The organism is Paraburkholderia caffeinitolerans, assembly GCF_902859945.1.
Lineage (GTDB): Bacteria > Pseudomonadota > Gammaproteobacteria > Burkholderiales > Burkholderiaceae > Paraburkholderia > Paraburkholderia caffeinitolerans.
Genome location: NZ_CADIKL010000002.1, coordinates 57,210 through 169,259, shown reverse-complemented (window position 1 = coordinate 169,259; position 112,050 = coordinate 57,210). Strand labels below are relative to the sequence as shown.

General features: G+C 64.2%; 104 protein-coding genes and 2 pseudogenes (1 of these 106 cut by a window edge). 59 read left to right on the top strand and 47 right to left on the bottom strand.

Features of this window, described 5'->3' with window-relative positions:
- Positions 1 to 245 precede the first annotated feature (245 nt).
- Positions 246 to 965, top strand: a complete 720-nt coding sequence (locus HV773_RS02405) for a hypothetical protein (RefSeq protein ID WP_129564398.1) — start codon at positions 246 to 248, stop codon at positions 963 to 965.
- Between the two features lie 90 nt (positions 966 to 1,055).
- Here HV773_RS02405 and HV773_RS02400 read toward each other — a convergent pair whose 3' ends face one another.
- On the bottom strand, positions 1,056 to 1,781 hold the full coding sequence (locus tag HV773_RS02400) for an ROK family protein (protein WP_377729561.1): 726 nt from the start codon (positions 1,779 to 1,781) through the stop codon (positions 1,056 to 1,058).
- Positions 1,782 to 2,045: 264 nt separating this feature from the next.
- Between HV773_RS02400 and HV773_RS02395 the strand changes: the two genes are divergently transcribed.
- The gene (locus tag HV773_RS02395; RefSeq protein ID WP_129564396.1) at positions 2,046 to 2,825 is read left to right on the top strand and encodes a COG4705 family protein; all 780 of its coding nucleotides are present in this window, start codon (positions 2,046 to 2,048) and stop codon (positions 2,823 to 2,825) included.
- A 62-nt stretch (positions 2,826 to 2,887) separates the two neighbouring features.
- On the opposite strand, the gene HV773_RS02390 is transcribed toward HV773_RS02395, so the two are convergent.
- Positions 2,888 to 3,826 (bottom strand): LysR family transcriptional regulator, encoded by a 939-nt coding sequence (locus HV773_RS02390; RefSeq protein ID WP_129564395.1) that lies wholly within the window; start codon positions 3,824 to 3,826, stop codon positions 2,888 to 2,890.
- A 155-nt stretch (positions 3,827 to 3,981) separates the two neighbouring features.
- Positions 3,982 to 4,899 carry an NAD(P)-dependent oxidoreductase gene (locus HV773_RS02385; protein ID WP_129564394.1) on the bottom strand — a complete coding sequence of 306 codons (918 nt, stop codon included), beginning with the start codon at positions 4,897 to 4,899 and terminating at the stop codon, positions 3,982 to 3,984.
- Positions 4,900 to 5,057: 158 nt separating this feature from the next.
- On the opposite strand from HV773_RS02385, the gene HV773_RS02380 reads away from it, so the two are divergent.
- From HV773_RS02380 to HV773_RS02365, 4 genes are all read left to right on the top strand, one after another.
- Positions 5,058 to 5,471, top strand: a complete 414-nt coding sequence (locus HV773_RS02380; RefSeq protein WP_227875481.1) for a hypothetical protein — start codon at positions 5,058 to 5,060, stop codon at positions 5,469 to 5,471.
- Positions 5,472 to 5,602: 131 nt separating this feature from the next.
- Positions 5,603 to 6,178 (top strand): carboxymuconolactone decarboxylase family protein, encoded by a 576-nt coding sequence (locus HV773_RS02375; protein ID WP_129564520.1) that lies wholly within the window; start codon positions 5,603 to 5,605, stop codon positions 6,176 to 6,178.
- 27 nt (positions 6,179 to 6,205) lie between these two features.
- Positions 6,206 to 7,045 carry a helix-turn-helix transcriptional regulator gene (locus tag HV773_RS02370; RefSeq protein ID WP_129564393.1) on the top strand — a complete coding sequence of 280 codons (840 nt, stop codon included), beginning with the start codon at positions 6,206 to 6,208 and terminating at the stop codon, positions 7,043 to 7,045.
- A gap of 36 nt (positions 7,046 to 7,081) precedes the next feature.
- Positions 7,082 to 7,558: a YaiI/YqxD family protein gene (locus HV773_RS02365; protein ID WP_129564392.1), complete on the top strand. Its 477-nt coding sequence runs from the start codon at positions 7,082 to 7,084 to the stop codon at positions 7,556 to 7,558.
- A gap of 98 nt (positions 7,559 to 7,656) precedes the next feature.
- On the opposite strand, the gene infA is transcribed toward HV773_RS02365, so the two are convergent.
- From infA to gntR, 3 genes are all read right to left on the bottom strand, one after another.
- Positions 7,657 to 7,923 carry a translation initiation factor IF-1 gene (gene infA, locus HV773_RS02360; protein WP_129564391.1) on the bottom strand — a complete coding sequence of 89 codons (267 nt, stop codon included), beginning with the start codon at positions 7,921 to 7,923 and terminating at the stop codon, positions 7,657 to 7,659.
- Between the two features lie 360 nt (positions 7,924 to 8,283).
- Positions 8,284 to 8,487: a cold-shock protein gene (locus HV773_RS02355; protein WP_129564390.1), complete on the bottom strand. Its 204-nt coding sequence runs from the start codon at positions 8,485 to 8,487 to the stop codon at positions 8,284 to 8,286.
- 233 nt (positions 8,488 to 8,720) lie between these two features.
- Complete coding sequence (gene gntR, locus HV773_RS02350; protein ID WP_129564389.1) at positions 8,721 to 9,749, bottom strand: HTH-type transcriptional regulator GntR; 1,029 nt, start codon at positions 9,747 to 9,749, stop codon at positions 8,721 to 8,723.
- Between the two features lie 138 nt (positions 9,750 to 9,887).
- On the opposite strand from gntR, the gene HV773_RS02345 reads away from it, so the two are divergent.
- On the top strand, positions 9,888 to 10,430 hold the full coding sequence (locus tag HV773_RS02345; RefSeq protein WP_129564388.1) for a gluconokinase: 543 nt from the start codon (positions 9,888 to 9,890) through the stop codon (positions 10,428 to 10,430).
- 121 nt (positions 10,431 to 10,551) lie between these two features.
- Here HV773_RS02345 and HV773_RS37225 read toward each other — a convergent pair whose 3' ends face one another.
- The gene (locus tag HV773_RS37225; RefSeq protein ID WP_257791202.1) at positions 10,552 to 10,686 is read right to left on the bottom strand and encodes a hypothetical protein; all 135 of its coding nucleotides are present in this window, start codon (positions 10,684 to 10,686) and stop codon (positions 10,552 to 10,554) included.
- 188 nt (positions 10,687 to 10,874) lie between these two features.
- Here HV773_RS37225 and HV773_RS02340 point away from each other — a divergent pair, with 188 nt between their 5' ends.
- Positions 10,875 to 11,309 carry a phosphate-starvation-inducible protein PsiE gene (locus HV773_RS02340; RefSeq protein ID WP_129564387.1) on the top strand — a complete coding sequence of 145 codons (435 nt, stop codon included), beginning with the start codon at positions 10,875 to 10,877 and terminating at the stop codon, positions 11,307 to 11,309.
- 58 nt (positions 11,310 to 11,367) lie between these two features.
- On the opposite strand, the gene HV773_RS02335 is transcribed toward HV773_RS02340, so the two are convergent.
- The gene (locus tag HV773_RS02335) at positions 11,368 to 12,558 is read right to left on the bottom strand and encodes a M20 aminoacylase family protein (RefSeq protein WP_129564386.1); all 1,191 of its coding nucleotides are present in this window, start codon (positions 12,556 to 12,558) and stop codon (positions 11,368 to 11,370) included.
- Positions 12,559 to 12,943: 385 nt separating this feature from the next.
- Here HV773_RS02335 and HV773_RS02330 point away from each other — a divergent pair, with 385 nt between their 5' ends.
- On the top strand, positions 12,944 to 13,414 hold the full coding sequence (locus HV773_RS02330) for an RbsD/FucU family protein (protein WP_129564385.1): 471 nt from the start codon (positions 12,944 to 12,946) through the stop codon (positions 13,412 to 13,414).
- A 42-nt stretch (positions 13,415 to 13,456) separates the two neighbouring features.
- Here the strand turns inward: HV773_RS02330 and HV773_RS02325 are convergent, their stop codons facing one another.
- From HV773_RS02325 to glnH, 5 genes are read right to left on the bottom strand one after another with little or no spacing between them, the layout of a single operon-like run.
- Positions 13,457 to 14,455, bottom strand: a complete 999-nt coding sequence (locus HV773_RS02325; protein WP_129564384.1) for a MurR/RpiR family transcriptional regulator — start codon at positions 14,453 to 14,455, stop codon at positions 13,457 to 13,459.
- On the bottom strand, positions 14,391 to 15,491 hold the full coding sequence (locus HV773_RS02320) for a C45 family autoproteolytic acyltransferase/hydrolase (protein WP_129564383.1): 1,101 nt from the start codon (positions 15,489 to 15,491) through the stop codon (positions 14,391 to 14,393). The genes HV773_RS02325 and HV773_RS02320 overlap by 65 nt, the downstream gene beginning before the upstream one ends.
- A gap of 35 nt (positions 15,492 to 15,526) precedes the next feature.
- A complete protein-coding gene (gene glnQ, locus HV773_RS02315; protein WP_269467302.1) occupies positions 15,527 to 16,267 on the bottom strand; it encodes a glutamine ABC transporter ATP-binding protein GlnQ in 741 nt (246 codons plus the stop codon).
- Positions 16,264 to 16,920 (bottom strand): glutamine ABC transporter permease GlnP, encoded by a 657-nt coding sequence (glnP, locus tag HV773_RS02310; protein WP_129564382.1) that lies wholly within the window; start codon positions 16,918 to 16,920, stop codon positions 16,264 to 16,266. The genes glnQ and glnP overlap by 4 nt, the downstream gene beginning before the upstream one ends.
- Positions 16,921 to 16,945: 25 nt before the next feature.
- The gene (gene glnH, locus HV773_RS02305) at positions 16,946 to 17,692 is read right to left on the bottom strand and encodes a glutamine ABC transporter substrate-binding protein GlnH (protein ID WP_129564381.1); all 747 of its coding nucleotides are present in this window, start codon (positions 17,690 to 17,692) and stop codon (positions 16,946 to 16,948) included.
- 225 nt (positions 17,693 to 17,917) lie between these two features.
- On the opposite strand from glnH, the gene HV773_RS02300 reads away from it, so the two are divergent.
- Complete coding sequence (locus HV773_RS02300; protein WP_129564380.1) at positions 17,918 to 18,574, top strand: glutathione S-transferase family protein; 657 nt, start codon at positions 17,918 to 17,920, stop codon at positions 18,572 to 18,574.
- 37 nt (positions 18,575 to 18,611) lie between these two features.
- Here the strand turns inward: HV773_RS02300 and tssF are convergent, their stop codons facing one another.
- From tssF to HV773_RS02265, 7 genes are all read right to left on the bottom strand, one after another.
- Positions 18,612 to 20,462, bottom strand: a complete 1,851-nt coding sequence (tssF, locus tag HV773_RS02295) for a type VI secretion system baseplate subunit TssF (RefSeq protein WP_129564379.1) — start codon at positions 20,460 to 20,462, stop codon at positions 18,612 to 18,614.
- A 104-nt stretch (positions 20,463 to 20,566) separates the two neighbouring features.
- On the bottom strand, positions 20,567 to 20,830 hold the full coding sequence (locus HV773_RS02290; protein WP_129564378.1) for a PAAR domain-containing protein: 264 nt from the start codon (positions 20,828 to 20,830) through the stop codon (positions 20,567 to 20,569).
- 17 nt (positions 20,831 to 20,847) lie between these two features.
- Positions 20,848 to 22,185: a virulence factor gene (locus HV773_RS02285; protein WP_227875539.1), complete on the bottom strand. Its 1,338-nt coding sequence runs from the start codon at positions 22,183 to 22,185 to the stop codon at positions 20,848 to 20,850.
- 17 nt (positions 22,186 to 22,202) lie between these two features.
- The gene (locus HV773_RS02280) at positions 22,203 to 23,675 is read right to left on the bottom strand and encodes a virulence factor (protein WP_175194174.1); all 1,473 of its coding nucleotides are present in this window, start codon (positions 23,673 to 23,675) and stop codon (positions 22,203 to 22,205) included.
- Positions 23,672 to 25,840, bottom strand: coding sequence for a T6SS effector phospholipase Tle3 domain-containing protein (locus HV773_RS02275; protein ID WP_227875480.1), 2,169 nt, complete (start codon positions 25,838 to 25,840; stop codon positions 23,672 to 23,674). Before HV773_RS02275 ends, HV773_RS02280 begins: the two co-directional genes overlap by 4 nt.
- A gap of 143 nt (positions 25,841 to 25,983) precedes the next feature.
- The gene (locus HV773_RS02270; RefSeq protein WP_246282180.1) at positions 25,984 to 28,740 is read right to left on the bottom strand and encodes a type VI secretion system Vgr family protein; all 2,757 of its coding nucleotides are present in this window, start codon (positions 28,738 to 28,740) and stop codon (positions 25,984 to 25,986) included.
- A 350-nt stretch (positions 28,741 to 29,090) separates the two neighbouring features.
- Entirely contained in the window at positions 29,091 to 29,939 is an 849-nt protein-coding gene (locus tag HV773_RS02265) for a FadR/GntR family transcriptional regulator (RefSeq protein ID WP_129564377.1), read from the bottom strand.
- A 162-nt stretch (positions 29,940 to 30,101) separates the two neighbouring features.
- On the opposite strand from HV773_RS02265, the gene HV773_RS02260 reads away from it, so the two are divergent.
- The 7 genes from HV773_RS02260 (at position 30,102) to HV773_RS02230 (ending at position 37,910) form a co-directional block, all read left to right on the top strand.
- Positions 30,102 to 31,313, top strand: coding sequence for an ABC transporter substrate-binding protein (locus tag HV773_RS02260; protein ID WP_129564376.1), 1,212 nt, complete (start codon positions 30,102 to 30,104; stop codon positions 31,311 to 31,313).
- A 112-nt stretch (positions 31,314 to 31,425) separates the two neighbouring features.
- Complete coding sequence (locus HV773_RS02255) at positions 31,426 to 32,286, top strand: branched-chain amino acid ABC transporter permease (protein WP_129564375.1); 861 nt, start codon at positions 31,426 to 31,428, stop codon at positions 32,284 to 32,286.
- Between the two features lie 53 nt (positions 32,287 to 32,339).
- Positions 32,340 to 33,359 (top strand): branched-chain amino acid ABC transporter permease, encoded by a 1,020-nt coding sequence (locus tag HV773_RS02250; RefSeq protein ID WP_227875538.1) that lies wholly within the window; start codon positions 32,340 to 32,342, stop codon positions 33,357 to 33,359.
- Positions 33,356 to 34,123, top strand: coding sequence for an ABC transporter ATP-binding protein (locus HV773_RS02245; protein ID WP_129564373.1), 768 nt, complete (start codon positions 33,356 to 33,358; stop codon positions 34,121 to 34,123). Before HV773_RS02250 ends, HV773_RS02245 begins: the two co-directional genes overlap by 4 nt.
- The gene (locus tag HV773_RS02240; protein ID WP_129564372.1) at positions 34,120 to 34,821 is read left to right on the top strand and encodes an ABC transporter ATP-binding protein; all 702 of its coding nucleotides are present in this window, start codon (positions 34,120 to 34,122) and stop codon (positions 34,819 to 34,821) included. Before HV773_RS02245 ends, HV773_RS02240 begins: the two co-directional genes overlap by 4 nt.
- A 26-nt stretch (positions 34,822 to 34,847) precedes the next feature.
- Positions 34,848 to 36,344, top strand: a complete 1,497-nt coding sequence (locus HV773_RS02235) for a M81 family metallopeptidase (RefSeq protein ID WP_129564371.1) — start codon at positions 34,848 to 34,850, stop codon at positions 36,342 to 36,344.
- A gap of 60 nt (positions 36,345 to 36,404) precedes the next feature.
- Entirely contained in the window at positions 36,405 to 37,910 is a 1,506-nt protein-coding gene (locus HV773_RS02230) for a M81 family metallopeptidase (RefSeq protein WP_129564370.1), read from the top strand.
- 5 nt (positions 37,911 to 37,915) lie between these two features.
- Here the strand turns inward: HV773_RS02230 and HV773_RS02225 are convergent, their stop codons facing one another.
- From HV773_RS02225 to HV773_RS02200, 6 genes are all read right to left on the bottom strand, one after another.
- A complete protein-coding gene (locus HV773_RS02225; protein WP_129564369.1) occupies positions 37,916 to 38,680 on the bottom strand; it encodes a fumarylacetoacetate hydrolase family protein in 765 nt (254 codons plus the stop codon).
- Between the two features lie 45 nt (positions 38,681 to 38,725).
- Positions 38,726 to 39,367, bottom strand: coding sequence for an aspartate/glutamate racemase family protein (locus HV773_RS02220; protein ID WP_129564368.1), 642 nt, complete (start codon positions 39,365 to 39,367; stop codon positions 38,726 to 38,728).
- A gap of 13 nt (positions 39,368 to 39,380) precedes the next feature.
- Positions 39,381 to 40,832, bottom strand: a complete 1,452-nt coding sequence (locus tag HV773_RS02215; RefSeq protein ID WP_129564367.1) for an MFS transporter — start codon at positions 40,830 to 40,832, stop codon at positions 39,381 to 39,383.
- A 143-nt stretch (positions 40,833 to 40,975) separates the two neighbouring features.
- The gene (locus HV773_RS02210) at positions 40,976 to 42,475 is read right to left on the bottom strand and encodes an amidase family protein (RefSeq protein WP_129564366.1); all 1,500 of its coding nucleotides are present in this window, start codon (positions 42,473 to 42,475) and stop codon (positions 40,976 to 40,978) included.
- A gap of 82 nt (positions 42,476 to 42,557) precedes the next feature.
- On the bottom strand, positions 42,558 to 43,862 hold the full coding sequence (locus HV773_RS02205; RefSeq protein ID WP_129564365.1) for an MFS transporter: 1,305 nt from the start codon (positions 43,860 to 43,862) through the stop codon (positions 42,558 to 42,560).
- Positions 43,863 to 44,028: 166 nt separating this feature from the next.
- Positions 44,029 to 45,249, bottom strand: coding sequence for a pyridoxal-phosphate-dependent aminotransferase family protein (locus tag HV773_RS02200; RefSeq protein ID WP_129564364.1), 1,221 nt, complete (start codon positions 45,247 to 45,249; stop codon positions 44,029 to 44,031).
- Positions 45,250 to 45,604: 355 nt separating this feature from the next.
- Between HV773_RS02200 and HV773_RS02195 the strand changes: the two genes are divergently transcribed.
- Entirely contained in the window at positions 45,605 to 45,811 is a 207-nt protein-coding gene (locus HV773_RS02195) for a hypothetical protein (protein WP_129564363.1), read from the top strand.
- A gap of 165 nt (positions 45,812 to 45,976) precedes the next feature.
- On the opposite strand, the gene cysN is transcribed toward HV773_RS02195, so the two are convergent.
- From cysN to HV773_RS02170, 5 genes are all read right to left on the bottom strand, one after another.
- A complete protein-coding gene (gene cysN / locus HV773_RS02190) occupies positions 45,977 to 47,869 on the bottom strand; it encodes a sulfate adenylyltransferase subunit CysN (RefSeq protein ID WP_129564362.1) in 1,893 nt (630 codons plus the stop codon).
- The gene (cysD, locus tag HV773_RS02185) at positions 47,869 to 48,777 is read right to left on the bottom strand and encodes a sulfate adenylyltransferase subunit CysD (RefSeq protein WP_129564361.1); all 909 of its coding nucleotides are present in this window, start codon (positions 48,775 to 48,777) and stop codon (positions 47,869 to 47,871) included. Before cysD ends, cysN begins: the two co-directional genes overlap by 1 nt.
- Before the next feature lie 176 nt (positions 48,778 to 48,953).
- Positions 48,954 to 50,210, bottom strand: coding sequence for an NADH:flavin oxidoreductase (locus tag HV773_RS02180; protein WP_129564360.1), 1,257 nt, complete (start codon positions 50,208 to 50,210; stop codon positions 48,954 to 48,956).
- 19 nt (positions 50,211 to 50,229) lie between these two features.
- On the bottom strand, positions 50,230 to 51,006 hold the full coding sequence (locus HV773_RS02175) for an SDR family oxidoreductase (protein ID WP_129564359.1): 777 nt from the start codon (positions 51,004 to 51,006) through the stop codon (positions 50,230 to 50,232).
- 98 nt (positions 51,007 to 51,104) lie between these two features.
- A complete protein-coding gene (locus HV773_RS02170) occupies positions 51,105 to 51,590 on the bottom strand; it encodes an SRPBCC domain-containing protein (protein ID WP_129564358.1) in 486 nt (161 codons plus the stop codon).
- 311 nt (positions 51,591 to 51,901) lie between these two features.
- On the opposite strand from HV773_RS02170, the gene HV773_RS02165 reads away from it, so the two are divergent.
- Complete coding sequence (locus tag HV773_RS02165; RefSeq protein ID WP_129564357.1) at positions 51,902 to 53,047, top strand: acyltransferase family protein; 1,146 nt, start codon at positions 51,902 to 51,904, stop codon at positions 53,045 to 53,047.
- Positions 53,048 to 53,152: 105 nt separating this feature from the next.
- Here the strand turns inward: HV773_RS02165 and HV773_RS02160 are convergent, their stop codons facing one another.
- The 3 genes from HV773_RS02160 to HV773_RS02150 all read right to left on the bottom strand — a co-directional run bounded on the left by HV773_RS02160 (position 53,153) and on the right by HV773_RS02150 (position 56,339).
- The gene (locus HV773_RS02160) at positions 53,153 to 54,451 is read right to left on the bottom strand and encodes an MFS transporter (protein ID WP_129564356.1); all 1,299 of its coding nucleotides are present in this window, start codon (positions 54,449 to 54,451) and stop codon (positions 53,153 to 53,155) included.
- A 97-nt stretch (positions 54,452 to 54,548) separates the two neighbouring features.
- A complete protein-coding gene (gene kce / locus HV773_RS02155) occupies positions 54,549 to 55,481 on the bottom strand; it encodes a 3,5-dioxohexanoate:acetyl-CoA acetone transferase (protein ID WP_129564355.1) in 933 nt (310 codons plus the stop codon).
- A 75-nt stretch (positions 55,482 to 55,556) separates the two neighbouring features.
- On the bottom strand, positions 55,557 to 56,339 hold the full coding sequence (locus HV773_RS02150; protein ID WP_129564354.1) for an SDR family oxidoreductase: 783 nt from the start codon (positions 56,337 to 56,339) through the stop codon (positions 55,557 to 55,559).
- A gap of 96 nt (positions 56,340 to 56,435) precedes the next feature.
- On the opposite strand from HV773_RS02150, the gene HV773_RS02145 reads away from it, so the two are divergent.
- Positions 56,436 to 57,245, top strand: coding sequence for a GntR family transcriptional regulator (locus HV773_RS02145; RefSeq protein WP_129564353.1), 810 nt, complete (start codon positions 56,436 to 56,438; stop codon positions 57,243 to 57,245).
- Positions 57,246 to 57,380: 135 nt separating this feature from the next.
- Here the strand turns inward: HV773_RS02145 and HV773_RS02140 are convergent, their stop codons facing one another.
- Positions 57,381 to 58,538, bottom strand: coding sequence for a helix-turn-helix transcriptional regulator (locus tag HV773_RS02140; RefSeq protein WP_129564515.1), 1,158 nt, complete (start codon positions 58,536 to 58,538; stop codon positions 57,381 to 57,383).
- A gap of 396 nt (positions 58,539 to 58,934) precedes the next feature.
- Between HV773_RS02140 and HV773_RS02135 the strand changes: the two genes are divergently transcribed.
- The 5 genes from HV773_RS02135 to HV773_RS02115 are packed head-to-tail and all read left to right on the top strand — an operon-like array spanning position 58,935 to position 63,485.
- A complete protein-coding gene (locus HV773_RS02135) occupies positions 58,935 to 60,053 on the top strand; it encodes a DUF1214 domain-containing protein (RefSeq protein WP_129564352.1) in 1,119 nt (372 codons plus the stop codon).
- Positions 60,054 to 60,109: 56 nt separating this feature from the next.
- A complete protein-coding gene (locus HV773_RS02130) occupies positions 60,110 to 61,258 on the top strand; it encodes a sulfotransferase family protein (protein ID WP_227875537.1) in 1,149 nt (382 codons plus the stop codon).
- The gene (locus tag HV773_RS02125; protein ID WP_129564350.1) at positions 61,248 to 61,688 is read left to right on the top strand and encodes a nuclear transport factor 2 family protein; all 441 of its coding nucleotides are present in this window, start codon (positions 61,248 to 61,250) and stop codon (positions 61,686 to 61,688) included. The genes HV773_RS02130 and HV773_RS02125 overlap by 11 nt, the downstream gene beginning before the upstream one ends.
- 1 nt (position 61,689) lies before the next feature.
- Positions 61,690 to 62,481, top strand: a complete 792-nt coding sequence (locus HV773_RS02120; RefSeq protein WP_129564349.1) for an SDR family oxidoreductase — start codon at positions 61,690 to 61,692, stop codon at positions 62,479 to 62,481.
- The gene (locus HV773_RS02115; protein WP_227875477.1) at positions 62,478 to 63,485 is read left to right on the top strand and encodes an acetyltransferase; all 1,008 of its coding nucleotides are present in this window, start codon (positions 62,478 to 62,480) and stop codon (positions 63,483 to 63,485) included. Before HV773_RS02120 ends, HV773_RS02115 begins: the two co-directional genes overlap by 4 nt.
- 24 nt (positions 63,486 to 63,509) lie before the next feature.
- On the opposite strand, the gene HV773_RS02110 is transcribed toward HV773_RS02115, so the two are convergent.
- Positions 63,510 to 63,758 (bottom strand): hypothetical protein, encoded by a 249-nt coding sequence (locus HV773_RS02110; protein ID WP_129564348.1) that lies wholly within the window; start codon positions 63,756 to 63,758, stop codon positions 63,510 to 63,512.
- A gap of 115 nt (positions 63,759 to 63,873) precedes the next feature.
- Here HV773_RS02110 and HV773_RS02105 point away from each other — a divergent pair.
- The 5 genes and pseudogenes from HV773_RS02105 to HV773_RS02085 form a co-directional block, all read left to right on the top strand.
- Positions 63,874 to 64,032 (top strand): annotated as a pseudogene (locus tag HV773_RS02105) (MFS transporter); the annotation flags it as partial.
- Between the two features lie 269 nt (positions 64,033 to 64,301).
- Entirely contained in the window at positions 64,302 to 65,585 is a 1,284-nt protein-coding gene (ugpB, locus tag HV773_RS02100; protein ID WP_377729565.1) for a sn-glycerol-3-phosphate ABC transporter substrate-binding protein UgpB, read from the top strand.
- Positions 65,586 to 65,601: 16 nt separating this feature from the next.
- Positions 65,602 to 66,486, top strand: coding sequence for a sn-glycerol-3-phosphate ABC transporter permease UgpA (gene ugpA / locus HV773_RS02095; protein WP_129564346.1), 885 nt, complete (start codon positions 65,602 to 65,604; stop codon positions 66,484 to 66,486).
- Positions 66,483 to 67,328 carry a sn-glycerol-3-phosphate ABC transporter permease UgpE gene (gene ugpE, locus HV773_RS02090; protein WP_129564345.1) on the top strand — a complete coding sequence of 282 codons (846 nt, stop codon included), beginning with the start codon at positions 66,483 to 66,485 and terminating at the stop codon, positions 67,326 to 67,328. Before ugpA ends, ugpE begins: the two co-directional genes overlap by 4 nt.
- Positions 67,329 to 67,401: 73 nt before the next feature.
- Positions 67,402 to 68,505, top strand: a complete 1,104-nt coding sequence (locus tag HV773_RS02085; RefSeq protein WP_129564344.1) for a sn-glycerol-3-phosphate import ATP-binding protein UgpC — start codon at positions 67,402 to 67,404, stop codon at positions 68,503 to 68,505.
- 36 nt (positions 68,506 to 68,541) lie between these two features.
- Here HV773_RS02085 and HV773_RS36755 read toward each other — a convergent pair.
- Positions 68,542 to 68,673 (bottom strand): annotated as a pseudogene (locus HV773_RS36755) (thioredoxin); the annotation flags it as partial.
- A 304-nt stretch (positions 68,674 to 68,977) separates the two neighbouring features.
- On the opposite strand from HV773_RS36755, the gene HV773_RS02080 reads away from it, so the two are divergent.
- Positions 68,978 to 70,006, top strand: coding sequence for an alpha/beta fold hydrolase (locus tag HV773_RS02080; protein ID WP_129564343.1), 1,029 nt, complete (start codon positions 68,978 to 68,980; stop codon positions 70,004 to 70,006).
- 79 nt (positions 70,007 to 70,085) lie between these two features.
- On the opposite strand, the gene HV773_RS02075 is transcribed toward HV773_RS02080, so the two are convergent.
- Positions 70,086 to 70,658, bottom strand: coding sequence for a thioredoxin family protein (locus HV773_RS02075; protein ID WP_129564342.1), 573 nt, complete (start codon positions 70,656 to 70,658; stop codon positions 70,086 to 70,088).
- A gap of 249 nt (positions 70,659 to 70,907) precedes the next feature.
- On the opposite strand from HV773_RS02075, the gene HV773_RS02070 reads away from it, so the two are divergent.
- Both HV773_RS02070 and HV773_RS02065 read left to right on the top strand, forming a co-directional pair.
- On the top strand, positions 70,908 to 71,441 hold the full coding sequence (locus tag HV773_RS02070) for a MarR family winged helix-turn-helix transcriptional regulator (protein WP_129564341.1): 534 nt from the start codon (positions 70,908 to 70,910) through the stop codon (positions 71,439 to 71,441).
- Complete coding sequence (locus HV773_RS02065) at positions 71,438 to 72,661, top strand: MFS transporter (protein ID WP_129564340.1); 1,224 nt, start codon at positions 71,438 to 71,440, stop codon at positions 72,659 to 72,661. Before HV773_RS02070 ends, HV773_RS02065 begins: the two co-directional genes overlap by 4 nt.
- Before the next feature lie 15 nt (positions 72,662 to 72,676).
- Here HV773_RS02065 and HV773_RS02060 read toward each other — a convergent pair whose 3' ends face one another.
- On the bottom strand, positions 72,677 to 72,910 hold the full coding sequence (locus tag HV773_RS02060) for a hypothetical protein (protein WP_129564339.1): 234 nt from the start codon (positions 72,908 to 72,910) through the stop codon (positions 72,677 to 72,679).
- Positions 72,911 to 72,912: 2 nt separating this feature from the next.
- Between HV773_RS02060 and HV773_RS02055 the strand changes: the two genes are divergently transcribed.
- From HV773_RS02055 to HV773_RS02000, 12 genes are all read left to right on the top strand, one after another.
- Positions 72,913 to 74,607, top strand: coding sequence for a 5-guanidino-2-oxopentanoate decarboxylase (locus HV773_RS02055; protein ID WP_217481889.1), 1,695 nt, complete (start codon positions 72,913 to 72,915; stop codon positions 74,605 to 74,607).
- Positions 74,604 to 76,106 carry an aldehyde dehydrogenase family protein gene (locus tag HV773_RS02050; RefSeq protein WP_217481888.1) on the top strand — a complete coding sequence of 501 codons (1,503 nt, stop codon included), beginning with the start codon at positions 74,604 to 74,606 and terminating at the stop codon, positions 76,104 to 76,106. Before HV773_RS02055 ends, HV773_RS02050 begins: the two co-directional genes overlap by 4 nt.
- A gap of 135 nt (positions 76,107 to 76,241) precedes the next feature.
- On the top strand, positions 76,242 to 77,339 hold the full coding sequence (locus HV773_RS02045; RefSeq protein WP_129564338.1) for an ABC transporter substrate-binding protein: 1,098 nt from the start codon (positions 76,242 to 76,244) through the stop codon (positions 77,337 to 77,339).
- 47 nt (positions 77,340 to 77,386) lie between these two features.
- Entirely contained in the window at positions 77,387 to 78,268 is an 882-nt protein-coding gene (locus HV773_RS02040) for an ABC transporter permease (protein WP_227875536.1), read from the top strand.
- Positions 78,265 to 79,107 (top strand): ABC transporter permease, encoded by an 843-nt coding sequence (locus tag HV773_RS02035; protein ID WP_129564336.1) that lies wholly within the window; start codon positions 78,265 to 78,267, stop codon positions 79,105 to 79,107. Before HV773_RS02040 ends, HV773_RS02035 begins: the two co-directional genes overlap by 4 nt.
- A 39-nt stretch (positions 79,108 to 79,146) precedes the next feature.
- Positions 79,147 to 80,229 carry an ABC transporter ATP-binding protein gene (locus tag HV773_RS02030; RefSeq protein WP_129564335.1) on the top strand — a complete coding sequence of 361 codons (1,083 nt, stop codon included), beginning with the start codon at positions 79,147 to 79,149 and terminating at the stop codon, positions 80,227 to 80,229.
- A 39-nt stretch (positions 80,230 to 80,268) separates the two neighbouring features.
- Positions 80,269 to 81,093, top strand: coding sequence for a transporter substrate-binding domain-containing protein (locus HV773_RS02025; protein WP_129564334.1), 825 nt, complete (start codon positions 80,269 to 80,271; stop codon positions 81,091 to 81,093).
- A 42-nt stretch (positions 81,094 to 81,135) separates the two neighbouring features.
- Positions 81,136 to 81,894: an amino acid ABC transporter permease gene (locus HV773_RS02020; RefSeq protein ID WP_129564333.1), complete on the top strand. Its 759-nt coding sequence runs from the start codon at positions 81,136 to 81,138 to the stop codon at positions 81,892 to 81,894.
- Entirely contained in the window at positions 81,894 to 82,550 is a 657-nt protein-coding gene (locus HV773_RS02015) for an amino acid ABC transporter permease (RefSeq protein ID WP_129564332.1), read from the top strand. Before HV773_RS02020 ends, HV773_RS02015 begins: the two co-directional genes overlap by 1 nt.
- Positions 82,551 to 82,604: 54 nt before the next feature.
- Complete coding sequence (locus HV773_RS02010; protein ID WP_129564331.1) at positions 82,605 to 83,330, top strand: amino acid ABC transporter ATP-binding protein; 726 nt, start codon at positions 82,605 to 82,607, stop codon at positions 83,328 to 83,330.
- Between the two features lie 58 nt (positions 83,331 to 83,388).
- Entirely contained in the window at positions 83,389 to 84,261 is an 873-nt protein-coding gene (locus HV773_RS02005) for a LysR substrate-binding domain-containing protein (RefSeq protein WP_129564330.1), read from the top strand.
- 315 nt (positions 84,262 to 84,576) lie between these two features.
- On the top strand, positions 84,577 to 85,518 hold the full coding sequence (locus HV773_RS02000) for a LysR family transcriptional regulator (RefSeq protein WP_129564511.1): 942 nt from the start codon (positions 84,577 to 84,579) through the stop codon (positions 85,516 to 85,518).
- Positions 85,519 to 85,564: 46 nt separating this feature from the next.
- On the opposite strand, the gene HV773_RS01995 is transcribed toward HV773_RS02000, so the two are convergent.
- From HV773_RS01995 to HV773_RS01985, 3 genes are all read right to left on the bottom strand, one after another.
- The gene (locus HV773_RS01995) at positions 85,565 to 86,449 is read right to left on the bottom strand and encodes a sigma-70 family RNA polymerase sigma factor (RefSeq protein ID WP_129564329.1); all 885 of its coding nucleotides are present in this window, start codon (positions 86,447 to 86,449) and stop codon (positions 85,565 to 85,567) included.
- Positions 86,446 to 86,922 carry a carboxymuconolactone decarboxylase family protein gene (locus HV773_RS01990; RefSeq protein ID WP_129564328.1) on the bottom strand — a complete coding sequence of 159 codons (477 nt, stop codon included), beginning with the start codon at positions 86,920 to 86,922 and terminating at the stop codon, positions 86,446 to 86,448. Before HV773_RS01990 ends, HV773_RS01995 begins: the two co-directional genes overlap by 4 nt.
- Before the next feature lie 96 nt (positions 86,923 to 87,018).
- Entirely contained in the window at positions 87,019 to 87,534 is a 516-nt protein-coding gene (locus tag HV773_RS01985; RefSeq protein WP_129564327.1) for a GNAT family N-acetyltransferase, read from the bottom strand.
- 36 nt (positions 87,535 to 87,570) lie between these two features.
- Between HV773_RS01985 and HV773_RS01980 the strand changes: the two genes are divergently transcribed.
- The 3 genes from HV773_RS01980 to HV773_RS01970 all read left to right on the top strand — a co-directional run bounded on the left by HV773_RS01980 (position 87,571) and on the right by HV773_RS01970 (position 90,607).
- A complete protein-coding gene (locus HV773_RS01980; protein ID WP_129564326.1) occupies positions 87,571 to 88,140 on the top strand; it encodes a helix-turn-helix domain-containing protein in 570 nt (189 codons plus the stop codon).
- Positions 88,141 to 88,255: 115 nt separating this feature from the next.
- Complete coding sequence (locus tag HV773_RS01975) at positions 88,256 to 88,933, top strand: alpha/beta hydrolase (RefSeq protein ID WP_129564325.1); 678 nt, start codon at positions 88,256 to 88,258, stop codon at positions 88,931 to 88,933.
- A 51-nt stretch (positions 88,934 to 88,984) separates the two neighbouring features.
- Positions 88,985 to 90,607 (top strand): AAA family ATPase, encoded by a 1,623-nt coding sequence (locus tag HV773_RS01970; RefSeq protein WP_129564324.1) that lies wholly within the window; start codon positions 88,985 to 88,987, stop codon positions 90,605 to 90,607.
- A gap of 21 nt (positions 90,608 to 90,628) precedes the next feature.
- On the opposite strand, the gene HV773_RS01965 is transcribed toward HV773_RS01970, so the two are convergent.
- Positions 90,629 to 91,864, bottom strand: coding sequence for an NADH:flavin oxidoreductase/NADH oxidase family protein (locus tag HV773_RS01965; protein ID WP_129564323.1), 1,236 nt, complete (start codon positions 91,862 to 91,864; stop codon positions 90,629 to 90,631).
- 68 nt (positions 91,865 to 91,932) lie between these two features.
- Between HV773_RS01965 and HV773_RS01960 the strand changes: the two genes are divergently transcribed.
- The 4 genes from HV773_RS01960 to HV773_RS01945 all read left to right on the top strand — a co-directional run bounded on the left by HV773_RS01960 (position 91,933) and on the right by HV773_RS01945 (position 95,486).
- Positions 91,933 to 92,358: a MerR family transcriptional regulator gene (locus HV773_RS01960; protein WP_129564322.1), complete on the top strand. Its 426-nt coding sequence runs from the start codon at positions 91,933 to 91,935 to the stop codon at positions 92,356 to 92,358.
- 78 nt (positions 92,359 to 92,436) lie between these two features.
- Complete coding sequence (locus HV773_RS01955; protein WP_129564321.1) at positions 92,437 to 93,114, top strand: heavy metal response regulator transcription factor; 678 nt, start codon at positions 92,437 to 92,439, stop codon at positions 93,112 to 93,114.
- Positions 93,114 to 94,535, top strand: a complete 1,422-nt coding sequence (locus HV773_RS01950) for a heavy metal sensor histidine kinase (protein ID WP_129564320.1) — start codon at positions 93,114 to 93,116, stop codon at positions 94,533 to 94,535. Before HV773_RS01955 ends, HV773_RS01950 begins: the two co-directional genes overlap by 1 nt.
- Before the next feature lie 27 nt (positions 94,536 to 94,562).
- Positions 94,563 to 95,486 (top strand): lysozyme inhibitor LprI family protein, encoded by a 924-nt coding sequence (locus tag HV773_RS01945; RefSeq protein WP_129564319.1) that lies wholly within the window; start codon positions 94,563 to 94,565, stop codon positions 95,484 to 95,486.
- Positions 95,487 to 95,586: 100 nt separating this feature from the next.
- On the opposite strand, the gene HV773_RS01940 is transcribed toward HV773_RS01945, so the two are convergent.
- From HV773_RS01940 to HV773_RS01930, 3 genes are read right to left on the bottom strand one after another with little or no spacing between them, the layout of a single operon-like run.
- The gene (locus HV773_RS01940; RefSeq protein WP_129564318.1) at positions 95,587 to 97,056 is read right to left on the bottom strand and encodes an efflux transporter outer membrane subunit; all 1,470 of its coding nucleotides are present in this window, start codon (positions 97,054 to 97,056) and stop codon (positions 95,587 to 95,589) included.
- 12 nt (positions 97,057 to 97,068) lie between these two features.
- Complete coding sequence (locus tag HV773_RS01935; RefSeq protein WP_129564317.1) at positions 97,069 to 98,361, bottom strand: efflux RND transporter periplasmic adaptor subunit; 1,293 nt, start codon at positions 98,359 to 98,361, stop codon at positions 97,069 to 97,071.
- A gap of 9 nt (positions 98,362 to 98,370) precedes the next feature.
- On the bottom strand, positions 98,371 to 101,571 hold the full coding sequence (locus tag HV773_RS01930; RefSeq protein ID WP_129564316.1) for an efflux RND transporter permease subunit: 3,201 nt from the start codon (positions 101,569 to 101,571) through the stop codon (positions 98,371 to 98,373).
- 307 nt (positions 101,572 to 101,878) lie between these two features.
- Between HV773_RS01930 and HV773_RS01925 the strand changes: the two genes are divergently transcribed.
- The 7 genes from HV773_RS01925 (at position 101,879) to HV773_RS01895 (ending at position 111,339) form a co-directional block, all read left to right on the top strand.
- Positions 101,879 to 102,220 (top strand): DUF4148 domain-containing protein, encoded by a 342-nt coding sequence (locus HV773_RS01925; protein ID WP_129564510.1) that lies wholly within the window; start codon positions 101,879 to 101,881, stop codon positions 102,218 to 102,220.
- A 181-nt stretch (positions 102,221 to 102,401) separates the two neighbouring features.
- A complete protein-coding gene (locus HV773_RS01920) occupies positions 102,402 to 104,234 on the top strand; it encodes an AMP-binding protein (protein WP_129564509.1) in 1,833 nt (610 codons plus the stop codon).
- Between the two features lie 164 nt (positions 104,235 to 104,398).
- A complete protein-coding gene (locus tag HV773_RS01915) occupies positions 104,399 to 107,212 on the top strand; it encodes a LuxR C-terminal-related transcriptional regulator (RefSeq protein WP_217481887.1) in 2,814 nt (937 codons plus the stop codon).
- Between the two features lie 140 nt (positions 107,213 to 107,352).
- Entirely contained in the window at positions 107,353 to 108,135 is a 783-nt protein-coding gene (locus HV773_RS01910; protein WP_129564315.1) for an IclR family transcriptional regulator, read from the top strand.
- Positions 108,132 to 108,950, top strand: a complete 819-nt coding sequence (locus tag HV773_RS01905) for an IclR family transcriptional regulator (RefSeq protein ID WP_129564314.1) — start codon at positions 108,132 to 108,134, stop codon at positions 108,948 to 108,950. Before HV773_RS01910 ends, HV773_RS01905 begins: the two co-directional genes overlap by 4 nt.
- Before the next feature lie 39 nt (positions 108,951 to 108,989).
- Positions 108,990 to 110,183: an acyl-CoA dehydrogenase family protein gene (locus tag HV773_RS01900; RefSeq protein WP_129564313.1), complete on the top strand. Its 1,194-nt coding sequence runs from the start codon at positions 108,990 to 108,992 to the stop codon at positions 110,181 to 110,183.
- 25 nt (positions 110,184 to 110,208) lie between these two features.
- On the top strand, positions 110,209 to 111,339 hold the full coding sequence (locus HV773_RS01895) for an acyl-CoA dehydrogenase family protein (protein ID WP_129564312.1): 1,131 nt from the start codon (positions 110,209 to 110,211) through the stop codon (positions 111,337 to 111,339).
- Positions 111,340 to 111,618: 279 nt separating this feature from the next.
- Here HV773_RS01895 and HV773_RS01890 read toward each other — a convergent pair whose 3' ends face one another.
- Positions 111,619 to 112,050, bottom strand: partial view of an NAD(P)H-dependent flavin oxidoreductase gene (locus tag HV773_RS01890; protein WP_129564311.1) — the final stretch only. 558 nt of this gene lie beyond the right edge of the window; only the last 432 of its 990 coding nucleotides appear in the window; its start codon lies off the right edge, out of view; it ends in the stop codon at positions 111,619 to 111,621.

The window sequence follows — 112,050 nt, the reverse complement described above, 5'->3', positions numbered from 1 at the left end:
CGTTACGAGCGGAGAAATAGCGCCGGACCGCTGGTTGATCTTCGCGGCGAAGTGGTTCATATTCAATATGAATTTTTCGACCGCTATTCGCCAATTCACGGCGCAGCTTTCTTATGCGTAAAGAGCCAGGCCTCGGCGACGCTGGCCCGCGGCAATGTTCCAGTTGTGGGGCCAGTCTCGCAGGGGCGGTGAATTTTTGCCCCCATTGCGGCGCGAGTCTGCAGAGCGCGCCGCCTCGCGAGCCGATGCGAGCCGAGCGTCCCTATGGGGATCACGAGGCCCATCACAGGCGCTCGTATCTCTATGCGTTCGCCACGGTGGCCGTGTTCGTGTCCGTTTTCGCCGGTTATGTGCTCTCGCACCGCCATGCAGGGGAAACCGCGTCCGAGACTCAGGTGACTCAGGGGGCCGTAGCGGGCACGCCGCCCGCGCCCATGCCATCTCCCGTGGCCGTGCCTATGCCGCCCGCGCAGACCGCACAAACCGCTGCGGCACCAGTGCCACCACCTCGTCACGCAGCCGCTTCACATACGGAAACCGCGCCTCCGGGCGCTGCATCGCTCAAGAGCCTTCGCGACGAGCGTGCCGTCGCCATGAAGCGCGATGCGAGCTTGCGCGCCGACGTCTCCCGCAATCTTGCCGGCGCGCGCGCGAGCCTCGACAAGAACAATCTCGGCCCGGCCCGCCGATCCATCATGAGCGCGCTTGCCGAGCAGCCCGGCAATGGCGAGGCGCTGCAAATGCAGTCCGAATTGCTTGCGCGCGAGCAGGATCGCGACTTGCTGCTAGGCAGCGCACGCCTGTGTGCGCGCCAGGCGGACTGGGTGTGCGCGTGGCATAACGCCGGACGTGCGCTAACGGTCGACGCGTCGAGCAGCGAAGCGAGGGACTTGCTCTCGCGCGCGATGGCCGAGCAAAGCGCAAAGGGCCAACGGGAATTCGATCCGAGTCTGGATAGCCAGTAGGATTTCTTCGCGCTGGCGCGCCTTTCAAATCCAGGTAATCAGGCATCCTTGATAAATGGCTTTGCGGCCAGTTTCTGCAAATGCGCTGAGTTACCGCGCTTCCCGTATTGAACGCGAATGCCACAACCTTGCGCCACCTTCGATGCCGCGCTCGTTCGATACGGTTGCCACGTTCGGCGGCAGATCGAAGGTGAGCCGCGCCGCGTTGCCGCCGCCGATCCACAGCTTGTCGTAGTGCACGAGCGATTCGAGAATGCCGATGACTTTCTCGATGCGCTTGTTCCAGCGTTTGTTGCCGACCTTGCGGCGCGCCTCATCGCCGATATATTCGTCGTATGCGTGCTTCTTGCTGACAGGATGGTGCGCGAGCTCGAGATGCGGCATCAATTCGCCGTCGCGGAACATCGCCGTGCCCGCGCCGGTGCCGAGCGTGAGGGCGAATTCGAGACCGTTACCTTCGATGGCGGCAAAGCCCTGCATTTCCGCATCGTTGATCATGCGCACCGAGGGATTGCCCAGGCGCTCGCCCAGCATCTGCGCGAGCGGCACGTTACTCCAGCCTTTTACGCCGAGATGCGGCGCCGTGAATACGCGGTTGTCGCGCACGAAACCGGGAAAGCCAATCGACACGTGCGTGGGCGGATACTGCTCGACCAGCGGCTTGACGAGCGCATCGAGCGTGTCGACGAGCAGCGCTGGCGGGCACGGATGCGGGGTCGCCACGCGCACGCGTTCCGTGCGCAGCGTGCCATCCGCATCGATGATCGCCGCCTTCAGGCCGGTGCCGCCTATGTCGATGGCGAGAATGTTTTCGATGCCCGTCGAAGCGGGCGCGACTTGCTTCGTGCTGGCTCGGGTGCTTTTTCTGCTGGTCACAATTCGGCTCTCCATGGATCGCACGCGCAGTGCGATGTCATTGCTTCGCTCGCCCGTTGCAACCGTGCTTCGGTCGAGCCCTCATTGTACGCAGCGTAGCATGGCGCTGCTTACACGGCCGCTGGCATTGATCTGATGATCGTTAAGGCGGCGTTAAGCATGGGCTGAATAGAATCGCACGGTATTCACTCAGGAGAGCTGCCCATGAATTCCACCGCCAAGGGCGTGGCAGAGCACGCGCTTAGCAAGGTTCCCGAGCTCACGCTCGGGTTCTGGATCGTCAAGATTGCCGCAACCACGCTGGGCGAGACCGGGGGCGACTGGGTCACGATGTCGTTGAACCTCGGTTATCTCGTTGGCACGCTGATCTTTTTCGCGGCCTTCGTGGTGCTGGTTTCGGCGCAGGTGCGCGCGAAACAATTTCATTCGTCCCTGTACTGGGCCACGATCGTTGCAACCACAACGCTGGGCACGACGCTGGCCGACTTCTGCGACCGCTCGCTCGGGCTCGGCTATCCCGGCGGCGTGACCATCATCGTCATCCTGCTCGTCGCGAGCCTGGCAATCTGGTACCGCGCGGAAGGGACGGTCTCGATCGAGAGCGTGGCGACGGTGCGCGTGGAGTGGTTTTACTGGACCACGATCCTGTTCTCGCAAACACTGGGCACCGCGCTCGGCGATTGGGTGGCCGGCGAGGATCGGGGCGGCCTCGGGCTGGGCTATGAAATGGGCGCGGCTATCTTCGGTGCGGGGATCGTCGTGGTTGGGCTGCTCTGGCTGTCTCGCCGCGTTTCGCGCACGACGTTGTTCTGGGTGGCATTCGTGCTGACGCGCCCGCTCGGCGCGACGCTCGGCGACTTGCTCGACAAGCCGATTGCGCAGGGTGGTTTCGATGTCAGCCGGTTCTACGCCTCGGGCATTCTGTTTGCATTCATGGCGGGTTGCATCATGCTGATCCCGCAACGCGCGGCGCGGCGCGTATAGGCTGCGTAGCGCGTGGTGTCGCGGCAATGCGCTGTTAATGCGCGATCAACGCCGCGACACATTTACTCGAGCGGAAAGCCGCCTTCGAACGATTGCCGCAGAAACTCGATAAAGCGCGTGACGGCTCGCGGAACGTGCACGCCGTAAGGACGCACCACGTAAAGCTGCGAGGCGAATCCCACTGGCCGCCAGTCGGCGAGCAGCACCACGAGCTTGCGCGCCTGCAACGCGGATTGCGCGCTGAAATCCGGCAACAGCACGATGCCGAGATGCTCGAGCGCGGCGTCGCGCAAGGCCTCGCTGTTGTTGGCCGCGAGCGGGCCGTTCACGGTCACGCTCACGCGCGACTGCACGGCGCGGCGGCCCGTCTTCTCAAACGACCATACGCCCGAACCCACAGTGCGCGGGTAATAGAGGCAGTCGTGCGCCGCAAGATCGGCCGGCGTTTTCGGAACGCCGCGCTTCTTCAGATAGGTGGGCGTCGCGGCAATCACCGAGCGGATGTCGCACAGCTTCCACGCCACGTGGGTTTCCGGCACCTGTGCGCTATGGCGGATCGCGAGGTCGAAGCCTTCGCTCGCGATCGAGGTGAGCCGGTCGGAGAGTTCCAGTTGCACGCGCACCTCGGGGTTCTCGCGCGAAAAGTGCGCGAGACGCGGGACGAGTTGCTGGCGCGAGAACGCGACCGGTGCCGTGACGCGCACGGTGCCGCGCGGAACCTCGGCCATTTCGCGCACGCTCGCGAAGCTGGTCGCGATGCGCTCGAATTCCTCGCGCGTTTCTTCCACGAGACGTTGCCCGGCTTCGGTGAAGCGCACGCTGCGCGTCGTGCGCTGCACGAGCGCGACGCCGGCCACGCGTTCCAGTTCGGCAATGCGCTGGCTCATCGCGGCTTTGCTCACGCCCAGGCGTGCGGCGGCCGCCGTGTAGCTGCCCTGCGCCGCCAGCACATTCAGCCAGTGCAGATGCATCCAGAGTGCTTCGACCTTCTGCGTATCCATGAAAGCGAATCCTGCCTTCCAGAGCGGGAAATGCCGCCGATGATAGCACCGCGCGTGCGCACTTTTTATTGGCAGGAACGAGGATTGTTCGCTTCAGGAAACAATCGGAAGCAGCGCGGCCAGCGCGAAGGCGAACACTGCCGCGCGCTTGCGCGTCATGCGCCGCCGTCGAGCTTGCGCAGGCGCCAGATCAGGCTCGAGGTGTCGAAGCGGCTGCCGCCGAGGCGCTGCACGTCGCCATAGAACTGGTCGACGAGCGCGGTGACCGGCAACGCCGCGCCGTTGCGCTTCGCTTCGTCCAGACACACGCCGAGGTCCTTGCGCATCCAGTCGACGGCGAAGCCGTGGTCGAACTTGCCCGCCATCATCGTCTGGCCGCGGTTGTTCATCTGCCAGCTCGCCGCTGCGCCCTTGCCGATCACGTCGAGCACGAGCGCCATGTCGAGGCCTGCGCGCTCGCCGAAGTTGATCGCCTCGGAGAGCGCCTGAACGAGGCCGGCCACGGCGATCTGATTGACCATCTTGGCAAGCTGGCCCGCGCCTGCCGCGCCGATCAGCGTGACGGCCACCGCGTAGTGGGCGAGCGTGGGCTCCACGCGCGCGAAGCTCGCGGCGTCGCCGCCGCACATGATCGTGAGCTTGCCGCTTTGCGCGCCCGACTGGCCGCCCGAAACCGGTGCGTCGATGAAATGCAGGCCGAGCGGCGCAGCGCTGGCCGACAGCTCGCGCGCCACGTTGGCCGAGGCGGTCGTGTGATCGACGAACACGGTGTCGCGCGCCATGCCCGCGAATGCGCCGTCCGGGCCGAGCACGATGCTGCGCAGGTCGTCGTCGTTGCCAACGCATGCGAACACCAGTTCGGCGCCCTGGACCGCTTCGCGCGGCGTGGCGGCTGCGCGCCCGCCGTGTTCGGCGACCCATTGAGCGGCCTTGGCGGCGGTGCGATTGTAGACGGTGACGTCGAGCCCGGCCTTCACGAGATGACCGGCCATCGGATAGCCCATCACGCCGAGGCCCAGAAACGCGACGCGGCGCACCGGATTGGGCGAGGTCGAGGTTACGGTTTGGCTCACAGTGGCTCCCTAGGATGGAAGAAGGGGGGCTCATTATCTCAGCTATTGCTGGCGGGATTGATGGCGGTCCTCTTTGCCGGCAACGGCCTCATCGTCGGGCGCGCGAGTTGCTCCATCCTGCTGGTAACGTGAAGCGCTTCATCGCGAGGTTGAAAATCATGGGCACTGCATTGCGATTGACGCGGCGCGCGGCGGCAAGTGTGGTGCTGCTCGCGTCGTCCATTTGTATTGCTTCGGCGGCGTATGCCGAGCCTGTTGCCACGGGGCCGCTGAGCATCACCGGGTCGCTCGTCGTGCGCGGGCCGTTGACCGTGGACGGTCCGCTGGCGGTGGCAGGCGACATCCACGCAGCGGGACCGATCAAGGCCGCTCGCGTAGAGCGGATCGCGCCCGATGATCCCGCCGTGGACAGACGCCAGGGAGCCAACACGTTTTACGGCCCGCTTACCGTGCACGGTCCGCTGATCGTGCATGGCGATCTCGAAGCGCAGGGCCCGATCAACGTCGGCGGCCCGGCTGGCGTGGTTGGGCGCGTGGATGCCGATGGCCCGATTACGACCGGCCGCCGCTAGACGATTGCACGATGAGGCCTTGCCTCGTCGCGAAACGATTACATTGCATGTAATTGGCGCAAGTAACGCGTGCTCCTACTCTTTGGCTGTCGCACCGCTATTCCGGTGGTGCTCACCGCTTGGGAGTGACCATGTCCACCTATCCTCTTCATACGATCGAAACTGCCCCTGCGCAATCGCGCGCCGCGCTCCAGCAACTACTGGAGGCGTTCGGCCTGATTCCGAACATCGCGGCCAAAATGGCCGAATCGCCGGTGCTGATCAACGGTTTCGTTGGCCTGTTCGCACGCGTACACGCAAGCAGTCTGACCGAGCCGCAGATTCAGGCGCTGTTACTGACCAACGCGGTCACGAATGCCAGTGAGTGGCCGGTCGCGTTTCACTCGGCGCTCGCATTGGAGGCGGGCGTGCATCCCGTCGATGTCGACGCGATCCGGCGCGGCGTATTGCCGGATGACGCCGGGCTGGCCGCGTTATCGGCATTGGCGCGCGCGCTGATTGAAAAGCGCGGGCACCTGGCCGAAGCGGACCAGAAGCGCTTTCTCGCAGCCGGCTTTAGCGCCGCGCAGATACTGGAGGTCATTGCGGTGGTGGCGGCATCGACGATCACGAATTTCACCAGCAACGTGACCCGGACGCCGCTCGAAGCCCGGTTGGAGGCGTTCGCCTGGCATACCGATGCACGCCATGCAGAATTGATTCGCTAACCTAAATAGATGAACAAAGGAAATCCGATGAGCACCACCCGTCCCGGTCCGAAAGCACCGCCGAGCGAACTCGGCGACTTGCTGCGCTATTGGCGCGACGCGCGTGGCGTGAGTCAGCTCAATCTGTCGCTCGAGGCCGGCGTCTCGCAGCGGCAGATCAGTTTCATCGAAAGCGGACGCAGCGTGCCGGGCCGGGATACGCTGCTGATCCTTGCGCAGACGCTCGACGTGCCGCTGCGCGAGCGCAATGCGCTGCTGCTCGCGGCGGGCTACGCGCCCATGTACTCAGAGGCGCCGTGGAACGCGCAGGAGATGCATGGCGTCATCCGCGCGCTCGAACGGGTCGTGCGTCAGCACGAGCCGTTTCCGGCAATCGTGATGGACCGCCACTGGAACGTTTTGATGACCAATGACGCCGCGCCGCGCTTCTTCGACTGCTTTATCGACATGGCCTCGCGCGAAGGTCCGCGCAACATGCTGCATCTGATTTTCGATCCGCAGGGGATGCGCCCGTTCGTGGCTGATTGGGACGCGGTTGCACGCAGCCTGTTGCAGCGCGTGTATCGGGAGTCAGTGGGGCACGTGGTCGACGCGGGCACTCGGCGTCTGCTCGATGAGTTGCTTGGTTATCCTGATGTACCGCGTGACTGGAGGGCTGAGCCGTCCACTGCACACGCACTGCCCGTCATCCCATTGGGATTCGTCAGCGATGGGGCCGTGCTGCGATATTTCTCGATGATCACGACCGTTGGCGCTCCGCAGAACGTTGCGGCCCAAGAGTTACGCCTGGAATGCATGTTCCCTGCCGACGACGAAACCGAAGCGCGCCATCAGCAATTGCTCGCCGTTCGTGCAAGACATCGCTGAATATATAATCGCTGAATTATGAATGGGGATTATCCGATGCAAGTGCTGGTCGACGCTGATGCGTGTCCTGCCGTGATCAAGGACATGTTGTACCGGGCCGCGCGCCGCGCCGAAGTCGTGGTGACGCTGGTTGCCAATCAATATTTGCGTACACCGCCGTCGCCCTTTATCAAATCGATTCAGGTGCCGGCGGGTTTCGATGTAGCCGATGCCCGCATCGTCGAACTCGTCGTGTCGGGGGATCTGGTGATTACCGCGGACATTCCGCTTGCCGCTGCCGTATTGGAGCGGGGCGGCCATGCGCTCGATCCGCGCGGAAACTGGTTCACGCGGGAAAATATTCAGGAACGCTTGACGATGCGCGATGTCATGGACCAACTGCGCAATTCAGGTATCGACACGGGTGGCCCTGCGCCGTTCAGTACGCGCGACAGCAAGGCGTTCGCGGGCGAGCTCGACCGGTTTCTCGCGCGTCACGCACGAAATAAAACGCCGCCGCACGAGGCTAATTGATATCCGGGCGTTTCCCGGGATTTCATTGAATGGGCGCCGTTCAAACGCCGCGCCGCGCCGTATGCCAGGCGTGCGCGCGTTTGGGGCTTCGCGCGCGCTTAGCGGCGGCGCATGGCTGGGCGCGGCATCCCGGAAGGAGCGCGCTCGTCCTTGTGACGGAAGTTGATCCGTCCTTTCGTGAGATCGTAGACCGACAACTCGAGCGTGACCCGGTCACCGGCAAGAATGCGAATGTGGTTCTTGCGCATGCGACCCGATGCATACGCGTTCACCACCACGCCGTTCTCGAGCGTGACACGGTATTTGCTGTCCGGCAGCACTTCGTCGACGATCCCGTCTAGTTCCAGCAGTTCTTCTTTTGCCAAATCAATGCCTCCAGAAAGCGTGATGCCGCGTCGATGCAAAACACGGGCGCATTGCGCCGATCACTGCAATTGCAGCGTTTGCACGCGGGATGATGTTGAGCGTTGTCCGGCGCATGTTGCGAATGCGTCGAAAGCGGAGCGCCAGCTGGTTGATATCGGGTAGCGTGCGCGAAGACCGGGCTCGCCATGGACATCACCGCACCTTTGACTTGCGGGCGCGGAGAGAGCGGGAATGCAAGAAATGCAGCTGACTACAACAGACACTACAACGGACAACAGTGACATGCAGTGGCACGTAAGCGCCACGGCAAGGCGGGGAGAATCGCGTCCACCCCGACGGACGGACGCGACCCGAAAGCGTTACTGCGGGGTGATGTTCGAAGCCTGGAGACCCTTCGGGCCGCGCTTGGTTTCGTAGGTGACCTTCTGGCCTTCAGCCAGGGTCTTGAAGCCCGTGCTGCGCACTTCCGAGAAGTGTGCGAACAGGTCGTCGCCGCCCTTGTCCGGGGTGATGAAGCCAAAGCCCTTGGTGTCGTTAAACCACTTGACGGTACCAGTTTCCACTAGATATTCCTTAAACAGACGAATGAAGTTGCTCGCCACTAAAAAGACGGGCGAATAAAAAATCAAAAAGGAGAGGTCAACGAGAGCCGCCGATAAGCGGCAAATGATGATCAAGCATTTTGGATATTTTGGTGCGTAAAGGTACGCGGTACGCGATGCCAAGTCAAGAAGTTTCTCGCTTTGTTTTGCTCCGCGAGTTGCGTCGCGCACTTGAAGCACACCGATATCGTGCTTCACGCGCTTTCTCGCACCACCAGCTCGAAGCCCAAATCGACCGCCGGCTGGGCAATCGGCTCGCGATCGATCATGGCGAGCAGCAGATTGGCCGCCACGCGTCCCATTTCCACTCTTGGCGTGCGAACTGTGGTCAGGCGCGGCACGCAATCGGCGGCACCGGCCAGATCGTTGAAGCCGACGATGGCCACCCGCGACGGCACCTCGATGCCCTGGCGGCGGGCCTCGAAGAGGGCGCCCTGCGCGAGGTCGTCGTTGCCGAAGAAAATGCCGTCCACGTCGGGCCGGCGTTGCAGCAGTTGCCGGAACAGGTCGCAGCCGAGTCCGATCGACGAGGGCGAGGGCGTGAGCACTTCGAGATCGGGATCGTAGAGACCCAGGCGCTTGAGCGCTTCGCGAAAGCCCTCGCCGCGCTGCATCGTCCGCGAATCTAGCTGCGCGCCTACGAAGGCATTGCGGCGGCAGCCGCGCGACACCAGATGCTCGGCGACGGCCTGCGCTGCCCGCGTCTGCGAGAAGCCGACGCAGTGCACACCTGCGGCTTCGTCCAGCTCCATGATGTGCACGCAGGGCACGCCGCTCGCGTCGATCAGGCGGCGCGCGCTTTCGGTGCGGTCGAACCCGCTGACGATCAGGCCGCCCGGCGACGACGCAAGATAGTGGCGGATCAGGTCTTCTTCCGCCTGGCGCGAATAGTGCGAGTTGCCGATCAGGACTTCGTAGCCGCGCGGGCGCAGCACGCTGTGGATCGATTCGAGCACGTCCACGAACACCGCGTTGGAGATCGACGGAATCACCACGGCGACGGCGTCGCTGCGCGAGGACGCAAGCGCCCGCGCGGCGGGGTTCGTGACGTAATTGAGCGCCGTCGCTGCGGCTTTGACGCGCTCCACATAGTCGGGCCCCACGGAGCCCACGCCGCGCAGCGCGCGGGAGGCCGTAATCGTGCTTACGCCAGCGCGCTGGGCGACCTCTTCGAGCGTGGGCCGGCCGGTGCTGCGGGTTTTCCTGAGTGTCGATGTCGCCATGATCGATTTAGGATAGCGCTGTCTCGCATCTCGCGCAACGGTAGTGTCCCTTATTGAAAGGGTGCTTGGATCTAACGCGACGGTGCATTTTTTTCGATGGCATGAGATAGCGCTATCTCAGCATTCAGGGAGATTGAAATGACCCGGCAAATTTCATCCGTTGTTGTCATGGGCGTGGCGGGCTGCGGCAAGAGCAGCGTGGCGCGGGCCGTTGCCGAGCGCGTGGGCGGCGTCCTGATCGAGGGCGATGCGTTCCATCCGCCGGAGAATGTCGACAAGATGGCGCGCGGCATCCCGCTTACGGACGAGGACCGCGCCGGCTGGCTCGACCGGCTCGGCGCTGAACTGGAGCGTGCCGCCAGCCGGGGCGAGCGCGCTGTGCTGGCGTGCTCGGCGCTCAAGGAGCGCTATCGCGACCGGCTGCGCGCCGCCACGGCGTCGCTGGGTTTTGTGTTTCTCGATCTGCCGCAGTCGGAGGCGCTGCTGCGTGTTGCACAGCGCGAAGACCATTTCATGCCGGCGTCGCTGGTCGAAAGCCAGTTCGCCGCGCTGGAGCCGCCGGTGACCGAGCCGCTGACCTTGACCGTCGATGGCACGCGCACGCTGGCCAGCATCGTCACCGACGCGGTTGCCTGGTGCACGAGCGCGCAAACGCCGCTGAGCCTGATGCAGGCGGCGTAAGATAGCGCTGTCTTTTCGTTGCGGCTTTAGGGCGACAATGGGAAACGCCCACACCCCGCGCGCGATAGGTGCAGCGGGGTGGGATGGTGAATCGGTCCAGCGGTTTTGCTGAATCAGCGATTTAGTAGCGGCGTTGCGCTTCTGCGAGCAGTTCGCAGTATTCCAGGTGGCGATTGATTGCCTTGACGCTGAAGCGACCGATTGCCTCAAAAGCTTGAGTCGCGGTAGACGAAATTACGGCGATGAGCGCAGCCATGGTGTCCTCGTATTAAGGGTAGTTACCTAGGGGTAAACCCTATTATAGGAGCATCCCGCGAGAAAGCAAGGTCCGATGCACGGGTCACGGCATCGCACGGCCGTACTTTTCTGGCCCGATTTCTTGAATTTCACAGTCTCGCGTTACGATTGCGCGTTCCGACGGGTTATTCAATGGATTGAAGGAACATGAAATACGAGAACGCCTTGCAAAAGGCGATCAAGGGGCATCTCGAGCGGGCGATGGAGCTGGCGGAATTGTTCGGCCTCGGGATTATCGGCATCGGCACCGTTGCGGCGATGGTCCATCTGATCTGGAAGATGGTGAATTCCGATGGCGTCACGCTGACCGATCTGCTGCTGATGTTCCTCTATCTGGAAGTCTTCGCGATGGTCGGGCAATACCTGAAGGCCGGGCAATTGCCGGTGCGCTTTCCGCTCTACATCGCGATGGTGTCGATCGCGCGGGATCTGATCCTGCGCTCGGGATCGAATACGGAGCTGCATCTGCTGGCGTCGGCGGGCGCGATCGTGCTGATTGCGCTGGGCGTCTTGCTGATTCGCTACGGCCGGGCGAAATATCCGAGCGAGCCGGCCGAGTCGAAGGGCGAAGGCGCGAGCTAGCGGCACGACCGCCGCGGGCGCTTGCGCGTCCTCGGGGCACGCGCCGTGGACACGACGTTCATGCGCGCGCCTCGCTCAGGAAGCGCTCGACGAGGCGCGTCCAGAACGCCGCGCCTACGGTGAGGTTGTCGTCGTTGAAGTCGTAGCGCGCGTTGTGCAGCATCGGCCGGCCTTCGCCGTTGCCGAGACGCACGAAGCAGCCGGGCCGCTCCTGCAGGTAGTACGCGAAATCCTCGCTGCCTGCGATGGGCGGGAACGGCGCGATGACGCGTTCCGGCCCGACCAGTTCCTCGGCTACCTTGCGCGCGAACTCGGTCTCGGCTTCGCTGTTCACCAGCACCGGATAGCCGCTGATGTAGTCGATTTCCGCGCTTGCGCCATAGGCCTCGGCCTGCGACTGGACCAGCGCGCGGATGCGTTTTTCGAGCGTCTCGCGCACCGCCGGCGAGAACGAGCGCACGCTCATTTCCAGCACGGCGTCCTCGGGAATCACGTTGGGTGCGAAGCCGGAGCGGAACGAGCCCACCGTGATCACCGCGGCTTCGTTTGGATCGACGTTGCGCGACACGATCGATTGCAGCGCCATCACAATGCTGCTTCCCACCAGCACCGGATCGATTGCCAGATGCGGGCGCGCGGCATGGCCGCCGCGCCCCGCGATGCGCACCTTGACGGTGTCGCAGGCGGCCATCAGCGCGCCGCTGCGAAAGCCGAAGGTGCCGGCCGCCACGCCCGGGTGATTGTGCAGCCCGAAGATGGCTTCGCATGGAAAGCGCTCGAACAGGCCGTCGGCGATCATGCGCACCGCACCGCTGTCCGAGCCGGCCTCTTCGGCGGGCTGGAAGATCAGATGCACGGTGCCGTCAAAATTGCGCGTCTTCGCAAGCTGCTGCGCCGCGCCGAGCAGGACTGTGGTGTGACCGTCGTGGCCGCAGGCGTGCATCGTCCCGTCGTGAATGCTCGCGTAGGCGAGGCCGGTCTGCTCGTGGATCGGCAGCGCGTCCATGTCGGCGCGCACGCCCACGGTGCGCGCGCTCGTGCCCGCCTTCAGCGAGCCGACCACGCCATGGCCGCCGATATTGCGCGTCACGGCGTAGCCCCACGCCTTGAGCTTTTGCGCCACGAGTTCCGCGGTATTGGCTTCCTGGTAAGACAGTTCGGGGTGCTTGTGAATGTGATGGCGGATCTCGCTGAGTTGTTCGCGGGCATGGGCCAGATCGGCAACTTCGCAATAGCGGCTTTCGCTCATGGGGTGGTGGCTCCTGAGATGGGCATGGACGCGTGGGGCGTCGAATCGTGTGTGGCTGGGGGCGGGCCAGGCCTGGGTTGGCGCCTGGCACCCGTGCAGCGCCGATTATGCATCGACGAAATACTCGGCCCATGACGGAAACGTATCGAAAATGTTGCCTTCTGGTCAACGTCCTTCGGCTGATCACTTGTGGAAATAGCTCGCGCGGAGTTTTGTGCAGGACCGGGCACTGAAAGATTGCAACTAACTGCCAGATTTTTCCCGTCCCAAACGACGCCTGACGGCGCGCGTCACGCCGGCGCTGGCGTGCACCCACGATATGATTGCAACGTTGGTTGGCGCGATCATTTCATCGACGTGAACAGAGTAGACCGAGGAGACACGCATGCTGAAAAATCTGGACCCGCTGCTGAACGCCGACGTGCTGCACGCGTTGCGCGCCATGGGACACGGCGACGAGCTCGTGGTCTGCGATGCCAACTTCCCCGCCGATTCGGTTGCGCGCGCAACGGTATCGGGAAAGCTCCTGCGCATGGACGGCGCCGACTCGCCGCGCGCCGTGCGCGCGATTCTCTCCGTGTTGCCGCTCGATACGTTCGTGGCGTCGCCTGCGATGCGCATGGAAGTGGTGGGCGAGCCCGACACGATTCCCGCCGTGCAGCGCGAGGCCCAGGCCGAGGTCGATGCCGCCGAGGGGCGCGCCGTGCCGTTCGCGCCGATCGAGCGCCACGCGTTCTATGCGCGCGCACGCAAGGCGTACTGCGTGATCGCCACGGGCGAAACGCGCGGCTATGGTTGCTTCGTGTTTACCAAGGGCGTGCTGCTTGCACCGGACGCGCCGCGCGCGAGCGAGTAAGCCAGAGCGGCGGGGCGTGCAGCAGGTGTAGCCGCCGTCCGCTCAACCCGTTTCGATCCCCAGTGCAGTAATGAGCCGTTCGCGCCGCGCGAGCGCTTGCAGCGACTGCTTGCCCAGATGCGTCGCGACGAGGTTGAGCAAGCCCTCGCAGAAGATCAGATACGCACCCATGCTATTGCTGAAGAAGCTGCTCTCGTGGGGGATCAGGAAGGTATGGCGCGCGGGCGGCACGAGCGGCGATGCGAGCGTGTCGGTGATGGCGATCACGGTCATCCCGGCGGCGGCGGCGGCCACGGCGGCATCGGCGACGCTGCGCGTGTAGGGCGCGACGCTCGACACGACCACCACGTCGCCGGGCTGCAATTGCGCGAGGCCTTCGGCCACGCCCAGGCCGTGCGGGTCCAGCAGCGCAACGTCGGCGCGAATCATGCCAAGGCCGTAGCAGAGAAAGCTGGCGAGCGCGCTGAACTGGCGCAGGCCGTGCACGCGTACGCGCGGCGCGCCGGCAAGCAGCGCTGCGGCCCCGCGCAGATCGTCGGGCGAGAGCCGCGTGAGAAACGCGTCCACATTGGCGATCGACTCGCGGGCCAGCTGGGCGACCACCTCGACTTCGGGCGACGTGTGGTTGGCTTGCGCCGATTGCGCGCGCGGCTTCTTTCCGGCAACCAGCCGCTCGGCCTGGTGCGTATAGAAATGCCGATGCCGTTCGGCCAGACTGTCGCGGAATACGCTTTGGAAATCGGCGAAACCCGTGTAGCCGAGCTTCGTGGTCAGGCGCGTGAGCGTCGACGCATTGACGCCCAGCGCGGTGGCCAGGTCGGTGATGGTGCGCACGGCCACTTCCTCGGGCTGTTCGAGCAGGTGCGCCAGCACCGAATGGGCCTTGCCGCCGAGCGAAAGATTCGCCTCGCCGCGCGCGATGCGCATCATCAGTTCGCGCAGGCCGTCGACCGTGCGCGGTGCGCCGGGCATGGCGTCAGACGCCGGCGCCGCGTCGCGGTGGTTCTTCGGGCGGCGCGTCTTGTGCTTGTCTGTGTCCATCGATCAATCGATACCGGGGCGGCGTCCCGGGCTGTTCGTAAATGTCCCATTCTATGTGAGACGTCTTGATCGCGATATCGGCGGTAGCGAGCGTGTTCTCGCCATCGGGGTCGTGGGGATCGGTGCGATAGATCGGCAGCGCCGCGGTATTCCCATCGTTGGTGTCGGCGAGCACCGCAAGCGGGTCGACAGCGCCGCGCGTCTGCGTCAGCAATTGGTCGCCACGCCGCTGCCGGTCGCGCGAGGAGTCCGTCACGACCTGCGGATCGTCGCGCATCGCCGGGTGGATCGCATGATTGGCGTGCAGCGACGGCTCCGTGATGGCCCGCACCGAGCAATGGCGCGCGTTGAACTCGACGCTGAGCAGCTCCGGGCTCGCGCGATGCCCGAGCGTGAGGTGGAACGCACCGGCGCGCGGGGTATCGCACAGCATCGCGACGGCAGCGTCGAGGTCGGGCGCATCCAGCACGGCGCGCGTGAGCACCATGCGCGGCACGCCCGCATCGATATGGAGCGGGCGCAGATTGTTGACCGTGACGGCGAGGCCGGCCTCCGTTACCGCGAACGTGTGCCCGGGCAGCGAGCCAGGATAGACGAATGACGCAAAGCCGGGACTACCTTCGATACGGCACTCGGCAATTGCGCAGTGCCCGGCAAAGCCGGGGTCGCCGTCTTCATTGTGGCTGATGCGCCGTGTCTCGCCGCGGCCAAGCTGCACGGTCGTGCAGCCGTCGTGGGTTCCCGCCGTATGCGGGTCTAGCCGCAGGTCCCCACGGCAGTTCCACAGCAAGACCTGTTCGAACGGCACGCCGAGCCCATCGGCGAGCCCGCACAGCTCCTGCCAGATACGTGGAAAGCGTTGCTGGACGTGCACTGCCATCGCCGCGGCCAACGGGCTTCCGCGCCATTGCATTACCTGATGCCAGGCGTCGGCCTGAAGCAAATGGCGATGGACTGCGCCGGATCCGAATCGGCCCAGCGCCTGGCCGGCTTCGAAGGGCGTGCCGGAAATTTTGATGAAATCGAGTGCTGGCATAGCTTGAAAATTCGCTTGAAAATTCGCTTGCAAATTCATTCGACATGCTGAAGAAAATCGCGCAGCCGCTGATTCGGCGGCGCGTCGAGCAGCGTGGTGGGCGGCCCGTCGACGGTGATATGCCCGTGCTCCATGAAGATCAGCCGCGTGCCTACTTTACGCGCGAAAGCCATCTCGTGCGTCACCACCACCATCGTCATGCCTTCTTCGGCGAGCGACTGCATTACGCGCAGCACTTCCTGGCGCAATTCCGGATCGAGCGCGGAGGTCGGTTCATCGAACAGCATCAACTTGGGCTTCACGGCGAGCGCGCGCGCAATCGCCACGCGTTGCTGCTGGCCGCCCGACAACTCGCTGGCATAGTGATTGACGCGCTCCGCGAGACCGACTTTCGCGAGCAGTTCGCGCGCGAGCGCGTGGGCGTCGTCCTTGCCCATGCCGCGCACCTGGCGAGGACCGAACGCAACGTTCTCGAGCGCGGTCAGTTGCGGGAACAGGTTGAACTGCTGGAACACCATGCCCGCTTCCTTGCGGATCTCGCGCACTTGGCGCGAGCCGTCGCGCACGCTGATGCCGTCGACGACCAGGTCGCCACCGTCGATATGCTCGAGCGCATTGATGCACCGCAGGAGTGTGGACTTGCCGGAGCCGGACGGCCCGATCAGCACCACGACTTCGCCCGCGTGAATGGTCAGGTCCACCGCGTCGAGCACGGTTGTCTGGCCGAAGCGCTTCGTCACGCCCTTGAACTGCACCATGGTTTTGCCGGTGCTCATAGTATCCGCATCCTCTTTTCCATCGTGCGCAGGCAGAAGGTCAGCGCGCCGATCATGCACAGGTAGATGATTGCCACGGCGGTCCAGATCTCGACCGCACGGAAGTTCGAAGCCATGATTTCCTGGCCCTGGCGCGTCAGTTCACCCACGCCGATCACGATGAAAAGCGAGGTGTCCTTGAGACTCACGATGAACTGGTTGCCAAGCGACGGCGTCATGCGGCGCACCGCGACCGGACCGGCTACGAACGCGAGCACGCGCCACATCGGCATGCCGAGCGCGAGCCCCGCTTCCTTCAGGCCGCGCGGCACGGACAGAAAGGCGCCGCGCACGATCTCGGCGATATAGGCGCCGGAATTGATGACGATCGAGACGATTGCGGCAGTGAGTGCATCCACTCGAATATGCAACATCAACGGGAGTGCGAAGTAAATGAACATCACCTGCACGACGATCGGCGTGCCGCGCACGAACTCGATGTAGGCGAAGGCGATTTTCTGCATGAGCGCGTTGCCGTACGCGCGCATCAAACCGAACAGGAAGCCGACGAGCAGGCCGCCCGCGAGGCCCACGGCGGCTATCAGCACCGTGAGCCGCGCGCCCTGGAGCAGGGCGGGGAGTGCGTCGACAACGACCGAAAGATCGAACTGCATGAGAGGCTCTCCGGGTTCCGCTGGATCAGGACTTGGCCGGCTCGACGCCGAACCACTTCTTGTAGATCGCCGCATAGCGGCCATCAGCCTTGATCTTCGCGAGCGCCGCGTTCACCTTGGGCACGAGCGCGCTGCCTTTCGGGAACGCGATGCCGTATTGCTGCGCCATCATCTGCGGGCCGACGGCCTTCACGCGGCCGTTGCCGGCGGTGTGAATGTAGTAGAGGACGTTGGGCGTGTCGTGCATGGCAGCGTCCACGCGCCCGGTTTGCAGTTCCAGATAGGCGTTGTCGATGTTGGGGAACTGGCGCAAGTCGGTGCCGCTGAAATGGGCTTTCGCATAGTCCGCCGCCGAGGTGCCCGTCTTGATGGCGAGCGATTTGCCCTTCAGGTCGTCCGGGCCCTTGATCGCGCTGGCCGTGGGGACCATCAGCATGAAGCCGCTGTCGTAATAGCCGTCGGAGAAGTCGATGACCTTCTTGCGCTCGTCCTTGATCGTGATGCCTGCGAGCGCGACGTCCACGTTATGGGTTTGCAGCGCCGGCAGGATGCCGCTGAAATCCATCGGCTGCAGCTTGTAGTCGAGCTTCAGGTCCTTGGCGATGGCCGCCCACAAGTCGATGTCGAAGCCGACGTACTTGTCGCCCTGCTTGAATTCGAACGGCACGAATGCGGTATCGCAGGCGACCAGCAAGGTTTCGGCTCGCGCCGCTTGACCGGTAATGGACACGGCGACGACTGCGGCCATGGCGAGCTTTGCAATGAGTTTCATGACAACCCCTTCGGTGGTGGATGGAGCTACAAAGGCAAGTAGATTTGCGATGAGTATTTATGCGCAAAAAAATTTGCGCAATAGGAAAGCGCAAATTTTTTTGGCGAAGCGGGTTTACCCCGGGGTGGAGAGGAAACAGGCGCCCGGACACGGATTACCGCCGGGCCGGCCCGATTGCGATAATCTGGCGGCTGTCACCATTCGCCTGATTCAGGAGGTCTTGCGATGTCGCTGGCGCTCTACGGTCATCCCTTTTCTTCATACACGCAGAAGGTGCTCGTGGCGTTGTACGAGAACGGCACGCCATTCGAATTCCGCGTTATCGCGCTCGATTCGCCACATACAGCCGACTGGCTGCAACGCTGGCCGCTGCGCAAATTTCCGGTGCTGGTGGACGGGGCGCGCAACGTGGCGGAGACGAGCATCATCATCGAATATCTGCAGCTCACGCATCCGGGGCCGGTGCGCCTGCTGCCCGCCGATCCGATGGCCGCCCTCGAGGTGCGCTTTCTCGACCGTTTCTTCGACCTGCATGTGATGACGCCGGTGCAACGCGCCGTGGATGGCGCCTTGACGGGCGACGCGGCGAAACGCTCCGATGGGCTCGCATTTGCGCGGGAAAAGCTGGAGCTGGCTTATGCGTGGCTCGAAACGCGGCTGGCGGGAAGCGCGTGGGCCGCGGGCGCGGATTTCACGCTGGCGGATTGCGCGGCGGCGCCGTCGTTGTTCTATGCGGACTGGACGCACCGAATCGCCGAGACGTTTCCGGTGTTGCGCGCCTATCGTGCGCGCTTGCTCGCGAGGCCGTCTTTTGCGCGCGCGATGGAGGAGGGCAGGCCCTATCGACCGCTGTTTCCGCTGGGCGCGCCGGACAGGGATTGATGCCTTGCGCCATGGCGTGATGATCTCGGCGCGGCGTTCAGATCAGCGCAGAAGTGCCGTGCAGCAACGCGCCACGCGCGAGTTCCGAGCCGTTGCGCGCCGAAACGAGCACGAGCTGCACAAAGCTGTGCGCGGGGGCATACCGGACGAACACGCTTTCCAGCACACGTGCGAACGTGCTGAGCGAGTAGCCCGCGAGCGCGACTTCGTCGACGCTCAGACGAACGCGCAGCCCCCGTTCGAGCCGCGACTGCGGCTTCTCGACCATCCACTCCACTGCGGTTTCGCTCGCAAGCCCGACGATCGCATCGATATGCATGGTTGAGGATTGCGAATTCTGTATAACGTGACCCGACAACATGGCTTTCAACGCGGGAAGCCCAGCCTGGTTCAGGGTGAACGTGCCCGGCGAGAGCAAGCTGACGAGGTTCCAGTAGCGGCCGGGTTTTTCCTGTCGGGGCAAACTGCTTGTCGGTTGCCGCAGCATGACGATGTGACCCGCCGACACATCTTTCGTGCATTCAAGGTCCCCCTCGGGATGGCCACGTTCGATTGCAGCCGGCAGATTGCGGTTCGTGCATCGCAGATCCACGTCGATCTTTTCGATGCCCTCTGGCTTGATGAGGCGACTATCGAGGCCGACGAACGAAAGCAGCGTGTCTTGTCCGGCGACGAGTTCCGCGAAGCGCTTATCGTGTTCCATCACCCAGAAAAATGGTTCACGCGCGCCAGGCTGGCCCGTGTGGCCGTGGTGAGCCAGTGATTCGAATGCGGGAACCGGTACGAGCGCGGTGCCGCTTCCGTCATGCACGCTTACCCGGACCGCATCCACGATCCAGACCGATGCCTGGGCCTGCGTCGGCGTTTGCGGCACGAGCGGCCAAGTCGGCATTACGATGTCTTCGAGCGCAATGGGTTCTGCCGGACACCGGAACAAGTTGACTGCCGGTGTGCAGCGGAGCCGGAAACTGGCCGGGCCCAGTTTGGCCAGCGCGCGCGCGGCGAACGAGTCCGGGTGCATGCCGCGCACAGGGACATGAAGGCTGACGCGGCTGTGCGAGCCCGCGCCGCGCAGCAACGCCGCCAGATCGATGTCGACGAAATCGAACTTCCGCGGGAACGCGAAGTACTCGAGGAGGAGGCGGAACGGCGAGTGCCCGCGGTCGGCGCGTTCGATGATCGCATCGTTGTCGTCGAAGCCGGCGAGGCTGACCGGCACGCGCGGCAACGCTGTCCATCTGCCGTTTCCGTCGACCTCGACAAATGCGCAGAGCGCGCGTTGCAGCAGCGCATCAATGGCTGCCGCAACGGTTGGCGGTTCACCGTCCACGAATACGCGGATCGTATCCGGTGCGATACGCCGCAGGTCGGCGCCGGCGATCAACGCATCGAAGGTAATGGACAGGATGCCAGTCGTTTCCTTAGGTAAGCTGATGTTCGATGGCGCGGTCGTGGGCAGGCGATACCCGGCGTCCGAGATTTGCAATGGCGCCAGGGCAACCTCGTATACGGTCTCGAAGGGGTATTTTTCAGTCTGGGTTGTCAGCTCGGCGCGTCGTTTGATGACTTGCGAGGTCGTCAACTTTTCGAGTTTCTCGCCACTTTCGAAACAGGCAATTGTGCAGGATGGAAACGCACGCAAGTATTCCGGATAAGCGACTTCAAGCAGCGGCTTCGTGAACTCGGGGACGTCGTCTTCAAGGCGCGCGATCGTGCGCGCGTTGAGCAGCGCCGCGGACTCGATCAATCGCTCTATCTGCGGGTCCTCGGAATGCTGGCCGGCGAGCGACAGGATCGCGGCGGCTTGAGGATATTGCGTGGCGAATTCCGCGAGCGAAGCGCGTAAGTGCCCTAGTTCGCGCTCATAGGGTGAGATCAGGTCGTCCATTTTTGCGTCTAATTTAATGATTAGTATCGCGAAATATCGTGCGCTGATAAATAGAGTTTCCGGTTGCCGACTGGAGCGCGGCAACCGGAGGTGGCCGCCTTATGTCAGGTGCGTCCGGAGGACAGCAGACTGGAAATCAGTATGGCGCCGCACGTGGTCTTGTGGCCGTCGAACGCGGCAGGCTTGCCGTCGATCATGAAGGCCGGATCGCCCTCGGCGATCACGCAGTCCTGGTGACCTTCGATGGGGCACGTACAGCGATCGCCTTTGCGCGCGACGGCGCGGCGCATTACCGTTCCGACCTCGCTGCCGGCTTTGACATGGCCGCCGTGGCTGGTCATGTCGCCCACGCGAATGATGCCTCTCATGATTTTTGTCTCCAGGTTCACCACGACCAGCCTTGCTGGCCGTACTTCGTGTCGTAACGGCGGCCCCACCACGGCAGATAGGCGTTGTTCTCGCCGCGTGCGCGAAACCAGTCCGCGTCCGGATCGATCGGCACGATCTGCGGCGGGGGTGTCACGACGACCGCGACGGGATGTTCGGCGTTCGTGGTGCCGGCCACGAGCACGGTTTCGCCCAGGTGATTCGCGCGGCCAATCGCCAGCACCACGTCGGTGAGTGCCGTGCCGGCGCCCATCTCGCCGAGCAGTTCCGGCGTGTTGAAGGTCTGCTTCTGGAAGTCGAACTCCACCATCGTTTCGGTCAGGGTGCGGCCGAGCGAGCCGATGCGCGATGAGGAGGCGTCGCTGCCTTTGCCCGCGTCGTGGATCGTGTAGTGGATGTCGGGTATCGATACGTTCGCGTTGTGCGCGGCGGCTGCGATTGTCGCCTTCCATGCCTCGATCGCGCGTGTTGTTCCGGCCTTCTTTTCGAAATCCTGAACGTTGCCGGTGGCCGCGCGGCCGATCCAGGCGAGCGGGGCGCGCTCGGTTTTCATCTCCGGGCCCGCGAGGAATAGCAGCACCATGTTCTCGTTAAGCTGCCCGTCCTTCGGCGGAAAACTTGGGGCGTCCCAGTTCATTACCCAGACGCTTTTGTCGGGGTTCGCCTGGAGGTAGTCCAGGGCGTTGTTCAGTGAGGTGAAGCCGGCGTTGGCACCTCCGGGGGTGACGCGCACGTCGGGGGGCGTGTCGCGGCTCCAGAGGTTTTTAGCCGATGGGTTGCCAATCTCATAGTAGTCGATGATCTCTTTACGCAAATAGGTTTGCGCTTCGACCGGATCAAGGCGGGGGGGAATGGCGAATTCAACATGAATGCCCGCCAGTTCCCGCCAGTCCTTCGGGTTGTCGGGCTTGACCGTGTAGAAGTATTTCGCGTTCATCACGTAGCGGGTGTCGAACTTTCCGAGCAACTCGTCCACGTATTTGTGGTAGTAGCCTTTGAAAGTTTCCGAGCCGTGATTGCCGTAGGCAAGTGCGCCGATCGACTGGAGCGTCGAGTATTTTTGTGGCTTGGTCCTCACCATATCGTCGTTCATGTTCGGCTTGACCAGCCCCATGGCCCACAGGATTTGCCACTCAGTCGGGTAATCGCGCCGCTGCAGCGGATTCAGCCATTCGACGCCGATGACCTGCACCATGAGGGGTTTCGTGGCATCCGCCTGCGCGGTGCCAGCATCGGGCGTGGCTGCCAGGGCAGGTGTTGGCATCATGGCGACCGTTGTGAAGCAGAACGTCGCGATGGCCATCAAGACAGGGCGTTTCAAAATGATGCCTCTCATATCCCTGCGCTCCGGGTTCACCACGACCAGCCTTGCTGGCCGTACTGTGTGTCGTAACGGCGGCCCCACCACGGCAGATAGGCGTTGTTCTCGCCGCGTGCGCGAAACCAGTCCGCGTCTGGATCGATCTGCACGATCTGCGGCGGGGGTGTCACGACGACCGCGACGGGATGTTCGGCGTTCGTGGTGCCGGCCACGAGCACGGTTTCGCCCAGATGGTTCGCACGGCCGATCGCCAGCACCACGTCGGTGAGTGCCGTGCCGGCGCCCATCTCGCCGAGCAGTTCCGGGGTGTTGAAGGTCTGCTTCTGGAAGTCGAACTCCACCATCGTCTCGGTCAGGGTGCGGCCGAGCGAGCCGATGCGTGAAGAGGACGCGTCGGTGCCCTTGCCAGCATCGTGAATCGTGTACTGGATATCGGGTATCGATACGTTCGCGTTGTGCGCGGCTGCTGCGATCGTTGCCTTCCATGCCTCGATCGCGCGCGTCGTGCCCGCTTTCTTTTCGAAATCCTGAACGTTGCCCGTGGCTGCGCGGCCGATCCAGGCGAGCGGGGCGCGCTTGGTTTTCATCTCCGGGCCTGCGAGGAATAGCAGCACCATGTTCTCGTTAAGCTGGCCGTCCTTCGGCGGAAAACTCGGGGCGTCCCAGTTCATCACCCAGACGCTTTTGTCGGGGTTCGCCTGGAGGTAGTCCAGTGCGTTGTTCAGCGAGGTGAAGCCGGCGTTTGCACCGCCGGGGGTGATGTGTACATCGGGGGGCGTGTCGCGGCTCCAGAGGCTGGTGAATTCGTCGTTTCCGATCCAGAATCTACCGATGATTTCGTTGCGCAAAAAGGTCTCGGCCTCAAGCGGATCCAGTCGCTCCGGAATCGCGAACTCGACATGAATGCCCGCCAGTTCCCGCCAGTCCTTCCGGTTGTCGGGCTTGACCGTGTAAAAGTATTTCGCGTTCATCACGTAGCGGGTGCCGAACTTTCCGAGCAACTCGTACACATATTTCTCGTAGAAGCCGTCGAAAGTTTCCGAACCTTGGTTGCCGTAGGCAAGCGCGCCGATCGACTGGAGCGTCGAGTACTTTTGCGGCTTGGTCCGCACCATGTCGTCGTTCCTGTTCGGCTTGACCAGCCCCATGGCCCAAAGGATTTGCCACTCAGTCGGGTAGTCGCGCCGCTGTAGCGGATTCAACCATTCGACACCGATGACCTGCGCCATGAAGGGTTTCGTGGCATTCGCCTGCGGGGTGCCAGCATCGGGTGTGGCGGCCCGGGCGGGCGCTGGCATCATGGCGACCGTCGTGAAGCAGAACGTCGCGATAGCCATCAAGACGGGGATTGCAATCAGTCGTTTCATCCACTCACCTGTAGTCAATTCGGAGGCCGGCGCGTCGCCGGTTTCCATACCCCACACGAACATGATGACGGCCCCCAGGATCATCACCAGTACGGCGAGGGTCAGCCTGCGCTGCCACGTCGAAATCAGCCTGCTCATAACACGGCTCCGAGTCTCAGATAGAACTGGCCTTCGCGTTCGTCGACGATCTTCTCGGGTCGACGCCCCTCTTCGTCATTCGCGAGCCATTGGTTCAGCGAGTGTTTGCCCATAGTCCCTTTGTCGAAATATTCCCAGTACTTCTTGTTGGGATTTGTCTTATCCATTCCCTTCCCAAACCGCCAGTCCGCCTCGATCCGTAACGCGACCATCTGCTCCGGCGACAGGTAGCACAACCCGATTGCCACGTCGTACGCGAGCGCCTTTTTCGCGTGCATCGGGTTCGTCATGATCGTCGAGTGGTTGGTCGGGTTGTTGTTCTGGCCGCCGTCCAGGATCTGCGTGACCTGCTCGTTGCGCCACTGCGCGTACCCCTCGGGCATCGCGCTCTTGCCGTCCTCGCCAGTCACGTTGCCGTCGCCATCGATCCACGATGAATTGCGGTCGGCGCGCACGCGCATGCGCAGGATCGCGTGGTCCTCGTAGCGCTGCGACGCCTCGCTGCCGACATTGCCGGCCGCCGCCTGGTCGTCCTGCTTGATCTGGTAGTTGTCGTAGGGGTCGTCGCCCTTCCTGTCCTGCTTGTACGCATTCCGGGCCGCGGCGGGCGGATCGTTGCCTTCGTTGAAATCGCTATGGACTCCTTCGCCATCGCTGATGTGGACCGGCTTGCCGTAGCGCAGGGCCTGCGGCGGGAACGGGTCGTCGAGCGGCGGCGCATCGGCGGTGACCACCCAGTCCTTCGGCGGATCGGCGTTGACCGGAAACAGCCTGAACGCCGACGTCGCCAGCGTCACGATGTAAAGCAGCGGTGCGGTCGCGGTGGTGGCGAGCTTCGCCACGTAGTTCTCGTTGGCGCTCAACGCCCGCTTGATGCCGAATTCGGCCGGCGGCGAAGGCGGAAACCAGAACCCCGGCGTCCGGCCCCTGTCGTAGCGCCAGTCGTTTTCCCAGTAGCGATAGTCGGCGTACTCGCCCACCCTGAAGCCGGTGGCGAAGACGCGCTGGGTCAACACCCCCTGCGCGCCGATATCGGCCAGTTCGTCATTGGGCATCGCATCGCGCGGGTCTTTTGCATCGACGCGCCCCAGCCCGCGCCAGCCGATGCCCTGAACCGTGGAGGCCGAAATCACCTGGTCGTGCGGGCAGCAGTACAGCGTCACCCGGCCGTAGGTGTAGCCGTTCAGGCCGTGAGCGGCGCGGTCCGCTGCGGCGGTGTACGGCTTGCCGCCCGATTCCGACGTGCGCGTGTTGGCCATGTCCTCGTCGACCTTTTCGGTGGGCATTTCGCATGCCGTGCGCTCGCGGATGATGTCGAGAAAGGCCCGCAACGTCTGGGTGCGCGCCGCGTAGGTTTCGCGGCCATTCCGTTTCTGGGCATCGCGGATTTCACGTTGCGACCAGCTTTCCAGGCCGGTGCCGGTGTTCGCGACGCTGTACGGCGGGTTCGCGAGCACGTATGCGTCGGCGACGCAGCGCCCCACGTTGCCCCACGGATCCTGGACCTCCGGGAATGTATCGCCGAAGAACGCGGCCGCGAGGCCCACCATGTTGCCCTGGCTGTGGCAGACGATCGTGATGGGCACATTGGCCTGCTTCTGCCGGATCGACTGCACGAGCCGCGCGAGCCGCAACGCGGCCAGCACGCCGTAACCGCGCGGCGGGGTGCGGTATATGGGGCGCTGTGTCGGATTCATGGCCTGCACGGAAATGAAGCCGAAGATGCGGTCGTCGAGGCCCTCGTGCCACAGGTCGGGCAAGCTGGAGCAGCCGTTGACGAAAGGGCCGCCGCCCCAATAGTCCTGCTCGTTCAGGAAGATCTTGTCGCCGTACTCTTTCAGTTCCTCTGGACTAGCCTTGTAGCCCCAGCGGAAGTGAATGACCGGCGAGAACGACGGATCGGGTTTGATGTAATTGTCGGGAAGCAAGTCCGGATTGAGAAAGCCTTCCGGCGTCAGGCTTTCGGTGTAGGCGGCGGGCGAGAGCTGTCCGCCGACCACGCCCTTGTGCTTCATCTGGTCGTCCAGCCGTGCGAGCCGGCGATTCAGGCCTTCGCACAGCCCTTGCTCGGCGGCTTCGAACCATTCGCCCTCGGAGTTCACGCCGTGCACGAAAATGACGACGCCTGGCAACGGCTGCTGCTTCACGCAGATCAGCTCGCTCATATCGAAAAGCAGCGGGCCTTGCCCCGAGCCCACGATAATGCGCGGAGGCGAATCTTGAGCTGGCGCGTTCGATGCCGGAGCCGCACCGGATTGTGAGGCGTCTGGCGATGGGGTCTCGGGATTCAGGAACGGGTCGGTCATATTCAAACCTTTTTCTTGACGAATTGCGCCGCCAGTTGCTCGAACTGGTTGCCGCTGACGAGCGGCAGCTTGCCTGCGCCATCTGTCTTCTGATTCAGCAGGTCCGCGGAGACTTTCCTGAGTTCGGCGCCGAAGCCGCTCACGGCTTCTCCGTCCGATGCGCGAACGAGCCTGGGCACCCGTCCCAGCGGCGCGTGATCGAACTGCGGCATATCGGCGCTCATGCTCGCGGGGCCGCTCCACGTATGACCGGCGGCCTTGACCGTGAAATTGCCCGGACAGCCGAGCTCGATGTTGCTGCCGTCCAGCTTCAGGTAGGCTCCGCCCGAGGTGACCAGCACCACCTGCTCGCTGGCCGCGCTCGTGAGCTTTCCGCCGGCGGCGGTAAACTGGACGTTCTTCGCGGAATCGATCTGCGTGTCGTCGCCCTGGCTCTGCAATTTCACCTTGCCTTGATTGGCGACCGCCGAGATGTCGTCGGCCTGGGTGAATAGCGCAAGCCCATGCCCCGCCTGCAGGTTGATGCGCTGGCCGCCGGTCATCTGAACGTGCTGCTGCGCGACCTGATCGATGTTCTCGCCCGCATAGGTCACATGCGTCTTCGGTGTCACATTCACAAAGCCCGCCTGTGCGCCGAGCGCCATCAGCGGCTCGCCGCCCGCGTCCTGCCAGCCCTTGAAGGCCGACGTCACCGCGCCTTGACCCGCCGTGTCCATCGCCTGGCCGCCATGCTGCCCCGCGTAATCGCCTAGCGCCTTGAACAACTCCGTGCACTCGCCGAGCAAGCGCACGAGTTCGTCGCGATCGAGCTGATTGCCGCTCGCCTGGCTGCGGGCGTAAGTCGTCAGCAGGATGCCTTGCGCGGCGCGCAGCGCAGCGGCGGCGTCCGTGCGTAACTCCGCGCCTTCGCCACGATGAGCACCTTGCCCGTCCTCGCGCGGTTGCGTGAGATACCCGAGATTGAGTTCGGACGCCGCATGCTGGCTGCTCAACTGCGCGCTGATCTGCGAGGGCGTGTCGTCCAGCCGGAGCTGGTTGTACCGCTTGCCATTGATCTCGCGGGAGCGCATGCCCGACAGATAGCGGTTGCCCGGCAACGATCCCTTGCCGCTGAAGGTCGCCGGCATGTTGTCGCGGTTGCTGAACACGCCCGCGATATACATCTTGTCGGGGTCGCCGTTGGTGAAGTCCAGCAGCACTTCCATGCCGGCGCGCAGCGGCGTCTGATGGCCGAAATCGTCGCCGGCCCAGTTCGACAGCGCCCGCACCCAGGCGCTGTCCGAGGGCGTGCCGCTCGTGCCCGCGCCTTTGGCGTGGGCGTGGTCCGCCGGGTCGAGCCCCTGGAGCCGCACCTTGTGCCGCCCGTACGGGTCGGTGTGGACCTGCTCGCCCTCCGGCGTCACGATCTTCCCGGTGATCGGGTACACGCGCGGCAGGTCGATGCGCGGATCGTAGGCGGGCGTCAGCGGCGTGCCTCGCGGGACGCCGCCGAACGTGTTCTCGTAGCGGCTCGGCGACGAGCCGTCGATCGTCGTGGGTCGTTCGTATGTGTCGACCGAAAGCGGCGCGCGGGTCATCTTCCAGCGGTTGGCTTCGAACAGCGCCTGGGCGCGCTCGTTCAGATCCTTCGGCAGGTTGTTCTCGCCGATGTGATGCAGCGACGTGATCACGATGCGCCGCTGCGGCTCGGGCAACGGGTCCAGTTCCGGGTGTCCCGACACCTCGACCCAGCATCCGACCTGGAGGTCGCGCACGCCGCTCGCTCCGCTGACGCCCGCCGAGTGCGCGCCGTGAGCCAGCAGCCGCGCGATGGCGAGTCGATCGTAGTCTTTCGAGGTATCGGCGAGATGGGGCGAATCGATCCGGGCATCGGAGAGCAGCGCCGCGAGATCGTTGCCTGCCGGCCCCTGGTCGACCCGGGTGGGCGCGCGCACCTCGTCGATCCTGCCGAGTTTGAGGTCCCAGCTTGCACGCCGGATCGAGCCCGCCACGAGCCGGCGATTCATCGCGAGGAGCGTGATTGCGTCGCGCTTGCCGGTTGCCGCGTCGGGATGGTAGGGGACGCTGCCCGCGCTGGCCTGCTTGAGCGTGATGGCGTTGTCGAACAGCACGAGGGTGTGGAACGGCTGCTGCGCGAGATCGGTGTTCTCGCGGCCGTCGCCCGCGCGGAAAAACCAGGCAACGCCCTCGCGGCGGCACAGGCGGCGGATGAAATTGGCATCGCTTTCGTCGAACTGGAGCGTCTGTTCGCGCACGGGATAGTTCGCCGCATCGAGATTCGAAGTGTCCAGATCGAACGTAGTGCCCAGCGTCGAGCTTTTGCGCCGCCATTCCTGCACCAGCGTGCGGATAATATCGACGACGCTCTGGGTGCGGAAAATACGCGTATTGATGCGCCGCTCCATGATCGACAGCGCATCGCGAATAACCAGTTGATAGGTGGCGAGCGATCCATCGGATTCTCCCTCCTGGGCATCGGTGACGATGGCGCAGATCGAATGCAATGCTTTCTGGTCGGTGACCATCTGGATCGTGACCGGCTGGCCTAAAAATGCGTGAAGCGGCGCGCCGGTCGTGGTGGAAATGCAGGAGAGGTGTCCTTCGATGCCGCCGCACAGATCTTCGCGAATATCGAGGCGCTGGATGAACAGCAGGTCGGCGAGGTCCTCCTGCGAGCGGCGCCAGTGCAGACGGAATGGGCGGTACTTTTGTGAAGGCAGAGCGCCGGTGAAAACGCGCGGGAAGGCTGGGTGGTTCACGATCTGTTCCCCGGGTTTTAATAATTCAGTTATGCAGAATGAAAAAATCCGGATGCGCGTAGAGGAGAGTGCGAGTTATAAATCCGGATTATTAAGTTTGAAATCTCGCGAGAACAGCAGGGCGAGAATTTTTTGCTAACGTGATCGGTGGGAATCTACGAGATGTATCGATTTCCTGCCGCTGTCTCTAATCGAAAACGTTATCACGGCGGGCATTAACTGTTATTGATCGGGCGCAGGGGGGCGGCAATGTCGGGAGCGTGAGTCTGGGGGGCGGGGGGGAGTCGAGCGCGGGGCGCGCAGGAGGCACCCCGGATTAAACTATCGATATAAAGCCGCGCTAATGCGCGCTACACGTCCTTCTCGACAGTGGCCACGATCGCACGTGTGCGTTTGCGAATTTCCGAGTCCAATATCAGCCGGCCGCGCAATTTGCCTTTCATGCGCTTGACGTGCTTCGGCGCTTCAGTCATGTGTTCGACCATCAGCGCGCGCACGCGCTCCACGTCGCGCTCGCGCGCGGCCTGCAGGATCTGGCGATGAATCTTCGAATTTGTCGCGCCAAAGCGCCGGTGATCCGCGATCGGGGTGTCGTTTCTGAATTCGATCAGTTGCCGGATCATTTCGTTGATCAATTCGCAAATGAAGCGCAGGAACGGATTCGGATTCGCCTCTGCGAGAATGTCGTGAAAGGTCATGTCCTCCTGGCGCTGGCGTACGAGATGGTTGTGGTCGTCGGGGCCGCTTGCGCCGTCGCAGCATTCGATGTTCGCTTCGAGCGCAGCGAAATCGTCTTCGCTCAGGTGCGGGACCGCGCCCGCCGCCAGTTCGGGCTCCAGCGACTGGCGCACCTGATAAATATCGTCGATCGACACGTCCTTGAAAAATAGATAGTTCTGCAGAAGTTGAAGCGTGCGGTCGAGCGGCACTTCCACCACCATGCCTCCGCCGCCTGGACCCGTCGTGACCTTGATGAGCCCTTGCACTTCGAGCGACTTGAGCGCCTCGCGGATCGTGCCCTTGCTGACCGAGTAGAGCTGCTGCAGTTCGGCTTCTTGCGGCAGGCGGTCGCCGGGCCGCAGGTCCTTTTCGGTAATGAGGCGCTTGATGGCCTCGGCGACGAGATCGCCGCGTTTGGGCTGCTTGACGGGTTGCTTGACTTCGCCGGCGGGCCCCGATCTGACGCGCTTCGTGATCATCTTCGAGACTCCGTGTTGGGTGCGTGCACTCGCATTTTGACCGATTGACAGTCGAATGGGTTAAACCTAGGATCAGGTTCATTCTATTTATCATGATAAATAGTATCCACCGCCTGGCAGTCGACCGCGTCGCGTATGTGTTTCCTTACCAGGAGCCTCAACTTGAATCGCCGAGAACTGTTGAAACTGGCCGCGCTGTCGGCCATGCCGGGCGCGTTGGGCGTCCTTTCCTCCACGCGCGCATTCGCGCAAACCGCGTCGTCCCTCCAACTGGCCTGCCCCGTGCCGATGTCGGGTCCATTCGCGGCCAATGGCAAATACGCGGATCTCGGCATGAAGCTGGTGGTCAACCAGTACGGCAAGGTGCTCGGACTGCCGCTCGGCTACACCACGCTCGACACCCAAGGCCAGCCCGCCACGGCGGTGCGCCGCGTGCAGGAGATCGAGCAGCAAAAGGGCGTGCGCTATTTCGTGGGCGGCGTGTTGTCCTCCGAGGCGCTGGCCATGGGCAAGGAAGTGGACAAGAGCGGCGGCGTGTTCTTCACGACCGCGGGTGCGGACGAAATTACGGGCAAGGATTGCAATACCAGTACGTTTCGCTGGTCGGTGCCGACTTTCGGCGCGATCGACCAGACCGTGCGCCCGCTTATTCAGATGCTGCCCAAGGCGAAGCGCTGGTACACCATCACGCCGCAATACGTGTTCGGCGACGGCTTGCTTTCCGCCGCGAAGGCCGTGTTCAAGGAGAAGGGCATCGAGCATGTGGGCAACAGCTACCACTCGCTCACCGAAAAAGAATTTAGCGGCTATCTGACCAACGCCGTGGCGGCCAAGCCCGACGTGCTGCTGCTGCTGAATTTCGGTTCGCAGTCGTCCGATGCGCTGCGCCAGGCCGCGAGCTTCGGCATGAAGAACAACTGCACGATACTGATGGCGTGGGCCTCGGGGCTCGAGCAGTTCGAGGCGCTGGGTGCGGACCTGTGCGACGGTGTGTATTTCGGCGCGCAGTACTGGCACGGCATCGACTCGCCGCTCAATCACGACCTCGTGCAGCGCACCCAGGCTGCCTACAAGTCGAATCCGACCTATAGCCTCGCGGGGGCGTACATTGGTACGAAGATTCTGCTCGACGGGATGATCAAGGCGGGCGACACCGATCCGAAGAAGGTGATTGCGACACTCGAAGGCATGAAATACGCCGGACTCACCGGTCCCGAGGAGATCCGCAAGGGCGATCATCAGGTGCTGAAGAACTACTACCTGCTCAAGGGCAAGCCCAAGTCCAAAATGAAGAACGCCGACGATTACATGGACATCGTGAGCTCCGGCCAGTCGTTCCTGCCGCTCGACAAGACTGGGTGCAAGATGGCCTGATCGGTCCATCGCGAGCCACCCCCATCCATCGGAATCCTCAGTTTCATATGAGGTAAGACGCGCGCGGCAGGCCTGCCGCGTGCACGACCGTCACTCTTGCGCTACGCATGCCATGAATGTCTATCTGCTGCAGATCATCAATGGAATCGGTGTCGGCATGCTGTATTTCCTGTTGGCGGTTGGCCTTTCGATTGTCTTCGGTCTGTTGCGCTTCGTGAACTTCGCGCATGGCGCGTTTTATCTGCTTGGCGCGTACTTCTGCTATCAGACGCTGCAATGGTCGGGCAGCTTCTGGCTCTCGCTCGCGGTTGTACCGCTCGTGGTGGGCGTACTCGCGTGGATCGTCGAAAAGCTCGTGCTGCGCCACATCTACGCACATCATCACGAGTTCCATATTCTCGCCACGGTTGGCCTCGCGCTCGTGATCCAGGAGTGCGCGATCCTCGCGTGGGGGCCGCTCGGCGACAACGTGGCCGTGCCCGACATACTCAACGGCGTGGTCATCTGGGGCAGCTTCGTTTATCCGAAGTATCGCCTCTTCGTGATCGGCTTCACTGCCGTGCTCGCCGCGCTGCTTTGGTGGGTGCTGGAAGGCACGCGGCTCGGCAGTGCGGTGCGCGCGGGCAGCGAGTCCTCGGAGATGGTCTCGCTGCTCGGCATTAACGTGACGCGCGTATTCAGTCTCGTGTTCGCGCTCGGCGCGGCCACGGCGGCGCTCGCGGGCGTACTGGCTGCGCCCATTCGCGGGGTCGATCCGTTCATGGGCCTCGAAGCGTTGAGCGTGGCCTTCGTGGTGGTCGTGGTGGGCGGCATGGGCAACTTTCTTGGCGCACTCGTGGGCGGCCTGCTGGTGGGCATCGTGCAAAGCCTGATGAGCACGATCTGGCCGCAGGGCGCGCAACTGATGATCTATGTGGCCATGGCGGCGGTGCTGCTGCTGCGCCCGAACGGACTGCTCGGGAGAGCCACATGATCGAATCGACCAAGCTTGCCGCCGCCGCCCGCGCGCAAGACGCGAGCGGGCCGATGGGCATGCTGCATCGTTACCGCTACGTATTGCTTGCAATCGTGGTGGCGGGTGCGCTGCCGCTCACGATGCGCTCGGGCTCGCTCGCGACCGAAGTACTGGTGTTCGCGCTTGCGGCGCTCGGCTGCAATTTGCTGCTTGGCTACACGGGGCTGCTCTCGTTCGGCCAGGGGAGCTTCTTTGGCCTCGGCAGCTACGCCGCAGGTCTCGTGCTCACTCACGGGGTGCCTTCCGTGTTCGCGGCGCTCGCGGTGGCGAGCGTGCTGGGTGCGATCGCGGCGGCGCTCGTCGGCTGGTTTTCCATTCGACAGAGGGGCACCTATTTCGTGATGTTGACGCTCGCGTTCGGCCAGCTCTTCTATTTTCTCGCGTACTCGATGCCCGATGTGACAGGCGGCGACAACGGCCTGCTCGACATTCCGCGTCCCGCTCTTTCGCTCGGAGCGCATACGCTCGTTTCGCTCGACACGCCGTGGCAATACTACGGCTTCGTGGCGGTGGTGTTCATCGTCGTGTTCGCACTGATGGTGCGCGTTTCGAATTCGGTGTTTGGGCGCACGCTGCTCGCCATTCGCGACAACGAGGCGCGCGCGGGCGCCGCCGGTTATCACGTGAGCCGTTTCAAGCTCATGGCGTTCGTGATCTCGGGCGCGGTCACGGGTCTCGCGGGCGCCCTGCACGCGATGATGACCGGCATCGCGCCGCTCTCCAACATCGACTACCACACGAGCGAGATGATCCTGCTGATGACCGTGATTGGCGGCAGCGACAACCTGTTCGCTTCGGTGATCGGCGCGGCGTTCTACGTGCTGGCCGCCGACTGGCTCTCGACCCTGTGGCCGCGCTGGCTGTTGCTGCTCGGCCTCGTGCTGATCGCCGTGAGCCTCTTTATGCAGCGCGGTTTGTGGGGCTTGGGCGAGCGGATTGCGGCGGGCTTGCGTCGTACGGACGACCGCGGTGGCGAAAGCACGGATGCGCCCGCGAGCCCTGCGAGTGCAGAGGGTAAGGAGCCGCAATGAGCGAAGCGATTCTCAACGCCACGGGCATCGTCAAGCGCTACGGAAAGTTCACGGCGCTCTCCGGCGTGGATCTGCGCATTGCGCCGCGCACGGTGCATTCGGTGATTGGCCCCAACGGTGCGGGCAAAACCACGCTGTTTCACGTGCTCACGGGCACGGTGCCGATCACGGCGGGCACCATCGTGTTCGATGGCCACGACATCACGCGCGAGCCCGACTACAAGCGCGTGCGGCGCGGCATCGCCCGTTCGTTCCAGGTGACGAGCCTGTTCCAGAACCTGAGCGTGCGCGAGAACCTGCGCGTGGCAGCGCAGGGCGTGCAATCGCGTCGCGCGCTCAATGCGTGGACGCCGCCGCGCGGCGCGCTCGCCCATACGGAAACGGTGGAGCGCGTGCTGGAGCGCCTCGCGTTGCAGCGTTTCGCCGATACGGCCGCTGGCGTGCTCTCGCACGGCCAGCAGCGGCGTCTGGAGGTGGGCATGGCGCTGGCGGCGCGGCCGCGCGCCGTGTTTCTCGACGAACCCACTTCGGGCATGGGCGTCGACGATCTCGACGACATGAAGGCGCTGATTCGCGGCCTGCGCGACGAATACACGGTAGTGCTAATCGAACACAACATGGGCATCGTGATGGACATCTCCGACACCATCACGGTGATGCAGCAGGGCCGCGTGCTGGTGGAAGGCAAGCCCGACGCGATTCGCGGCGACGAGCGCGTGCGCAGCGCCTATCTCGGCAACATGATCACGGGAGGCCGCGCATGATGCTCGACGTGCGTGAGGTCCACGCGTATTACGGCAAAAGCCACGTTCTGCAGGGCGTGTCGCTGCAGGTGAACGAGGGTGAAACGGTCACGCTGCTCGGCCGCAACGGCGCGGGCAAGTCCACCACGCTCAAGACGGTTGCGGGCGTGGTCGCGCCGCGCGGCGGCACCGTGTCGTTCGCGGGCAAGGCCATCGGCGGGCAGCCGCCGCATCGCATTGCGGCGGCCGGGCTGTGCTTCGTGCCCGAGCATCGCGGCATCTTCCGGCTGCTGACTGTGGAGGAGAACCTGCGCCTTGCCGCGCGCAAGGCCTCGCCATGGCAACTCGCCGACATCTATCGCATCTTTCCGCGCCTGCAGGAGCGGCGCACGAACGGCGGCGGGCAGCTCTCGGGCGGCGAGCAGCAGATGCTCGCGATCGGGCGCGCGCTGATGAACCATCCGCGCCTTCTGATGCTGGACGAGCCCGTGGAAGGGCTCGCGCCCGTGATCGTCGAGGAGATCGTCGATCAACTCAAGCAGATCAAGACTTCGGGCGTGGCGATCCTGCTCGTCGAGCCGAATCTCGAAGTCTGCACGCAGCTTGCCGACCGGCATTACATCATCGAGCAAGGCGTGATTGTCTACGAAGGCAGCAACGCGGCGTTCGCTGCCGATCATGCGGTCAAGGACCGCTATCTGGGCGTTGGCGTTGTGTAAGCGACGCGCCCCGGCACGGAGATCGAATGAAAATTCTCATTGCCCGCATGAATCACGAGACCAATACGTTCTCGCCGGTCGCGACGCCGCTGGCCGCGTTCGGCGGCAACGGCCCTGCATGGGGCGAGGGCGCGTATCGCGAGAACAAGGGTATGCGCACGGCCATGTCGGCGTTCATCGATGCGGCCGAGCACGAGGGCGCGCAGATCGTCACGCCGGTGTCGGCATCGGCGAATCCGAGCGGGCCGGTGGCCGCCGCTGCATACGCAGCGATCTGCGAGGCAATCGTTGCCGCTGCGCCGGGCTGCGATGCGGTCTTGCTCGACTTGCATGGCGCGATGGTCGCGGAACAGACGCCGGATGGCGAAGGCGATTTGCTCGAACGCGTGCGCGCGGCGCTGCCCGATGCGCCGATTGCGGTTGCGCTCGATCTGCACGGCAACGTCACGCAGAAGATGATCGATCACGCGGACGTGATCGTGAGCTTCAAGACCTATCCGCACGTGGACATGTACGAGACGGGCGAGCACGCCGCGCGCCTGCTGTTTGCGCGCATGAAAGGGCGCGCGCGCCCGGTGCTCGCGTGGCGGCGTCCGCCGCTGCTTACCTCGACGCTGCGCAGTTCGAACGCCGATGGCGCGATGCGCCGCGCCGTCGAGGCCGCGCGCGCCGCCGAAGCCGAGGGCATGCTCGCCGTATCGGTGCTTGCGGGCTTCTCGCTCGCGGACATTCCCGCGCCGTGCATCAGCGTGGTGGTCGTGGGCGACGGCGATGCCGCAGCGGCCGAGGCGGTGGCCGAGCGCATCGCACGGCAGATCTGGGACGAGCGCGGCGAGTTCGTCTATCGTAGCCCGCCGCTCGCGGAGTCGGTCGCGCAAGCGGGGCGACTCGCGCAGGAAGCGCAAAGCACGGGCAAGCCCGTGCTCCTGCTCGATCACGGCGACAATTGCATGTCGGGCGGCACGTGCGACACGATGGATTTGCTCGAAGCGGCGCTCGCACAGGGTCTAACCGGCATGGTGAGCGGTCCGCTGTGCGACCCGGAGGCCGTTGCCGCGCTGATCAAAGCGGGCGTGGGCGCGAAGGTGACGCTCGGCATCGGCAACAAGCTTGCGCGCGAGGGCGCTGCGCCGCGTGCGCCATTCATGGCCACCGGTGTCGTGCGCGCCATCACCGATGGCGAGTATGTGATCACCGGCCCGACCTATACCGGGCAGCGCGCCTATATGGGCCGCGCGGCGGTGCTCGACGTGGGCGCGGCCACGCTCGTCGTGACCGAGCGCACGCATGAACCGTGGGACCTCGGCGTGTTCGAGAGCGTGGGCATCGATCCGCGCCGCGCGCGCTTTTTGCTGCTGAAGTCGCGCATGTATTGCCGGCCGGTATTCGTGCCGATCGCGGCGGCGCTCGTCGAATGCGACAGCCGTGGCGTCACGGGCTCGGATTATGGGCTCTTTCACTACACGCGCCTTGCGCGCTCGGTCTATCCGCTCGATGAGGAAACGGCGTGGCGCGAGCGCTGATTCCGCACGACACGCCAGGCAATCCGAACGATTTTCGATAACCCGATACAGGAGTCACTCATGCGTTTGCTGCTCGCGATGTTCAAGCACGAAACCAATACGTTTTCTCCCGTGCCCACGCCGTTCGAGCGCTTCTTTCGCAAGGGTGGCGGTGCGGTGGGGGGCGAGGCCGCAGTGGCGGCATACCGTGGCACGGGCGGGGCGCTGGGCGCGTACATCGCCGTCGCGGAGCAACTGGGCGCGCAAATCGTGCTGCCCGTGGCCGCCGACGCATTCCCGAGCGGCCCCGTCGACGACGACGCCTACCGCCGCATCAGCGGCCTGATTCTCGACGCGGTGGCGCAGGGTGGCTACGACGGCATCCTGCTCGACCTGCACGGCGCCATGGTCACGCGGTCGCTCGACGACGGCGAAGGCACCTTGCTCAAACGCCTGCGCGAGATCGATCCGCATACGCCGGTGGGCGTGACGCTCGACATGCACGCGAATCTTTACGACGACATCGTCAAGCATGCGACGGTCATCACCGGCTATCACACTTATCCGCACGTCGACATGTACGAAGCGGGCGAGCGCGCCGCGCGCGTGATCGCGCGCACGATCGCGGGCGAGATCCGGCCGGTCATGGCGTGGGGCAACAAGCCGATGCTGCCGCACGTGATGCGCCAAGGCACGCATGCGGAGCCGAACCGCTCGCTGCAGGCGCGCTGTATGCGTTACGAGGAGCGCGATGCGCTCGCGGCATCGCTGTTCGTGGGCTTTCCTAACGCCGATATCGCGAACGCGGGGCTCAGCGTAGTGATATGCACCGATGGCGATGCCGCGAAGGCCGGCGAGATGCGCGACGCGCTGCTCGACGACGCGTGGCGCGCACGCGAGCAGTTCCTGTATGCGAGCGAGCCGCTGGCGCAATCGGTGGCGCACGCGAAGGCGTTGGGTGCGTCGAGCGCGCCGAATGCGCCGAAAGCAAAGGGCCCGCTCGTGCTGCTCGACCATTGCGACAACACGGCCTCAGGCGGCACGATGGACACCACCGAGGTGCTCGCCGAGGTATTGCGGCAAGAACTCGACAACGCGGTGTTCTTCGCCATTTGCGATCCGCAGGCGGTGCAACAGGCCATAGCGGCGGGCATCGGCAACGACGTCACGCTCGCACTCGGTGGCAAGCTGCCCATGCCCGCGCTGAGCGAGTCGAGCCGCCCGCTCGAAGTGACGGCGCGCGTCAAGCTGATTTCCGATGGCGTGTACCGAAACCGCGGCCCGATGTATCGCGGCGGGCTCAACAACAGCGGGCCGACCGTGGTGCTCGATACGGGCAAGGTCGAGATCGTGGTGGTCTCCGCGCACCAGGAGCCGTTCGATCTCAATTGCCTCTCTTCAGTGGGCATCGATCCGACGCAAAAGCGCTATATCGTGCTCAAGAGCCGCGTGCACTGGCGCGCGGGTTTCGGCGACCTCGCGCGCGAGGTAATCGAGTGCGCGGGAGTGGGCGTGTGCACGTCCGATTACGCCAAGCTCGCCTTCAAAAAGGTGCGCCGGCCGATTTATCCGCTCGACGCACTCTGAACGCATCAGAACTGGATCGATGCGTGGCCGATGCCGTCGAATTCCACGGTCACGAGATCGCCAGCCGAGGCCGGCAGAATGCCGGCCCAGGTGCCGGTGGTGACTACGGTGCCCGCTTCCGCGCGGCCGCCTTCGCGGGTGGCATGCTTGAGCCAGGCCACGAGGCCCCAGGCAGGATCGCCGAGAGCATGGGTACCACTGCGCTCGAAGCGCTCCGCGCCAATCCGGACATGGCAGCGTTGCGCCGACCAGTCCCGGGCTTCGTACGGACGCCACTCGCCAAGCACCAGCGCGCCGTGGGCTTGCAGGTCGGCGAGCTTGAGCAGCGCGGGCGTGTCGATGTACTGCTGCCAGCGCGAGTCCACGACTTCGATGGAAACCGTCATTGCATCGACCAGCGCAGCGGCACGTTCGTGATCGAGCTCGGCCGCTTCGGCGGCATCGACCGCGTGGCCGAGGCGCAAGGCGATTTCGGGTTCGATGCCGCGCCAGCTGAAGTGCCGGCTTCCGGCCTGCGCCGGGCTGTTCCAGACGCCCTCGATGGGCAATCGGGCATGCGTCAACTGGGCCTGCCGCGAAGGCCCGCCCGACTTCCAGTAGCCGGGGCCGGACGTCGGCCAGTCGAGCGCTTCGGCAACGGCTGCTTGCACCGCATAGGCATCGTCATGCGTCGTCAGCGCGTTCGCGAAGGGCTGCGCGTCGACGCACTGCTGGTTGCGCCGCGCGCGGATGAGGGTTTGGGCGACGGCATCGATCTCGTGTGTGTTCATAAGCTGGCATGCGTTGATAAGAGGAATGGGCCGTTCAGTGTCCGCTCAGTGTTCGTTAAGGGCGCGCAAGATCGCACGGCACGCCGCCGGCACGGGGCCAATCACCGGAATGGCGAAGCGCTGGCCAAGCGCCTGCGCCGCACGGCCAAGCGGCCCGCCGCCGATCACCACGGCTTGCGCGCCATCGGTTTCCACGCATGCCCGGACGGCCTCGGCTAGCGCGGCTTCGAGCGCCTCCGGGTCGTTCCCGCGCTGCGTTGGGTCACCCGGCGTGAAGTGCGCTCCGGTAAAGGCGGCGGCGAGCCCAAGCTGCCGGACTTTCTTGTCGATCGAGGCCGCCAGCGCGGGGGTAGTCGTGGCGATCCCGAAGCGGCCGTGTTGCGCCGCTGCGTGCATCGCGGCCTCGCCGATGCCCACCACCGGCACCGTCAACCTGCGCCGCAGCGCGTCGATGCCGGGGTCGCCAAAAGCCGCGACGATGACGCCGCAGGCGTCGCCCACGTCGAGTGCGCCGACCGCATCGGCGGCCGCGCGCAGGTCGTGCTCCTCGACGATCATCGGCACGCCGCTTGGCATCGTCAGGCCGCGGACTTCCGCTTGGTCGCCAAGACTCGCGCGAGCGATCTCCAGCATCATCTGCGTGGTGGCCTGTGACGTATTGGGGTTGATGAGCAGGATAGGGTTCATTTCACTCCGGGTATCAGGATCGGCTGGCGGAGCCGGCGTTCACCGCCAGTTCGGGTTCGTCCTCGGCGTCGGGCTCGCCGATGTCGCCCATCGGCCGGCCAAACGTCTCAGGCGCGAACTGTACGCTCAGGGCGAAGATAGCGTACATGGCAGCCAGCATGCTGAACATGCCGCCCACACCATAGATCTCGAATACGCGTCCGCTCACGATCGGTGTCAGCGCGCCGGCCAGCGTGCCAAGCGCGAGAATGAGCGAGGTGCCGAAGGCGCGGACATCGGTGGGATATTGCTCAGGCGCGAAGATCCAGATCGAGGTGTTCAGCAGCACGACGCAGAAGGTGAAGCACGCGCCGAACAGCAACACCAGCGCCACATTGAACGTCAGGAATCCAAAGCATAGACCGGCCGCGCATGCCAGCACGGCGCCGAGGGTCAGCACGCGCTTGCGCGGGAAGTGATAGCCGCAGAACGACGCCGCAAGCGCACCGAACAGGCTGCCGCTTTGCATCACCATCGTGAACAGCAGGCTCTTCGAGATCGTGTAGCCCTGCGATATCAGGATGGTCGGCATCAAGGTCAGCACCGAAATCTGCGCACCGTAGGTCATCGACACCGCGACGCCCAGCGCGATCGTGCGACGGCGCAGCCGGCCCTGGAAGACATCGCGCAGGCGCACCCGCGCGCGCGGCGTGTTGTTCTGGATGGCCTCCTTGATGTATTGCGTCGGCTCTCCTTCGAGCTTGCCGAGGCGACCCGAAGCGAGGCCCGAGAGCACGCGGTTCACCTCGTCCACGCGGCCCTTGGAGAGCAGGTAGCGCGGCGTCTCGGGAATCAGGCGGCGGTAGAACACCACGAAGATGGCGGGCGCCACGAGGCAGCCGAACAGCCAGCGCCAGCTATCGGGGCCCGGAAACATGGCGAACACCGCGAGTCCGAAGGCGGGCGCCAGCATATTGCCGAAGCCGCCGCTGCCCACGCTGACCAGGCCGACCGCCGTGCCGCGAAAGCGCGTGGAGCACAGCTCGGCCAGCATCGTCACCGCGACGGAGATTTCGCCGCCGAGGCCGATGCCGACGATGAAACGGCCCGACGACAACACCGCATAGTTGGGCGCGAGCGCGCAAATGACGGCGCCTAGGGTGAACAGCAGCAAATTGACGTTCAACATCACGCGGCGGCCATAACGGTCGGCGATATAGCCCGACGCCACACGCCCCAGCGCGGCCGCGCTGAAGGTCAGCGTGTTGAGAAAACCGATCTGCGAAACCGATATGCCCCATTGCTGGCGCAGGATCGGGCCCACGAGGCCCACGGCGTTCTGCTCGAAAACATCGAACATCACGCCCAGCATGATCAGGAAGATGATCTTCTTGTGGGCAGCGGTAACGCCGATGCCATCCATTGCATGGTCGAGCTCATGCTGCTGCGCAGAGCCCGACGACTGAACATTCACTTCTGCGCCCATTTTGTCTCCTCCTCGTGTCGAGGTCAGTCACGGTGTATCCGGGAACGATTGATTGGCGTGATCGTGGGCCGGCTTATTAACCTGATTGGCCCGATCCGCCGGTATGGGTGGAGCGGCAAGAAAAGTGCGTCTTTACAGCGATGCTACTTGAGTGCGGGTGTTGCTAGAGGTGGCTTGCGCGCGCCGAGCGCCTGCTCGGCCGCGTAAGCCAGCCGTATCAGCAAGGCTTCCGAGAACGGGCGGCCGAACAACTCCAGGCCGACCGGCACGCCTTGCGGCGCGTGCTGCTCTGGCGCGGAGAAACCGGCCGGGATGACGATCGCGGGGAATCCCGTGGCGGATGCCAGCACGCCATTGCGTTCGGCCTGCGATTCGCCGATTGGCACGACGAGGCGGCGCTGGTGCGGGAAGGCCAGCGCATCGAGTCCGCGCGCCGCCATCAGCGCGAGGATTTGCTCGCGCAAGGCCTGCTGGCGTTGCAGCCGTTCGCGATAGTCGTGTGCGTTGCCTGCGAGCGCGATGGCGTTGGCCAGCGTGCGCTCGACGCTGGGATGCACGCTGGCTGATGCGACGACGTCTTCGAGCGAGCGCACCTGTACATCGGCGGGCGCGTTTGCGAGGTAGGCGTCGAGATCGGCCTTCATTTCGTAGAGGTGCACCAGCGTGTCGGCGAGCAGCACATCGGGAACAATGGCATCGTCGATTTCGATCAGCGCCGCGCCTTGCGCCTTGAGGGTTTCGAGCGCCTGTTGCATCACGGCGTTGACGGAGCCGTGCTCCGGCCCGTCGCCGAAGAAGTGGCGCAGCAAGCCGATGCGCGCGCCGTTAAGCGCTTTGGCGTCGAGCCCGTCTGCATAGCTGTGCGCAATGTGTTGTGCGCCCGCGCTCGTGACCGGGTCGGCGGGGTCGTGGCCCGCGATGATGTCGAGCACGATCGCGGCGTCGGTCACGGTGCGGGTGATCGGTCCGACGGTGTCCTGCGTGAGCCCGCACGGCACCAGCCCCGAGCGGCTGACGAGGCCCATGGTCGGGCGCAGGCCGACGAGGTTGTTCGCCGAGGCGGGCGAGCGGATCGAGTTGATGCCGTCCGTGCCGATGCCGAGCAGCCCGAAGCTCGCCGCAATACCCGCGCCCGTGCCGCCGCTCGATCCGCCCGGCGTGCGGGTGAGGTCATACGGATTTAGCGTTTGGCCGCCCAGCGTGCTGACGGTCTCGCCGCCCGAGGCAAGCTCGTGCAGGTTGGTTTTGGCTAGCACGATTGCGCCGGCCTCGCGCAGCTTGCGCACGACGAAGGCATCCTGCGCAGGGACATTGCCACGCAGGCAGCGCGCGCCCGCCGAGGTCTCCATGCCCTCGCACTCGATGTTGTCCTTGATGAGCAGCGGCACGCCGTGCAAGCGGGCGAGCGGGGCGGCGGGATTCGCGGCGGCTTGCGCATCGAGGCGCGCGGCCTCCGCAAGCGCTTGCGGATTGAGCCGCAGCACGCTGTGGATGCCGGGGCCGCGCTGGTCATAAGCGTCAATCCGGTCCAGGTGGTCTTGCACCAGTTGGCGCGCGCTCAGCTTGCCTTCCTGCATGGCGGCATGCACACCGGAGACGGTGGCCTCCATGACGCTGATGCCGGGTTCGATCGATGCTTTCATGCTGATATTCCGAGTGCCCGCAGCGCTCGGGGCGCCGGGTCGTTGAGTCAAAGTGGGAGCAGCCTTGCCGCCCCCGATTGCATTACCGGTTGACCAGTTTGGCAGGCAAGGTCCAGATCGCGAACGCGCCGACAATAAGCATCGCCGCGATCATGTAGTAAGCACTGCTGCCGTTCTGGGTCAGGTCGCGGAGATAGCCAATCATGTAGCCGCTGGTGAAGCCCGCGAGGTTGCCGATCGAGTTGCTCATGGCGATGGCCGTGGCCGCCGCCGCGCCGCTCAGGAACGAGGTGGGCAAGGACCAGAACAGCGGCGTGCAGGTCAGGATGCCCGCTGCCGCGATCGACAGGAACACGAGCGAAAGCGCAGTGCTGTGCATGATCCACGGCAGCGCGAGGAAGCCGATGGCGCCCATCATGCATGGCACGATCAGGTGCCAGCGGCGTTCGCGGTGCTTGTCGGCGCTCTTGCCGAAGAAGTACATGGTGACGATGGCCGCCATATACGGAATCGCGCTCAGCAGGCCGATGTGAACCGGATCGGATACGCCAGTCGACTTGATGAAGGTGGGCAGCCAGAGCGTGATGCCGTACTGGCCGGTGACGTAGCAAAAGCAGATCAGGCTGATGAGCCACACGCGCGGGTCGGTGAAGACTTTGCCCACGCGGGCTTCGGTGCCCGCCGCCAGGTCGTCCTTTTCCTTGGCGCGTTCCAGTACGCGTTTTTCGTCGTCGCTGAGCCACTTGGCCTTCGATATGCCGCTGTCGAGGTAGAAGAAGCAGGCGAAGCCGAGCAGCACGGCAGGCACGGCTTCGATCATGAACATCCATTGCCAGCCGGCCCAGCCCGCGACGCCGCCCATGCCGCCCACCAGAAAGCCGGATAGCGGGTTGCCGATGATGCCGGAGAGCGGCGAGCCCATGCAATAGATCGCCATGATCTTCGCGCGCCGGTGCGACGGATACCAGCACGACAGGTAATACACAATGCCGGGCGTGAAGCCCGCTTCGGCGAGGCCCAGCAGGAAGCGCAGCGTGTAGAAGGCTGTCGGGGTTTTCACGAACACGAAGCACGCCGAGAGCAGGCCCCAAGTCACCATGATGCGGCCGATCCAGATCTTCGCGCCGAAGCGGTGCAGCGCGAGATTGCTTGGCACTTCGAACAGAAAATAACCGATGAAGAAGATGCCGGCGCCAAGGCCGTAGACGGTCTCGCTGAAGCCGAGCGCCTGGGACATCTGGAGCTTGGCAAAACCGACGTTGACCCGGTCGAGATAGGCGATCAGGAAGCAAAGCATCAGGAACGGCACGAGGCGCCAGCTTACCTTGCGATAAACCGCGTCTTCGTGCGAGCTCAGGCTTGCCCCGGCCTGCAGGGTGGTTTCCACAGCGTCTCCTTTGTACTGTTATCAGGTACGTCAGTGCTGCCGCGCCGGTCCTCGGGGTGACCGGCGCTGTGTGGAACGGGTCGATGCCGCTGGCGCCCGCGAACGCGCTTTGCGCGAGTTTTGCGTGTGTCTTGCTCGTTTCGCGGGTGCGCAGGGCGTTATGGCATCAGGCGGCAGCCCGCAGCGGCAACGGGCTCGCGTGCGCCGCGAGATAGTCCATGGCCGCGGCCACGCCGCTTGCGGCGACCGGTACGCCTGAGATCTTCAGCCCCATCTCGCAGCCGGCAAGCGTGGCCATCAGCGTGAGGTCGTTGCAGTCGCCGAGATGGCCGATGCGGAACATGCGCCCCTTCATCTTGCCGAGCGCCGCGCCGAGCGACATGTTGAAACGGTCGTAGATAACGCGGCGCACGGCGTCCGCGTCGATGCCATCGGGCATCATCACGCCGGTCAGCACCGGGCTGTAGACGGATGGGTCCGCGCACTGGATCTCGAGACCCCAGGCGCGCACCGCATGGCGGCAAGCCTCGGCCAGGCGCTGGTGGCGCGCGAACACGTTGTCCAGTCCTTCCTCCAGGATCATGTCCAGCGCCTCGGACAGGCCATACAGCAGGTTCGTGCTGGGCGTGTAGGGCCAGTAGCCGGTCTGGTTCATCGCGATGATTTCTTCCCAGTCCCAGAAGCTGCGCGGCAGCTTCGCCGTTTTAGCGGCTTCGAGCGCCTTGGGCGACACCGCATTGAAGCTGATCCCCGGCGGCAGCATGAGGCCCTTCTGCGAGCCCGACACCGTCACGTCCACGCCCCATTCGTCGTGGCGATAGTCGGCGGACGCGAGCCCGGAAATCGTGTCGACCATCAACAGGGCGGGGTGGCCCGCTGCGTCGATGGCTTTGCGCACCGCGGCAATGTCGGAGGTCACGCCGGTCGACGTTTCGTTGTGGACCACGCAGACGGCCTTGATCGCATGGCCGCTGTCCTGACGCAGGCGGGCCTCGATCAGGTCGGCTTGCACGCCGCGGCGCCAGCCCTCGATGCCGGGCAGGCCGAGGAACTCCGGACGCAGGCCCAGCTTCTCGGCCAGTTTCTTCCACAGCGTGGCGAAGTGGCCGGTCTCGAACATCAGCACTGTGTCGCCTGCGCTCAGGGTGTTGGACAGCGCGGCTTCCCACGCACCGGTTCCCGATGCCGGATAAATCACGACCGGATGCACGGTCTTGAAGATCGTGCGGATGCCGGCCAATACCTTCAGGCCCAGCGCGCCGAACTCGGGGCCGCGATGATCAATGGTCGGATAGCTGATGGCTCGCAGAATGCGGTCTGGCACCGGGCTCGGCCCGGGGATTTGAAGGAAGTGGCGGCCGGCGGGATGGAAGTCGAGTTTCAGCATGGCTCCTCCTATTGAATTTTGCATGCAAAATAATTTAACAGAAGATGATCGTAAGGGAAGTGGCTTGGAGCGGGAAAAATACGCAGTGTTTACCCCATGATTTAAGCCATATTCACGTTTACGCCTGGGTGCGGCTGGACTGCGAACGCACCTCTAAATTACTTCAATTGAATTTTGCATGCAACATTACATTTGTATAAAAATCGCCCCCGGCACGCCTCGCGTTAGACCCTAGGCTGAATGGACGATGGCGCGGCAGGGGTGCCCCACTAACTTGTCTACATTCGGTGCGATGCCGAATCACCACTGGCTCGAAGCCACGAATGCCCCGCACGTTTGAACCGGGAGACGGTCCATGAAGCTGACGAAAAAGGTGTGCACGCTTACCGTTGCGGCACTCGCTACTGTCGCGGCCGTGAGTTACTCGATGGACGCTCCCGATCAGGATCGGTATGCCTACGGCGCATCGCCGTGCCGCTCGGCCGATGCAAGCGGCCAACCCCAGGACTGTGCGCCGCTCGACCGAAACCGTCTGACCATTGCCGCGCTGCACGGCATGTGACGCCCGCCGCGGTCTTCCGCGTGTAATCCCTGCCTGCTTGAAAACCTGCTGGGCGCGTATTGGCGCGCCCGGCAGGTTGTGTTTTTGTTGCCTGAAAACAGCGCGGCCCGCCTCGTCCAAAAGTGCTGGACGAGGCGGGCCGGTGCTTGTGGCTTGCCTGCGGCTTTAACGGTGCAGGAGCCAGTCCACGATCTTGCCTGCCGCCTGCTCGGGCGTGTCAGCAGTCGTGTCGATGCGGATCTCGGGCTGCTCGGGCGGTTCGTACGGCGAGTCGATACCGGTGAAGTTCTTCAACTCGCCGCTACGCGCCTTCTTGTAGAGCCCCTTGGGATCGCGCTCTTCGGCCACGTCGATTGGCGTATCGACGAAGATCTCGACGAAGCCGTCCGGACCCGCGAGCGCGCGCGCCATGTCGCGTTCGGCGCGGAACGGCGAGATGAACGAGACGAGCGCGATGAGCCCCGCGTCCATCATGAGCCGCGCCACCTCCGCCACGCGCCGGATGTTCTCGACGCGGTCCGCCTCCGAGAATCCCAGATCCTTGTTCAGGCCGTGCCGCACGTTGTCGCCGTCGAGCAGATAAGTGTGCTTGCCGAGTGCAAGAAGCTTCTGCTCGACGAGGTTGGCAATCGTCGACTTGCCCGCGCCCGAGAGCCCCGTGAACCAGACCACGCGCGGCGTCTGATGCTTGAGCGTGGCGCGCGCGCTGGCGTCGACCACCGTGGCCTGCCAGTGCACATTCTGCGAACGCCGCAACGCGAAGTGCAGCATGCCCGCGCCCACGGTGTTGTTGGTGAGCCGGTCGATCACGATGAAGCCGCCCGTTTCGCGGTTTTCCGCATAGGGATCGAACGCCACGGCGCGGTCGAGATTCAGGTTGCACACGCCGATTTCGTTCATCTCCAGCGTGCGCGCGGCCAGGTGCTCGAGCGTATTCACGTTCACGCGGTATTTCGGCTGCTGGCAGGTCACGCCCACGGTGCGCGTGCCGAGCTTCAGCAGATAGGGGCGGCCGGGCAGCATCGGCTCTTCGTTCATCCAGACCAGCGTGGCTTCGAACTGGTCGGCGACGGCGGGCGGCGCGTCGGCGCGCGCGATGACGTCGCCACGGCTGATGTCGATTTCATCTTCGAGCGTGAGCGTGATGGCCTGGCCGCAGCGCGCGCTGGCCGCTTCGCCCGCTGCGGTGATGATCGACGCCACGCGGCTCTCGCGGCCCGACGGCAGCACGCGCACGCGCTCGCCCCGGCGGATCTCGCCCGCCGAAATGCTGCCCGCGTAGCCGCGGAAATTCAGGTTCGGACGATTCACCCACTGCACCGGCAGCCGGAACGGCTGGTTCAGGCGCGCGTCGTCTTCCACTGGAACGCTTTCCAGATACGCCATCAGCGAGGGGCCGCCGTACCACGGCGTATTGGCGCTGGACTCGGTGACGTTGTCGCCCGCGAGCGCCGAAAGCGGAATGCTCGCGATGTCGTGCAGCCCGATCTGCGCCGCGAACGCGCGATATTCGTTCGTGATCCTCTCGAATGTCTCCTGCGAGTATCCGACCATGTCGAGCTTGTTCACGGCCAGCACGATGCGGCGAATGCCGATCAGCGAGACCAGATAGCTGTGGCGGCGCGTTTGCGTGAGCACGCCTTTGCGCGCGTCCACGAGAATCACGGCCACGTCCGCCGTGGAAGCACCCGTGATCATGTTGCGCGTGTACTGCTCGTGGCCGGGCGTGTCGGCCACGATGAACTTGCGCTTGTCCGTTGCGAAGAAGCGGTAGGCGACGTCGATGGTGATGCCTTGCTCGCGCTCGGCCGCGAGGCCGTCCACGAGCAGCGCGAAGTCGAGATTGCCGCCCTGGGTGCCGACCTTCTTCGAATCCGCTTCGAGCTGGCTCAGCTGGTCTTCGAACAGCATTTTCGATTCGTAGAGCAGGCGGCCGATCAGCGTGCTCTTGCCGTCGTCCACGCTGCCGCAGGTGATGAAGCGAAGCAGGCTCTTTTCCTGCTGCGCGCTCAGGTATCGCTCGATGTCGTCGGCGATCGTGGTGGTGACTGTGGACATTAGAAGTACCCCTCCTGTTTCTTCTTTTCCATCGATCCTGCCGAGTCGCTGTCGATCAGCCGGCCCTGGCGCTCGGACGTTTTCGCCAGCAACATCTCTTCGATGATGCCGGGCATGGTGTCGGCCTCGCTTTCGATCGCGCCCGTGAGCGGGTAGCAGCCGAGCGTGCGAAAGCGCACGTTCTTCATTTGCGGGACTTCGCCTTCGCGCAGCGGCAAGCGCTCGTCGTCGACCATGATGAGCGTGCCGTCGCGTTCTACCACCGGGCGCTTTTTCGCGTAGTAGAGCGGCACGATGGGAATGTTCTCCAGATAGATGTATTGCCAGATGTCGAGCTCGGTCCAGTTGGAGATGGGAAAGACGCGAATGCTTTCGCCTTTGCGCTTGCGGGCGTTATAGAGGTGCCAGAGCTCGGGGCGCTGCATCTTCGGGTCCCAGCGGTGCTGCTCGGAGCGCAGCGAGAAGACGCGCTCTTTCGCGCGCGATTTTTCCTCGTCGCGGCGCGCGCCGCCGAACGCGGCGTCGAAGCCGTAGTGGTCGAGCGCCTGCTTGAGGCCCTGGGTCTTCCACACGTCGGTGTGGACCGCCGAGCCGTGCGTGAACGGGTTGATGTTCTTCTCGACGCCTTCGGGGTTCACGTGAACCAGCAGGTCGAGGCCGAGGCGCTGCGCGGTCTCGTCGCGAAACTCGATCATCTCGCGGAACTTCCACGTGGTGTCCACGTGCAGCAGGGCGAAGGGCGGCTTGGCGGGGTAAAAGGCCTTCATGGCGAGATGCAGCATGACGGAGCTGTCCTTGCCGATCGAGTACAGCATGACCGGCTTCTCGCACTCCGCCACGACCTCGCGCATGATGTGGATGCTCTCGGCTTCGAGGCGCTCCAGATGGGTCAACGTCGGGCTCAACATCGATAGTCTCCTGTTTTTCATGCATCGCTCGCGGTTCGGGTAAATCGAAACACGCGGCTGCATGGAGGAGAACTTACCGGTTCAGGGGCTGCGAATTCTTCGTCCGACCGGACTAAGATCCGCGGGCCGCGATCGGACGTGCCGCGTCGGCCGGACAGGATCGGACGGGCCAGCAATTAGCTGGATTGGCTGGCGGCGAGTTGCTGCGTGAGCGCGGGGTCGTTGGCGGGACCGAGCGTGCAACTCACGCCGGCAGGGTCGTAGATTCTCGCGACGCATCCGTTGCAGCTATTGCACGCGGAGCGCGTGACGGTGCCGTCGCGAAAGTGCGTGACTAACGCGGGATCATGGATCAACGCGCGGGCGAGCGCCACGCAGTCGAACCCTTCGGCCATCAACTGCCCGACGCCATCGATCGACAGCACGCCACCGACATAGGCGAGCGGCATGTTCACGGCGGCGCGTATCGTTCTGGAATCCTCAAGGAAATAATGTTCGCGGAAGCGCAGATTGCGCGGCGTGCGCATTTCCAGCATCTTCACCCCGAAGCGTGCGAATGCGTGCGGCGCGGCAGCCTTCATCGCCGTAGTGGGCATGGGGCTGCCGAACAGCACCCAGGGGCTTTCCACATTGCGTCCGCCGCTTAGCGTGAGGAGATCGGCGCCGGCGGCCTCCAGCAGGCGCGCTGTCACCGCCGAATCCTGTGCGGTGTTGCCGCCCGGCGCGCCGTCGCTCACGCTCAGCTTGCACGTCACCGCGAGTTGCGCGCCCACGGCGTCCTTGACCTGATTGAGCACGTGCACCGGAAAGCGGCTGCGCTGCTCAACGCTGCCGCCAAAGCCATCGTGGCGGCGATTGCTGAGCGGCGAGAGAAATTGATTGAGCAGATAGCCGTGGCCCATGTGGATTTCCACGGCGTCGAAGCCGCTCTCGCGCGCGAGTTGCGCCGCTTGAGCGAACTCGGCGGCCACGCGCACCATGTCGACCTCGCTCATCGCGCGCTGGAAATACACGCCGTAGAGCAGGCCGAACGCGTTCAGGCCGGTCGACGCCGAACCCGGCGCACGGCTGCCGCCGTGGCGCATCATTGTGAACGAGCCGGCATGCGTGAGTTGCAGGCACGCGGCAGCGCCCTCGCGATGCACCGCGTCGGTCAGCGCGCGCAAATGCGGCACGATGCCTGCGTGCATATGCATTTGATGCGAGAACGTCAGGCCGTCGGGGGCCACTGCCGCATAGGCCACCGTCGTCATGCCGATGCCACCGGCAGCGAGGTCGCGATGGTGCTTGAGCAGCGCCTGGGTCGGCAGCCCGGTGGGCGTCATGCCTTCGTTAGCGCCCGACTTGATGAAGCGGTTGCGCAGCGTGAGCGGGCCGAGGCGCACTGGAGAAAATGGCGAGGGCGGCGGGTCGCCCGCGTGTTCTTTGTGCATGTCGCACTCCGTGGTGAAATCAGAAAGCGTCTGGGCGCACCTTCGCATCGTGGCCGCCGTCGATGAAGAGCACGCTGCCGTGCATGAAGCCGACCTGCTCGCCGCAGACATAGTGGATCAGCGAAGCGATTTCGCCGGGCTCTGCGCGGCGCCCGACCGGCGGCACGAACTGGCGGATGGCCTCGCCGTAGCGGGCATCGCGCAGGCCGGCTTCCAGCAGCGGTGTTTGCACCGCGCCCGGGGCGACAACGTTCAGGCGCACACCGGCGCTGCCCCATGAGTCGGCGCGGCGGCGCGCCGCCACGGCGAGAGCGTGCTTGGAGCTGGCGTAGGCAAGGTAGCCGGCCTGGTCGGCGGGGCTCGCTTCGACGAGCGCGTGCACGCGAGCCTCGTCGCCATCGAGAAAGGCTTCGTGCAACGGATGACCGCTCCACGGCTGCAGCACCGCGGAGTTCGACGACACCACCACGGCCGCCGGCTGGCTGCCGCGCTTGAGCGCTTCGAACAGGCCATCGAGCAGCGCGAGCGAGCCGAAGTAGTTGACGCTTGCGACTAGCGTAGCCGGCTCGGCCTGCGGCCCGAGGCCCGCGCAGCAGACCAGCGTGTCGATGGCGCCGCCGCTGCGCGCGAGCACGGCGTCGAGGGCGGCTGCACGGCCCGCGGCGTTCGAGAGGTCGGCGCATACGTCGGCGCGCGCGATATCGACGCCGATCACATTCATGCCGGCATCGGCGAATTGACGATGAACGGCGGCGCCGATGCCCGAGGCGCTGCCGGTGATGACTGCGGTTTTCATGCGTGGTCTCTTCGGTTGGAGTGGCTGGATGAGGGGAAGCGCCGCGCCGGTTCCGCTAACCGTGCGCGCGGCGCGTTTGCCGCTTGCTTGCGTGGAAATCAGGCCGTCTGGGCCGCTCGGGCCTCCCTGTACAGCGTTTCGGCGCGCTGCTTGAGCGCGTGCGCGATTGCGGAGAATCCTTGGCGCACCCATTCGCCGTGCTGTGCCATCACGGTGGGCGCGGTCGGCCCGAGGAAGAGATCAGTGGAGTGATAGCGGCAACGCGCTTCGCCCAGCGGCTCGATGATCTGGTCGCGGCGCGCCGCGTCGGGGTTGTCAGCAGTCGCCGTCATTTCCCACGAGAGCAGTGTCGGGCGGTCGAACGCGGCCAGATGCTCGACCACATGGAGCAACTCGCCGTTACGCGTGGGGTCGGGCAGATACAGGTTGACCGGCTCGCCCAAGCGCAGCGTCGATTCGACTTTCACGGTGTAAGGATTCCACTCGGGATAGCGGGGGAGATCGATCAGGATGTCCCAGACGAACGATGCGGGCGCATCGATTTCGACTTTGTCCGAGGTGACGAGGTAGGGCGAGTCGGGCATGCAAGGCTCCTTGGCGTGGGAAAAAGGGCGTGTGTAGACGCGCGCAGGCAGCGCCGCTTTACGCGTCGTTACACGCGTCGTTATCGTGTCATTGGCGGTGCTCCGGCATCCTCGTCCGGACGGACTAAAAGCGGGCAAACCCCAGGCCGGTCCCGCGATAGGGCGCGGTTGTGGCGATGCATTGCGGCTAATGCCATCCGCCCCTTGCATCGCGCGACTCATGTGGGGGTTTTTACGATGATTTATTTATGTTTTTTTTAACGAACAGCGAAGGTAGGCTCCATGCCATTCACTAGCAAAAGGGGCACATCATGTCCGGAGCGCCTGCGTCCCGCGCACCGTCGGCCAAATCGCTGAAAATCGACGCGATCCGGTTCATGGCGGCGCTCTGGGTGATGCTCTATCACTTTGGTCCGCCGCCGTTCAAGGCATTCTTTCCGGCCTCGCTGGCGGGCGTCGGCGGCGCGCTGTGGTCCGGCTCCGTGCTGTTGTTCGCGGGACCGGCTGCCGTGATCGTTTTTTTTGTCATCTCCGGTTATTGCATTCACAACGCGTATCACCGCGACGCCACGCTGCGGCCCATTAATTATTTTGCGTCGCGCTATGTGCGCATTGGATTGCCGCTCGCCGTCGTTGCGCTGCTCTGCCAGCCGCTCGGCAACGCAGCCAATCTGCTGGAATCGGTGCTCTGGTCCCTTTACTGCGAGATCGTCTATTACACGATTTATCCGGTGCTGCGCAGCCGCTTTCGCTACGTGGGCGAAATGATCGTCGGCGTGGCGCTGGCCGCCGCCGTGATGGTCTGGTACCGGCACACGCATACGCAGCTCGTGTGCGCGCATTGCGTCTACGAAAACTATGGCGTAGCGGGCACCGCGTTCCTGTATCTGCCGGGCTGGCTGCTCGGCTGTCTGGTGGCCGAGATGCACCGCACCGCCATCGACGGTCGTTCGAGCTTTCGCGCATCGGCGCTCACGGCGGTCATCGCGCGCTGCATCGGGGCCGTGTCGGGCTGGCTCGCGAAGCATCTGGCTGCTGCGCGCGTGGTGATCGTGGCGGCGGGGTCGTTTACGTTCTTGCTCGCGTCCACCTCGCATATCAAGCCGGCCTTTCTACCGTTCATCGGGCCGGATATCACGCTGCCGGTGTTTCAGTTCGTCGTGGCCGGCTGGATCGCGGCGGAAACAGCCACCCAGGGAAGCAGTGCATTCTGGCGATACGCGGGCGCGCTCGGAGCGTGGTCGTACAGCCTGTATTTGTGCCACAAGCTTGCGCTCGCCATTCTTGGCGTGACGGGCTATCCGCAGGGGGAGACGCTCGCATGGCTTACGACCGTCGCGGTTGCGATTGCCACGAGCTATGCGTTCTATTGCGCCGTCGAACGGCCGTCGCATAAGCTCGCGCATCGCCTGCGCAAGTTCGTTGCGAAGGCGCCTGCGCAATCGGTGGCCGATTGAGTGGAGGGGTGTTTCGAGGGGTGTTTCGAGAGGCGCCGGGCAGACTATTCAATGCGCGCTCCGCCGTGCATCGCCGGGTCATGCCCGGGAGCACGGCGGCCAAGCTTACTCGTGCCCTTGTCGCATGAACGGAGCACCGACCGCCGCCGCGAGCAGCAACACCGCGATGACGACGAGCCCGTAGTGCGTGCTGCCAGTGGTCTGCTCGATCATGCCCATGACCGATGGCCCGATAAAGCCGCCCACGAGTCCACACGTATTGATGATGGCGAGCCCGCCTGCGAGCGCCGCGCCTTTGAGCCGCGATGCGGGAAACACGAACACGATGGACTGCACCACGAAGAACATCAACGCGGTGAGCGAGAAGCCGACGAGGGCCAGCACCGGTCCGGCCGACGCGGCGATCAGCAGCCCGGCCGCCATGACGACGAGGCCGATCAGGAGCAGCCGCCGTCCGCGTTGCGCCGTGTTGGCGTATTTGGGCAACCACGCCGCGCCCACTGCTGCGGCGATCCACGGCAGAGAATTGAGCAGGCCGATCTGCACTGGCGTGAGCTTGCCATACGTTCCGATGATGCCGGGCAGAAAGAAGATCACCGTATAGATGGCGATCTGGTGGCAGAAGTAGATAAAAATGGCGAGCCACACCTGGCGATCGCGCAGCGCGGCGAGGAATGCGTGCCCGCCGTTGGCCGAGTGGCTCCCGGCTTCGGTTCCGAGGCGCTGGCGCACTTCGTGCACTTGCGCCTGGGTGAGCCACGGCGCGGACTCCGGCCCGTCGGGCAGCTTTTTCCAGACCACGAACGCGAGCAGGACTGCGGGCACGCCTTCGATCATGAACATCCACTGCCAGCCCTTGAAGCCCAGCATGCCGTTCATTTCCAGCAGCGCGCCGCCCAGCGGCCCGCTCACGATATTGGCAATGCACACGCCCAGCAGAAAATAGCCGATGGCGCGGGCGCGGTCCTCCTGACCGAACCAGTAGGTCAGATACAGCATGACGCCGGGAAAGAGGCCTGCTTCGGCCGCGCCCAGCAGCACGCGCATGACGTAAAACGAGGTCGGCCCCTGCACGAAAGCCATCGCGGCCGAGAGCGCGCCCCACGTCACCATGATGCGCGCGATCCAGAAGCGCGCGCCGACACGATGCATGATGAGATTGCTGGGCACTTCGAGCAGGGCATAGGACAGGAAGAACAGGCCGGCACCCAGCCCATACGCACCCGCCGAGATACCCAGATCGACGGCGATGTGCGCCTTGGCAAGCGCGATATTGGTTCGGTCTACAAAGCTAATGACATAGGCAAGCACAAGCAACGGCATCAGCTTGCGAAACAGCAATGCGGTCAGTGTGCGATCAGCCGGGCGCGATAGCGAGGCGCCGGAAGCTTGGGCGGTAGGCATGAGTGGATGTCTCCAGGCCAGGCCGGCGGTTCGCGCCGGCCTGGCGACCCTGGTGGTCAGTTAAAAGGGGCAATGAGGGCCACGCGGCGCAGCGGGTTCAGAACGCCGTGTCCGCCGCGCCCTTCAATTCCAGGATGTCGCGCGCTTCTGCAGGCGTTGCCACGTCGATGTTGAGCGCATCGAGCACGGCGCGAATGCGCAAGACCTGTTCCGCGCTCGACGCGGCCAGTTGGCCCGGCCCGATCCACAGCGAATCCTCGAGACCCACTCGCACGTTCGCGCCCATCGCCGCGCCAATGGTGGCGAGCGGAATCTGGTTGCGTCCGGTGCCGAGGACCGACCAGCGGAAGCGCTCGCCGAACAGGCGTTGCGCGGTTCGGTGCATATGCATCAGATCCTCGGGGTCCGGGCCGATGCCGCCGAGAATACCGAACACCGTTTGCACGAACACGGGGCCTGTCACGAGACCGCGGTCGACGAAGTGCTTCAGATTGTACAGATGGCTGATGTCGTAGCACTCGAACTCGAAGCGGGTGCCGTTCGCCGAGCCGATGCGCAGGATATTCTCGATGTCCTGATAGGTGTTCTTGAAGATCAGGTTGCGGCTGTTTTCCAGATGCTCGCGTTCCCAGTCGTGCTCGAAAGTCTTGAAACGCTCCAGCATCGGGAACAGGCCGAAGTTCATCGAGCCCATATTGAGCGAAGCCAGTTCGGGCTTGAAGGTGGTGGCCGGGAGCATGCGCTCCTCGACGCTCATATGCGGGCTGCCACCCGTGGTGATGTTGATCACGGCATCGGTGGCGGCGCTGATCTTCGCGAGGAATGGGCGAAACAGTTCCGGGTCCTGAGAGGGGCGCCCGTCGCGCGGGTCGCGCGCATGCAGGTGCAGAACCGCCGCGCCGGCACGGGCGGCGTCGATGGCGGCCGTCGCGATCTCGTCGGCGGTGACGGGCAGATGCGGCGACATGCTCGGCGTATGAATCGCGCCGGTGGGCGCGCAGGTGATGATGGCTTTGGCTCGCTTGGCCATGGAATCTCCTTGTTTTTCCTGATTTCCTGAGTGGGGCAGGGCGCTTGAGCGCCCGGTTCGATAGCGGGCGAAGGCTTAGCTGAGCGCTTGCGTGAGGCCGTCGACGACGAGTTCCTGGCCATGTACGTTTGCGGCTTGATCGCTGCAGGCAAAGCGCACCATGCAGGCGATGTCGCGCATCGTCACCATGCGGCCCAACGCGGCCTGCGAGGTGTAGCTGCGGGTCACCTCATCGAGCGGCTTGCCAAGCGAAGCCGCCTTGGCCGCGATCACGGCGCGGATGCGCGGGCCGTCGACGGCGCCCGGCAGCACCGTATTCACACGGATGCCTTGCGGTCCGAGTTCGAGCGCCAGCGACTTCGTGAAGCCCACCACGGCCCACTTCGACGCTGAGTAGACAGAGCGCCCGGGCATGCCCAGATGGCCCGCTGCCGACGAAAGATTCACGATTGCCGGCGCATGCCCCTTGCGCAAGCGCGGCACCGCGGCCCGCGTGCAGAGGAACTGGCCGGTGATATTGACGGCGAGCGTGCGCTCCCAGTCGGCGAGCGTCAGCGTTTCGACGCCGCCGGTCGGCCCGGCCACGCCCGCGTTGTTGACGAGCACGTCGAGACCGCCCAGCGCTGCATCCACGCGCTCAAAGAGCGCCGCGACGTCGCTTTCGTTCGAGACGTCGGCCTTGATGGCGAGCACGTCGGGCAACTCGGCCGCAATGCGCTCCAGGCTTTGCCCCGCGACATCGCAGACGGCCACGCGAGCGCCCGCTTCCACGAAGGCTCGCGTGATCTCGAGCCCGATGCCGTCCGCGCCGGCCGTAATGAGCACGCGTTTGCCGAGCAGCGATTCATCCTTCCACATGTCGTTTTCTCCGTGAGTGGATTGCAGTTAGAGCGAATCCTATAACTGTGATCACAGATCTCATATCGGGGATACCCTATGTGCTATGATGGGTCCATGGCTCTGAACGAACTCGTGACCCCGCTGACGCGCCAGACGCTCAGCCGCGATGTCTACGCGCAATTGCGCGAACTCCTGATCTCCGGGCAGATGATGCCGGGCGAGCAGATCTCCCTGCGCAATATCGCGGCGGCGCTTGGCGTGAGCGTGATGCCGGTGCGCGAGGCGGTGCACCGGCTGGTGGCCGAGCAGGCGCTCGAGCTCACGCCCAACCGGGCGTTACGCGTGCCCACCATGAGCATCAGCCAGTTCGGCGAGATCACCCGGATCCGCGTGAACGTGGAGGGACTGGCCACGGCACAGGCGACCGAGCGCATCGAGAAAGACCAACTGGTGCGCTTGCAGGCTTTGCACGAGCGCTTTGCGGCTGAAATGGAAAAAGCGAAGCCCGACGGCGCCAAGGTCATTGCGATGAACCAGGCGTTTCACTTTGCCATCTACGAAGCGGCGCAGATGCCCATGCTGCTGCAGATGATCGAGACGCTGTGGCTGCGCATCGGACCGATTCTCAATCACGACCTGCGCTCGGGCTCGAAGCGTGTGGGCGAACGCGTTGCCGTCAAGCATCACGACGAGCTGCTCGACGCCCTGCGCAGGGGCGACAGCGACGCAGCCTGTATGGCGTTGCGCGGCGATATTGAAAGCGCTGCGGCTTATATCGTGTCGGCGGGGGTGCTGCTTAGCGCAGACGCCGGCAGCGCGGTTTCCATGGATTCGGTGGGGGCAAAGGCGGCAAAGCCTTCGAAGCCCGCGAGCGCTGCAAAGGCGGCGAGAGCGCGGCAGAGGGCCGAGTCTTCCGGCGCTTGAGTCCTCCTCTAGGGCGGCCCCCAGAATCTCCGGGCAACACCGGCTATGCCGTCAAGCTTTCCTTTCCTGATCGGCTTTTTTGAATGATGGCTAACGCAACGCGAAGAATTCATTCTTCGCGTTGTCGCTAATCACTCACACCATCGACACAACGCTGTTGAGCAGCGTTTTCACGAGCACGGCCTGGCGCGTCGCGCCGGTCTTTCCGAAGATGCCGCGCAAATGCGCACGCGCGGTATTCTTGGCGATTCCCAGCGTTTCAGCCGCTTCGTCCAGCGTCAGCCCATCCACGAGCAATAGCGCCAGTTCGGTTTCAGTCGGCGTGAGCCGATAAAGCGAGCGCAGCATCGCGCGCGAATGCTGCGGCGAAGAAGCCGGGTCGCGGATGAAAACGGCCACGGCCGGCCGGCGCGCGCGTTCATCGGTGCGGTAGTTCAGCGGAATCGGCCGCAGCAGCACGCTGAGCGGGATTTCGCCGGAGGCTCGCGACAGCGTGGTGGCCTCGATGCACGTGGTCGCGGCCATCAGGTGGTGTTGGATCGCCGCTTGGGTTGCCTTCTGCAGGCGGCGGTCCTCCACCGGGCAGCGCGCGCGCAGCGTGTCGTTCACGAGCGTGATGCTGTCTGCGGCGGCGAACAGGCGGTTGGCCGCGCCATTGCTCTTCATGCACTTGCCATGCTCGTCCAGAATCACGGTGCCCACCAGCATGCGGTCCATCGTGCCGGCGTACAGCGTGCGCTCGGATTCGAGCACGTCGAGTGTCGAATGCAGGTCGACCGCGCGTTGCAGATGCGGCAGCAGCACGGCCACCAGCGCTTTGTCGGCCGCATCGTAGTCGCGTGCGTCGTGGCGACGGCTCACGAAAAAGGCGCAATCCACGGCGTCGTGCGTGCGGATGTTGGCCACGAGGATATAGCGCAGGTCGAGCGGCTTCAGGTATTGCAGATAGAACTCGTGTTCGCACCATGCCTGCGCGCCGAACAGTTCGTCAGCCGTTACTGCCTGGCCCGGCGGCACGGTGGTGAATGGGCAGATTGAGTAGTAATGCTCACTATAGGAAGGTTCGCCAGGCAGCAGCGGGCCATGAACCGACGCATTGACGATCAGGCCGGGATGCCCCGATGCCGGATTGCGCAGCACGAGCGTCACGAAGCTCGCATCGAGCCGCTGGCGCATGTATTCGAGCAGGCCCGCCCAAGGGGTCGCTTCCACCGGCCCACGGTAGACGAGCGCCAGCAATGCGCTCACGTCGCGCGGCGCGAGACCGGCCGCCTCGAAGCTGGCGGGCGCAATGCCTTCGCAGTCGGCTGCTATTTCCGTCGACACGTTGTTTGCCTCCGTGGCGTTGCGCGCGGGTTTAGACCTTTGGCTCGAGTAGCCGTCCGTGACGATGATAGGCGCGCGTGCGCGGCCCGCATCGTCCTTTTGAGGTAGGCGGGGCGGGCAGGCAAACCCTGGTCTTGACGCACGGGCAATGCGGTAGACAACCCATCGAATGCAACTAACTGCCTGTCGCAATCCGCACCCCGAAGGCCGGTTCCCGGCCCATCGCTCCAGCCTTGCAAGCAGCACTTCCTGGAGCAACGCAGGCACGTTTGATACACAGCGCGCCCTTAGTCCACATGGACGAAGAACGCAGCGCTTCGGTGTCGGTATCGTCTCCCCACGGCACAACGGAGGAGACAAAGCATGACGACGCCAACCGGCGAAGCACAGTTGCTATCGGGCGAGACATGGGCCGCCTTTTGCGAAACGCTGCGGCGCAGCGGCGAACAGATCCTGCGGCCCGAGGCGCCGCAAGATGCGTTCACGCGCGCCGAAGGGTTCCGCTATCTGAGCCGGCTTTTGCGCATCGCGCTCGAAATGCACGTGGAGTTCGCGGACGCGGATTTTCCGGGCTTTTTCTCGCCCTCGCACGAGACGGCCAAGATCGGCGCCGATAATCCCGACAATCTCTATCAGTACGCGCGCCTGAATGGTGCGCACGAATACCGCGTGAGCGGTCATCGCGGCACGGTTGCGTATCTGAGCCTCGGCACGCAGAAGGGCGGCTACGAAACCGATGGCAAGATGCTGCAGACGGGCTTTATCGACGCGGACCATATGCAGGTCGAAGCCGATGGCAGCTTCGAAATCATCCTGAGCACCAAGCGGCCTGAAGGCCGAGGCGGCAATTGGCTGCCGATGGATCCGGCCACCAACGCGCTGGTCGTGCGCCAGACCTTCCTCGACCGCAAGGCCGAGAAGCCTGCGCAACTGAAGATCGAGCGCATAGGTTCATCGAGCCAGCCCGCGCCGCTCGACCCGGTGCGTTTGCATAACGGTCTCCAACGCGCTGCGGCGTTCGTCGAGCAGACCTCGCGCATCTTCGCCGACTGGGCGCAGGGCTATCAGGCGCACGCGAACGCACTGCCGCCCGCCGATCAGGCCGTGTGCCAGGCCGCCGGCGGCGACCCGAACATCTTCTACTACCACACGTACTGGTCGCTTGCAGACGACGAGGCGCTCGTGATCGACGTAGAGCGCGTGCCCGAGTGCGACTTCTGGAACGTCCAGGTGAATAACTACTGGATGGAGTCGCTCGACTATCGCTATCACCGCATCTGCCTGAACAAGCATTCGGCGCGACTGCGTGAGGACGGCGGCGTCACGCTGGTGCTGAGCGCGCGCGACCCGGGCGTGCCGAACTGGCTGGAAACCGCAGGCCATCGCGAGGGCACCTTGTGCCTGCGCTGGGTGGGCGCGCAAACGCCCGTGCATCCGGTTACGCGCGTGGTCAAGCTCGAAACGCTCAAGGAGACCGTATGAACGCCGCCGCCCCCATCGCGCCGCGCCGGGACGCGCAGCACCTCGTCCGTCACCTCATGGAAGCCGCCATCGAGCGCTCAGGAGGGCTGACTAACTTTGGCGAGGGAAGCTATCGCGAGGCACTTGAGGTGTTGTTCGACGCGCTCGCCGATCAGGCGAACCTCTCGCCGCAAGGCGAAGCGATGATGCACGAAAAAGTGCTCGCGCAGCTCGTCAACCGGCTCGTGATCGAGGATTATTGCCAGCGCCATCCCGAGATTCTCGCGCAGCCCATCGACGATCCCGTCGTGGTCGTGGGCCTGCCGCGCACCGGCACGACGCTGCTACAGCGCGTGCTCGCCACCGATGCGCGCTTTCATTCGGCGGCGTGGTGGGAAACACGCTACCCCGCGCCGCTGCCTGGCGAAGGGGCTGGCGAAAGCGCACGACGCATCGCGCTCGCAAGCGCGGAAGTGGAGCAGATGATCCGCTATATTCCGCAGATTCTCGCGATCCATCCACTGGACGCCATGCAGCCTGATGAAGAGTTCATGCTGATGGAGCATTCGTTCCTGTGCGCGATGGACTCGTATGCGAATGTGCCGCGCTATACCGCGTGGCTCGCGCAGCAGGACCATACCGAGGTGTACGCGTATCTGAAGAAAATGCTGCAGTTCCTGCAATGGCAGAAAGCGCAGCGCGGCGAACCGGGCGCGCTGCGCTGGGTGCTCAAGACGCCGCAGCATCTGCACGCGCTCGAAGTGTTGTTCAAGGTGTTCCCGCGTGCGAAGGTGGTGTTGACGCATCGTGACCCGACAGCAACCATCCCGTCGATGGCGAGCATGGCGCATACGCTCTGGAAGCTCTACGCCGACGAGCCCGACGCGCGCGAAGTCGGGCGGCAATGGAGCGCGCAGATGCAGCGCGCCGTGCATCACGCGATGGACGTTCGTGCGAGCCTGCCGGCGGAGCGCTTTCTCGATGTGCGCTTCGAGGACACCGTGGCCGATCCGCTCGGCGTCGTCGAGCGGGTGTATGCGTTCGCGGGTATGACGTTCCCCGATCACGTGCGCGCCGGCATGCAGGCGTGGCTCGCGCGGAACGGGCGCGAGAAGCGTGCGCCGCACGACTACACGCTCGAACAGTTCGGCCTGAGCGTCGAGCAGTTGCAGCGCGATTTCGCGCGCTATCGCGAGCGTCATATCGGGGCTACCCATGGCGCGTGATCTCCAGTATCTGCTCGATCGCGCGGATATCAGCGACCTGCTGATCGATTACGGCACGGCGATCGACGGGCGCGATTTCGCCGCGCTCGATCGCCTCTTCACCGAAGACGCCGTAATCGATTATCGCGCTACAGGCGGACCGCTCTGCACACTGCGCGAAGCCCAGCAGTTTCTCGCGAAGGCGCTGCCGCAGTTTCCACGCAGCCAGCACATGATGGGCAATATCCGCATCGAAATCGAAGGCGAGACGGCGCGCGCCCGCACGATGTGCCACAACCCAATGGTGTGGCGCGCGCCCGATGGCAGCGAACGCGTGATGTTCTTCGGCATCTGGTATGCGGACGCGCTCGTGCGCACGCCCGAAGGCTGGCGCATCCGCCATCGCGAACAGGAATTCGGTTACTCGTACAACTATGAGGGGGGACTTTGAGATGCTTCTGAACAACAAGGTGGTGATCGTGTCCGGCATCGGGCCGGGGCTCGGCGTGAAGCTCGCAGTCGAAGCAGCGCGCGAAGGCGCGCGCGCGGTGGTGCTCGCCGCGCGCACGGCATCGAAACTCGAGGACGCGGAAGCGCGCATTCGCGAGCTCAATGTGGACTGTGAAGTCTTCAAATGCGTGACGGACATTACGGATCGCGCGCAATGCAGCAAGCTCGCGGAGGCCACGGTGGCGCGCTTCGGCCGCATCGATGCACTCGTGAATAGCGCCTTCGTGCACGGCAACTTTCCGGAGCCCGTGGAGGGCGCGGATCTCGACGGCTGGCGCGCGGTGTTCGACACCAACCTGGTGGGCACGATGACGATCACGCAGGAGGTGGTAGCGCGCATGAAGGCACAGCGCAGCGGCGCGATCGTGATGATCAACACCCAGGCCGTGCGCAAGCCGTTCGTGGGCGAGGCGGGCTACGCGGTGTCGAAGGGCGCGCTTGCCGTGGCGGTGAAATACCTCGCGAAGGAATTGGGCCCGCACGGCATCCGCGCGAACACGATCCACATGGGCTGGATGTGGGGCGCGCCAGTGCAGGGCTACGTGCGCCATGCGGCGGCCGAACACGGCGTGCCCGAGGAGCAGATCGTTGCGCCGATTGCGGCGAACATCGCGCTCGGCGCGATTCCGAATGACGACGACTGTGCGAAGGCCGCGCTCTTCCTCGTTTCCGATTACGCGAAGGCCATCACGGGCGCAGCGCTCGACGCGAACGGCGGAGACTTCATGCCATGAGCCATGCCGCACCCATGACGGAGCGAACGGTCACGGCGCCGCCCATCTACGCCTTCAACGGCGATGCGGACGGGCTCTGCGCGTTGCAGCAACTGCGGCTGGCCGAGGGCGCAGAGGCGGTGCTGGTTACTGGCGTGAAGCGCGACATCCATTTGCTCAAGCGCGTATCGGCCAGTAACGGCGCGCAGGTCACCGTGCTCGATGTCTCGCACGACCAGAACCGCGACGACGTCCAGCGGCTGCTCGACGAAGGCGCATCGCTGCGCTATTTCGACCACCATTTCGCGGGCGAGCTGCCTGTGCATCCGCGCTTCACGGCGCACATCAACACGGCGCCGGACGTGTGCACGAGCGCGCTCGTCAACGCTTACCTCGGCGGGCGGCACGTGCGCTGGGCGATCGTGGGCGCGTATGGCGACGCGCTGACCACGCTTGGCGAAGCGCTCGCCCGCGCGCATGGCATCGATGGCGAGACACTCGGGCAACTTGCGCAGCTAGGCCTGCTGTTGAACTACAACGCCTATGGCGAGACCGTCGACGATCTGCATTTCGCACCCGAGGCACTGGCCGAGGCGTTGCTGCCATTCGCCGATCCGCTCGCGTTCACGGCGGCCGATGGCGCTGATGGAGTGTTCGTGGCGCTAAACGATGGCTATCGCGACGACATGACGAAGGCGCGCGCGCTGCGTGCCGAGCGCGACGTGCCGGGTGCGCAATTGATCCGGCTGCCGGGCGAGGCATGGGCGCGCCGCGCAACGGGCACGCTCGCCAACGAGCGATTGCAGCGCGAGCCGGATCGTGCGCTTGCCGTGCTTTCGCCGAAATCGGGCGGCGGCTTCGTGGTGAGCCTGCGGGTGCCGGCCGGCTGCGCGACCGGCGCCGACGACTTCTGTCGCCAGTTCGAAACGGGGGGTGGGAGAAAGCGCGCGGCGGGCATCAACCACTTGCCCGAAGCTGAGTTCGACCGTTTCGCTGCGCGCTTCGAGGCGGCGTTCAGAGTGTGAACGAAGCTGTCGTGGCGAGCGGCCTCAATCCTTGCCCCAGCGCCAGCGGGGCGGCTCGCCCTTGAGCCAGCACACGGCCACGAGGGCGACGCTGAACAGCGCGATCAGCGAAAAGAAGACCGCGAGATGCTGGTCCGGCGGGGCAAAGCGTATGGTTGCGCCGATCAGCGCGAAGTACACGAGCAGGACCACCCAGCCTTGCCAGCGGGTCGGCAAGCCCCATCCCCAGCCATAGCGTTTGGCACGGAACCAGTAGTCCGGTGTGGGCGACATGATGTGATCTCCTGTTGCGCGCGCCGCCCTAGGCCTCACTTCGGCTGGCTGCGCGGTTGATGTCCCTGTGCCTATTGTCTGCGATTTCGCCGCGCGTGGACGAAGCGACGATCTACCGGGGCTGATGTCAATGCCCGTGTTCTAGGCCGTGTTCGGCGTGCTGATCGCCGCCTACACCGGGCCGATTCTCGCTGCCTTCGCCGAACGCTTTCCCACCGGGGTGCTCTCGACCGGTCTTTCGGTTGCCTACCATTTCGCGGTCGCGATTCTCGGCGACACGGGCCGTTCAGCGCGCCTGCAATGAAGCTTCGTGCTAGGCTTTGCGCTCACACAGCCGAATGCGTGGGATCGGGGAGACGCCTGTCGTTGAAGTGCCAACGAAGCACTCAGAATTCCGGAGTTTCGTTGAGCGCCAGGGGAATGACGTTGTGCGTCGCGCCATTTTTCAATAAAGCCTCAACGGACAAAAGGACTCTCATGAAAACCACCCAGCAGCGCAATGGCCGATTCGGCGTTGGTTTGCGAGCGGCTTCTGCGGCGCTGATGCTCGCCGGGCTGATGCAAAGCGCTCACGCGGCAACCGAAATCCAGTTTTGGCATGCGATGGAAGGCAAGCTTGGCGATCGTGTGAACGAGATCGCACAGCAGTTCAACGCGTCGCAAAGCCAGTACAAGATCGTGCCGGTCTTCAAAGGCACTTACGACCAGACGATGGCCGCGGGCATTGCCGCGTATCGCAGCGGCGACGCGCCCGCGATCCTGCAGGTGTACGAAGTCGGCACCGCCACAATGATGAGCGCGAAGAAGGCGATCATTCCGGTGTACGACGTGATGACGAAGGCCGGCGTGGCGTTCGACGAGAAGGCGTTCGTGCCGACCATCGCGAGCTACTACAGCGACGCGAAGACGGGCCATCTGGTGTCGATGCCGTTCAACAGCTCGACGCCGGTGCTCTACTACAACAAGGACGCATTCAAAAAGGCCGGCCTGAACCCGGACGTGCCGCCGAAGACTTGGCCCGAGGTCGCCGACGATGCCGCGAAACTCAAGGCAGCGGGCATGACCTGCGGCTTTACGACCGGCTGGCAGGGCTGGATCCAGATCGAGAACTACAGCGCATGGCATGCAGCGCCGATCGCGACGCGCAATAACGGCTTCGACGGGACCGACGCGCAGCTCGAAATCAACAAGCCGCTGCAGGTCGCGCACATCGCTTTCCTGCAGAACATGGCGAAGCAGGGCACCTTCACCTACGTGGGCCGCAAGGACGAAGCCACCGCCAAATTCTATAGCGGCGACTGCGGCATCATGATGGGCTCGTCGGGTTCGCTCGCGAACGTTCGGCAGTACGCGAAGTTCAAGTACGGCACCGGCATGATGCCGTACGACCCGAGCGTGAAGGGTGCGCCGCAGAACGCGGTCATCGGCGGTGCGAGCCTGTGGGTGCTGAGCGGCAAAAGTGCCGATACGTACAAGGGCGTTGCGCAGTTTCTGTCCTACCTCACTTCGGCGCCTGTTGCCGCGAAGTGGCATCAGGACACGGGCTATCTGCCGGTTACGAAGGCGGCCTACGACCTGACACGTGAACAGGGCTACTACGACAAGAATCCCGGCGCAGATACGGCGACGAAGCAGATGTTGAACAAGCCGCCTCTGCCTTACACGCGCGGGCTGCGTCTTGGCTACATGCCGCAGATCCGCACGGCCATCGACGAGGAGCTGGAGCAGGTCTGGGCCGGCAAGAAGACACCGCAACAAGCGCTCGACAGTGCGAACTCGCGCGGCGACGAGTTGCTGCGCCGCTTCGAGAAGACGGCAAACCAGTAAGCGGATACCTCGATACATGGAACGCCGGACGAATTTTGGCGCGGGTTGGTTGCCCTGGCTGCTGATTGCGCCCCAGCTTGCGATTACGATCGTGTTTTTTCTGTGGCCCGCGGGCGTTGCGCTCTGGCAGTCCACCTCGTCCCAGGACGCGTTCGGCATTTCCACCGTATTCGTTGGGTTCGCCAACTTCAAAGGTTTGTTTGAAGACCCGCTGTACCTCGCTTCGTTTCGCACGACGCTGGTTTTCAGTGCGCTCGTCACCGCGATCGGGCTCGTCGTGTCGCTGTTTCTCGCGGCGATGGCCGATCGCATCACGCGCGGCAAGCTCATCTACCGGACTTTGCTGATCTGGCCTTATGCGGTCGCGCCCGCAATTGCCGCGGTTTTGTGGGGATTCCTGTTCAATCCGAGCATTGGCATCGTCACGTTCGCGCTGGCGAAGGTCGGCATTACGTGGAATCACGCGCTCAACGGCGGCCAGGCGATGGCGCTCGTCGTGATGGCGTCGGTCTGGAAGCAGGTCAGCTATAACTTCCTGTTCTTCTACGCGGGTCTGCAGGCCATTCCCCGCTCGCTGATCGAGGCGGCTGCGATAGACGGTGCGGGACCTGTGCGGCGCTTCTTCGGGATTGCGCTGCCGTTGTTGTCGCCCATCAGCTTCTTTCTGCTGGTCGTCAATCTGGTGTACGCGTTCTTCGACACGCTTCCGGTGATCGACGCCGCGACCGGCGGCGGGCCGGGGCAGGCCACCAAGACGCTCGTCTACAAGATTTTCACCGAGGGCTTTCAGGGGCTCGACATCGGCAGCTCGGGCGCACAGTCGGTGATCATGATGCTGGTCGTCATTGGGCTGACGGTGGTGCAATTCCGCTTCGTCGAACGCAAGGTGAAATATTCATGATTGAGAACCGGCGCGGATTCGATCTGTTCTGCCACGCGATGCTGATCGCCGGCGTCGCGATCATTGCGTTTCCGGTGTACGTGGCTTTTTGCGCGGCAACGATGAGCAAGGCGGAAGTCTTCACCGTGCCGCTGCGTCTGGTGCCGAGCACGCACCTGATCGAGAACGTCGTCTCGGTGTGGACGCACGGCAGCGGTAATGCCGCCGCGCCGTTCGGCCGGATGCTCGCCAACAGCCTCGTGATGGCCCTCGTGATATCGGTTGGCAAGATCACCGTGTCGATCATATCGGCGTACGCGATCGTGTTTTTCCGCTTTCCGCTGCGCATGATGTCGTTCTGGCTGATCTTCTCGACGCTCATGCTGCCGGTCGAAGTGCGGATCTTTCCGACCGTTCAGGTCGTGTCAACGCTGAACATGGTCAACGGCTACGCGGGCCTGACGCTGCCGCTGACCGCATCGGCCACCGCGACCTTCCTGTTTCGCCAGTTCTTTCTCACGTTGCCCGACGAACTGGTCGAGGCGGCGCGCATTGACGGCGCAGGTCCGATGCGTTTCTTCTGGGACGTGCTGCTGCCGCTTTCGAAGACCAATATCGCGGCGCTTTTCGTCATCACATTCATCTACGGATGGAACCAGTATTTGTGGCCAATCCTGATTACGAGCTCGCAGTCGATGACGACGGCGGTCGTCGGCATCAAGAGCATGATCGCGAGCGGGGACGCCGCGACCGAATGGCATCGCGTGATGGCAGCGACGCTGCTCGCGATGCTGCCTCCGCTTGTCGTCGTGCTGACGATGCAGCGTTGGTTCGTGCGCGGGCTGGTCGATTCAGAAAAATGAGTACAAGAGGGATGGTCATGAGCGGATCCGCAGCAGGCGTTCCAATGGTTCGATCGACGCGGGAGGGCGACGCATGGCGGCCCTGACACTCGACGGCGTGCGCAAGAGCTATGACGGCAAGCATACGGTGCTCCACTCGGTCAGCCTCGATGTCGCCGACGGAGAGTTCGTGGTGCTCGTTGGCCCTTCGGGTTGCGGAAAATCTACCTTGTTGCGGATGGTCGCCGGGCTTGAGAGCGTGACGGGCGGTACGATCTCGATCGGGGAACGCGTCGTCAACACGCTGGAGCCCAAGGACCGCGACATCGCAATGGTGTTCCAGAATTACGCGCTTTATCCGCACATGAGTGTCGCGCAGAACATGGCGTACGGACTCAAGATCCGCGGCATCGAACGCGGGCTGATCGAGCAGCGCGTTGCGAGCGCTGCGAAGATCCTCGAGTTGGACAAGCTGCTCGACCGGCGGCCTCGCGACCTTTCCGGCGGCCAGCGCCAGCGGGTCGCGATGGGGCGGGCGATCGTGCGCGAACCGTCGGTGTTCCTGTTCGACGAGCCACTCTCGAATCTCGACGCAAAGCTGCGCGTACAGATGCGTTTCGAGATTCAGCGGCTGCATCAGCGGCTAAAGACTACCAGCCTGTACGTGACCCACGATCAGGTTGAGGCGATGACGCTCGGGCAGCGGATCGTGGTGATGAATGGCGGGCACATCGAGCAGATCGGCGTGCCGAGCGAAGTGTACGAGGCGCCAGCGAGTGAATTCGTCGCGGGCTTCATCGGCTCGCCCGCAATGAATCTGCTGAAAGGGCGTCTTTCGGACGATCTACGTTGCTTCGAAGTTGCGGGCAACGGACCGCGCCTGCCGGTTGGCGCGGATGCTGACGCGTCGAAGCTGGACGCCTCCGTTCTCGCGAAGCTTGTGCCCGGAGGCGAATACACGCTGGGCATGCGCGCCGAGCACATGACGCCTGCGGCCGGCCGGCCGTCGCTCGCCGTGGACGTCGAAACGTGCGAGTTGCTGGGCGCCGACAATCTCGCGCACGGCCGATTCGGCAATCAGGAAATCGTGTGGCGTCTGCCGGCGGCGCATCGGCCGCAGCCGGGCGAACGGGTCGACGTTGCATGGTTGCAGCAGCATTTGCATTTCTTCGATTCGAAGACCGGATTGCGCGTGTGATGAGCGATTCGGATACGCCGTCTTCCATGGCGGGAATCACCTTGCCGTTTTTATCGATGAGATAGAGCGCGCGCCAATACGGGTTCCCATACGCATTCCACGTCGCATACCGGTTGTCCTGCACACGGGATATTGAATGCCGAACCGCGCAATCGCTTTTTTCAGATTGCCTGTGTAGCGAAGTACTGCCGCGTGACTCAGGGCGACGTCTCATGAAAAGAAGTGAATGATGCGGATGACGCATCGCTATCTGGTTAATGTGTCGGAATCCTAATCTGTGGAAGGCCTCGTGTGGATTTCGCCGTTGATGCATTAGACCCGGCCCATGTATCCGGCATGTTTTTATAGCGGTAGTTATTAATTCGTTGTGTGTATAGCGATATGGCAGATACATTGGCATACAAAGTCTTCACACTATTCGGCTATAAATCCGTTGTAACTCACTGTCACAACCGAAAAGGAGAAGTCAGTCATGTCAGATCCCGTCAACGTCCGCCGCCGCCGCCTTCTTGGCACCGCGCTGGCAAGCGTCAGCCTCGCGGAACTGGGCTTGAGCAGCATTGCGCGCGCGCAGTCGTCGAGCGCGCGCACAGGTAGCGGCGTGTCGTTCGGACCGATCCAGCAGATCGATGCCGGCGTGCTCAACGTGGGCTATGCGCAGGCGGGGCCGGAGAATGGCCCTGTGGTTCTATTGCTGCACGGCTGGCCGTACGATATCCATAGCTACGTCGAGGTCGCGCCGCTGCTCGCGGGGGCGGGTTATCGCGTGATCGTGCCGTATCTGCGCGGCTACGGATCGACGCGCTTTCTCTCGGCGGATACGCCGCGCAACGGGCAGCAGGCAGCGACCGCCGTCGACATCGTCGCGTTGATGGATGCTTTGAAGATCGATCAGGCGGTGCTTGGCGGCTATGACTGGGGTGCGCGCACGGCCAACATCATCGCTGCGCTGTGGCCCGAACGGGTCAAGGGGTTGGTTTCGGTGAGCGGCTACCTGATCGGCAGCCAGGCGGCGAATAAGAAGCCGCTGCCACCGGAAGCGGAATTTCAGTGGTGGTATCAGTACTACTTCGCGACCGAGCGCGGCGCGCAGGGTTACGCGGAAAACCGCGAAGCATTCAACAAGCTGATATGGAAACTGGCGTCGCCTAAATGGAATTTCGACGATGCGACCTACGCACGCTCGGCCGCGGCGTTCGAGAATCCGGATCACGTGGCCGTCGTCGTTCACAATTATCGGTGGCGTCTCGGTCTCGCGCAGGGCGAATCGAAATACGACAGCATCGAGCAGAAGTTGGCCACGGCGCCGACTATTTCTGTGCCCACGATCACCCTGGAAGGCGATGCAAACGGTGCGCCGCATCCGCAGCCAAGCGCCTATGCGAAGAAGTTCTCGGGCAAGTATGTGCACCGCAATATTGCCGGCGGTATTGGCCATGACTTGCCGCAGGAAGCACCCAAAGCATTTGCCGAAGCTATCTTGCAGGTGACGCATTTGTGATGCAGGGTCGCTGCGATTATTCGTAGCGATATAAAAGGACAAGCACCGTTGCCGGTGCTTGTCCTTTCAGCATGACGAATCACCCGCGCTTGCCACCCACTCCCAGCAAATTCCGAATCGTTTGTTCGGTCTCGTCGTAGCGTCCCTCTCCAACGCGCTTGTAAGCCACCTTGCCGTTTTTATCGATGAGATAAAGCGCGGGCCAATACTGGTTCCCGTAAGCATTCCACGTCGCATACTGATTGTCCTGCACGACGGGGTATTGAATGCCGAACCGGACAATGGCTTTCTTCAGATTGCCGGTGTCGCGCTCGAACGGATATTCGGGCGTATGTACGCCGATTACCACCAGTCCCTTGTCGTGATAGCGCGCGTACCAGTCCTTCACATAGGGCAGCGTATGCGCGCAGTTGATGCAATCGAAGGTCCAGAATTCGACGAGCACGACCTTGCCGCGCAATTGCTTGAGGTCGAGCGGCGTGCTGTTGAGCCAGGCGCCGGTGCCGGTGAAGTCGGGCGCGATCGCGCCGGTCTGCACGGGCGCCGATTCGGTTTCGGAATTCGGATCGGATGTAAACGCCGCCCAGGCGCCGGTGGCGGTTAGCCCAGCGATCGCGGCGAGGGCGGCCGCAGTCTTGAGTCGATCGAACATGACGGAATCTCCAGGATGAGGTGTCCGACCATAGTGGGGCGCATGCGTATCTCGCAGATGTCCAGCGTGCTCGCCCACGAAACATAGTGTGTCGCGGTGCGCGTCAGATACATGGCGATACAAAACAGGTATGGCGCGCGGGAGAACCCATGGAAACGTTACGCCGCCAGAGCGACTCGTGGTCCTTGAATTTCTCTCAAAATATGTGCACACTGCATATGTGCATGATGCATGTATTTGGGGTGTCCTATGACGCAGCGCACAGAAAATCTGCTCGGCGCACTCGCCGTACTCGTCACGGACGAGATGTCCGCGTTGAATACTTCTTTGGCCATCGCCGGCTCCACGGCACGGGCGATGCTCAATGCAATCGGCCAATACCCGGACGCCTCCATTGAACTGCTGCGCGATGCCGTCGCGCTATCGCATCCTGCGGCTGTGCGCGCGGTGGCGGGTCTGGTCGATGCCGGCCTCGTTGAAAAGCGAGCCGGCGCCGATAAGCGTTCCGTCGCGCTTGCGCTGACTGCCAACGGCCGACGGGAGGTCAAGCGCCTGAGGAGCGCGCGCGAAGACGTCCTGATGCGCATCGTGAGCCATCTCGACAGTAACGAGCGCCAGGTGCTCGAAGACCTGATGATCAAGATGCTCTGGCACGAGACGCGCGACCCGGCCCATGCGATGCAGCTATGCCGCTTCTGCGACGACGGGCCGTGCCTCAAGGCGGGCTGCCCGGTCGAATGTCGCGAAGAAGGGCTACCCATGCCGGGGCGGAGTACGCCATGAAACCGGCGGTAGCGGTGCGCTGGCCGGCCATCGCTGCACTGACCGCCGTGTCGACGCTCGCGCAGATCGGCCAGTTCGGCATGGGCTTCATCGTGCTGCCAGTCTGGCTCGCCCATCAAGGTCTCGATGCGCAGCGCGCCGGTTTCTTCGCCGCATCGCAATGGGCGGGCATGCTTGCGGGTCTGGTGGCGGCTCCGGCGCTGGTTGCGCGCATCGGTGCGAAGAAAACGGTATTGCTCGGCCTCGCGACCAGTATCGTCGCGTTTTCGACCATAGGCGCGCTAGCGTGGCCACTCTGGATCGCGCCGGGTGTGCTGACCGGGCTGGGCATTGGCCTGCGCTGGATTGCCAACGAGTCGTGGCTGTACAGCCTCGTGCCCGAGGAACTCAGCGGCCGCGTGGTCGGCGTGCATGAGACGCTGATTGCAACAGCCGGAGTCATCGCGCCAGCCCTGGCCGCATGGTGCGGCCCGGACGGGCTCGTGACGATTCTTGCTGGCCTGTCATTTACATTCGCTGCGGCTATTCCGCTTTGTTTAACGGCATCGGCGCAGCCAGCGAGTCCAGTTGCACGCGAGGCTACCCCGGCCACGCCAGTCAGCGCGCTAGTCTGCCTCGGCATGATCGTGGTGGCGGTGGGCGGAATCATCGACGGCGCGCTGTATGGTCTTTTCCCGCTGTATGCCACAGCGCGTGGATTAAGCGGCACACAGGCCACCCTGTTGCTGTCATGCCTCGGCCTGGGCGGGATGGCGCTGCAATTTCCCGTCGGCTGGATGGCCGACCGCGCCGGTTTGGGACTCGCAGTGATCGTATGCGCGATGGCGAGCACGCTGGCGCTCGTCACTTTCGCGCTCGCCACGCCCCTGACGTGGCTGTTTCCTGCGAGCGGCCTCATAGTCGGAGGCATGAATAGCGCGTTCATCACGCTTGGCATGTACGCCGCTGCATGCAGCGAGAAGACGGCGCTGGTCCGGAACATGCGGCTTGTGTCGCTGGCGTTCACCGCCAGTTCGATTGTCGGGCCGCTCGTCGCCGGCGGTGCGATGAAGGTGTTCGGGAACGACATATTGATGTGGCCGCTCGCGATCGCGAGCGGCGCGCTGGCCGTGTTTACCCTCGGCATCTGCGAGGGAAGGCGTCAGCAGGTCATGAGAGAAAGTCATGCATCTCATGAAAACTTATCGATTGTTCAACGCACGTCCCTGCGTCGAGAATAACCAGGTTGAATGCGCTCATGCGCGATCGCCGGGGTGAATGTTCGCATGCCTGTCGAACACTGAATTTTCTTCGCGCCAGTTAATTCGGAATCCATAGTAAGGTTCGAGGGCATGCAGGAATGTCATGCATCCCATGAAAACATATCGATTGTTTGCCCTGACGCCGACGTCGAGAATGAATTCACTCACTGCGGCCGTGCATTCTCGGCAACGCTGCAGGGCATTCGAAACAACCAGGAACGTGATCATCCATGAACCATCCCGACACCGCCGTCTGCTTCGAAGTAGCGCCAGCCCCGAAAACCGCACGGCCCGCCGCGCAGATTCCAACCTGCGGCGAAGCACTCGTGACCCTGCTTGAGGGCTACGGCGTCGAGTACGTATTCGGCATTCCGGGCGTGCATACGGTCGAGCTCTACCGGGGGCTGGCCGCTTCCTCGATCCAGCACGTCACCCCGCGCCACGAGCAGGGTGCGGGCTTCATGGCGGATGGCTATGCGCGTGTCACGGGCAGGCCGGGCGTATGTTTCATCATCACCGGCCCTGGCATGACCAACATCGCGACGGCAATGGCGCAGGCCTATGCAGATTCGATTCCGATGCTGGTGATTTCAAGCGTCAACGCGCGACGCGAACTGGGTTGCGGCGAGGGGCGTCTGCACGAATTGCCGTCCCAGCGCGATGTCTTTGCGGGTCTCACCGCGTTTTCGCATACGTTGCTCGACGCGGCCGAATTGCCGGATGTGCTGGCCCGAGCCTTTGCGGTATTCAAAAGCGCCCGACCGCGTCCGGTGCACATTGAGATTCCGCTTGACGTGATCGTCGCACCAGCGAACGGCATGAACAGGGTGCCTGCCGTATCGCCGGCCAAACCGGCAGCCAGCGCGGACGCGCTCGCCGTCGCTGCGGATCTGCTCAGCGCCGCGCGCCGGCCCCTGATTCTCGCGGGTGGCGGGGCGGTGCACGCGGCGGCCGAGTTGCGTGAACTCGCCGAACGCCTGCAGACACCCGTCGCGCTCACCATCAACGCAAAGGGTCTGCTGCCATGCGGTCATCCGCTCCTGATCGGGTCGACACAGTCGTTGCCGCCGACGCGGGCGATGGTACGCGACGCCGATGTCGTACTCGCGGTTGGCACTGAACTCGGCGAGACTGATTATGACGTCGTCTTCGACCGGGGTTTTGTTATCGATGGCCAACTGATCCGCATCGACATCGACGCACAGCAGTTGATGCGCAACTTCCGTGCGGACGTCGCGATTGCCGGCGATGCGCAGCAGGCGTTGAGCAGCCTTTCGAAGCGGCTGCATGAACTGCCCGAGCCCAAGGCAGAACCCAACTGGGGGGCGGCGCGCGTCGCGGAGGTCCGGCGGGCCGTGCTGGCGTCGTACGACGCGCCGACGCGCTCGCAGAAGCATCTGATCGACACGATCGCCAGTGCGCTGCCCGGCGTGATCATCGCCGGCGACTCGACGAGCCCTATTTACGCGGGCAACTTCGTCCATGATGCGCCGGCGCCGCGCTCCTGGTTCAATTCATCGACAGGTTACGGCACTTTGGGATATGGCTTGCCGGCTGCGGTGGGCGCCAAGCTCGCCGCGCGCGAGCGGCCCGTGGTCTGCCTGATTGGCGACGGCGGCATCCAGTTCACGCTGCCGGAACTCGCGAGCGCGGTAGAGGCAAAGATCCCTGTGATCGTGCTGCTATGGAACAACCATGGTTATGGCGAGATCCGCAAATACATGACGTCGCGCGACATCACACCGGTCGGCGTGGACATCTACACGCCGGATTTCCAGAAACTCGCGGCCGGTTTTGGATGCGAAGCGCGGCGCGTCAATACGCGGGAATCGCTTGCGGTTGAGCTCCAGCAGGCGAATGTCCGTGACGTCCCGACCGTGATCGAAATCTTCGAAGCCGACTGGTTTGCGCAGGTGCCGGCATGACGAAAATGCATTCTGCTCAGCTTGACGGCGTGCTGCGCACACAACTCTATATCGACGGTGCTTGGTGCAACGGCGAAGGCGGGCGACGTCTGCAGGTCATCAATCCGTCGACGGAAACGACCATTGCCGAGGTCGAGGCCGCAAGCGCGGCGGACGTGGACGTTGCAGTGAAGGCCGCAGCGAAAGCGTTCCGCACATGGAAGAAAACCACCGGCGCTGAACGGGCGGCATTGCTGCGTGCGATTGCTCGCGGCGTGGAGGCTCGCCGCGAGCGCCTTGCCACGCTCCAATCGCTCAATAACGGCAAGCCCCTTGCCGAAGCCCTGATCGACGTGAGCGACGTGGCAGCCACATTCGATTACTACGCGCAACTGGCGGAGCAGCTAGACGAAACAGGCGAGTCGGCCGTGGCGCTGCCCACCGATGATTATCGGGCGGTGATCCGGCGGGAGCCGGCCGGCGTGGCAGGCCTGATCGTGCCGTGGAACTTCCCGATGGTCACCACCGCATGGAAACTTGCGCCGGCGCTCGCGGCAGGCTGTACGGTGGTGCTGAAACCGTCGGAAGTCACGCCGCTGCCGGAACTGGAACTCGCTGAGATCGTGGCCGAAGCGGGTGTGCCGCGCGGCGTTTTCAATGTCGTCACCGGAACCGGCGTCGATGTCGGCGCGCCGCTTGCGGCTCATCCGCTGGTCGCCAAGGTGTCGTTTACCGGCAGTACTTCGGTTGGCGAACAGGTGATGAAAACCGCGGCCACAACGATCAAGGGCGTGAGTCTCGAACTGGGCGGCAAGTCGTCCATCGTCGTGTTCGCCGATGCGGATCTCGACCTTGCCGTCGAATTGGTCGTGGGCGGCGGTTTCTTCAACGCGGGGCAGATGTGTTCGGCGACCTCGCGCGTGCTCGTCGAGCGGCCCATCGCGCAGGCGCTCATTGCACGCCTTGCGGAACGGGCGAGGCAGATAGCAGTTGGCGATCCACTCGTGCCCGGCGTGCAAATGGGGCCGCTGACGAACCGCGCCCAGTACGAGCGCGTGCAGCGCTACATCGCCCAGGGAAAGTCCGAGGCGGCTGAGGTGATCGGGGGTGAAGTGCCAGCCGGTCCGGGATATTTCGTCAAGCCGACGATCTTCGTCGATGTCCCTGTGGATAGCGCCGTGTGGCGAGAGGAAATCTTCGGGCCGGTGCTGTGCGTGCGCGCGTTCGACACCGAAGATGAGGCGATTGGCGTTGCAAACGATACCGAGTATGGGCTCGTCGCAACGGTCGTCACACGCGATCCTGCCCGCGAGCAACGCGTTGCGCAGGCGCTTGAAGCGGGTGTTGTCTGGATCAATGCGCCTCAGGCAATCTTCCCGCAGACGTCGTGGGGGGGTTACAAGCGCAGCAGCATCGGCCGCGAACTGGGGCCGTTCGGGCTCGCCGCCTTCCAGGAAATCAAACAGGTATTGAGCGCAGCGCGAAACGTCAGAACGATGCGGGAAAACCCGACGCCATGAGTTCACGTCATGGGCCGCATGCGGAGATTTCGTTTGTTGGCGGGCATTGAACCCAATACAGTGTATTCACGTTTGAGACGGTCGACAGGCGTTCCCCACAGACCTGAATCGATCGACCACACAAAGGAGACGACCATGCAAAGCTTCAAGCCAGGCAGAAGGCAGGCAATCAAGACCATAGGCACGGCGCTGGCTGCATCGGCGATGCCAATGCCATTCATTAGCACTGCAAAGGCTCAGCAACGCAGCTTCGCGGGCAAGACGCTGCGGCTACTCACGTGGTCCGACGATACGGGCGCGGCGGCGCTGCGCAACATTGCCAACACGTTCAGTCAGAAGACAGGCGCGCGGGTCATCGCCGACCGTGCGGACGGCACGTCGGGCATGGTTGCGAAGGTGAAGGCTGCGGGCGAGCGTCCGACCTATGACGTGATCACGCTTGCCGGCGTTGGCGCTTCGGGTCTCGGCGACGCAGGCATGCTCGCGAAGCCCGATCTGGACAAGCTGCCGAACCTCAAGGACGTCGCGCCGCAGTATCGCACTGGTGCGAACGGTTTCGGCATCGGCTATCTCCTGTGGTCGGATGGCCTGATCTACAACACGTCGACCGTGAAGACAGCGCCGGCTTCATACGAAGCGCTGTGGGACCCGAAGTATGCGGGGCGTCTGTTCCTGCCGCCGCCCGAGTGGGCCGAAGCGGTCGATCTCGCAATCATCGCTGCCAAGCTGAATGGCGGCTCACAACAGAACATCGAGCCCGGTTTCAAGAAGTTGGCAATCCTGAAAGACCGCGTGATGACGCTCGGCGAGAATCCGAATCAGGTGGCCGATCTGTTCCGCACCGGTTCGCTCGATATTGGCGGCATTTATTCGCCGGCGTTCTTCCCTGCGCAAATCAAGAAGCCCGAGTACAAGATGGGGGTCACGTACGGCATGAAAGAAGGCTTCGCCACCCAACTGATGTTCTCGGTGATTCCGAAGGCGCATCCTGGCGATATCGACCTGATTCATGCGTTCATCAACCACACACTCGATGCCGGCGTGCAGGGCCGCATGGCTGCCGACGTACTGAACGGCCCGGTGAACTCGAAAGCGATCATTCCCGCCGAAAGCCGCGCGTTCGTTCCATCGCCGCAGCAGATCGCGGAAAAGGCCGTGTTGCACGACGACAAGTCGCTCGCCGTCGTACAGGCCGCGTGGATCAAGCGCTATACCGAGATTTTCTCGTCCTGACGGCCATGGCAGCCCTTTCTTTCCGCCGAGAGAAGCCCGCGGCAGGCATGGCCGATGCCGCGGGACGCAACGACACCCCGGCGTTGCCGCGTGTGCCGCCGCTGTTGCTCCTCGCACCCATCCTGGTTTTTCTCGCCGTGCTCGTGGCCGCATCGCTCGCGGTGCTGCGCATGAGCTTTGGCGTCCCGGGCAACGAGTGGCGTGCGTTCACGCTCCAGAATTATGCGGATCTTCTCGACACGTATTTTCTTCACTCGCTGTGGCTGACGCTGCGTCTCGCGTTCCAGAGCATGATCTGTGCGGTGCTGCTGGCCATTCCCGTCGCGCTCGCGATGGCGCGCACCGAATCGCGGCTCGCGCGCCGGCTTCTGCTCGCCGGCGTGCTCTTGCCGCTGCTGGTCAATCTGCTGCTTCAGGGTTACGGCTGGCTGGTGATTCTCGGGCCGGCGGGGCTGTTCAATCATGCGCTGCTGGGCAGTGGCCTCATCCAGCGTCCGCTGCAATGGCTTTACCGTGAGAACGGGGTGCTGCTCGGCCTGATTCAGACCGCCTTTCCGCTCGCCGTCCTGCCGATATCGAGCGCGATGCGCGCGGTGTCGCGCTCCTATGAAGAAGCGGCGGCGACGCTCGGCGCGACCCGTTGGCAGACGCTGCGCCATGTCATGCTGCCGCTCGCGATGCCGGGGCTGGTGTCGGGCGCGCTGCTGGTTTTCGCGTACAACGCGAGCGCATTCGCTGTACCGCTGCTGCTGGGTGGCCGGCGTGTGCCGATGCTGGCCGTGCTGGTGCACGACCAGGTGGCGCCGCTGCTCAACTGGCCAGCCGCATCCGCATCCGGCGTCGTGCTGATGGTTGCGACGCTTGCCGTGATGGCGCTTTCGCAGCGGCTTGTGCGCGGCGTGAAACAAAACGGGGAGTCCCGCCCATGAGTACCCTGCGCCTTTCATCGGCGATGCCGGGCCGCCTGAGCCGCACGACGGGTTTGCTCGCGACCATCGTGCTGTTTCTCGCCGCGCTGCCGATCCTGACCATGATCACCATGTCGTTCGGCAATTCGGACACGCTCGAATTCCCACCGCAAAGCTTCGGCCTGCACTGGTATCGCGCCGCGTGGCAAACGTTCGTGTCGCCGGATGCCAGTGACACGCTCTCGATGGGCACGGCGTTGACGACTAGCCTCATCGTCGCCATTTCGACGATGGTGATCGCCACGGCCGTGTCGGCTCCAGCCGCTTACGCGCTGTCGCGCTATCGCTTCCGGGGCAAGGCCGTCGTCGAGCAGCTTGTCGCGCTGCCGCTGGTTTATCCGCTCGTGATGCTCGGCCTGTCGCTGCTGCTGGTATTCAACGTGCTCCCGGTTGAGCTCGGCATGGTCCGTCTCATCGTTGCGCACGTGATTCTGGCGTTGCCATTCACGGTGAAGAACTGTGCGGCGTCGGTGGCGTCGATCGGCCCGGAGTTCGAGGAAGCGGCCTGCCTGATGGGCGCGAGCCCGCGCCGCGCGCTGTTCGATGTGGTGTTGCCGTTGATGCGGCCGGGCATTCTCGCCGGCATGCTGTTCGCGTTCATCATCTCGTTCAATGAGTTCACCGTAACGTTCTTCCTGTACAGCATCAACACCATGACGTTGCCAGTCTGGCTCTACAGCCGGACCGTGTCGTCGCTCGACCCGACCGTGTTCTCGTTTGCGGCTTTCATCGTGTTGATCGACTTTGCCCTGATCTGGCTGCTCGAAAGGCTGGTCGGCGACGAGGGTGTTGCACTGTAATCGCTGTCGCTTAAGCATTCGACGGCCCAAGGATCTCTCATGACCCATCTGACACTTCAGTCCATCACCAAGCGCTTCAACGCCACGTACGCGGTCGACCACGTCGACCTGAGCGTGCCGGACGGGAAACTGGTCTGCTTTCTCGGGCCGTCCGGTTGCGGAAAGACCACGCTGATGCGGATCATTGCCGGTCTGGAGACGCCCACGTCGGGCACTGTGATGTTCGCAGGCCGCGATCTGACGCAGGTGCCGGCCAACCGCCGTGACTTCGGCATGGTGTTCCAGTCGCTCGCCCTGTTTCCGCACATGACGGTTGCAGAAAATATTGCCTATCCGCTGCGGCTGCGCCGTGTCGAACGGAGCGCGCAGGCCAAGCGGGTTGCCGAACTGCTCGAACTGATCCAGTTGCCGCACATGGCCGAACGCCAAGTCACGCAACTGAGCGGCGGACAGCGGCAACGCGTTGCGATCGCGCGCGCCATCGCTTCTTCGCCAAAGCTGTTGCTTCTCGACGAGCCGCTTTCCGCGCTTGACGCGAAGCTGCGCGAAGCCATGCAGGTCGAAATCCGCCTGCTTCAGCAACGCCTCGGTATCACAACGATCATGGTCACGCACGATCAACGCGAGGCGATGACGATGGCCGACGAGATCGTCGTAATGGAAAAAGGCCGGATCGCACAGGTCGGCAAACCGTTCGACATCTACCGCGATCCGGTCAACGAGTTCGTTGCGGATTTCATAGGACTGGGAAACATTCTGCCCATCACGTTCGATGGCGGCCGGATCGGACTGCCCGGCGGGCAATCGATCGTCATGGACGTTTCCGCGCGCGTAGCGGATGCGCCAGGCGACATCCGGCTGCTGATCCGTCCCGAGGACGTGTGTGTCAGGCCCGCGACCGCGCAGCCCGGCCAGAACACCTTGCCAGGCAAGGTAACGTTTGTCAGGGACGTCGGGGCGTCGATCGAGGCCACCATCGAATGCGATGGCTTTACGCTGACGGCGGCCACGACGCCGCGCGAGACCCCAGACGTTCGTGTCGGCATGCCGGTGCTTGCCGAATTGCCGGCCCACGCGTGCAAGCTCATTGCGGCGCGCACGACACCGCGCACGACACATTAAATGCATTTACCACCCCAAAGCCGTACCAGGAGACACGCCATGAGCACCGCGACCCAGACCCATCAGCCCCTGAAATGCCTCTTTGCGCGCGCGACGGCTTCCGTTGCCCTCGCCGGCATGGCAGGCCTTTGCGCGTTCGCGCCGCTCGCGCATGCGGACGCGCTGGACACCATCCAGAAGTCGGGGGTGGTGCGCATTGGCGTGTTCGAAGACTATCCGCCGTTTGGCTCGATCGGCCCGGATATGAAACCGCAAGGCTACGACATCGAGGTGGCGAATCTGATCGGCAAGACGCTCAACGCGAAGGTCGAACTGGTTCAGGTCACGGGTGACAACCGCATGGCCTACCTCGCGGACCACAAGACGGACATGCTGCTTTCAGTCGGCCAGACGCCCGAACGCGCGAAGGTAATCGACTTCTCGCAGCCGTACGCGCCGTACTACCTCGCGGTGTTCGGGCCGAAATCGCTTGCGGTTAAGAGCGCGAACGACCTTGCTGGCAAGACGGTTGCGGTGGCGCGCGGCACGCTGGAGGACCTGAGCGTCAGCAAAGTCGCGCCGCCTTCGGCGACCATCAAGCGCTTCGACGACCCGAATGGTGCGATCTCGGCGTTCCTGTCCGGTCAGGCGCAGTTGCTGGTGGTCGGAAACGATGTGGGCGCAACCATTATGGCTCGCCATCCCGCGAACAATCCGGAGCAGAAGTTCTCGCTCTTCAGCTCGCCGGACCACGTCGGCCTGAACAAGAACGAGGCGCGCCTGAAGGCGAAGGTCGACGACGCCATCGCAGCGGCAAAGAAGGACGGCACGATGAACGCCATCTCCCAGAAGTGGCTGCGTGCGCCGTTGCCGGCCGATCTTTGATCAGCCCGACTTCTCTTTAACGGAAAAACGGATGGCGTCACGATGAGTTACACGTTTGATTTCAGCGACTTCGCTCCCTACATGGGCATGCTCGCGCACGGTGTCGCGGTGACGCTCGTCCTGACGGCGATTTCGACGGTGCTGGGCGGCATCGTCGGCATTGTCGGCGCGATGGTTGCTGTCGCGGGGGGGAAGGGGGCACGGGCGCTCGTGGCGGCGTATGTTGAACTGATCCGCAACACGCCGTTTCTGGTGCAACTCTTCTTTGTATTTTTCGGCTTGCCGAGCCTGGGCGTGCATATCGACGAGATGCAGGCTGCCGTTCTGGCGATGACCGTCAATCTGGGCGCATATGCGCTCGAAATCGTCAGGGCGGGGATCGACTCGATTCCGCGCGGTCAGCTTCAGGCGGCGATGGCGCTTGGTCTGCAGGGTCGCCAGGTCTTTCGCCACATCGTGTTGCCACAGGCGCTCGCGAACGTGTTCCCGGCGCTGCTCGGCCAGGTCCTGATCGTGATGCTGGGCTCGGCCGTGGTTTCGCAAATTTCGGTGCCCGACCTTACGTACGCAGCCAATTTCATCCAGTCGCGCAACTTCCGGTCGTTCGAAAGCTACATCATCGCCACGGTGATCTATCTGCTGCTGTCGATCGTGCTGCGCCTCTTGATCAACCGGCTGTGCAGAAGACTGTTCGCGGGACGGGCAGCCAGGGGCAGCGCCGGCACGTCGCGCAACGGACTGCGCGCATGGTTTTCGGCCCGTGCGGCGGCGGTGGCCGGCATTCAGACGGAGCGTTCGTGATGGTTGAATTTTCGCTGTGGGATATCGCGCGCAACCTGTTGCTCGCCGCGCGCTGGACGGTCGTTCTCTCGCTGATCGCCTTTGTCGGGGGCGGCGTGGCAGGGTTCGTGCTGCTCGCCATGCGCGTGTCGCCGCTGCCGTGGCTGCGCCGCGTCGTGGTCTTGTATGTCGAGCTGTTTCAGGGCACGCCGCTGTTGATGCAGTTGTTCCTTGGGTTTTTCGGTTTGCCGCTGTTGGGCATCGACGTATCGCCGTGGCTTGCCGCGACCGTGACGCTCACGCTGTACACCAGTGCTTATCTGGTCGATATCTGGCGAGGCTGCGTCGAGGCCGTGCCGCGCGGGCAGTGGGGCGCGGCGGCGAGTCTCGGCATGACCTGGACGCAGCAACTGCGCTATGTGATCTGGCCGCAGGCGTGGAAGATCGCCGTGCCGCCCACGGTCGGCTTTCTCGTGCAGGTCGTGAAAAGTACGGCGCTGACTTCGATCGTCGGCCTCACCGAGCTGACCAAGACCGGAACGATGATCACGAACGCTGCGTTCCGGCCATTCCCGATCTACGCCATGGTGGCGCTGATCTACTTCGCGATGTGCTTTCCGCTCACCTGGTATGCGCGTGTGCTCGAGCAGCGGTATCAGCGCGCCCGGCACCGCTGAAGCGGTCGACGTGGCGCTCGAGTGGGTTTCCTATTTCCAGAAGCGGGTCTCAACATGATTTCCATCAGCAATGTATCCAAGTGGTATGGGCAGTTTCAGGTGCTGACCGACTGCACGACCGAAGTGAAGAAGGGCGAAGTCGTGGTGGTCTGCGGCCCGTCCGGCTCCGGCAAATCGACGCTGATCAAAACCGTCAATGGACTTGAACCGTTCCAGAATGGCGACATTACGATCAACGGCGAATCGGTTGGCGACAAGCGAACGAATCTGTCCAGGTTGCGTTCGAAAGTCGGGATGGTTTTTCAGCACTTCGAACTGTTTCCGCACATGTCGATCACCGATAACCTGACGCTCGCGCAGACCAAAGTCCTTGGCCGCCGAAAGGACGAAGCAACCGAGAAGGCCCTGCGGCTGCTTCAGCGTGTCGGGCTGCGTGCACACGCGGACAAGTATCCGGCGCAACTGAGCGGCGGGCAGCAGCAGCGGGTTGCGATTGCGCGTGCGCTTTCGATGGATCCGGTTGCCATGTTGTTCGACGAGCCCACATCGGCGCTCGATCCGGAAATGATCAACGAGGTGCTCGACGTAATGGTCGAACTGGCTCAGGAAGGGATGACCATGATGTGCGTCACGCACGAGATGGGCTTCGCGAAGAAGGTCGCGCACCGGGTGATCTTCATGGACCACGGCCACATTGTCGAAGACGATCAGAAGGAAGCGTTCTTCGCCAATCCAAAATCGGAACGGGCCAAGGATTTTCTGTCGAAGATCCTGCATTGACCGTTTCAAATAGCGAACCGGCCTTGTATCACTCCAAGTCACACCCGGCATTTCCGTTATGCGACGACTTCCCCCGCTTAATGCGCTTCAGGTTTTTGAGGTGGTTGCCCGCTGCCGCAGTTTTACGCGTGCGGCGGACAACCTGTGCATCACGCAAGGGGCGGTGAGCCGCCAGATCCTCGCGCTGGAGGACTATTACGGGTTTCCGCTCTTTATCCGCCACGTGAAGGGGCTCACGCTGACGTCGGAGGGGGAGCGGTTGCTGCCCACCGTCAAGGAAAGCTTTGCGCGCATCGAGGAAATTTCGCAGCGCCTGACCCGGCAGCGTACGGGGCTGGCGCTGAAGGTGCCGACCTGCGTCATGCGCTGGATGCTGCCGAGAGTCATGCGTTTTCAGGTCGACCATCCAGACCTTCAGGTGCAGATCACGACGACCTGGCAGCACGATGTCGACTTTCTGGTCGAGCCGTTCGATGCGGCGATCGTCTATGGATCGTCACCAGGCGCCGAAGTCTGCGCGGTTCCTTTGTTCGAGGAGCGGCTGACACCGGTCTGCTCACCGGCGCTGATGAAAGAGAAGCCGCTCGGGAGCGCGGAGGATCTTGTGCAGCACACGCTGCTTCACCCGACGCGCGACCACCGCGACTGGAAGCTTTGGCTCGATCATGCTGGCGCGCGCGATGTGAGTCCCGACGCCGGGCAGGAGTTCGAGACGCTCGATCTGGCCACGAACGCGGCCATGCAGGGTTTCGGCGTGGCGCTCGGCGACCGCACGCTGGTCAGCGAGGATGTGAGCACGAGGCGCCTCGTCATGCCATTCGATGCCGCGATCGAAACCGGCGCGCGTTACTATTTCGTTTATCCCGATTCTGCAGCGCAGCAGCCGAACGTGAAGACTTTCAGCGAGTGGATTGCGCTGCATCGGGAATAGCCGCACGGCGCTGATGGACCGACCGCTCCTCCCCATACCCGCTTCAAACTCCGCCAGCGCACCCTCATGCGCATCGAGCAGACGCCGCACTTCGGGCAGGTCCGTGCAAGCATCTTCGATATCGCCGCTGCGGGGCTCGCCGAGCATGTCCGGAGCCGTTTTCAGCAATTTTTGATACTTTACTGAAAATCCCGGCATCACCGGCTCTGCCAATCGCCCTGGCCTTCGCCGGGTAAAATGCGCATCGACGGCGCGGGGCAATCTCCGCGCCAAAAGAACACGGCGGGAACAGGGCGGAGGCGCGGCAAGGTGGTAATCGATTATTTTTTGGCGATTCGGGCATTTCTTCAGTCCGCGGAACTGGGCAGCTTCAGCAAGGCGGCCGAGCGGATCGAGGTCAAAACGTCCACGGTCTCGCGCTATATCTCCGAACTCGAAGCCGATCTCGGCGTCTCGCTGTTCAACCGCTCGACGCGCGGCCTCACGCTGACCGAGGGCGGACGCGTCTTTCGCGAGCGCGCGCTGCGCGTGATGCAAAGTCTCGACGAGGCGCGCGAGGCGGCCTCGTCGCTCAATAGCGCTCCGCAGGGCGTGCTGCGCGTGACCATGCCGACCTCGTTCGGACGCCGGCACGTGATCCGCCATTTGCCCGAGTTCATGGCGCGCTACCCGAAGATCAACGTCGATGCGATCCTGACCGACGAGATCGTGAACATCATCGACGCCGGCATCGACGTGGCCGTGCGCATCGGCGTGCTTCCCGACTCGCAACTGATGGCGAAGCAACTCGCCACGCACCGGCGCATCGTCTGCGCGAGCCCCGAGTACCTGTCGCGGCGCGGGCATCCCGCCACGCCCGCGGAACTCGCCTCGCACGAGGCCATCCGCTTTCCGCTGACCGCCGAGGACAAGTGGGTGATCGTGAGCCCCTCGGGCCGCAGCAGCTCGGGCGAAGTCACGGTGAAGCTCGGCGGGCGTTTGCGCGTCGACGACACCGAAGCCGTGCTCTCGCTCGCGCTGGCCGGCATGGGCGTCGCGCTGCTGCCCGAGTGGGCCGCGGGCGGGGCGCTGCGCGAGGGCAAGCTCGTGCGCCTGCTGCCCGGCTGGGAGGCGCGCACCTCCACCGCGACGGCGACGCCGGGCGTGTGGGGCGTTTATCCGCCCCGCAAAACCGTCTCGCCGAAGGTGCGCGCGTTTCTCGACTTCTTCGCGGGACTCTACGCGCGCGAAGGCTATTGGCAGGAGCCGTCTGCTTAGGGTGGCTCAGGTAACCTGCGTAGCTTAGGGCCGATATCGCGGCTCGTCAGTGCAGGTGCTGCAGCTTGTCCGGATTGCGCATGACATAAATCGCGGCGATCTTGCCGTTCACGATTTCAAGCGCAGTCGTCTGCAACTCTCCATCGGCTTCCAGTGTGACGAAGCCGGGCAGTCCGTTAATGAAGCCCGCGCGCACGAGCGTCGAGCCGTTCTTGCGGAACAGCTCCGCAAAATACGCGTGCACTTTCATTACCGACTCGAAGCCGAACAGCGGCTCGCCGAGTGCCGGCCGTTTGCCGCCGCCGTCCGCATGCAGGCTCACGTCGGTGGCCAGCATGGCGCCGAGCGCGCTCATGTCGCCGCTGCGCGACGCGGCGAAGAACGCTTCCGCCAATTCCAGACCGCGCTCCTTCTCCACGCGAAACCGTGGGCGCGACTCGCGCACATGCGTGCGCGCCCGCGCTGCGAGCTGACGGCACGCAGCCGCCTCGCGCTGGATCGTGGTGGCGACCTCGTCGAAGTCGAGGCCGAACACGTCGTGCAGCAGGAAAGCCGCGCGCTCGAGCGGCGAGAGCCTCTCCAGCGCGAGCATCAGCGGCAGCGTGATGTCTTCCTCGTCGTCCTCTTCGACGACCGGCTCGGGCAGCCAAGGGCCCACGTAGGTTTCGCGCTGATGCCGCGCGGACTTGAGCTGATCGAGGCACATGCGCATCACCATGCGGCGCAGGAAAGCCTCGGGCACCAGTACTTCCGTGCGATCGACGTGCATCCAGCGAATGAACGCATCCTGCACGATGTCCTCGGCATCGGCCACGGAGCCGAGCATGCGGTACGCCACGCGAATCAGCTTGCGCCGCAGCGGGTCGAAGCTCGCTGCGGCGTCGCCGGCGTCCCCTGCGTTTTCAGGGGCGGTCAGGCCGGTGTCCGTCATGCGGCGGCCTTAGTCGTCATGGTTTTCGCCACTGCCGGATCGACCCACAGGCCGAAGCCGACAGCGAGGCGGTTCCAGCCATTGATCACGTTGATCATCAGCGTGAGCTTCACTTGTTCTTCCTCGGTAAAGTGGTCGTCGAGCGCGGCGCGGGCGCGTTCGATTGCGTCATGACCTTCGGAGATGCGCGTGAGCGCTTCGGTCCAGGCCAGCGCTGCGCGTTCACGGTCGCTGTAGCAGGGCGCTTCGCGCCAGGCGGAGAGCAGGTAGATGCGTTGTTCGGTCTCGCCAGCCTCGCGCGCCTGGGTCGTGTGCATGTTAATGCAATTGGCGCAGGCGTTGATTTGCGAGGTGCGGATCTCCACCAGCGCGACGAGGCTGCGGTCGAGGCTGCCGGCAATGGCCAGCGAAGCGCCCATCCAGGACTTCATTTGGGCGGGGGCGGCGGCGAACGGCTCGAGCTTTGCAGTCATGGTTCCATCTCCTTTGGTTGGGTTCCACTGACATGACGAGCGAGCCTGGCCCGTGTGTGACATCGGGGCGAAAAATTTTTTGGCGGGGGAGCCGTATCAACCCCCAGGCGCCGCCCGCGCATCAAGCCTGATCTGCATAAAAGCCAGATCGAGCCACGCGCCGAACTTCACGCCCACCTCCTTCATATGCCCCACGTGCTCGAACCCGAGCTTTTCGTGCAGCGCGATGGAGCCGGCATTATTCGCCTCGATGCCCGCCACCATCACGTGCTTGCCGATCGCGCGCGCCCGGCCGATCAGCGCTTCCATGAGCGCCACGCCGATGCCGCGCCCGCGCTGGTCGTTGCGCACATAGACCGAATGCTCGACCGTATGCCGATATCCGTCGAAGGCGCGCCAGTCGCCGAATGAGGCATAGCCGAGCACCGCCTGCTGATCGTCCACGGCAACCAGCACCGGGTAGCCGGCCTTTTGCCGGTCGGCGCGCCATGCGGTGCGGTTGGCCGCATCGACTACGGTGTCGTTCCAGATCGCGGTCGTATTCAGCACGGCGTCGTTATAGATCGCCGTGATACCGTCGATGTCCTCGGGACCCGCATCGCGAATGTCCATGGCCGCCTCTTCGTTTAATCCACTATAATGGATCAAGTGTACACGATAATAGACAATATAGATCAGCGCATCGGCGCGCGCATTCGAGGCGAGCGCGAGGGGCGCGGCTGGTCGCTCACCGACCTCGCGGCCAAATCCGGCGTCTCGCGCGCCATGATCCACAAGATCGAGCGCGGCGAGAGCAGCCCGACGGCGTCGCTGCTCGCGAAGCTGGCCGGGGCGTTTGGCATGAGTATGTCGGCGCTGCTGGCACTCGCGGAGCTGGAAGAAGGGCGCCTGTTGCGCGCGGCGGACCAGCCACTGTGGGTCGATCCGCAAAGCGGGTACGTTCGGCGTCACGTGTCGCCCAAGTCGGCGGCGCCGCTGAACCTCGTGGAGATCGATTTGCCGCCGGGCGCGGAAATTCCGATGCCGGCCTCGGCCTATTTGCAAACGCGGCAACTGATCTGGGTGCTGGCCGGCAATCTCGTCTTTGTCGAAGCGGGCGAGCGCCACGAATTGGGCGCCGGCGATTGTCTGGATCTGGGGCCTCCGGGCGACTGCGTCTTCAAGAACGAAAGTGCGCACAAATGCCGGTATGCCGTGATCGTGTTTCAGAAGGGCTGACTACGGGAGTGGAATTCCTTCCTTTCGTATCGCCTTGTGATATATGATATATCACAATAGTTCACAGTAGCCGCGTCGATATCGGCTGCGATCCGCCTCCACCTTCAGGTCCGTCATGTTCGATCCCTCGCTGTTCGGTCGCCTGTCCTTTACTCACGCCGAGCCTACCCAGGGCCGGTTGCCGCCGGGCCGCCATCACCTCGGGCTCGCCGATGAGCGCGACGCCGTGTTGTTCGTGCCACCGGGCCTCGACGACGATGCGCCCGTTGCGCTCTTCGTGATGTTTCATGGCGCAGGGGGCTTTCCGGAAAAGGTGCTGCCTTTTATCGAAGAGCATGCGCAGCAGCACAAGTTTCTGGTTCTCGCACCGCATTCGACTTATCCAACCTGGGACATCGTGATTGGCGGCAATGGCCCCGATCTGGAGCGGCTGCGCGAAGCGCTCATGCAGGTTTCGTCGCGCTACCGCATCGATCCGGGCCGCCTCGCGTTCGCGGGGTTTTCGGATGGCGCGAGTTACGCGCTTTCGATCGGCGTGACCAACGGCGATATCGTGAGCCACGTGATCGCGTTTTCTGGCGGCTTCATGTCGATCTTCATGCAAGAGGGCGCGCCGAAGGTATTCATCGCCCACGGTCTTGTCGACGAGCAGTTGCCGATCGAAACGAGCGGCCGCGCCAATGCCACGAGGCTGCGCTCAGCCGGATACGATGTTCAGTACATCGAATTCAATGGCTTGCATGTGGTGCATCCGCCCATCGTCAGCATGGCAATCGAATTCTTCCTGAAGTGACGCGCGAGTCCGCTGCCGCAATGGCGGCGGCAATGAACGGGAGTCTTGCTCATGGATTTTGAAATTCCGGAATCGTTGATTCATCCTCTGCTAGGGATGATCGAGACCGAATCGCTGCTCGCCACGCGGCTCAAGGAGCATGGCGTGTGCCACGGCAACATGATCGTGTCGAGCAAGCTGTTCGACGCGCGTTCGCTCAACACGCTCTATGCGTTGAGCAAGACGCAGAACGAACGCATGCTGATGTTCCAGATGCTGGCGCTCGACAACATCTACAACGCGCCACAGGCGCGTGCCATTCCGGCATTGGACCAGTTGGTGCCGGGGCTGGTCGCGTACCTGTCGCGCGACGCCATCGACGGCTGGCTCTACCAGCGCAACAAGGACGGCACGCTGCTGCCGTGGCTCGTGCACCGGATTCGCCACGTGGAGCCGGAGCAGGGCGCGCCCTATGTGGTGGTCGACATGCTGGCCAATACGATGCTATCGGCCAATTCGGAGCTGACCGACTATCACAAGCGCCGCTCGGGTATGACCACCTCGCTCGTGATCAACCGCCACGATATCGTCAATCGCACGATTCCCGAGCTGCTGGCCGAATTTGGCTTCTACAAGGAATGCGCGGAGTTCAAGCACGAATACGAGCAACACGCACAGCGTTTCCTGAAGTTCCAGCGCCGCTTTGGCGCGCAGTTCGTGGTGACGAAAGCCGCGTTCACGGTAGGCGAGAAAGGCGCGGTGGAGCTGACGCGCATCGTCGACGGTGTCGTCGCCAAGTGCGTGAACGACGAGGAGCGGCTCGAGCGCCGCTTCGAAATGATTTGCGATCCTGAATTCTGGCGCTCGGCCGGCATGGCGGAAAGCTTCGAGAAAATTCCACTGCACGGCTATGTGCACCTGTTCCATCTGGAATGGCACCGCGATATCTGGGTGCACGTGCAGAACATGGAGGAATACCGCTACCAGCCCGAGTTGCGCGACAAGCTGGTGCTGCCGGCCCATCATCACGATCTCATCGACATTCTCACGTCGAACATGAACGTGTTCGTGCAGGACGTGGTGCCGGGCAAGTCAGGCGGCACGACGATACTCTGCCAGGGCTTGCCCGGCCTCGGCAAGACGCTGACCGCCGAAATCTATGCGGAAGTGGTCGGCAAGCCGCTCTATCGCGTGCATTCGGGGCAACTCGGAACCACGGCGGCCTCGGTGGGCGCGTCGCTCTCGAACATCCTGCGGCGCGCGATGCGCTGGGACGCGGTCCTGCTGCTCGACGAAGCCGATGTCTATATCCGCCGGCGCGACAACGATCTCGAACACAACGCGATCGTCGCGGAATTCCTGCGCACGCTCGAGTATTTCAACGGGCTGCTGTTCATGACCACCAATCGCATCGACGACGTCGACGATGCGATTCTCTCGCGCTGTATCGCGACGATTCACTACGAAACGCCGCCGAAAGCCGATGCGCTCCGCCTCTGGAAAGTGCTTTCGGATCAGTTCGGCGCGGCGCTTGGCGATGAATTGATCGAGACGCTCACGCATGCGTATCCGAATGCGAGCGGGCGTGATATCAAGGAGTTGCTGAAGCTCGTCACGCGCTATTGCAAGGCCAAGCAGATTCCCGTTTCGGAAAGCGCGTTCCGGTTGTGCGCGAGCTTTCGCGGGCATGCCTGAGCCTTGAGTTATTAAGCGGGGCTAAGCACGCGCCTGCCGCCACTGCAGATATCGCGTGGTCAGCCTGCGCGTGCGAAGCTGATCGATCACGAGACTGTAGAACGGCGAATAGCGGCGCCCCGGCCGTCTGCCCGCTGCGATGACGCGCAGCCGGCGCTTGACGAGCGCCATAGTCGCGAGCCCGGCCACGGCTTTGTCCCGCCAGCCGACGACGGCCAGCGGCGCATCGACCGATTGACCGTCGCGCCAGCGCTTGGGCAGATCCGGCATGCAAGCGAGCGCGCTCGCCATGCCGACCACGGCCACGCCTTCCGCGAGCACGGCCTCGGCCACCGCTTGCCGGCGAATGCCGCCCGTCGTCATGACCGGCATGCTGGCGACCGCCGCAATCTCCTGCGCGAAGGTCAGGAAATACGCTTCGCGCGCGAGCGTGCGGCCGTCCGCCGTGCGCCCCTGCATGGCGGGGCTTTCGTAGCTGCCGCCCGAGAGCTCAACTAGATCGACGGTCTCATGGTTGAGCCATAGAACGATCTGCCGCGCGTCGGCCTCGGAAAATCCGCCGCGCTGGAAATCGGCGGAATTCATTTTTATCCCCACGGCAAACGATGCACCAACGCGAGCGCGCACCGCCCGCACGACCTCCAGCAATAGCCTTGCGCGGTGTTCCAGCGAGCCGCTCCATGCGTCGTTGCGGCGGTTGGTGAGCGGCGAGAGGAACTGCGACAGCAGATAGCCGTGCGCGGCGTGGATCTGCACGCCGTCAAAGCCGGCTTGCTGCGCGGCTTGCGCGGTATCCGCGAAGCGTTCGATCACTTCGTGAATTTCCGCTTCGGTCATCGCGCGCGGTTGTGCGAACAGCTTGCTGTGCTTGCCGAGATCGACCGGCACAGCCGAGGGCGCCCACGCATCGCGCCCCATCGCCGCGATGACCTGCCGCCCCGGGTGATTGATCTGCATCCAGATCCGCGCGCCGTGCTTGCGCGCGCCGTCCGCCCAGCGCCTGAACGGCTCCAGCGACGTGCCGCGTTCCAGCACGACGCCGCCTGGACCGGTCAGCGCGCGGCCGTCGATCATCACGTTGCCGGTGATCAGCAGGCCCGCGCCGCCTGCGCCCCAGGCTTCGTAGAGACGCCAGAGCGCCGCGCCCGGTAGTTGGCCGGCATCGGCCAGGTTTTCTTCCATCGCGGCCTTGGCGATGCGATTGGGCAGGGTGCCGCCATTGGGCAGCGTGAGCGGAGCGAACAGTGAAGTAGCCATCGATTGACCTTTTCAGCACGGGAGACGGGCGTATACTAAGTTTAAAGTTCACTTGAAGGTCAAGCACCATGAAGATCGGCGAATTGGCGACGCGCACGGGCATGGCGGCCTCGGCTATCCGCTTCTACGAGCAGAGCGGCCTGCTGCCGCCGGCGCACCGTGGCGCGAACGGCTACCGGATTTACGACGAAGCAGCCGAGGAGCGACTCAGGCAGATTCAGCTGGCGCAGCGGCTGGGCTTCTCGCTGGAGGATATGCGCGCGGCGGTCGAGGAAATGCAGGGTTTCTCGAAGGAAGCGCTGCTAGAGCGCATCGAACAGCGCCTCCAGGAGATCGACGCGCTGCGCACGCGGCTCGACGAACAGCGCACGGCGCTGCTGGATGTGCGCAAGGCGCTGCAGGACGAATGGGCGGCGGGGCGCTGCTTCAAGATGGAGCGGTTCGAGGCGCCCGCTGCCGCTGCGAAGAAGGGGCGTCGCGCGAAGCGCGGCTGAATCTTGCGCGATGCGTGCATACCTGATCGACGAACACACCCTGGGACAAAACCGGGAACAAACGCAAGGACGAGCGCAATGCGCATTCTCGTGATCGAAGACGAACCCAAGACCGGCGCTTACCTGAAAAAAGGTTTCGAGGAATCGGGCTACGCGGTCGACGTGGCCGCGGACGGCGCCGAAGGTCTGATCCTCGCGCGGGAAGAAGCGTACGACGTGATCGTGCTGGACGTGATGCTGCCGGCCATGGACGGCTGGTCGGTGCTCAAGGTGCTGCGCACGACGCACACTACGCCGGTGCTGTTCCTCACCGCGCGCGACGACGTGAACGACCGCGTCAAGGGGCTGGAACTCGGCGGCGACGATTACCTCGTCAAGCCGTTTGCGTTTGTCGAGCTGCTCGCGCGCGTGCGCACGCTCGCGCGGCGCGGTCCCCCGCGCGAGACCGACGTGATGATGCTGGGCGATCTCGAGATCGACGTCACGCGGCGGCGCGTGCGCCGTGGGGCGACGCGCATCGACCTCACGCCGCGCGAATTCTCGCTGCTGCAACTGCTCGTGCGCCGCCAGGGCGAAGTGCTAACGCGCACGCAGATCGCTTCGTATGTATGGGACATGAACTTCGACAGCGACACCAACGTGGTCGAGGTGGCCATCCGCCGCCTGCGCGCCAAGGTCGACGACGACTTTGCCGTCAAGCTCATACATACCGTGCGCGGCGTGGGCTACGTGGCCGAAATCAAAGAGCCCGCCTGATGGCCGCGCGCTCGCTTACCGCTACCCTCGCGCTTAGTTTCGCGGGCACCACGCTGGCGGTGTTCGCACTGGTCGGCAGCACGCTCTATTTCACGCTAGGCCGCGAAATTCGCCAGCAGGACGATCTCGACATCGTGCTGATCGCGCGTCATATGCGCAGGCTTGCGGGCGAGCTGCACAATGCGGCGGACGTACGCGAGCACGCGCCGCGCCTCACGAGCCAGGTGCTGGGCAATTCGGCGCTGACCATGGAAGTGCTCGGCGCAGACGGTGCGCTCCTCGTGGAGCACAACACGCAGAGCGTTGCCGATGGCAAATTTCCCGCGACGCCGCTGGCCTCGCGCCTCGGCGCTGCGCAACGGATCACCGAAAGCGACGTGCGCGAATGGCACAACCTGCGCGACGTGCCGGTGCGCGGGCTCGCCGCCGATGCGACGCTCGCCGACGGCACGCCCGTGACCGTGGTGATCGCGCGCGACATGACCGACCGCTGGCGCGTGCTCGACCACTATCGCGAGCGCCTCTATGCGTATGGCTTTGCCGGCATGCTGCTCGCGTTCGGGATGAGCTGGCTGCTCGTGCGCGAGGCGCTGCGTCCATTGCGCGACATGGCCGTGCGCGCAGAAACGGTCACGGTCGAGCGGCTCGATACCGCGATAGAAGTCGATGGCGCGCCGCTCGAACTCGAGACCCTCGTGAAATCGCTCAATGCGATGCTCGAGCGGCTGCATGGCGGCTTCGAGCGCATGTCGCAATACACGGCCGATCTCGCGCACGACATGCGCACGCCGTTGGGCAACCTGCGCGGTGCGACCGAGGTGGCGCTCGCTCGCACGCGCACGGTGCCCGAATACGAGGCGCTGCTCGAATCGAATCTGGAGGAATGCGCGCGACTCTCGCGCATGATCGAGAACGTGATCTTTCTCGCGCGCGCGGAGCATCCGCAGTTCATGACGACGCTCGCGGAGTTCGACGCCGTCGAGGCACTCGCGCAGATCGCCGATTACTTCGAAGGTCTTGCCGACGAGGCCGGCGTGCGCATTCGCGTGACGGGCGAAGGGCGCTTGCGCGCCGATCGCGAACTGTTTCGGCGCGCGCTCAGCAATCTGCTCGCCAACGCGCTGCGCTATACGCCGCGCGGCGGTGAAATCACGCTGAGCGCGGTGCCGAAGCCCACGACTTTCGACGTTACGGTCGCCAATCCCGGGGCCCCAATCGACGCGGAGTTGCTGGAGCGCATTTTCGACCGCTTCTACCGTGTGGATGCTTCGCGCCACAGCGGTCCGCAAGCGGGAGGCTCGGCCGGCCTCGGGCTCGCGATCGTGCGCACGATCATGACGCTGCATGGCGGCACGGCGCGCGCCGAGAGCGACGCCGCCGGCACGCGATTCATGCTTTCGTTTGCGCGGCCCGGCCGGTGAGATCACCCGTTTCCCGGGGAGAAGCGTATGCACAGCACCGAGCACCCAGCAGCCAAAGACGCGGCAGCGCAAAGCCTGATCCGACGGTTGCTGTGCTGGCTTTGTTTCACTGCGCTTATGCTTCCCGGTGCCGCGCCAGGGATGGACTTCAAGCTTTCCTCCCAACCACAACTCAGGCTGAAAATGGTGATCGGCGAGGGGAAGATTCAGGACGGGGACGCAGAGAAGTTTCTGGCGGTCGCCAAAATGGCCGGCCGCGACGACGAAGGACTCGTCATTCTTGCTTTAAATAGTCCGGGGGGAAATGTCGAAGCCGCTTTCCGGCTCGTCGATGCGATGGATAAAGTCCGCGTTTATACCTTGGTTCCAGATAACGCCAGATGCGCGTCCGCTTGCGCTTCTATCCTGTTTGCCTCTGGGGCGCGCCGAAGTGTCATGGGTAGCGGGCGGCTCGGCTTTCACAGCTGCTACCGGAGTGATAAGAAAAACTACGCCAAGGACTCGCTGTGCAACGAAATAATCGCGGCAAACGCCATGCAAAGGGGCGTCAGCCAGGTCGCGATCAATCGTTTCGTCAAGCAATACGGTGCGCAAGACATGGCATGGGTCGGGCGCGATGTCGCTTGCAAGTCGCTGCAGGGGCTCTGCAAGCCGGGGCTGCTGGAAACGCAATCCGCCACGAAGACGGCGCTCATGCAAAGTCGCGATTGCAGCAAGCTGATATCCGTTCAAGCGAAGCTTATTTGCGGGGATGCGGGTCTTACGCGTCTCGATCAAATATTGGCAGAAATATATAATCAAAAGCTAAAAGCATCGTCCAACAAGGAAAAATTGCGAGCGGACCAACGCGCATGGCTTCGCGATTCCCGCAACGTGTGTGGCGATAAAACTTGTCTGCAGCGCAGTTATCGTCTTCGTATCGACGAGCTAAAGCGGATGCGCTCGGCCTGAGCGCTCCTAAGCGCTAACGCTCATTACAGGAACCGTTGCGCCCGGTACCGCAAGATTTCTTGCAATTCCAGGGTTACACTTCCTCCGGCTTGTCGCAAGCCTACGATTTGTCCGTTTTCAGAGATTCCTCCTTCAGCGCCGCCCGGTCCCACCCTCCGCCGAGCGCTTCGAGCAGATGCACGCTTGCGTCGAGCCGGCGCTGTGCGATTTGCTCTTCGTTGCGCTCGTTCTGCAACGCGATGGTCTGCGCCGTCACCACGTCGAGGTAATTCACAGCGCCTGCCTGATAGCGATGGGTCGTGAGCTTCAGCGACAGTTGCGCGGCGCTCGTTGCGCGCTGCTGGCTGTCCGACTCGCCTGCGAGCGTGCCGAGCGCGCTCAGATTGTCCTCGGCCTGCTGGAACGCCGTGAGCACCGTTTGCCGGTAGGCGGCAACGGACGCGTCGTATTGCGCGTTCGCACCCTTGAGCGTGGCCTCGCGCCGGCCACCGTCGAACAGCGTGCCAGCAAGCTGCGCACCGAGCGACCAGAACAGACTGGGCGCGGTGAGCCACGGCGCGAAAAACGTGCTTTCGAGCCCCACCGATGCCGACAGCGTGAGGTCCGGGTAGAAGGCCGCGTGCGCCTCGCCAATGCGTGCATTGGCCGCCGCCACGCGCCGTTCGGCGGCGGCAATATCGGGGCGGCGTTGGAGCAGCTCGGAGGGTACGCTCGCGGGAATCGCCGGCACCATGGCCGGCTCGACCACTGGCGGCAGCGTAAACGTCGAAGCCGGTTCGCCGATCAGCGTCGCGATAGCGTGCTCTAGCTGGGCGCGCTGCACGTCGATGTCCTGGTCCGCCGTGCGTGCGCTTTCGAGCTGAGTTCGCGCCTGCGCGACCGCCGAGGCGTCGATGGCGCCATCCGTGAGCTGCTGCTGGACGATGCGCTGTGCGGCGGCGTAAGCGGTCACGGTGTCGTCGAGCAGCTTCTTCTGGCGATCGAGCGAGCGCAGATCGAAGTAATCGGCAGCGAGATCGCTCGCCACCGAGAGACGTACCGATTCGAGATCGGCCTGGCTGGCCTGGGCGGTGTCTTGCGCTTCTACCGTGGCGTCTTTCACGCGCCCGAACAAGTCGGGCTCCCAGCTCGCGCCCACGCCCACCGAGTAGTCGGGAATCGTCTTGCCTGCGAGCGAGTGGTCCACGACGTTCTGCGAGGTGCGGTAGCGCTGCACCGCGGTGCCCGCGGTAATCGTGGGCGAGTAGCCCGCGTGCTGGTAGTCAACCATCGCACGGGCGGCCTGGAGCTGCGCAACGGCCTGCTTCACAGTCTGATTCGAAACGTCTACGCGGGATTCAAGGTCATTCAGTTCGTGATCCTGAAAGATGCTCCACCATGGGCCACGCGATTGACCATCGGCGGGTGCGGCCAAGGCCCATCCGGCTGAGGGCTGCGGCGCGCCAGCATAACGCGCTGGCACGGTGGTTTCGGGCACGCTGTAATGGGGCAGCGTCGTGCATGCCGCCAGCGATGCGGCGGTGCAAGCCACGGCGATCCTGCGCAATGGGGCGGTGCAAATATCGAACATGATGGACCTCGCCTAAGCCTTGCCGCCATGGGCGGCCCTGGCCACGTCAGGCGTGCCGGCGGATCCGGTTGCCACGCGCACGCTTTGGCCGTTGGCGATGGCGTCGCCGGGATTGTTGATGACGCGATCGGTGCTCGCCAGGCCGGTGGCAATCTCGACGTAAGTGCCGAAGTCGCGGCCGATGCTGACCTGGTGCAGCTGCACCTTGTCGTGGGCGTCCATCACGGCGATGGTCACGCCATCGGGGCGAAACAGCAGGGCGCTCACCGGCACTTCGAGCGATGGCGTAGCCGTCGAGAGCGCAAGATGGACTTGCGCGTAGGCGCCGGGCATCAGCGCGCCGTCTCCGTTGTCGACGTCGACTTCTACATGCAGTGTGCGGCTCACTGGATCGATTGCGTTGGCGCTGCGTGCGACCGCCGCCGGGAAGCGCCGCCCCGGATACTGCTGCGTCGTGAGCCAGACGGCGGTGCCAGGCGTGACGCTGCTGGCGTCGTCCTGCGGCACGTCCACGTAGACGCGCAGCCGGTTCGTCTGCTCGATGTGAAATAGCTCGCCCGGCATCGACGCAAGGCCGGGCGTGCCGCCCGCCGTCACGAGCGCGCCCACCTGGACGTTGCGCACGGTAACGACGCCGTCGAATGGCGCTGTCACGCTCTGGTAGGCGACCAGTTCCTCGAGCCGCGCGACATTGGCTTGCGCCGCCTGGAGCGTAGCGAGCTTCGCGGCGGCGTCGCTCGTTTTCGCGTCGGCGTCCTGCTGGGCGACAGACTGCGTTTGCAGCATGGTCCGCCAGCGCTGCGCCGTGCTGCTCGCAAAGCGGTAGTTCGCTTGCGCGGTGGCCTCGTCGGCTTGGGCCTGTTTCAATTGCGCGTCAAGTTCGGGCGTGTCGATCCGGGCAAGCGTCTGGCCTGTTTTCACGTGCGCGCCGATGTCCGCGTACCACTGCTGCACGTAGCCGCTCGTGCGCGCATAGATCGACGCATCGGCCCACGGCATGACCGAACCGGGCAGCAGCAGGTCCTGGGTCGCGGGCGCGGGCTTGGGCGCGACCGTGGAAACGACCAGTTCGCGCTGTACGGCCACTTGCGCGGCCTGCGCCTTGCGCGCGTCGAGCCTGGGCACGATGCCGGCTGCAAGCAGCGCGATGGCGAGGCAGCCGATGCCAAGCACGAGCACATGGCGCTTGCGTGCGCCCCGTACCGATGTTGAGGACGATGAAGACGCGGGCGGCTGTGCGGACTCGGCGTGCTTCGCCGGTTGTTGAGAGGCATCTCGATCCTCGGATGGATTTCGCGTGTTCATCTGTATTCCTTATTGAATATGAGTAGTCTCGGTGGCTTCGATATCATCCGAGCGGGCCGCACGACGTTTCGCAAGCCAGCCGTGCACCATGCCGAACACGACCGGCACGAACACCAGCGTCGAGAGCGTGCCAATCGCGAGTCCACCGATCACGGCACGCCCGAGCGGCGCGTTTTGCTCGCCACCGTCGCCGAGGCCGAGCGCCATCGGCAGCATGCCGATCAGCATGGCGAGCGCAGTCATCACCACAGGGCGAAAGCGGTTGAAGCCCGCGTCTAGCGCGGCGGCCAGCGGCGCCATGCCGCTGGCGAGCGACTCGCGCGCGGCGTTGATCACGAGAATGCTGTTGGCCGTCGCAATGCCGATGCACAGGATCGTGCCCGTGAGCGCAGGCACTGAGAGCGTCGTTTGCGTCACAAACAGCATCCATGCAATGCCCGCGATCGACGCGGGCAGGCCGCTGATGATGATGAGCGGATCGAGCCACGATTGGAAATTCACGACCATCAGCAGATAGACCAGCGCGATCGCGAACACGAGGCCGAGTGCGAGCCCGCTGAACGAGGCATTCATCGATTGAACCTGGCCGCGCACCACGATCGACGAACCCGGCGGCAGTTGGGCGCGCGCGGCGTTGACGAGCTTCGTCACGTCGGAGGCCACGCCGCCGAGATCGCGTCCCTGCGTGGAAGCGAAAATATCGAGCACGGGTTGCACGTTGTAGTGCGAGACCACTGCCTCCTGTTCACTGCGCGAGACTGTGCCGAGCGTACCAAGCAGGTTCTGCGGATTGGCGGTGACCGACTGCGTGGTGATGGGCACGTTGGCGAGCGTTTGCAGCGAATGGATGTCGTATTGCGGCACCATCGCCATGAGCGGATAACTCACACCGTTCTTCGGATCAAGCCAGAAGTTCGGTGTGGTCTGCGAGCTGCCCGAGAGTGCGATCAGCAGGTTCTGCGCGACGTCGCGCTGCGTGAGGCCAGCTTGCATGGCTTTGGTGCGGTCGACGTTCACGTTGAGCGTGGGTTCGTCGCCGGGCTGCTGGATGCGCGCATCCACGAGCCCGCGCACGCCGCGCATCTGGTCGAGCAGGCGGTTCGCCACCACGCGGTTCTGCGCGAGCTTGTTGCCCACGATCTGCACGTCGATGGGCGCGGGCAACCCGAAGTTGAGGATCTGGCTCACGATGTCCGCGGGCAAAAACGAGAAGGTCACGCCCGGAAACGACGCATCGAGCACGTTGCGCAGCTGCGCGACGTATTGCGCGGTGGGCGGGTGCTTCGGCGCGAGCGTGATGAGAATGTCGGCGTCCTCGGGGCCGATCGGATCGGACGAGTCGTAGGTGAGATTGATGCCGCTCACCGGCAGTCCGATGTTGTCGAGCACCGAAGCCTGTTCGGCGGCGGGGATCACGGTGCGAATCTTCGCTTCGACTTCGTCGGTGATACGAGCGGTTTCCTCGATGCGCGTGCCGGTGGGCGCGCGCAGATGCAGACGGATCTCGCCGGAGTCGATGGCGGGGAAGAAGTCGCGCCCCATGAACGGCACGAGCGCGAGCGAACCCAGGCAGATCGCGAGCCAGCTCACGACAAAGCGGCGGCGCTGGGCGATGGCGCCCGAAAGCATGGCGTGGTAGCGATTGCGCACGGCCTCGAAGCGCCTTTCGAATCCGCGCTGGAAGCCGCTCAGCTTGCCCGCGAATCCTCGCGCGGGTGTCGGGTTTTTCGATTGCGCGCGCAACAAGTACATCGAAAGCGTGGGAATCAGCGTGCGCGAGAAGAAGTACGAGGCGCACATCGCGAACACCACGGCTTGCGCCATCGGCACGAACAGATAGTGCGCGACGCCCGTAAGCAGGAACATCGGCACGAACACGATGCAGATCGAGAGCGTCGAAACAAAGGTCGGCACGGCAATCTCGCCCGAGCCGTCGAGGATCGCGTCATGCAGCGGCGCGCCGCGTTCGAGGTGGTGCGTGATGTTCTCAATCGCGACCGTGGCGTCGTCCACCAGGATGCCCACCGCGAGTGCGAGCCCGCCGAGCGTCATGATGTTGATGGTCTGGCCCAGCGCCGAAAGCGCGATCAGCGAGGTAAGCACGGAAAGCGGAATCGTCACCGCAATGATGAGCGTAGCCCGCCAGCTGCCGAGAAATAGCAGGATCATCGCGGCCGTGAGGCTCGCGGCAATCAGCGCTTCGCGCACCACGCCCGAAATGGCGGACTTCACGAACAGCGACTGGTCGGAGAGCGGCGTGATCTTGAGCGCACTGGGCAGGCCTGCCGCAATCTTCGGCAGCATCGCTTTAACTTGCTGAATGATCGTGAGCGTGGAGGCGCTGCCGGTTTTCTGCACGGTGAGCAGCGCGGCGCGCTTGCCGTCCGCGCGCACGATGTTGGTCTGCGGCGCATAGCCATCGATCACATGCGCGACGTCGCGCACGTAGACCATGCTGCCGTTCACGATCTTGATGGGCAAGTCGTTGAGCGCGGCCACGGTCTGCGTGCTGCCGTTCATCTCCACGTTGTATTCGCGTGTGCCGATCTTCGCTGTGCCGCCGGGCAGGATCAGGTTCTGCGCGTTCACGGCGTTCACGACGTCGATGGGCGCGAGGCCCTTCGCCTGCAGTGCCTTGGGATCGAGCTGCACCATGATCTGGCGGACCTTGCCGCCATAGGGCAGCGGCACCGCCGCGCCTTGTACCGTGGCGAGCTGCGTGCGGATGAAGCTGTTGCCGAGGTCGTAGAGCGACTGCTCGGGCAGCGTGTTGCTGGAGAGGCCGAGTTGCAGCACCGGCACCGTCGAAGCGCTGTAGGTGATGATGTTCGGCGGCAGGGTGCCGGGCGGTAGAACGCGCAGGATCGACGCGGAGTTCGAGGCCGCTTCGGCAATCGCACGGTTGATGTCTGCGCCCGGATGAAAAAACACCTTCACGACCGACACGCCGTTAAGCGACTGCGATTCGATGTGCTCGATGTCGTCGACGTCCGAGGTGAGCGCGCGCTCGTAGTTCGAGGTGATGCGATGCGCCATATCCTCGGCCGAAAAGCCGCTGTACGTCCACACGATGCTGACGACCGGGATGTCGATGTCCGGAAAAATGTCGGTTGGCGTGCGCATGATCGCGAGCGGCCCGAGGATGAAAAGCAGCACGGCGAGCACGATGAACGTGTAGGGGCGCTTGAGGGCCAGTTTGACGATCCACATGGAGGTGTCCGGTCGGTGAGGGTGGGGCTGACGCTGGGACGGGTCCGCCCATCGGCAACGGGCGGCGTGATGGACGCAAGTATCGGAATGGGGCGCTTACCTCGTGCTGACCCGCACATTACGAATCTGTTATCTGCGCAGATAACAAAGTCGTAATGCGCGGGTCAGCTTCGGGTCAGCGCCGGTTCACCAGAATGTGGACAACTTTCGCGGGAATCGGCGCACCGGTTCTTTCGAAGGCGGGCCGAAGCTGCCTCAACCCCCGATGCAGCAGCCACACATGCAAACCCATGCAAAGGTGAACATCATGAAAGCACTCATTTCCGCACTGTTCGTTTCCTGCGCGCTCGCCGCTCCGGTTTACGCATTTGCCCAGTCGAACGCCGCCATCACGTCCAGCACCAACGGCCCTGTCACGCGCGCCGAGGTTCGCGCCGATCTCGTCCGCGTCGAGCAGGCCGGATATCGTCCTGTGGCGGCCGATAACGCTTATCCGGACGACATCCAGCATGCCGAGGCCGTCGTCGCACAAGAGCAGGCGAAGCCGGGCGTTGGCGCGGTGGGCGGCGTCACGATGTCGGGCAGTTCGGACGCGGGCGGCCAGGCCACGGCGAGCACTGATGTGCGGTCGATCTACAGCGGGCATTGAGTCCCGGACTGCGAGTGGGCCCGCGTAGCCCCTCGCCGCGGGGAGGTGTGCGGCGGGGTGGTGTTCCCTACACTCTTTCCTAAGTAACAGGTCGGCAAAGCCGCCCATATTCCAAGGAGACAGCAGCGTGCCCCACCCCACCCTCGAGAACACGCCAGTGCCACGGTATCGTCCTGTCGAAATGCCGGGCTGGCGCACGGACGTGCGCGCGCTCGCCGACGGCACGCTGCTCCTCTCGTCGCCGCCCGCGCCGGCGGTGCCGCAAAACGGCTTCGTCGATTTCGCGGCGTGGTGGGCGCGGGAGCGCGGCACGGCGCCCGCGTTCAGCGAGCGCGATGCCGCTGGCGAGTGGCGCTCGATCACCTGGGCCGCGCTCTGGACTCAGGTGAGGGCGGTCGCCGTGGCGCTGCTCAACCTCGGCCTCGGCCCCCAGCGTCCGCTCATGCTGCTTTCGGGCAACTCCATCGAGCAGGCGCTGTTGCTGCTCGCGGCCGAGTATGCGGGCGTGCCTACCGCGCCCGTCTCACCGGCGTACTCGAAGGCGGGCCGCGATTTCGTGAGACTGAAAAGCGTGTTCGATCACGTGCGCCCGGCAGCGCTCTTCGTGCAGGACCGGGCCGCTTTCGATGCGGCTGTCACGGCGATTACGGCGCCCGGCGCGCCCGAGCTTCCCGTCATCGCCGTGAGCGGCGCCACCGATGATCGCCTGGCCTGGTCGACGCTTGCGTCGACGGAACTGACGCCGGCGCGCGCCGCCGTGCTCGCCAGCGCGCGCGCGGCCATCCAGCCGACCGACACGGTTCGCATGCTGTTCACCTCGGGCTCCACTGGCGCCCCGAAGGCCGTGCCCATGAGTTACGGCAACCTGAAGGACGCCACGGCCTATTTCGCCTACCTGTTCAGCCCGCTGGCCGTCCCGCAGCCCGTGTATCTCGACTGGATGCCGTGGCACCACACGATGGGCGGCGTGCTGTCCTTCGGGCGTGCGATGGTGACGGGCGGGAGCCACTTCATCGACGACGGGTTGCCTCAGCCGGGGCGTTTCGAGCGCACGCTGCGCAACTTGCAGGACGTTTCGCCGACCACCTTCAGCAGCGCCCCAGCCGCGTTCGCGATGCTTGCCCAGGCGCTCGAGCGCGACGAAACGCTCGCGCGGAAGCTGTTCTCGCGGCTCGTCAGCTTCGGCTACGGCGGAGCCAGTCTTCCGCGCGATGTCTGGGAACGCATCCAGCGCGTGGCCGCGCGCACGGTCGGCGAGCGCATTGCGTTTCGCACCTCGCTCGGCGCCACCGAGACGAACGGCATGGGCACGTACCTGGCGGCGCCCTCGGACATACTCGGCAACATCGGCGTGCCGGGCCCCGGCATCGAGGTCAAGCTCGTGCCCCTCGCGGGCGACGACGGGCGCTACGAGATTCGCATCCGCGGCGGCTCGATTTTCGGCGGCTATCTGGATGCGCCCGCGCTGAATGCCGGCGCGTTCGACGACGAGCGGTACTTCCGCTTCGGCGACGCCGTGCGGCTCGCCGACCCGGGCGACCCCGCGAAGGGTCTGCTGTACGCCGGACGCATCTCCGAGGACTTCAAGCTCATGAACGGCACATGGGTGCGCGTGGGCCAGGTGCGACTCGCGCTGCTGGATCGATGCAGCCCGCTCCTCACGGACGCCGTGATCTGCGGACATGACCGCGACTATGTCGCCGCGCTCGCATGGCCGAACGTCGCGGCCTTGCGACGCCTCGCGCCCGAACTCGGCGAACTCGACACGGCAACGCTCGTGCGGCATCCGCTCGTGGTCGCAGCGCTGGCCGAACGCCTGCGCGCGCAGCCGGAAACGGGCGCGAGTCTCTTTATCGGGCGTGTGCTGCTGATGGCCGAGCCGCCGTCGATCGAGGCCAATGAAATCGCCGACAAAGGCTATGTCAACCAGGCCGCGTGCCGCGCGCGCCGAGCCGATCTGATCGAGGTGCTGTTCGAGGACGGTCCCGCGGCCCATGTCGCTTGCGCTCGCTGAGGCAGTGAGCGCTCGCGGGCGTGCACCGTCCGGCCGCCGCCGCCCTGTGTCTGGGGGTTACAATCCAGTACAGTGACCCCCGCCATGGGATGACTGCCGCGCGCATCGGTGCGCGCGCTGGCATCGCTGGTTCGCACACCCTCACTGCTCCTGCCTTCGTCCACATGGATTCTTCCCAGACCGCGCCTGGTTTCGAGACATCCGATGTCAATCAGCGGCTGCGTCCGCCAAGGCGCAACACGCGTGTCGTCGGCCGCGAGCGCCTGCTCGCGCAGATGACCGAAGCGCGCCGCCACAATTGCGTGGTGCTCGAAGGCGCGGCCGGCTCCGGCAAGACTTCGCTGCTCGGCGCCTGGTATCAGGCGTTGCTGCCGTTCAGCTTCGACGTGGCGTGGCTCACGCTTTCGGCGGAAGACAACGATCTGTCGCGCTGGCTCGACGATCTGATCACGAGCATCGGTCAGGTCGATCAGGAGATCGTGCGCGAGGCAGCCCTGCTGGCCGGGCGCGGCAAGGACGAGGAGGCAACCGAGCGCGCCCTGATCGCGCTCGTGAGCGGCATCAGCCGCCGCACGCAGCATCTCGTACTGATACTCGACGACCTCCATTGCGTCACCGACCCCGGCATTCACGAAACGCTGCAGTGGCTGCTCGACTACGCGCCGGCCAATTTTCATCTCGCCATGGCTTCGCGCGCGGCGATTCCGGTCTCGCTAGGCCGGCTGCGCGATCGCGGCCTGGCGCTCGAACTGGGCATGCGCGAGCTGCGCTTCACGGCCGCCGAATCCGAAGCATTCCTGAAGGCTCAGCTCGGCGAGGTCAGCCGGCGCGACGCGCGCCGAATGCACGAGCTCACCGATGGCTGGGTGGCCGGCCTGCAACTGCTCTCCGTGCATCTGGAGCGCAACCGTGGCGCGAAGGATGGCGAAGCCGCGCCGCAACTCACGCGCAGCCATTTGCTCGACGCGCGCGGCTATGCGGAATATTTCGAGCGCGAGGTGCTCGCGCGCCTCGCCGATGTCGAAGTCGACGCGCTCGTCGCGCTGGCGAGCTGCACGACGTTCTGCGCGTCGCTCACGGTCGCGCTCACGACCAACGGCGCGCAAGACGGGCACCACGACCGCGCGCTCGCGATGCTGGCGCGGCTCGAAGGCGATCATCTGTTTGTCGAGTCGATGGGCGAGGCCGGCGGCACGACGTGGTATCGCTTCAATCCGCTCTTCAGGGAAACGCTGCTGCTGCGCTTTCGCGAATGGGACGCGGCGCGCCAGCGCGCCGTTCAGCGCGCGGCGTGGGTCTGGTTCCGCGAGCATGGCAAGCCCGACGACGCGGTCCGCCATGCGGTGCTGGCAGGCGACGCGGCGGCGGCTGCGGATCTCGTGCTCGAAGTGGCGCAGCAGTTGCGCCTGCGCGGCGAACTGCGCAAGCTGCTGGGCCTCATGCGTCTCTTGCCCGCTGAGGAAATTCGCTCGCGCGTGGGCTTGCGGCTGTTGGAGGCGCAACTGCAGCTCTTCGCGCGCGAGTTCGACGCGTGTGCCGCGAGCATCCCGCAACTGCTCGCCGACGTGCCGGTCGAAGACCGGCGCGCGCGCTTCCGGCTCGCGATCACACGAGGCGCGCTCGCCGTGCATTACGACGACGTCGAGACCATGACGGCGCTTGTGCCCGAGCTGCTCGCGGTGCCGGACGGCGCGGACAGCGTCGGCATTGGCGGGGCCAACAATCTGCGTTCCTGGCATGCGATGCACCAGGGCGACTTCGAGCGCGCCCGCGAGATTCAGACCTCGGCGCCTGCGCTGTTCATCGACGGCGCGCCGCTGCTCGGCACGCCTGCTGGCGCGCTCTTCAGCCGTTGCGTGATGGGCCTGAGCTATGCGCTCGAAGGGCGCTTCCTGCAGGTCGAGCGGATTTGCCGCGACGTGCTCGCGGAGTCCGACCGCCGCGGCAACGAGGCCGTCGAGGCTGCCTGCATCGCGGCCGCGCTGATGGGCGAGGTGCTCTACGAATTCAACGAGCTCGATGCGGCAAGGCAGTTGCTCGAAGAGCGGATCGAACTGCTCGAACGCACGTCGATTCCGGACTCCGTGCTGCGCGTGCTGCGTGTGCTATCGGCGGTGCAATGGATGGCCGGCCACCAGCTCGACGCGTTCGCGTGGCTCGAGCGGCTCGAAGAGTACGGCGTGCAATATCGCCTCGACCGGCTGATCGCGCACAGTCTCGCCGACCAGATCCAGCGGCATCTCGAATGCGGGCAGCACACGCAAGCGCAAGCCTTGCTCGTGCGTCTGGAAGCGCTGAGCGAGGGTATCGATGCATCGATGCCGGGCACGCGCGCGCAAGTCGCCGTTCAGGCATCGCGCGGCCGGATTCTGTGCGAGATCGCAGGCGGCCAGGACGAGAGCGCGGCGGCGCGCATCCAGCAGTTGATCGAAGTCTGCGACGCGCACGGCTGGCAGCGCGACGCCGCGCATTTCCAGTTGCTCGGCGCTGTGGTCGACCGGCGGCGCGGGCAGGTGGACAAGGCGCGGCAAGCGGCGACCAGCGCTTTGCGGCGCGGGCATCGGCTCGGGCTCATGCGCAGCATGCTCGACGTCGGGCCAGAGGCGCTCACGCTGATCGTCGATGCCGCGCCGTCCGATCCGGCCGACGCCGTGCTGCCGTTTTACGCGAGCCGCCTGCAGGCCGCCCATCTCGCTGTGCACGCCGTGCCCGCGTCCGCTGGCGCAGGCACGCAGCGGCCCGGCGAATCGCGCCAGCAGGCCAGCGGGCTCGATCTGCTCAGCGAACGGGAAACCGAAATCGTCCGGCTGCTCATGCATGCGATTCCGAACAAGCGCATCGCGCGGGCGCTGTCGATCTCGCCCGAAACCGTCAAGTGGCACCTGAAAAACATCTACGGCAAGCTCCGGGTGTCGAGCCGCGATGAAGCGGTCGCGCTGATCCGCAATGCGCATCCGGGGTCCGGCGAAACTTCGTAGTTCGCCTACCCGCCACTCTGAATACCGGGAGCGTGCGCGAATCCGGATATGTGTTTCGATATCTTGAACTCCGGGGCGCGTCAAAGCCGGTTGCAGGCGCTATGATGAATTCGCCGTCGCAACTCTAGATCATTCGTCCCATGCCGCCGCGCTCCCACCATCCCGATCCCGATTTCGCCACGACGCTGGCGCACGGGCTCGCCTTGCTGCAATGCTTCCGGATGGGCGAGACCACGCTGAGCAACAAGGCGCTTGCCGAGCGCACGGGCTTGTCGAAGGCGACGGTTAGCCGGCTCACCTATACGCTGGCCGCGCGCGGCCTGCTTCAGTACGACGCCGACCTGCGCCGCTACCGGCTCGGTTCGACGGCGCTCGCGCTTGCGTACCCGCTGCTGGCGAGCCTGAACATTCGCCAGATCGCGCGCTCGCGTATGGCGCGGCTCGCCGATCGCGTGGGCGGCTCGGTATCGCTCGGCATGCGCGATCGCCTGCAAATGGTGTACGTGGAAAGCAGCCGCGGCCACGAGTCGAGCGCGTTTCGGCCTGACATCGGCGGTTCGCTGCCGATGCTCACCACGGCGATGGGCCGAGCATGGCTTTGCCAGGCGCCGCAGGCGCAGCGCGAGACGGCGCTCGACGCGCTGCGCGCAGCCGACGCCGAGCAATGGCACAGCCAGCAGGCAGGATGGGAGGAAGCGAGGCGGACTTTCGCGGCACACGGTTACTGCGCGTGCGAGGCGGCTTGGCTCAACGACGTGTACGCCGTGGCGGTGCCGATGCGGCAAGCGGTCGATGGGGAAACCCTCGTCTTCAATTGCGGCGTGCCGCGCGCGCGCCTGACGCCCGGTAAGCTCGAACGCGAAATGGCCCCGTTGCTGCTGCACATGGTGCGCGAAATCGAAGCCGAACTGGAGCGCCCATGACCGCGCGCCTGCCGTCACCACCCGAAACGGTCGACGAATCGCCCAAGGACGAGCCCGACCGGCAATTCGCGACCACGCTCGCGAGCGGCCTCGACCTGCTGCTCGCGTTCCGCGTGGGCGAAGCGGCGCTCGGCAACAAGGACTTCGCCGAGCGCACGGGCCTTTCGCGTCCCACGGTAGCGCGCCTCACGCACACGCTCACCGAACTCGGCTATCTGCGCCACGATCCGGCGCTGGGCAAGTATCACCTGGGCGCCGCCGTGCTCTCGACCAGTTATTCGCTGCTCGCGGGCTTGCATATCCGCCAGATCGCCCGGCCGCTCATGAAGGCGCTGGCCGATCGCATCGGCGCCGCGGTCTCGCTCGGGTTGCGCGAGCGCACCAGCATGGTGTACGTGGAGACGGCGCGCTCGACCGAGCAGATCGCGTTTACGCCCGATATCGGCGCGACGCTGCCGATGCTCGCCACTTCGATGGGCCGCGCCTGGCTGTGCCGCGCGAGCGCGCATGAGCGCGACGAGGTGCTCAACCGCATCAAGCTCGCGGACCCCGCCGCGTGGCGCCGCTATGTGCCGCAATTGCCGGCGATTCGCAGCGCGTTCGAGCAGCGCGGCTATTGCGCGTGCCGCGCCGAATGGCGCGACGACGTCTATGGCTTCGCGGTACCGCTCGCACGCGCGCTCGAAGGGAGGGTATTCGTGGTGAACTGCGGCGTGCCCGTCGAAGGCATGAAGTTCGCAGCGCTCGAAAGCACGGTCGCGCCGCAACTCGTCGCGCTGGTGCAGGAACTGGAGACACTGCTCGGCATGCGCTGAAACATGCGCACAATTTTTAGTTAGCAACGAGGATAACACTTGGAACACCTAAATAAATTCAGACAGGAGACGCGTTCCTGGCTCGAAGCGAACTGTCCGCCGGAAATGCGCGAACCAATGCTCGGCGAGGGCGACATCTGCTGGGGTGGGCGCAAGTTCGCGTTCCAGTCGCCGGCGCAGCGTCAGTGGCTCGCACGAATGTGCGAACGCGGCTGGACCGTGCCGGAATGGCCGCGCGATTATGGCGGTGGCGGACTCACGCGCGACGAAGCGAAAGTGCTGCGCGAAGAGATGCAGTCGCTCGGCTGCCGGCCGCCGCTCAAGAGCTTCGGCATCTCCATGCTCGGCCCGGCGCTGCTCAAGTACGGCTCGGACGCGCAAAAGCGCGAGCACCTGCCGCGCATCGCGCGCGGCGAGATTCGCTGGTGCCAGGGCTATTCGGAACCGAACGCCGGCTCCGATCTGGCCGCGATCCAGACACGCGCCGAGGACAAGGGTGACCACTACGTCGTGAACGGCCAGAAGATCTGGACCTCGTACGCGGACAAGTCGGACTGGATTTTCTGCCTCGTGCGCACCGACTCCAAAGCACCGAAACACGCGGGCATCAGCTTCGTGCTGTTCGACATGGACACGCCAGGCGTGAGCACGCGCCCGATCACGCTGATCTCGGGGAAGTCGCCGTTTTGCGAAACGTTCTTCGACGACGTGCGCGTTGAAAAAAACAACCTCGTTGGCGAGGCGAACGCGGGCTGGGAGATCGCCAAGTATCTGCTCACGCACGAACGCGAGATGATCGGCGGCAATGCGGCCGGCGCCGCCGGCGGCGTGAATCCGGCGGTGGGCGCGACGGCAGTGGCCGCGATTGGCCGCAACGCGCTCGGCGAGCTCGACGATACCGTGCTGCGCGCGCAGATCGCGGCATTCGAAATCGACGAGCTCGCGTTCGCGTGCCTGCGCAGCCGCGCCGCCGATCTCGCGAAACAGGGCGAAGGGCTCGCGGCGTTTTCGTCGGTGCTCAAGTACTACGGCTCGGAGCTGAACAAGCGCCGCTATGAGCTGCTGATGAGCGCAGGCGGCAGCGACGCGCTCGAATTGGAAGGCGAGCGCAGCCAGCAAGGCGCGCTCGCACGCGCATGGCTGCGCACCAAGGCGAACTCGATCGAGGGCGGCACGACCGAGGTGCAGCTCAACATCATCGCCAAGCGTCTGCTTGGCTTGCCTGGCGCATGAGCGCCGCAACACGAGGAATACAGCAATGGCGTTGGTATTGAATGAAGAACAGGCGATGCTGCGCGACAGCGCGCTCGGCTTTCTGCGCGAGCAGGCCCCGACCTCGCAACTGCGCAGCTTGCGCGACAGCCGCGACGAAGCGGGCTTTTCGCGCGACCTGTGGCGCGAATTCGCGAAACTGGGCTTCGCGGGCGTGCTCGTCCCGCAGGCGTATGGCGGCAGCGGACTCGGCATCGCCGAGGCGGGCGTCGTGATGGAGGCGATCGGCAGGACGCTGGCTGCCGCACCGTTCTTCTCGACGGCGATTGTCGCGGCGCACCTGATCGCGCGCCATGGCAGCGAGGCGCAACGCCGGGAGTATCTGCCCGGCATCGCCGACGGCACGCGGCTGATGGCGCTGGCTGTAGATGAGCACACGCGCCATCGCCCGCAGGACTTCGCGTTGACGGCAACGGTGCGCGGCGAGGGGTTCGTGCTGAACGGCAGCAAGACCTTCGTGGTCGACGGGCATGTGGCGGATACGCTGATCGTCGCCGCTCGCGATGAGCGTAATCCGGAGGGCGTTTCGCTGTTGCTGGTCGCGCGCGACGCGCCTGGCGTGAGCGTCGAGCGCACGGTCATGGTCGACTCGCGCAATGCCGCGCGGGTGCGCTTCGACAACGTGCAGGTCGGTAGCCTCTCGCTGGTCGGCGCAAGCGGTGAAGGATGGCCGCTGCTGGAGCACACGCTGGATGCAGCGCGCGCCGCGCTTGCCTCGGAGTTGCTCGGCTTATCTGATGAGGTTTGCGAACGAACCTTTTCCTATCTCAAGGAGCGTCGCCAGTTCGGCAAGCTGATCGGCGAGTATCAGGCGCTTCAGCATCGGGCGGCTACGCTTTACACCGAAGTCGAGCTGACCCGCGCGCTCGTGCTGCATGCTCAGCAGGCGTTCGACAGTGGGGCATCCGACGCGGCGGCGATCGTGTCCGCAGCAAAGGCGCGCGCAGGTTCGACGGTCACGCTCGCGGTGCAGGAAGGCGTGCAGATGCACGGCGGCATTGGCATGACCGACGAGCTCGATATCGGCCTTTACATGAAGCGAGCGCGCGTCGCGCAGGAGTTGATGGGCGATACGTGCTTTCACGCGGCGCGCTGGGCGCGGGCTGGAGGGTATTGAGAGGAGGGGGCAGCGGGGGGCCGTGGTTCCGGGTCACCCCCGTTACTTTTTTTGTCCAACCGTACGAACGACGCGATCTGCCGGTTGCGTTGCAGCAGCAGGGATTTTGCGCGGGCGACCGCCTTTCTAGCCATTGGCTCGGCCAGTAGATCGACGTACCACCGCCGTCGACCTCGACGTCCGCGAGTTCCGCGAGTGTCGGCTGGCGTTCCAGCAGACTGAACGGCCTTGCGCAGGCAGTTCAGTCTGCAGGCGCTGTGTCACCGTATCAAACCATGCTCAGTCAACAGACGCGAGCGCAGCGACATCGAGCGCCAGCCTCCTCCGCGCCTGCCGATACTCATTCCCCAGCCGCGCAACCAACTCCGCAGCAGGCACGACGCCCTTGACCGCGCCGATCCCCTGTCCCGCGCCCCAGATTTCCTTCCACGCCTTGGGCCGCCCATTACCGCCCGAGCTGAAGTTCATCGAAGGCGCTTCGGGTTGCGGCAGGTTGTCCGGATCGAGCCCCGCGTTGACGATGCTCGGCCGCAGATAGTTGCCGTGCACGCCCGAAAACAGATTCGTGAACACGATATCGGCCGCGCCGCTCTCGACGATCATTTGCTTGTAGGCGTCCGCCGCATTGGCCTCGGGCGTGGCGATGAAAGCCGAGCCCATGTAGGCGAGATCGGCGCCCGCGGCCTGTGCAGCGAGAATCGCATTGCCGCT

Excerpts from the sequence above, each read along its gene's own strand:
- HV773_RS02405 (WP_129564398.1), top strand. The coding sequence starts at position 246 with ATGCGAGCCGAGCGTCCCTATGGGGATCACGAGGCCCATCACAGGCGC.
- HV773_RS02395 (WP_129564396.1), top strand. The coding sequence starts at position 2,046 with ATGAATTCCACCGCCAAGGGCGTGGCAGAGCACGCGCTTAGCAAGGTT.
- HV773_RS02390 (WP_129564395.1), bottom strand. The coding sequence starts at position 3,826 with ATGGATACGCAGAAGGTCGAAGCACTCTGGATGCATCTGCACTGGCTG.
- HV773_RS02380 (WP_227875481.1), top strand. The coding sequence starts at position 5,058 with ATGGGCACTGCATTGCGATTGACGCGGCGCGCGGCGGCAAGTGTGGTG.
- HV773_RS02375 (WP_129564520.1), top strand. The coding sequence starts at position 5,603 with ATGTCCACCTATCCTCTTCATACGATCGAAACTGCCCCTGCGCAATCG.
- HV773_RS02370 (WP_129564393.1), top strand. The coding sequence starts at position 6,206 with ATGAGCACCACCCGTCCCGGTCCGAAAGCACCGCCGAGCGAACTCGGC.
- HV773_RS02365 (WP_129564392.1), top strand. The coding sequence starts at position 7,082 with ATGCAAGTGCTGGTCGACGCTGATGCGTGTCCTGCCGTGATCAAGGAC.
- gntR (WP_129564389.1), bottom strand. The coding sequence starts at position 9,749 with ATGGCGACATCGACACTCAGGAAAACCCGCAGCACCGGCCGGCCCACG.
- HV773_RS02345 (WP_129564388.1), top strand. The coding sequence starts at position 9,888 with ATGACCCGGCAAATTTCATCCGTTGTTGTCATGGGCGTGGCGGGCTGC.
- HV773_RS37225 (WP_257791202.1), bottom strand. The coding sequence starts at position 10,686 with ATGGCTGCGCTCATCGCCGTAATTTCGTCTACCGCGACTCAAGCTTTT.
- HV773_RS02340 (WP_129564387.1), top strand. The coding sequence starts at position 10,875 with ATGAAATACGAGAACGCCTTGCAAAAGGCGATCAAGGGGCATCTCGAG.
- HV773_RS02335 (WP_129564386.1), bottom strand. The coding sequence starts at position 12,558 with ATGAGCGAAAGCCGCTATTGCGAAGTTGCCGATCTGGCCCATGCCCGC.
- HV773_RS02330 (WP_129564385.1), top strand. The coding sequence starts at position 12,944 with ATGCTGAAAAATCTGGACCCGCTGCTGAACGCCGACGTGCTGCACGCG.
- HV773_RS02325 (WP_129564384.1), bottom strand. The coding sequence starts at position 14,455 with ATGGACACAGACAAGCACAAGACGCGCCGCCCGAAGAACCACCGCGAC.
- HV773_RS02320 (WP_129564383.1), bottom strand. The coding sequence starts at position 15,491 with ATGCCAGCACTCGATTTCATCAAAATTTCCGGCACGCCCTTCGAAGCC.
- glnQ (WP_269467302.1), bottom strand. The coding sequence starts at position 16,267 with ATGAGCACCGGCAAAACCATGGTGCAGTTCAAGGGCGTGACGAAGCGC.
- glnP (WP_129564382.1), bottom strand. The coding sequence starts at position 16,920 with ATGCAGTTCGATCTTTCGGTCGTTGTCGACGCACTCCCCGCCCTGCTC.
- glnH (WP_129564381.1), bottom strand. The coding sequence starts at position 17,692 with ATGAAACTCATTGCAAAGCTCGCCATGGCCGCAGTCGTCGCCGTGTCC.
- HV773_RS02300 (WP_129564380.1), top strand. The coding sequence starts at position 17,918 with ATGTCGCTGGCGCTCTACGGTCATCCCTTTTCTTCATACACGCAGAAG.
- tssF (WP_129564379.1), bottom strand. The coding sequence starts at position 20,462 with ATGGACGACCTGATCTCACCCTATGAGCGCGAACTAGGGCACTTACGC.
- HV773_RS02290 (WP_129564378.1), bottom strand. The coding sequence starts at position 20,830 with ATGAGAGGCATCATTCGCGTGGGCGACATGACCAGCCACGGCGGCCAT.
- HV773_RS02285 (WP_227875539.1), bottom strand. The coding sequence starts at position 22,185 with ATGAGAGGCATCATTTTGAAACGCCCTGTCTTGATGGCCATCGCGACG.
- HV773_RS02280 (WP_175194174.1), bottom strand. The coding sequence starts at position 23,675 with ATGAGCAGGCTGATTTCGACGTGGCAGCGCAGGCTGACCCTCGCCGTA.
- HV773_RS02275 (WP_227875480.1), bottom strand. The coding sequence starts at position 25,840 with ATGAGCGAGCTGATCTGCGTGAAGCAGCAGCCGTTGCCAGGCGTCGTC.
- HV773_RS02265 (WP_129564377.1), bottom strand. The coding sequence starts at position 29,939 with ATGATCACGAAGCGCGTCAGATCGGGGCCCGCCGGCGAAGTCAAGCAA.
- HV773_RS02255 (WP_129564375.1), top strand. The coding sequence starts at position 31,426 with ATGAATGTCTATCTGCTGCAGATCATCAATGGAATCGGTGTCGGCATG.
- HV773_RS02250 (WP_227875538.1), top strand. The coding sequence starts at position 32,340 with ATGGGCATGCTGCATCGTTACCGCTACGTATTGCTTGCAATCGTGGTG.
- HV773_RS02245 (WP_129564373.1), top strand. The coding sequence starts at position 33,356 with ATGAGCGAAGCGATTCTCAACGCCACGGGCATCGTCAAGCGCTACGGA.
- HV773_RS02240 (WP_129564372.1), top strand. The coding sequence starts at position 34,120 with ATGATGCTCGACGTGCGTGAGGTCCACGCGTATTACGGCAAAAGCCAC.
- HV773_RS02235 (WP_129564371.1), top strand. The coding sequence starts at position 34,848 with ATGAAAATTCTCATTGCCCGCATGAATCACGAGACCAATACGTTCTCG.
- HV773_RS02230 (WP_129564370.1), top strand. The coding sequence starts at position 36,405 with ATGCGTTTGCTGCTCGCGATGTTCAAGCACGAAACCAATACGTTTTCT.
- HV773_RS02225 (WP_129564369.1), bottom strand. The coding sequence starts at position 38,680 with ATGAACACACACGAGATCGATGCCGTCGCCCAAACCCTCATCCGCGCG.
- HV773_RS02220 (WP_129564368.1), bottom strand. The coding sequence starts at position 39,367 with ATGAACCCTATCCTGCTCATCAACCCCAATACGTCACAGGCCACCACG.
- HV773_RS02215 (WP_129564367.1), bottom strand. The coding sequence starts at position 40,832 with ATGGGCGCAGAAGTGAATGTTCAGTCGTCGGGCTCTGCGCAGCAGCAT.
- HV773_RS02210 (WP_129564366.1), bottom strand. The coding sequence starts at position 42,475 with ATGAAAGCATCGATCGAACCCGGCATCAGCGTCATGGAGGCCACCGTC.
- HV773_RS02200 (WP_129564364.1), bottom strand. The coding sequence starts at position 45,249 with ATGCTGAAACTCGACTTCCATCCCGCCGGCCGCCACTTCCTTCAAATC.
- HV773_RS02195 (WP_129564363.1), top strand. The coding sequence starts at position 45,605 with ATGAAGCTGACGAAAAAGGTGTGCACGCTTACCGTTGCGGCACTCGCT.
- cysN (WP_129564362.1), bottom strand. The coding sequence starts at position 47,869 with ATGTCCACAGTCACCACCACGATCGCCGACGACATCGAGCGATACCTG.
- cysD (WP_129564361.1), bottom strand. The coding sequence starts at position 48,777 with ATGTTGAGCCCGACGTTGACCCATCTGGAGCGCCTCGAAGCCGAGAGC.
- HV773_RS02180 (WP_129564360.1), bottom strand. The coding sequence starts at position 50,210 with ATGCACAAAGAACACGCGGGCGACCCGCCGCCCTCGCCATTTTCTCCA.
- HV773_RS02175 (WP_129564359.1), bottom strand. The coding sequence starts at position 51,006 with ATGAAAACCGCAGTCATCACCGGCAGCGCCTCGGGCATCGGCGCCGCC.
- HV773_RS02170 (WP_129564358.1), bottom strand. The coding sequence starts at position 51,590 with ATGCCCGACTCGCCCTACCTCGTCACCTCGGACAAAGTCGAAATCGAT.
- HV773_RS02165 (WP_129564357.1), top strand. The coding sequence starts at position 51,902 with ATGTCCGGAGCGCCTGCGTCCCGCGCACCGTCGGCCAAATCGCTGAAA.
- HV773_RS02160 (WP_129564356.1), bottom strand. The coding sequence starts at position 54,451 with ATGCCTACCGCCCAAGCTTCCGGCGCCTCGCTATCGCGCCCGGCTGAT.
- kce (WP_129564355.1), bottom strand. The coding sequence starts at position 55,481 with ATGGCCAAGCGAGCCAAAGCCATCATCACCTGCGCGCCCACCGGCGCG.
- HV773_RS02150 (WP_129564354.1), bottom strand. The coding sequence starts at position 56,339 with ATGTGGAAGGATGAATCGCTGCTCGGCAAACGCGTGCTCATTACGGCC.
- HV773_RS02145 (WP_129564353.1), top strand. The coding sequence starts at position 56,436 with ATGGCTCTGAACGAACTCGTGACCCCGCTGACGCGCCAGACGCTCAGC.
- HV773_RS02135 (WP_129564352.1), top strand. The coding sequence starts at position 58,935 with ATGACGACGCCAACCGGCGAAGCACAGTTGCTATCGGGCGAGACATGG.
- HV773_RS02130 (WP_227875537.1), top strand. The coding sequence starts at position 60,110 with ATGGAAGCCGCCATCGAGCGCTCAGGAGGGCTGACTAACTTTGGCGAG.
- HV773_RS02125 (WP_129564350.1), top strand. The coding sequence starts at position 61,248 with ATGGCGCGTGATCTCCAGTATCTGCTCGATCGCGCGGATATCAGCGAC.
- HV773_RS02120 (WP_129564349.1), top strand. The coding sequence starts at position 61,690 with ATGCTTCTGAACAACAAGGTGGTGATCGTGTCCGGCATCGGGCCGGGG.
- HV773_RS02115 (WP_227875477.1), top strand. The coding sequence starts at position 62,478 with ATGAGCCATGCCGCACCCATGACGGAGCGAACGGTCACGGCGCCGCCC.
- HV773_RS02110 (WP_129564348.1), bottom strand. The coding sequence starts at position 63,758 with ATGTCGCCCACACCGGACTACTGGTTCCGTGCCAAACGCTATGGCTGG.
- ugpB (WP_377729565.1), top strand. The coding sequence starts at position 64,302 with ATGCTCGCCGGGCTGATGCAAAGCGCTCACGCGGCAACCGAAATCCAG.
- ugpA (WP_129564346.1), top strand. The coding sequence starts at position 65,602 with ATGGAACGCCGGACGAATTTTGGCGCGGGTTGGTTGCCCTGGCTGCTG.
- ugpE (WP_129564345.1), top strand. The coding sequence starts at position 66,483 with ATGATTGAGAACCGGCGCGGATTCGATCTGTTCTGCCACGCGATGCTG.
- HV773_RS02085 (WP_129564344.1), top strand. The coding sequence starts at position 67,402 with ATGGCGGCCCTGACACTCGACGGCGTGCGCAAGAGCTATGACGGCAAG.
- HV773_RS02080 (WP_129564343.1), top strand. The coding sequence starts at position 68,978 with ATGTCAGATCCCGTCAACGTCCGCCGCCGCCGCCTTCTTGGCACCGCG.
- HV773_RS02075 (WP_129564342.1), bottom strand. The coding sequence starts at position 70,658 with ATGTTCGATCGACTCAAGACTGCGGCCGCCCTCGCCGCGATCGCTGGG.
- HV773_RS02070 (WP_129564341.1), top strand. The coding sequence starts at position 70,908 with ATGACGCAGCGCACAGAAAATCTGCTCGGCGCACTCGCCGTACTCGTC.
- HV773_RS02065 (WP_129564340.1), top strand. The coding sequence starts at position 71,438 with ATGAAACCGGCGGTAGCGGTGCGCTGGCCGGCCATCGCTGCACTGACC.
- HV773_RS02060 (WP_129564339.1), bottom strand. The coding sequence starts at position 72,910 with ATGATCACGTTCCTGGTTGTTTCGAATGCCCTGCAGCGTTGCCGAGAA.
- HV773_RS02055 (WP_217481889.1), top strand. The coding sequence starts at position 72,913 with ATGAACCATCCCGACACCGCCGTCTGCTTCGAAGTAGCGCCAGCCCCG.
- HV773_RS02050 (WP_217481888.1), top strand. The coding sequence starts at position 74,604 with ATGACGAAAATGCATTCTGCTCAGCTTGACGGCGTGCTGCGCACACAA.
- HV773_RS02045 (WP_129564338.1), top strand. The coding sequence starts at position 76,242 with ATGCAAAGCTTCAAGCCAGGCAGAAGGCAGGCAATCAAGACCATAGGC.
- HV773_RS02040 (WP_227875536.1), top strand. The coding sequence starts at position 77,387 with ATGGCCGATGCCGCGGGACGCAACGACACCCCGGCGTTGCCGCGTGTG.
- HV773_RS02035 (WP_129564336.1), top strand. The coding sequence starts at position 78,265 with ATGAGTACCCTGCGCCTTTCATCGGCGATGCCGGGCCGCCTGAGCCGC.
- HV773_RS02030 (WP_129564335.1), top strand. The coding sequence starts at position 79,147 with ATGACCCATCTGACACTTCAGTCCATCACCAAGCGCTTCAACGCCACG.
- HV773_RS02025 (WP_129564334.1), top strand. The coding sequence starts at position 80,269 with ATGAGCACCGCGACCCAGACCCATCAGCCCCTGAAATGCCTCTTTGCG.
- HV773_RS02020 (WP_129564333.1), top strand. The coding sequence starts at position 81,136 with ATGAGTTACACGTTTGATTTCAGCGACTTCGCTCCCTACATGGGCATG.
- HV773_RS02015 (WP_129564332.1), top strand. The coding sequence starts at position 81,894 with ATGGTTGAATTTTCGCTGTGGGATATCGCGCGCAACCTGTTGCTCGCC.
- HV773_RS02010 (WP_129564331.1), top strand. The coding sequence starts at position 82,605 with ATGATTTCCATCAGCAATGTATCCAAGTGGTATGGGCAGTTTCAGGTG.
- HV773_RS02005 (WP_129564330.1), top strand. The coding sequence starts at position 83,389 with ATGCGACGACTTCCCCCGCTTAATGCGCTTCAGGTTTTTGAGGTGGTT.
- HV773_RS01995 (WP_129564329.1), bottom strand. The coding sequence starts at position 86,449 with ATGACGGACACCGGCCTGACCGCCCCTGAAAACGCAGGGGACGCCGGC.
- HV773_RS01990 (WP_129564328.1), bottom strand. The coding sequence starts at position 86,922 with ATGACTGCAAAGCTCGAGCCGTTCGCCGCCGCCCCCGCCCAAATGAAG.
- HV773_RS01985 (WP_129564327.1), bottom strand. The coding sequence starts at position 87,534 with ATGGACATTCGCGATGCGGGTCCCGAGGACATCGACGGTATCACGGCG.
- HV773_RS01975 (WP_129564325.1), top strand. The coding sequence starts at position 88,256 with ATGTTCGATCCCTCGCTGTTCGGTCGCCTGTCCTTTACTCACGCCGAG.
- HV773_RS01970 (WP_129564324.1), top strand. The coding sequence starts at position 88,985 with ATGGATTTTGAAATTCCGGAATCGTTGATTCATCCTCTGCTAGGGATG.
- HV773_RS01965 (WP_129564323.1), bottom strand. The coding sequence starts at position 91,864 with ATGGCTACTTCACTGTTCGCTCCGCTCACGCTGCCCAATGGCGGCACC.
- HV773_RS01960 (WP_129564322.1), top strand. The coding sequence starts at position 91,933 with ATGAAGATCGGCGAATTGGCGACGCGCACGGGCATGGCGGCCTCGGCT.
- HV773_RS01955 (WP_129564321.1), top strand. The coding sequence starts at position 92,437 with ATGCGCATTCTCGTGATCGAAGACGAACCCAAGACCGGCGCTTACCTG.
- HV773_RS01950 (WP_129564320.1), top strand. The coding sequence starts at position 93,114 with ATGGCCGCGCGCTCGCTTACCGCTACCCTCGCGCTTAGTTTCGCGGGC.
- HV773_RS01945 (WP_129564319.1), top strand. The coding sequence starts at position 94,563 with ATGCACAGCACCGAGCACCCAGCAGCCAAAGACGCGGCAGCGCAAAGC.
- HV773_RS01940 (WP_129564318.1), bottom strand. The coding sequence starts at position 97,056 with ATGTTCGATATTTGCACCGCCCCATTGCGCAGGATCGCCGTGGCTTGC.
- HV773_RS01935 (WP_129564317.1), bottom strand. The coding sequence starts at position 98,361 with ATGAACACGCGAAATCCATCCGAGGATCGAGATGCCTCTCAACAACCG.
- HV773_RS01930 (WP_129564316.1), bottom strand. The coding sequence starts at position 101,571 with ATGTGGATCGTCAAACTGGCCCTCAAGCGCCCCTACACGTTCATCGTG.
- HV773_RS01925 (WP_129564510.1), top strand. The coding sequence starts at position 101,879 with ATGAAAGCACTCATTTCCGCACTGTTCGTTTCCTGCGCGCTCGCCGCT.
- HV773_RS01920 (WP_129564509.1), top strand. The coding sequence starts at position 102,402 with ATGCCGGGCTGGCGCACGGACGTGCGCGCGCTCGCCGACGGCACGCTG.
- HV773_RS01915 (WP_217481887.1), top strand. The coding sequence starts at position 104,399 with ATGGATTCTTCCCAGACCGCGCCTGGTTTCGAGACATCCGATGTCAAT.
- HV773_RS01910 (WP_129564315.1), top strand. The coding sequence starts at position 107,353 with ATGCCGCCGCGCTCCCACCATCCCGATCCCGATTTCGCCACGACGCTG.
- HV773_RS01905 (WP_129564314.1), top strand. The coding sequence starts at position 108,132 with ATGACCGCGCGCCTGCCGTCACCACCCGAAACGGTCGACGAATCGCCC.
- HV773_RS01895 (WP_129564312.1), top strand. The coding sequence starts at position 110,209 with ATGGCGTTGGTATTGAATGAAGAACAGGCGATGCTGCGCGACAGCGCG.